The organism is Gordonia westfalica (assembly GCF_900105725.1).
GTDB classification, from domain to species: Bacteria; Actinomycetota; Actinomycetes; order Mycobacteriales; family Mycobacteriaceae; genus Gordonia; species Gordonia westfalica.
This window is the reverse complement of the sequence record NZ_FNLM01000034.1, coordinates 3,155,332-3,269,253: the sequence shown is the minus strand read 5'-3', so window position 1 is coordinate 3,269,253 and position 113,922 is coordinate 3,155,332. Positions and strand designations below refer to the sequence as shown.

The window sequence follows — 113,922 nt, the reverse complement described above, 5'->3', positions numbered from 1 at the left end:
CGCGCTCGACAACCACAAGCTCCGCGTGGTTGCGAAAGAGGCTGCGGCCGAGGGGGTCGTGTCACTCGTCCTCGCCGACCCCGACGGCGGCGACCTGCCGGAGTGGTCACCGGGTGCCCACCTCGACCTGGTACTCGGCGAGAACCTGATCCGCCAGTACTCCCTCTGTGGAGACGTGGCCGACCGAAGCCGTCTCCGGGTGGCGGTCCTCCGCGAACCGGTGAGTCGTGGTGGTTCGCGAAGTGTGCACGAGGACGTCTCGGTCGGTGACCTGGTCGCGGTCAAGGGGCCCCGGAACAACTTCCCGCTCGTCGACGCACCGTCGTATCTGTTCGTCGCCGGCGGCATCGGCATCACCCCGATGAAGCCGATGATCGCCGAGGTCGACGCGCGCGGAGCCGAGTGGATGTTGCTCTACGGCGGCCGCACGGCGTCGGGGATGGCGTTCGCCGATGCTCTGACGCAACAGTATTCGGATCGTGTGCAGGTGAGGCCGCAGGACGAGTACGGTCTGCTCGACCTTGATGCGGCACTCGATGCGCTGACGCCGGGGACCGCCGTCTACTGCTGTGGACCCGAGCCGCTCCTGGCGGCGATCGAGGAGAAGTGCAAGTCCCGCAGCGGCATCGAACTCCATCTGGAGCGGTTCGCGCCGAAGGTCATCGAATCCGAGAACGATGGTCCCGCCGAAGGATTCGACGTCGTACTCGACCGCAGCGGCAAGACCGTGACGGTCTCGGCGGACGAGACGGTTCTCGACGCGTTGCTCCGTGAGGGCGTGGAGGTCGACTTCTCCTGCCGCGAGGGCACCTGCGGCACCTGCGAACAGACGGTTCTCGACGGTGTTCCGGACCACCGGGATTCGGTGCTCGACGACGACGAGCAGGCCGCGAACGACTGCATGATGGTGTGCGTCTCGAGGAGCTGCACGCCGAGGCTCGTGCTGGATCTGTGATCCGAAGAAGCGCCTCGAAGGCCCGGTGAGACACCGTCGCCCACGCAATCACCGGTAGACGTCAACCCGACCGGCAGACTTCGATCGACGTCTGCCGGTCGAGTTGAGGTTCGGCAGTCGGATCCGGGGCTACTCAGGGAGCGGGGATACGCCCCTCCGCAGGCTCCGGGGCTACTCAGGGAGCGGGGGCGCCGGCAGGGCGTGGTCCCGGATGATGCCGTGCAGGAAGCTCCGGACCATCGCCTCGAACAGCTGCTTCTGGGTCAGTTCGTTCTTCGACAACGCTTCTGCGAGAAGCGGTTGCGAGTTGGCCGACACGTTGGGGAAGATCGCGGACCGTGGACGCGGCGGCCGCGTCGCCTCCATGAGGACCGCGCCGATGGCCAGGGTCTCCATGCCGTCCAGGATGCGGACGTGGAGGTCGACGGGCACTCCCGACTCCAGCAGGAACTTCGCGGTGTCCTCGTAGGTGGCGGTGAACAGGTCGCGGGGCAGGTGCTGAAGAAGAACCGGCGCGGCGTTGCGGTGACGGAGGATCGACTGCCGGAAGTTCAGTGCCAGGTTCACGAAGAACTCCGGCCAGTCCGGTCCCGGTTTCATCCGGGGGCGTCGGACCGCGGTACCGGCGACGTAGCGGGCCACCTCGGTGAGGATCTCGTTCTTGTCGTCGAAGTGGTGGTACAGCGACGGGGCGCGAACCCCGAGGTGCTTGGCGAGCTTGGGAAGGCTGAAGGCGTCGAGCCCTTCGGCGTCGATGATCTCGATCGATGCCGCCACCGCGGCATCGCGACTGATCAACGGCTTGGACGGCCGTGCCATTGCTCACCTCTCAGCGCGTCATGTCACGCGGCGCACCTGTCGTGCGCCCGCATCTGACCTAACCACAGTAGTTTCCGCGGGACTGATCGTCCACGCGGTTGCGGCGAATGGCGTGCAGGTCACTCCAGGCGGCGCTCGGCGTACGCCCTGAGGTTCTCCACCTGGTCGGGGTCGAGCGACGGGCGAACCCGGCTCCTCGCCTCCGTGACGTCGTCGGCGGTGACCACCGCGGCGTTGATGTCGCGTCGCATCGCCGACAGCGCGGCCTCGCGGAGGAGCGCCGAGCAGTCGGCGGCCGAGTAGCCTTCGAGGTCGGCGGCGAGTTCGTCGAGGTCGATGTCGTCGAGCGGGACGTCCCGGCCGCTGGTGCGCAGGATGTCACCGCGGGCAGCGGCATCCGGCGGCGGCACGAAGACCAGTCGTTCGAGGCGCCCGGGTCGCAGCAGGGCCGGATCGATGAGGTCGGGGCGGTTGGTGGCGCCGAGCACCACCACGTCCTGCAGCGGTTCGACGCCGTCGAGTTCGGTGAGCAGGGATGCGACCACGCGGTCGGCGACGCCGGAATCGGTGGACTGTCCGCGACGCGGCGCGAGGGCGTCGACCTCGTCGAGGAAGATCAGCGACGGCGCCGACTCCCGGGCGCGGGCGAAGAGGTCGCGGACGGCCTTCTCCGACGAACCGACCCACTTGTCCATCAGCTCAGCACCTTTGACGGTGTGCACCGACAACTGGCCGGATGCCGCGAGTGCCCGGACGACGAAGGTCTTGCCGCACCCGGGCGGGCCGAAGAGCAGCACACCGCGGGGCGGGTCGACGCCGAGCCGGGCGAAGGTGTCGGGGTGCTGCAACGGCCACAACACGGCCTCGGTCAGCGCCTGCTTGGTCTCGACCATGTCCCCGACGTCGGCGAGCGTGATCGAGCCCAGGGCGACCTCGGGTGAGTCCGATCGCGACACCGGCCGGATCACGTCGAGCGCGCCGACGAGATCCTCGGTGCGGAGTGCGGGTTCGGACTTGCCGGCGCTGGCGCGGGTCGCGGCCCGCAGCGCGGCCTCCCGGGTGAGCGCCGCGAGGTCGCCGGCGACGAAACCGGGGGTACGCGCGGCCACCGAGTCGAGGTCGAGGTCGCCTTCGGTCGGGACCGTCGACAGGATCGCCGACAACAGCCGGGCGCGGGTCGGGGAGTCGGGCAGGCCGATGATCAGTTCGCGATCGCACAGCGACGGATCGCGTAGGCGCGAGTCGAGGCGGACCGGTTCGGCGGTGGTCGCGACGAGCGCGATGCGACCGTCGGCGATGCCCGACCGCAGCTCGTCGAGGATGAGGGTGGCGACCGGCTCGGGCTCGGACGGCAACAGTGCGTCGATGTCGGTGATGAGCAGTACCCCGCCGGTCGAGCGGGCGCGGGTGACGGCGTCGGACACCGTGCGCAGGCGGGTGTTCGGTTCGGTCGCGCCGGTCGTCGGGCCGTCGACGGCGACGAGGGTGCGCTTCGCGCAGACCGATCGCACCAGCGTCGCCTTGCCGCCACCGGCGGGCCCGGTGACCAGGACACCCAGGCGGGGTGCGGCGCCCAGGGTGCGCAGCACATCCGGTTCGTCGAGCGTGATCGCCAGCCACTCGGTGAGCTTGGTGATCTGGGAGTCGACGCCGACCAGCTCGGACACCGGACGGACCGGGACGTCGGGCTCCTCGACCGGGACGCTGCCGACGGGAGCCGGGATCGTCGGCGCAGGTGCGTCGACCGGGGCGTCGGGCACGATGCCGAGCGCACCCGGGATTCGCGGTGAACCGAGACCGGCGCGGTCGCCGAGCGGGGGCACCTCGCCGGCGGTCGTCGACCACAGCACTGCGGTGTTGGTCTGCACGCTGACGGGGGAGCCCGGATCGGTACCCGTGACGGTGAGCAGCTCGGTGGTCCAGGTGATGCCGACGGACCGGGCGAGGGCGCGCGTCGCCTCGGTGGCGGCGAGTTCGGGCCCGAGGTCGCGGGGCAGCAGCGACACCGCGTCGCCGACGGAGAGCACCTTGCCGAGCAGCGCGCGCCGGAGCGTGGATTCGGTGATGGACTGGGTGGCCAGCACCGAGCCGTTGACGACGACCCGGCTCGCGCCGTGCACGACCACCGGGGCCAGCACGACCGAGGCGTTCTCCTTGACCCCGGCATTGGAGAAGAGGATCTCGTCGAGCAGGGCGATCCCGGTCGGAGCCGACGCTTCGGTCGCCGCGACCACCGCGGCGGTCACGCGGGCGCCGGTGATCGACACGGCATCCCACTCCCGCAGCGACAACGCGGTCAGCACCTCGGGATGCACCCGGATGATGCCGCGACGCGCCTCGGCGGCGGAGGTGTTGAGCCGGGCGGTCAGGGTCAGGGACACCTGGGAGCTCATCTGGTCTCGCTTTCGGTCTCGTCCGCAACCGGTTCCGGGTTCTGAACGGCGACCGGCGCACCGGTGGGCCGGTTGAGGCCCAGCCTGCGCTGCGACTTCAGGACGGGGCGTCGTCGACGGCCGCCCGGCGCGGTCTTCGACGCCTTCCGCTGCGCACGACGTTCGGCGGGCTTCTCGTCCCAGTACTCCGGCCGAGACGCGACCCACCGACGCGAACGCCACGCGAACGGGATGTGGATCGCGTATCCGGCGATGCCGATCAACATCAGCAGGTAGGGGTAGGTCAGCAGGAGCGCGGCACCGACCGCGACGAGGACGAGCAGACCGGCGACCGCGCGCGGCGGGATCGACGCGGTCTTCAGGGAGGCCGTGGGGACGCGGCTGACGGCCAGGAACGCGACCAGGACCAGCCATCCGCCCACGGCGGGCAACGATGTCCACCAGCCCTCGCCGAACTGCTGCGCCAGACCGATCGGCAGCAGTGCACAGATGGCGGCCGCGGGCGCCGGGACGCCGACGAAGAAGTCCCTCGTGTACCCGGGTGCCTCGTCGTCGTCGAGCAGGGTGTTGAACCGGGCCAGGCGCAGCACGATCGCGCAGCAATAGATCAGTGCCAGTGCCCAGCCGAGATCCTCGCCGTCGAGCAGGAAGAAGTAGACGATCATCGCCGGCACCACGCCGAAGTTGATCGCGTCGGCCAGGGAGTCGATCTCGGCGCCGATACGGCTCGTCGCGCCCATGAGTCGGGCGACCCTGCCGTCGATGCCGTCGAGGAACGCGGCGGCCACGAGGAGACCCATGGCGACGTCGATGTCGCCGGTGGTGGCCGCGCGCATCGCCGTCAGTCCCGCGCAGATCGCCAGGATCGTCAGCGACGACGGGATGATGATGCGCCCGGCCTGCGCCTGCTTGCGGAGACGCCGCCGCTCGGGCTCCTGGGGTGTCGGGGCATGAGCCTGCGCCTGGCGTCGCGCCGACCGTGCGGTGGGGTTGCGGGTCTTCGACGTCCGGGGCCGTCGGATTCCGGGGCCGCCGGTCCGATGCGCGGCGGGTCCGTCGGGGGAGTTCGCTGCTGGGGGATTCACGGGCCGGGCCGGATCAGAGATCGAGGTAGGCGAAGGGGGTCTCGCCGCCGACGGCGCGCTGGCCGACCGACACTCGAGGAGTGGTGCCCTTCGGGAAGTAGACGTCGACCCGGGAACCGAAGCGGATCAGCCCGTACGTGTCACCGAGGCGCAGCGTGTCGCCGACCTTCGGGTCGCACACGATCCGACGGGCGACGAGCCCGGCGATCTGCACGACCGCGAGGTCGGGGCCTGGTCCTCCGCCGGTCGCCGTCGTGTGGATGGTCATCGTCGTGCGCTCGTTGTCGCGGCTGGCCTCGGGTAGATCCGCGGACAGGAAAGCGCCGGGTGTGTGCGTCACCGCGGTGACCGTACCGGCGATGGGCACGCGCTGCACGTGGACGTCGAAGATCGACAGGAAGGTCGAGACGCGGGGGAGTGGATCGGTGCCCAGGCCAGACTCGGCCGGCGGGACCGCCTCGTCGACGAGCGCGATCGTGCCGTCGGCGGGTGCGACGACCACGCCCGGCTCGGTCGGCGGGATGCGGCCGGGGTGTCGGAAGAACGCGGCGCAGGCGCCGGCGGTGAGGGCCGCGGGTCGCGCGATCCAGCGGTGGCGGCGTCCGAGGAGCGCGACCGCCGCGGGGGCGGCGACGAACGGGATGCCGGCCGGGTGGATCGGTGGGATGGTCTCGCGGGCCAGGTCAAGGAAATGGGCGACACGGCCGGTGTTGCCCTGGTCGTCCGGACGCGGACGTCTGGCCACGATCTACCTCCTGTTGTGCCCGGTGCGGGCGCACTCGATGAACCTCACGCACCCACGGTGTCGGGTGCGACTGGAGTCCAGCTTAGAGCTCAGCGCAGGACGAGCACGTCGACCGGAGACCCGGCGGCCAGACCGTCGGCCTCGGTGGGCACGTCGATCAACGCATCGGCCTCGGCGAGAAAACGCAGGTGATGCGACGCGGGTGGGCCGATCGGGTCGACGACGAAGCCCGATCCGCCTTCGTCCGTCCGGAGGACTCCGCGCAGGAACTGCCTTTTGCCCTGCGGTGAGCGGATGTCGGCACCCAGACGCGCGGTCACACGAGGTCGCACGGCCGGCAACCCCATCGCGGCTCGGAGCGCGGGACGGATGAAGACCTCGAAGGACACCAGGGCGCTGACCGGGTTGCCCGGCAGTGTGATGATCGGCACGGTGGGCCCGGGTGACCCGTCGGGCTTCGCGGACGCGGTGTGATGGCCGCACCCCTGCGGCATGCCGGGTTGCATCGCGACCTTCACGAACTCGACGGAACCCGTGGCCGACAGCGACTCCTTCACGACCTCGAAGGCGCCCGCGCTGACACCGCCGGAGGTGATGATCAGGTCTGCCTCGTCGGCGACCTCGTCGAGCCGCGCGAGGAAGTCGTCGGTGTTGTCCGGCACGAAGTGCACGTGCCGTCCGCGCGCCCCGGCCTCGATGGCGGCGGCGGTGAGCATCGCCCCGTTGGATTCGTAGATCTGGCCGTGCTGCAACGGTTTTCCGGGTTCGACGAGTTCCGACCCGGTGGACAGGACCACGACGCGCAGCGGTCGGGCGACGGTGACCTCGGCGATCCCGAGCGCGGCGAGCAGCCCGACCTGCGGCGCCCCGACCACGGTGCCGGCGGACAGCGCCCGTGCTCCCTGTCCGATGTCGGAACCCGCGCGCCGGATGTGCTTTCCGGACTCGACCGGTGCCGTGAACGTGACCGTCTCGGCGGCCGCGACCGGGCCGATCACCGCGTCGGTCAGTTCCACCGGCACGACGGCGTCGGCACCGCCCGGCATCGGGGCGCCGGTCATGATCCGGTGCGCGGTGCCGGGTGTGAGGGTGAGGGCGTCGGTGCGTCCGGCCGGGATGTCCGCGGCGACGGGCAGTGTGACGGGGGAGTCGGGGCCGGCGGCCGCGAGATCCGCGGCGAGGACGGCGAATCCGTCCATCGCGGAGTTGTCGAAACCGGGCAGCGACAGCGGTGCTTCGACGTCGGTGAGCGTCGCCGTGCCCAGCGCGTCGGGGACGGGCAGCCGGACGGGGACGGGAGAGCCGAACAGGGCCGAGACGACGGCCTGATGCTCTGCGACGGTACGCATGCGCTCAGGATGCCAGGTGGGTGGGCAAGCCTCGTCGGGGTACCCGGTTCGGGGGATGCCTGCACTGCGTCGCCTGGGACCGGGGACTACATTCGTGCCCATGGCATTGGGTCTGCTTCTCGACATCGACGGGGTGATGGTCACCTCGTGGAAGGCTCTGCCCGGCGCGGTGGAGGCCGTCTCCCGCCTCGCCGACCGGGACATCCCGCGGATGTTCCTGACCAACACCACCTCGCGCTCGCGCAACGAGATCGCGGAGTTGTTGAACGACTGCGGTTTCTCCGTCGACGCCGACGAGATCCTGACGGCCGCCAAGCTCACCGCCGAGTACGTGAGTTCCACGTACCCGGGCAAGCGGGTGTGGGTTCTCAACCAGGGGCCGATCGCCGAGGACATGACCGAGGTCGAACTCACCGACGACCCGGCGGACGCCGAGGTCGTGGTGCTCGGCGGCGCCGGTTCGGTGTTCACCCACGACTCTCTGTCGAAGGTGCTCGAGATGCTGCTCGACGGCGTACCGGTCATCGCCATGCACCGCTCGATGACGTGGTCGACGGCCGATGGACTGTCCATCGACACCGGGGTGTACCTCGAGGGGCTCGAGAAGGCGTCGGGCAAGAAGATCAAGGCGATCGGCAAGCCGTCGCCGCTCGGATTCCGGGCCGCCACAGACAGGTTGGGTCTCGAACCGACTCAGGTGGTCATGGTCGGCGACGACATGCACAACGACGTCCTGGGCGCGCAGGCGTCGGCCCTCATCGGCGTGCTGGTACGTACCGGCAAGTTCCGCGAGGAGGGGCTGAATGCGCTTGCGCGTGACGAGTTCGGGCCCTACCCGGACCACGTCATCGACTCGGTCGCCGACCTCCCCGAACTGATCGACAAGATCAGCGGAACCTGACCGGGGTGACGGAGGCGATCAGACGCGGTCGAGCTGACTCTCCGCTGCGCGCTTGATCCTGCCGAGCGTCTCGGCCATGCCGAGCTTGAGTTCGACCTCGAAGGACTCGGTGCCGCCCATGAACTTGTCGACGAGGAACGACGACACCTTGGTGGTCGAGCCGTTCACCTCGCGACGCTCGGTCACGGTGACGCCCGAGCCGTTCGGTGTGATGGTGTAGCTCCAGACGGTGTGGTTCTCCGCCACGCGGAAGGCGATCTCCTGATTCGGCGTGAAGCGCACGACCTTGGAGGTGGTCGGCCACACCAGCGGGCCCCGGCGGTTGATGTTGACGGTCTTGGTCCCCAACCCGACAGAGCCGCCGCGGATGATCATCTTCTTGCACTGCGGGCTCCACTCGCCCATGCGCTTGAGATCGGAGATCACCGACCACACCTTCTCGGCGGGTGCGTCGATGTCGATGGATTCCTCGATGAGTGCTGCGGTCATGGTCGCCAACAGTATGGGCTTGTTGGCGCACCGTCAATAGGCTGTTGGCGGACCGTCAATAAGGGTCCGAGTGTCGGAAAACAGCTCAGACCAGCAGGGTCATGCCGATGACGGCGCCGATACCGACGAAGACCGCGGCGGTGATCCAGCCGGCAGGATGCTCGTCGTTCTCGAGCAGCAACGTGCCCAGCTTGCCGGGGTGAGCCAGTCGATGAGCACGAACGACCACATCATCACGGCGATCGTCAGGATCACGTAGGCGACGGTGTAGAGGAGTGCGCGCCACAGTGCGAGGAGTTCGGTGTCGATGACCGAACAGACCAGGACGATCGCCAGCCCGATGACCATCGACGTGGTGAGGATGACCGCGTTGCGGTTGTGGGCGATCCACACCAGCTGCCGCAGCCGGCCGGGGGTCACGAGGTCGAGCGCCACGAATCCGACGACGAGCAGGGCGATTCCGACGAGGCTGAACGAAGCCCCCGCGGCCAGGTTGTCACGCAGCAGTTCCATCCGAGTCCCTCTCCGTCACCGAGTCGTGCTGAGGAAACAGTATCGGTGGGTGGGGTCGGAGTGCGTCGCGCTGCCCGACGCGTGTCTGCGCAGGGCGGATCGCCCTCGCTCCCTGAGGTGCGAGCGCAGCTCACCACTCGCTCCCTGAGGTGCGAGCGCAGCTCACCACTCGCTCCCTGAGGTGCGAGCGCAGCGAGCCACGAAGGGCTGGCGACAAATCCTCACCAGGCCTTCGTGGCTCGTCGCTTGCGCTCCTCGCTCCTCAGGCAGCGATGGAAGCGCTCCTCACGCCTCAGGCAGCGATGGAAGCGCTTCTCGCTCCTCAGGCAGCGATGGAAGCGCTCCTCGCTCCTCGGGCAGCGATTGAAGTGCCTCAGGGAGCGAGGAGATGTGTCAGCCGACGCTGAGCATGTCGTAGGACGCGAGGTCCTTCGACAGCTTGGTGACGTGTGCGTCCGCGTCACCGAGGGTGTGGCTGATCGCGGTCAGCCGGCTCACGTAGTGCGCGATCGGGTATTCGGCGGTCATGCCGATACCGCCGTGCATCTGGATGGCCTCCTGGCCGATGAGGCGTGCAGAGCGAACGGTCTGCAGCTTCACCCGCGACGCGATGGCGGCGTCGGCGATGCCGTCGGCAAGTGCGGTCGTCGCGTACAGCACCAGGCTGCGCGCGAGTTCGAGCTGGACGTACATGTCCGCGGCGCGATGGGTGAGCGCCTGGAAGGTGGCCAGCGGGACACCGAACTGCTTGCGCGACTTGAGGTATTCGACGGTCAGCTCGAGGCTGCGTTCCATGGCGCCCTGCGCCTCGGCGCACAGCGCGGTCTGGATGCCGATCTCCGCGTTGGCGATGAGCTCCGACGCGTCGCCGCTGCCGAGTCGGGTGGCCTTGGCGTCGTTGAAGGTGAACTCGGCGCCGCGTCGGCGATCATGCGTGCGGTACGCCGTGCGGACGACGCCCTCGGCGTCGGCGTCGATGAGGAACAGGCCCACCTCGTCGGCGACGCGTGCCGAGACGATCAGCTTGTGTGCGCAGTCGCCGTGTCCGACAAGGGTCTTGGTGCCGTTGAGCACGCCGTCGGCGGTCGCGCTGGTCGCCACCGCGGCCACCGGCCAGCGGTCGCCGGGCTCGTTGTGTGCGAAGGCCATGAGCAGCTCACCGGAGGCGAGGCCACCGCGCAGCTCGGCGCGGGTCGCGTCGTCGGCGGCCTCGAGCAGCGAGCCGGGAACGAGAACCGAATCCAGGTAGGGCTCGGGTGCCAGGGCGCGACCGAGTTCGGTCATCACACTGGTGAACTCGACGGGTCCGGCGTCCATGCCGCCCTCGGACTCGGGGAAGGTCAGGCCCAGGATGCCGATCTCCGCGAGCGACTTCCACACCTTCTCGCTCCAGCCGAGATCGGTGTCGGTCACCTTGCGGAGGGTCTCCACGTCGTAGGTCTTGGTGAGGACCTCGCGCACGGTGTCGCGCAACATCCCCTGTTCTTCGGAAAGCTCGAAATCCATTGTTGTCCTTGGTCTGTAAGTCGAAAAGTGAGGTCAGCGGGGCCGGCGGTCAGAGACCGAGGACCGCCTTGTCGATGATCTGGCGCTGGACCTCGGAGGAGCCGCCGTAGATCGAGACCTTGCGGTAGTTGAGGTAGGTCGGAGCGGCGAGCTGGGCCCACTCGGGTGCGGTGACCTCAGCGCTTCCGTTCGCCGCGTCGACGTTGACCTCGGCGACCGGGAGCGAGTCCGGGCCGGCGATGTCGGCGATGAGCTCCATCGCGGCCTGCTGCAGCTGGCTGCCCTTGAGCTTCAGCAGCGACGACGCCGGGTTCGGCTTGCCGTCGGCCGACGACGCGGCGACACGGAGCTGGGTGATCTCCAGGGCGAGGAGCTCGTTCTCCAGTTCGGCCAGACGGGTGGCGAACAGCGGGTCGTCGAGCAGGGTGCCGTTGGCGGTCCGGGTCGACTTGGCGAGTTCCTTGGCGCGGGCCAGCTTCGACTTGGTGTAGCCGACGCGGGCAATGCCGTTGCGCTCGTTGCCGAGCAGGAACTTGGCCTGGGTCCAGCCGCTGTTCTCCTCGCCGACCATGTTCTCGACGGGCACGCGGACGTCGTTGAAGAAGACCTCGTTGACCTCGTAGCTGCCGTCGATGAGCTGGATCGGGCGCAGTTCGATGCCGGGGGTGTCCATCGGGATCAGGAACATGCTGATGCCGGCCTGCTTCTTCACATCCGGGTTGGTCCGGGCGAGCAGGAAGATCCAGTCGGCGAACTGGCCGAGCGTCGTCCAGGTCTTCTGGCCGTTGATGACGTAGTGGTCGCCGTCGAGGACCGCGCGGGTCTTGAGCGAGGCGAGGTCGGAGCCGGCCTCGGGCTCGGAGAAGCCCTGGCACCACCAGATGTCGAGGTTGGCGGTCTTGGGGAGGAATTTCTCCTTCATCTCCTGCGACCCGAACTGCGCGATGACCGGACCGATCATGCTCACGTTGAACGGCAGCGGGTCGGGGACGAACGCGAGGCTCATCTCTTCGCGGTAGATGTGGTGCTGGATCGGGGTCCAGTCCTTGCCGCCCCATTCGATCGGCCAGCTCGGGGTCAGCACACCGTGCTCGTTGAGCACGCGCGATGCGGTCACGATGTCGTCGGGGTAGCTGAGGTTGCCCTCTTCGTTCCGCTTGCGGAGGTCCTCGGGGACCTTTGCGAAGATGCCGCGCAGTTCCTCGCGGAACGCCTCTTCCTCCGGACTGAACTTCAGGTGCATGGGTTCTTCTCTACTCCTGTCGGGGGTTGCCGGGTGTTCGGCGACACCAATCGCGGACCGCCTACCTGGGAAGACCCTGGAAGACTGCCGCTGACTAAGCGCTTGCTTAGTGATATGTTGCACTATGCCGCGCCGCGAGGGCGGTGTCAATCGGCAGGTTAGGTGCCTGGTCGCCGAGTGTTTCTTGGGGGTGAACGTGGTCTCGTCAACCGAACCGACGACCCGGGTACAGCCGGTCGCGGCCCGGGAGCGGCTGCTGCTCGCCGCGGTCGAGGCGTTCGCCGCGAAGGGCTTCAACGCCACGACGACCCGCGACATCGCCAACGGGGCGCAGATGAGTTCGGCGGCGGTCTATGTGCACTTCCGGTCCAAGGAGGAGCTCCTCTTCGAGCTCTCCGATGCCGGGCATCGACGCATCATGGGCATGATCGACGAGGTCGATGATCCGTCGTCGCCGCCGGGCGAGCGGCTGGAGACCGTCATCGGCGCGTTCACCGAGCATCACGCGCGTGAGCACGTTCGCGCTCGTGTCGTGAACTACGAACTCGCGTCCCTCGCACCCGAACATCTCGAGACGGTGATGGAGCTGCGTCGGGCGATCACCCGGCGGGTGCGGGCGATCGTCGATGCGGGCATCGAGAACGGCGACTTCGACGTCACCGACTCGCAGGCGACCACCAACGCCATGCTGTCGATGGGTATCGACGTCGCGCGGTGGTATCGCGCCGAGAACTCGCTCCCGCCCGAGGCGATGGGGGAGTTCTACGCGCAGCTGGCCACCCGGATGGTCGGTTCGCGGGGCCGGGACTAGGCAGTCAGGATTCGCCGGCCGGAACCGGTTGCGGTGTTGCGATCTCGTCGACTGCGGCCGTGGTGGTTTCGGCTCTGACCGCCGCCCGTCGCATGGCGACCGCGAGTACGGCGCCGAACACGGCGACGGCGAGGACGTAGCCGACATAGCCGATGACGGTCGCGCGAAGACCGATGTGGGACACGACGACTCCCGCGATCACCGCCGGCACGCTGAACGCCAGGTAACTCGCGACGAACACCGACGAGAAGACCTGTCCGCGCTGGGCGGGTGGCGTCGCGGCGGTGATGTTGTCCATCGCGCTGAGGAAGGTCGCCGCCCATCCGGAACCGGCCACGATCGAACCGAGGATGTAGAGCGGCAGGGCCTCGGTCAGCACACCGGACAACGAGATCAGCACGCCCGCAGCGAGGGTCGGGTAGCCGAAGGCCTGCTTGACGGTCGCGGGTCGTCCCGTGATGAACAGCGACGTGATCGTCGCGCACGCGAAGAACGTGAACAGGATGAGCCCGGCCTCGCCGTGGTTGGTGACACCGAAGACCCGTGCGACGACGGATGATCCGAGCGACAGATACAGACCGCCGAGGGACCAGGTGGCGATGAGAGTGGGCACCGCGGCGAAGAACACGGGGCGGACGCCGCGCGGCACGCGGACCTGCGGGGCAAGGGTGATCGCGAGGTGGCGGCGTGAGGTGAAACCCACGCGCTCGCGGGTCTCGGGAACTGCGAGCAGCGCGGCGAGGAGAACGGCGAAGAGACCGAGGATGATCTCGTAGACCAGGATTCGGGGCGCGGGCGCGTATTCGACGAGCAGGCCCGCGACACCGACACCGGTGGCGAGCCCGAATGCCGGTGCGGCGCCGATGATCGTCGAACCGAGTCGCGCGGTGGGCTGGAGATCGACGGTGGTCGCGGTCAAGGTGCCCATCGCGGCGCCGGTGGCCAGGCCCTGCAGTGCGCGGGCGGCGAGGAGCGTACCCACGTCCTGGGCCACGACGAACAGCACCATGCTGGCGATCAGCAACACGAGCGCGACCGCGAGCACCGGGCGTCGGCCGATGTGGTCGGACAGTGACCCGACCGTCAGGAGACTCACCAGCATCGTTACCACGTAGACCGCGAAGACCAGGGTCAACGTCAGTGCCGAGAACCCCCAGAGTTCCTGGTAGATCGGGTACAGCGGCGATGGCGCGGCGGAGGCGAAGAGGACCATCACGTAGGTGGCCGCGATCAGCCAGAACGCGCGGTGGGGATGTAGCGGTGCCATGTCGTCTCCTTAACGCAAACTGAGTTGCATTAACGATGACGGTAGTCCCGGTCCGACCCCAAAAGCAATCAGTTTTGCAATAATGGCCGCATGGCTATGGGAAGCGCAACGTCGCGGACGGATTCCGCGGAGGCGGCTCCCCGCGCGAAGCGGCCCGGTGGTCGGAGCGCGCGGGTGCAGTCGGCGGTGTACGCCGCGGTCGGCCAGCTGGTGGGTGCGGGTCGGCGCGAGACGATGACGATCCCGGAGGTCGCCGACCTCGCCGGTGTGAACCCGACCAGCATCTATCGCAGGTGGGGATCGATCGACGTCCTCCTGGGCGAGGTGGCGGTGGCCGCGCTGACCCAGGGCGAGCCGCTGCCCGACACCGGGGTGCTGCGCGACGACGTCGCGGAGTGGGCACGGGTGATCGCCGCCGACATCGGCAGGCCGAAGCGTCGCGCCTACCTGCGTGCGATGGTCGCGGCACGTGACGGCGTCGTCGAGGTGTGTCCGTGCTGGGAGATCCGCCGCGAGCAGGCGGAGGAGATGATCGCGCGGGCCCGCGAGCGCGGGGAGTCGGCGCCGTCGGTACGGCAGCTCCTCGATCATGTGATCGCACCGCTGTACCACCACGCGGTGTTCGGGCTCGCCGTCGACGACGAGTATGTCGCCGAGTTGATCGACGATGTCGTCTCGATGTTCTCGCCCCGGGGACCTGCCTGAGGGGGATAGGGTCCGGGCATGAAGAAGGTTCACGCGTTCAACGACGACGCACTCGGTGACCGCGACGCCGTCGGCATCGCTGCCGCCATCGCCGCCCGGGAGATCTCGGCGGCCGAGGCGGTCGAAGCGGCCCTCGCACGCATCGACGCCGTCAATCCGCAGCTGAACGCGATCGCCTTCGACGATCGCGAACGAGCACGGAAACGCTCCGTGGACAACGACTTCCCGCTGGGATCGTTCGCCGGGGTGCCGTCGATCATCAAGAACAACACCGACTTCGCGGGTCTGCCCACCTGTCACGGTTCGGCTGCGGTGGCCCCGAACCCGGCTGCGGCGAACGAGGCGTTCACCAACCAGTTCCTGGCGACGGGGGTCAACTTCGTCGGGGCGTCGAACATGCCGGCCTTCGGGCTGACCGCGACGACCGAGTACGTCGATCGCGAGCCGACACGCAACCCGTGGGACACCGACTTCTCCGCCGGCGGCTCCTCCGGCGGGTCGGCGGCGCTCGTGGCGGCGGGCGCGCTACCGATCGCGCATGCCAACGACGGTGGCGGATCCATCCGGATCCCCGCTGCGGCATGCGGTCTGGTGGGGCTCAAGCCGACCCGCGGTCGTACCGCGCCGGCGAAGCAGACCGAGGATGCCCCGATCGACCTGGTGTGCAACGGGATCGTGAGCCGCTCGGTGCGTGACACCGCACGATTCCTCGACGACACCCAGGGGTTCCGCCCCGCGCCCGGCCTGCCGCCGGTCGGCCTCGTCGAGGGGCCCGGCGCCAAGCGTCTGCGGATCGCGCTGATCACCGAACCGATCACCGGGCAACTGCTCGACCGCGACACCCAGCGGTGTGTCACCGAGGTCGCCGAACTCGTCGAATCCCTCGGCCACCGAACGGAAATGGTGCCGCTGCCGGTCGATCGTGCGTACATCCGGCAGTTCATCGACTACTGGTCGTTGCTGGCCTTTGCTCTGGATCGAACTGGTAAGCGCCTGCACGACAAGGGTTTCGATCGAAAGAAGCTGGACTCGTTCACCCGCGGCCTGTCGCGGAACGCCCTGCGCCACTTCTACCGCATGCCGTCGTCGATCCGCGGACTCCGGCGTTCCACCGCCGCGTTCCGCTCACTCCACGACCAGTTCGACGTGATCCTGTCGCCGACACTCGCGCACCTGCCCCCGGAGATCGGATACCTCGATCCGGGCATCGATTTCGCCGAGGCGATGGATCGGCTGACCCGGTACGTCGCGTTCACGCCCGCCAACAACACGTCCGGCACACCGGCCATCAGTCTGCCGCTGGGACAGTCGAAGTCGGGGCTGCCCGTCGGCATCCAGTTTTCCGCGGATCTGGGTGACGAGCGGACGCTGCTGGAGTTGGCGTTCGAGCTCGAGGCGGCCCGGCCGTTCGCGCGGATCCAGGACGCCTGACCGAAGCCCTCCGCTGACAAACCCACCCCTTTTCGGCAAAATCACCACCTCGGAGGGTGGTGATTCTGCCGAAAAGGGGTGGGTTTGCCGAGAAGGCTAGTGCTGCACTGCCTTCTCCGCGCCGATGCCGGTGAGGGAGCGGACCTCCATCTCCGCGTTGCGTTCCGGTGTTCCGTTGTCGGACGGGCTCGTCAGGGTGCCGACGATGCCGAGGACGAAGGCCAGCGGGATGGAGACGATGCCGGGGTTGGCCAGCGGGAACCAGGCGAAGTCGGCGCCGGGGATCATCGCGGTCGACGACCCGGAGACGGCCGGCGAGAAGATGATCAGCACGATCGTGGAGATCAGGCCGCCGTACATGCTCCACAGGGCACCGCGGGTGTTGAACCGCTTCCAGTAGAGCGAGTACACGATCGTCGGCAGGTTCGCCGCCGCGGCGATGGCGAAGGCCAGTGCCACCAGGAAGGCGATGTTCTGACCGTTGGCGAGGATGCCGAGGACGATGCCGAGCACGCCGAGCACGACGACGGTGTAGCGCGAGACGCGGACCTGATCGTCCTCACTCACCTTGTTGCGCTTGATGACCGACGCATAGATGTCGTGGGCGAAGGACGCCGATGCGGTGATCGCCAGGCCGGCGACGACGGCGAGGATCGTGGCGAAGGCGACCGCCGAGATGATGCCCAGGAGCACCACGCCGCCGATCTCGAACGCCAGCAGCGGTGCCGCCGCGTTCTGTCCGCCGGCGGCGGCGAGGATCTTGTCCGGACCGACCAGAGCGGCTGCGCCGTAACCGAGAACCAAGGTGAAGAGGTAGAAGGCGCCGATGAGTGCGATCGCCCAGACCACCGACTTACGAGCCTCTTTCGCGGTCGGCACGGTGTAGAAGCGCATCAGCACGTGCGGCAGGCCCGCGGTGCCGAGGACCAGCGCGATGGCCAGCGAGAGGAAGTTGATCTTGGACTCCAGCGAACCGCCGTACTGTGCGCCGGGAGCGAGAACGTCACGGGAGGCGACCTTTTCGCTGCTCGAGCTGCTGATGGCGTCCTGCGCGGCGCCGAGGATCGACGACAGGTTCATGCCGAACTTGGCGAGCACGATGAAGGTCATGACCGCCGCGCCGCTGATGAGCAGCACCGCCTTGATGATCTGCACCCAGGTGGTGCCCTTCATGCCGCCGATGAGGACGTAGACGATCATCAGTGCGCCGACCACGGCGATCACGATCGACTGGCCCACGCGGCCCTCGATGTCGAGGAGCAGGGCCACGAGGCCGCCGGCGCCGGCCATCTGGGCCAGCAGGTAGAACAGCGAGACCGCGAGGGTCGAGATGGCGGCGGCGAGACGGACCGGTCGCTGCTTCAGGCGGAAGCTGAGAACGTCGGCCATCGTGAACTTGCCTGTGTTGCGCAGCAATTCGGCGACGAGCAGCAGGGCCACGAGCCAGGCGACGAGGAAGCCGATCGAGTACAGGAAGCCGTCGTAGCCGTAGACCGCGATGGCACCGGCGATACCGAGGAAGCTGGCCGCCGACAGGTAGTCGCCGGCGATGGCGATACCGTTCTGCGGCCCGGAGAAGCCGCGGCCGCCGGTGAAGAAGTCCGCGGCGGAGTTGTTGTTCTTGCTCGCCCGGATGACGATGTACATCGTGACCGCCACGAACGCGGCGAAGATCGCGATGTTGGCGGCCGGGCTGCCGACGGTGGCGGCGAGCGTGGTGGTGTGGACGGAGGTGTTCACAGCGACGGACCGCCTTCCATCTCGTTGCGGATGGCCTCGGCGCGCGGGTCGAGTTCGCGGTTCGCGAAGCGCACGTAGAGACCGGTGATGACGAACGTGGTCACGAACTGCAGCAGGCCGAGGATCAGGCCGAGGTTGATGTTGCCCCAGACCTGGATCGACATGAAGTCATGCGCGAACGCGCCGAGCAGCACGTAGAGCGCGTACCAGATCAGGAAGAACGCGGTCATCGGGAAGATGAACTTGCGCAGCCGCGTCTTCAGTTCCTGGAACTGCGGGCTGTTCTGCATTTCGATGAATTGCTCGCCCGTCGGCGCATGCGGTGGTGCCGCTGCTGGTTGGTCGATGTTCGACACGCTGTCCTCCAAGGTGATGGGGCCGCGGTGGCGGAACCCCACTGTGATGGCTCTTCGGGGAACAGCCTTGTTGAGGCCCAGATCACACCGCAATCAGGTGGCGTGGGTCACACGCCGAAGGTCGCCGTCTGTGCGACGGGCGGTCGATCAGATCCGACGAACGGTGAACGGTCAGGCGTCGGGCAGACGATCGACGCCCATCCCGACGCGTTCGGGAACGTGCATTCGCGCGAAGGTGCGGGCGAGGTCGCCGGGCAACCGTCGTCGGGTTGCGAGGCTGACCAGCACCATCGTGCCGAAGGCGACCGGCACGGTGACCGCGCCCGGATAGCCGACGAGGGCGGCAGGCCAGCCGCCGAGGACGTCGTCGTCGATCACGCCGGCGATGGCGAGCGACGCCGCCGAACCCGACGACACCCCGCCGACGATCAGACCGGCGATCGCGCCGGTCGCGGTGAGGCCGCGCCACCAGATCCCCAGCACGAGCAGCGGGCACAGCGTCGACGCGGCGACCGCGAACACCAGTCCGACGGTCCGGGACAGTTCCAGCGATCCCGCCGCCAGCGACAGTGCGATCGGGATGGCGCCGCCGATGACCGCGGCCATGCGGAAGTCGCGGACACGCCCGCGGAAGACGTCCGTCGCCAGGGCCCCGGCCACCGATACGAGCAGACCCGACGACGTGGCGAGGAATGCCGCGATGGCACCGGCTGCCACCAGGGCCGCGAGGATCTGACCGGCCAGGCCGCCGATGGCCGCGCTCGGAAGAAGAAGGACCGCGGCGTCGGAGGTCCCGGTGATGAGCAGTTCGGGCACGTAGAGCCGCGCGAACACGCCGAGCAGGACGGGGAACAGATAGAACAGTGACAGCAGGGCGATCGCCGCGAGCGCCGTCCGACGTGCCGATCGGCCATCGGGGTTCGTGTAGAAGCGCACCAGGACGTGCGGCAGCCCCATCACGCCGAGAAAGGTGGCCAGGATCAGTGAGAGCACCTGGAACAGCGGATGGCGACCGCCGAAGCCGCCGCCGGGCGTGACCCAGTCGGACCCGTGCACCGGGGCTCCCGCGACCACCGGCGTGGCGGCACCGGCGTCGAGGTAGATGACGGAGTCGGCGGAGATGACGTGACCGCCGGGGGCCGGGATCGGGGCGTCGACGACAGCGGCTCCGTCGAGCGTGCCGGTGACGCGCACGCCTTTGGTCTCGGCGACGGTGACCGACACGTCGGTGGTGACGTCGACGGTGGTGGCCGTCGTGACCCGCGGCGGCGCCGGTTCGCCCACGTGCGTCGGATCGTTGGCGAACACCCCGATCAGCACCAGGGCGGGAATCGCGATGGCGGTCAGCTTGAGCCAGTACTGGAATGCCTGCACGAAGGTGATCGACCGCATCCCGCCACCGACGACGTTGACGATCACGATGAGCCCGACGCCGACCGCGCCGGTCCACACCGGGGCGCCCAACAGGATGTTGAGAGTGAGTCCCGCGCCCTGGAACTGGGGGATGAGGTACAGCACGCAGACCACGACCACGACCACCATCGCGGTCTTGCGCACGGTGGCGGAGGCGAGCCGGAACTCGGCGAAGTCGGGCACGGTGTAGGCGCCGGAACGACGCAGCGGCGCCGCGACGAACAACAGGAGGCCGAGATAGCCTGCGGTGAAACCCACCGGGTACCAGAGGGCGTCGGCGCCGTACTTCGCGACGAGCCCGGCCACGCCGAGAAACGATGCCGCCGAGAGGTATTCGCCGGACACCGCGGCGGCATTCCACCGTGAGCCGACGGTGCGCGAGGCCACCAGGAAATCCGACGTGGTGCGCGAGAACCGTCCGCCCCAGGCGCCGACGGCGATCGTGGCGATCGCCGCGGCGAACAGTCCCACGGCGGTCAGTACGTCGGTCCCGGTCATGGGCCGCCCGGTTCGCCGGGGTCGTCGTCGACGAGTTTCATGAAGTCGCGCTCGGCGTTCTCGGCGAGTCTCACGAACAGGAGCCCGGTCAGGTACAGGACGGGGTAGGCGAGGAGTCCGAGGACGATCCATGTGATCCGGATACCGAAGACGGTCGTCTCGGCCACGCTCGGGAACAGCACGGCGAGCAGGGGAATGGCCACCACGACGACCAGCAGGCTCCCGCCGAGGCGCAGCGCCAGCCCGAGCTGGGCTCGCATCAGGCCGCGCACCAGCGCGTCACCGACCTCGGTCTGTTCCTGGACCTCCACCCGGGTGCGGACCATCCGCGCGCCGCGTCGTGACGCCAGGACGACCCGTTCGCGCTGCGGCGGGTTCTCAGGCATCGTCGCGGACGGCGGGGGAACGATACTGGCGCAGCGGGTCTCGGACGAGCCGGTCCTTCAGTTCACGGACCTGGCGTCGGCTGACGGGCAGTTCCACCGCTTCCGACGCCCCGTTCGCGCGGATGCTGACGACGGTCCCGCCCCCGGTGGCCCGTAGGCCGGTCACCATCGGCAAGGCCACCAGATAGGAACGGTGAACACGGGCGAATCCCTTTTCCTGCCAGCGCGACTCGAGGGTCGAGAGCGGTATCCGGACCAGGTGGGCGCCCGATTCGGCGTGCAACCGGGCATAGTCGCCGACGGCTTCGACCCACGAGATCGACTCGCGACGGACCAACGAGGTCACCCCGCTCATCTCGACCGGGATCACGTCGTCGGAGGGAGTGCGGGGATCGCCCTGCGCGGGGTAGGAGCCTTCTCGGCGGGCTTCGTGCGGGCGTCGAGGACGGCGCGGACGCGTCCGATCGCCTGGGTGAGCCGCTCCTCGCGCAGCGGTTTCAGCAGATAGTCGACGGCCCCGACCTCGAAAGCGCGGACCGCCTTGTCCTCGTGCGCGGTGACGAACACGATCGCCGGTGGTTGCGCGTACCTGGCGAGGACGCCGGCGAGCTCGAGCCCCGAGAGGCCCGGCATGTTGATGTCGAGGAAGATCGCGCCGATCCGGCCGGAGTTGAGCTCGCGCAGCGCGCCGGTCGCGTCGGTCGCCGCGTGCACCTCGGCGACGTCCTCCTGCCGGTCGAGGAGGTATCGGAGCTCGTCGAGAGCAGGGGGTTCGTCGTCGACCGCGAGCACCACCAGCCCGGACATCCATCACCTCCCGACTGACTGCGCCTGACGCGCGACGACGGACACGAGGATCGTACCGCGTGGGCCGCGTCACAGATCGGAACAGCCCGCAGCGTGTGACACCCGATTCGCGAGAATTCGGAAAAAGTCCGGTCGGCCGGGTGGGCCGCCGAGCGGTCTCGCTACCCTGTCCACGGCCATCCCGACGTCAGACGGACTCACCGAGGAAGTCGCTGCCCAGCGTCGCCTCGATGCGTTGGACGCAAGATAGGAAGAAAGTCACTGTGTTCTCCCGGTTCAAACCCAAGAACGATCTCTTCTACGGATTGTTCACGTCCTCGGCCCAGTGCCTGGCGGATGGGACCAAGACCCTCACCGGCCTGCTGGAGCCCGAACCGGACTTCGAGGGAATCGCGCGCCGGATGGTCGACCTCGAACACGACTGCGACCGCATCACGCACGAGATGTTCCGCACGGTCAACTCGAGCTTCATCACGCCGTTCGACCGATCCGACATCTACGTCCTCGGTTCGAGCCTCGACGACGTCATGGACCACATCGAGGCGGCGACCCACCTCATGGCCCTCTACGGCGTCACCGAGCTCCCGCAGCACCTGCGGGAGATGATCGAGATCCTCGACACCTCCGCGAGCGTCACCGCCGACGCGATGCCGCGACTGGCCGGGATGAAAGACCTGGAGCGGTACTGGATCGAGATCAACGCGCTCGAGAACCGGGCCGATCACACGTACCGGACGTTCCTCGCGTACCTGTTCGACGGGCACCTCGACGCGCTGACGGTGATGAAGCTCAAGGACGTCGCCGACGAACTCGAGGATGCGGCGGATTCCTTCGAGAAGGTCGCCAACATCGTCGAGACCATCGTCCTCAAGGAGTCGTGACACACCTGTGTTCGCACTTCTCGTGGTGATCGGCCTTGCCATGGCCTTCACGTTCACCAACGGTTTCCACGACTCTGCCAATGCGATCGCGACCTCGGTGTCGACCCGTGCCCTGACGCTGCGCGCGGCACTGGCGATGGCCGCCGTCGGCAATCTGATCGGCTCCTTCTTCGGTGCCAAGGTGGCCAGTACGGTCGGCTCGGGCATCATCGACCTCAAGGCGGGCCCGGACGCGCTGTTGCTCGTCGGATGTGCCCTCGTGGGAGCGATCACCTGGAACCTCATCACGTGGTGGTTCGGCCTCCCGTCGTCCTCGTCGCATGCGCTCATCGGCGGCATGGTGGGTGCGGCCCTGGTCGCCGGGGTCACCGTGCTCTGGTCCGGCGTCGTGGAGAAGATCCTGCTGCCGATGGTGCTCTCCCCGCTCGCCGGATTCCTGCTGGGCGCGGCGGCGATGCTGGCGATCATGTGGCTTTTCCGCAATGCGTCGCCGGCGATCACCGGCCGCCGGTTCCGGCATGCGCAGACGGTGTCAGCCGCCATGATGGCCTTCGGTCACGGTATGCAGGACGCCGCCAAGACGATGGGCATCGTGGTCCTCGCACTCGTCGTCGCGGGCTACCAGGACGATTATTCGATCCCGCTGTGGTGCTTCCTGCTGACGGCCGTGGTCCTGGCCATCGGCACCGCCACGGGCGGTATGCGGATCATGCGCACCCTCGGGCGCAAGATCATCGAACTGGACCCGCCGCAGGGCTTCGCCGCCGAAGCGACGGCCGCTTCGGTGCTCTACGTCGCCTCGGCCGGCCTGGGCGCACCCATCTCGACCACCCACGTGATCTCCTCGGCGATCATGGGCGTCGGATCGACCAAGCGCACGAGCGCCGTGCGGTGGGGTACCGCAGGGAACATGGCCGCCGCCTGGGTGACCACCTTCCCGGCCGCCGCTGTGTTCGCGGCCGTGACGTTCCTGGCGGCGAAGGCGGCCTTCTAGCGCTTCGCAGGCTCCGGGGTCAGGCTCGGATGCCGGCCCGGAACTTCGGCACCCGGATGCCGACCTTGGTGCCCGCGCCGACGGCCGTCTCGACCACCAGTCCGTAGTCGTTGCCGAAGGCCGCGCGGAGGCGATGGTCGACGTTGGTGAGCCCGACGTGGGCGCCCTCGCTGTGGTCGAGGGCGTCGAGCGCGCCGGTGCGCAGGAGTTCGGGGTCCATGCCGACGCCGTCGTCCTCGACCGTGATCACGCAGTCGGCCCCCTCGTCGGCCGCGGTGATCGTGATGGTGCCACCGCCCTTCGACGCCAGTCCGTGGCGGACCGCGTTCTCCACGAGCGGCTGCAGCGCCAGGAACGGTACGACGACGTTCAGGACCTCCGGCGCGACATGGAGTTTCACGTCGAGTGAGTTGCCGAACCGGGCACGTTCGAGGGTCAGGTAGCGGTCGATGTTGCGCAGTTCGTCTGCCAGGACCGTGTATTCGCCGCTCGCGCGGAACGAGTAGCGGGTGAAGTCGGCGAAGTCGAGCACGAGTTCACGGGCGCGGTCGGGGTCGGTGCGGACGAACGAGGCGATCGTGTTGAGGGCGTTGTAGATGAAATGCGGGCTGATCTGCGCGCGCAGCGCGAGCACCTCGGCCCGGTCCAGTCGGGCGCGCGAGGCGTCGAGTTCGGCCAGTTCGATCTGACTCGACACGTAACGGGCGACCTCGGCGACGGCGCCGAGCATGCCCGGACCCGGACGGCGGGTCGTGGCGACCACGAGGACACCGACATTGACGTCGCCGGCGAGGAGCGGCTGTGCGACCAGCGCCCGCACCGGTGACTCCGCCCCGCACGGATCGGACACCAGGACCCGACGCTGATCGCCCTTCGCCGACGCGGCGGCCCTGGCGGCTTCCCGCAGCATGTCGGGATCCCAGATCGCGTCGTCGTCCGGGTCGTGGGCGAGTCGGCGCGGCTCGTCGTCGAAGAGGGCGACGGCCTCGGCCGAGGTCAGCGTCCGCAGGTGCGGAAGGGCTTCCCGTGCGGACTCCTCCGACAGTCCGGTGCGCAGCGACCGCGCTGCCAGCGACGCGGTGTGCAGGGCCATGTGCACCGCACGTTCGGTGGGCGTGGTGACCTGGCGACGTGTCCGGACCAGCGTGACCAGCCCGAGGACCATGATCAGCAGCAGGATCGATCCGACGATCGCGACTTCGCTCGACATGTCGCCAACCCTAGTTGGCACGGTGAACCGCCAGGGGTGCCTCAGACGCCTTCGTCCGACACCGGCAACCGGAACGTCCTGAGCCGAGTGTCGCGAATCGTGTTGCGGTGCGCAACGTTATGCGACTTCTGTGAGGAGGGCGTTCAGTAGGTGGCCCACTCGCCCTGCGCGTAACGCAGGATCCGCGGGTCCATCAGGGTCGACGGCGGCAGGTCGAGTGGCCGGCGGTCGAGAGGGAAGACCGTCGCCGCGGTCAGCTGTTCGGCACTCAGGAAACGCAGGGCCCCGGGGGCGTTCACGGTCGGGTTGATCGGACCGCCGGTGCCGGCGAGGTGAAAACCCCAGTCGCCGAACGCCGGAACATCGACGTGGTAAGGCGTCGCGGCCAGGCCGGCCTCGCGCAGGGTCGAGGCGATGCACCAGAACGACTTCGGTGCGAAGTACGGCGAGCCCGCCTGCACCACCACGCGGCCGTCGTCGGCGAGGTGTGCGCGAACGAGCCCGTAGAACTCGGTGGAATACAGCTTGGCGGTGGCCGAGTCGTCCGGGTCCGGCATGTCGACGATGATCACGTCGAAGCGCCGGTCGGTCTGGCGTAGCCAGCTGAACGCGTCGGCGGTCACCACCTCCGCCCGCCGGTCGGTCATCGACCCCTGATTGAGCGAGGTCAGGCGAGGATCGGTCCGGGCCAGCCGGATCATCTCCGGGTCGAGTTCGACGAGGGTCACGTCCTGCGCATCGGGGTACCGCAGTACTTCGCGCAGCGCGAGGCCGTCGCCACCGCCGAGGACGAGTACCGACGAATGCGCACCCGACATCGCCGGATGGACGAGAGCCTCGTGATAGCGGTGCTCGTCGACGGAGGAGAACTGCAGGTCGCCGTTGAGGTAGAGCCGGGTGTCGGGGCCTGCGCCGGTGGACTTCTCGGTGATCACGATGTCCTGGTACGCACTGCGCGCGGCGGCCACGATCGGGTCGCGGTAGAGCGCCTGCCGTGCCGTCACCTCGAACCGGGCCGACAACAGCAGGCCGGCGACGAGCGCCGCGACCACCGCCAGCGCCCCGGCGGACAGCAGGACGAGGTGGCTGCGGCTCAACGACTTCCGGAAGATGACGAAGACCAGGAAGCAACCGGCCGCGGCATTGACGAGCCCGACGACGAGGGCCCCGCGGAGCTGACCGAACAACGGGAGCAACAGGAACGGGAAGCAGAGGCCGCCGATCAGGGCGCCGATGTAGTCGACGGCGAACATGTCCGCGACCGCGGCACCCGGCTCCTGGCGGCGGATTCGTTGCAGGAGCACCATCAGCAGCGGGATCTCCGCCCCGATGAGGACGCCGAGGACGAACGCCACCACGATGAGTGCCGGCGTGTAGAGCTCCAGGTAGGCGAAGGCGGCATAGAGCGCCATCACCGACAGGCCGCCCAGCAGTGCCAGCAACAACTCGATGACCGCGAAGGCGGTGACCGACTGGGGCTGTAGCGGTTTCGCGGCGAGCGAGCCGACGCCCATCGCGAACACCATCACCGCGAGGACGATCGATGCCTGTGTCGCGGTGTTGCCGATCAGGAAGGAACCCAGGGACACCAGCGCGAGCTCGTACACCAGACCGCAGGCGGCGCAGACGAACACCACGGCCAGCAGGGCGGACCGCGCGAATCGTGGTCGTGCGGAGAGCGGTTCGGTCGCGGTGTCGGTGAGTGTCACAGGATGTGGGTAGTCACAGGATGGAGGCGGCGATGATGATGGCCACCCCGATGTGCGCGATGGCCTGCACCCACACCGCCGGATGGCTCTCCGGCTGCACGAGGATCTCCCCGAGTCTGCCGGGGGTGAGCGCATCGATGACCAGGAAGGTCACCCCCATCACGACCAGGCCGATCGCCGAGTAGACCACCGTGTAGGTGAGTCCCTCGAGCAGGTGGCCCTCGCTGGCCACGATGGCGGCGGTCACGATGATCGCGACCGCGAAGAGGTTGGCGCCGACCAGGATTCCGGCATTGCGGTTGCGTTCGGACCAGACCTGTTGACGCAGCTTGCCCGGGGTCAGCAGATCGACGATCGCGAAGGACACGATCATCAGGATCACTCCGACGCCCGCATAGGCACCTGCGGCGTAGGCGTTCTCGGTCAGGTCAGCGAGCATGGTCGTCTCCGTGGGTTCGGGCCGTGGTTTCGGTCTGGGGGGATCGATCGCGAGAACTCTGGAGGGCAGTCATTTGCCGCCACCTCCACTGCCGCCGCCGCGGTTGCTGCTCCCGCTGCCGGAATATCCCGGCGTCGGAACCCAATAGGCGCCGACGTAGTTGTGGTACCGGTTGTAGCCCGATCGGTAATCGCGGCTCAGCATCACGCGGGTCTGGTTGGCGGCGTAGGGAAACAGAGCGACCAGATAGTCGGGGTACTGGAGGAACTGGGTGCCCGCGACATTGCCGGTTCCCGACGTCCCGGCGCGCTGGTCGGTGGGGCGCTCGGCGTCGCGGATGTCCTCGGCCACCTCGGCGGGGGTGCCCTCGGCCACGTAGGCGTCCACGTCCCCGTCGTCGAGCGTGGTGTTGCGTTCGTAGTTCTGCGAGATGTAGTCGCGGGCCGAACCGCCCAGCCCGCCGCCGCGCAGGGCCCGGGCACCGCATGCGCCGAGCAAGGCGAAGATCGTGATCACCACGATGACGCCGATGATGATGTTGCGGATCCTGTTGAGCCGGCGGCGCGGATCGGGCGCCGGCTGGTCGGGGGACGGGGGTGGGTGGGTCATGCTCGCGCGGCCCCGCGGTTGATCACGCTGGTCGTGATGACCACCTCACCGGCCTGCGGGTAGGTGTGCCAGGTGTGCCACGAGATCTCCTCCGCCGACGAGTCGGAGACGATCGCGGTCACCGCGTGGGGATCGCCCGGGAAGACGCCCATCACACTCGGATTGCCCGATGCCATCTGTTCGGTGACGCGGACCCCGAGTTGTTCGACGAGCGCGGCCAACTGGTGCTCGGTGACCTTCTCGATCCGGGAGCTGAAGACGTAACCGCTCTCCTGGAAGTTCTCGGGCAGGGCCGAGGTCACGTCGGGCAGGCACGCGACGGTCTCGCAGATGCGCCGCGCGCCGTCGTCGACGACGATCTGATGGCTTGCACCGAGCAACCGGACGGACACGGTGATGCCGTCGATCTTCCCGTCTTCCCGGGCCAGGGGTTCCTGCAGCGCGGCGTCGAGGGAGAAGCCGAGCTGGGCCGCACCGGTGTCTGCGTAGGCAACGGGCAGGCGGGCGACGGCCACGCCGGGCTGTTCTGACATGTGTCTCGCAGTCCTTCGTCGCTCAGATGTTCTGGTCGGAGGGGTTGCTGGGGAAGATCCGGTAATCGGCCCGGGTGAGGAGCTCGCCGCGCGCGCATTCCCAGCCGCTGCCGTAGTCTTCGAAGGACAACCGGTCGTCCCCTGCCTGGTAGTCGTGGTAGGCCATCCGGCCGGAGGTCGCGACCCCGGTGGTGCCCGCCGAGGTGAACCGCGCACTGCCGGCCTCCTCGGAGTGATAGCGGCGGCCCTCGACCTCGACCGTGTCGGGTCCGGGCTCGGCGACGACGCCGGACAGCTCATGCCACAGCACGACCTCGAGGTCGGGATCGTCCTCGACCGAGATCCACGCCTTGGCGCCGAGTCCCGTGTCGAGGAAGTTCTCGGTCCAGGTGTAGCCGTCCTGGGTCAGTCGCACCGTGCCGCGCACCGCGTACGTCTCCCCGCGCAGTTCGACGAGGTCGCCGGGCTTGAGCTCGCGCGGGTCGCCGTAGACCGAGTCGTCGTCGGCCGAGGAGAAGGGGTCGCCGGGCCGGTAGGTGCGGTTGCGCAGGGCGTCGGCCTCGGCTTGTCGGGCCTTGCGGTTGCCCAGGAAGTTGAAGATGACGACCACCGCGATGATCGCGAGCAGTGCCACGACGATGATCAGCAGGAACTCCACACCGCAGACCCTAGTCGACAGAGTGGCCTCCGGAGGCTACTCGTCGGCGCTGTGGATGACGTCGGTGATGCGCGGAGGCACGCCGTCAGGGCCGCCCGATGGTGCGGCTGTCCCCGCGGAACTCGGCGACCACCTCGTCGCCGACGCGCACCGTGACGTCGTAGATCCCGTTCCGGCCGAAGCGTGCGCGTTCGACCGCTGACGCAGTCAGCCGGTCGCCCTGGTGAGTGGGGCGCAGGTAGCGGATGTCGGCGCGTGCGGCGACGGCTGCGGCGTCGTGGCTGTTGCAGGCCAGCGCGAACGTGGTGTCGGCCAGGAGGAAGACGAAACCGCCGTGCGTGATGCCGTGGCCATTGACCATGCGCTCGGTGACCGTCATGGCAGCGCGCGCGAGGCCGTCGTCGAGTTCGAGCAACTCGATGCCGAGGGCGCTGGACGCGAGATCGGCATCGAACATGCTGCGGGCGATCTGGTGTCGGCGGGAATCGTCGTGCACGGCGGTCACGCGACTCACGGACCGACAGTCTCTTCGGTGTGGATGAACATCGACACCGGCTCGGTCGCGAAGTTGCGGACGTCCTTGCCCGCCGCGGCCATCTCCGGGGACGCGAGTCCTGCCCGAAGCGCGGCGTCGTCGTCGAAATACAGACTGGCGATGGCGTAGTAGGGCGGGGCGGTGCCGTCCATAGACGTCACCTTGCCCCAGGTGAACTCCCGCAGTCCCGGCACTCGACTCGCAAGCCGGATGTGTACGCGCCTGTAGTACTCGTCGAAGGCCTCGGTATCGGTGGGCTGTCCGTAACAGACGGCGACGCGCACGCTCATTGCTGTGCCTCCTTCGCGACGAGGGTCAGGACGTCGTAGGTGGCGACGACGTCGTCGTTCTGGTTGGTCACCACCGCATCCCAGCGCACCTCGCCGCAATCGGCGCTCTGGCGTGGGGTCAGCTGCTTGGCGGTGAGAGTGACGGTGAGGCTGTCGTCGGCCTTGACCGGGGTGAGGAACCGGAGAGTGTCGACGCCGAAATTGGCCAGCACAGGACCGGGGTTCGGTTCGACGAACAGGCCCGCGGCCAGCGACACCACGAGATAGCCGTGCGCGACGATGCCGCCGAACAGGGGATTCGCCGCAGCAGCCTCCGCGTCGGTGTGCGCATAGAACGTGTCGCCGGTGAACTCGGCGAAATGGTCGATGTCGGCGAGCGTCACCTGTCGTGGACCGCCGACGATGGTGTCCCCGATACGCAACTCCGCCATGTTCTTCCGGAAGGGATGAACGTCGCCGAGGTGGCGTCGCGACCCGGTGACCCAGCTGTTGCCGACCGCGGTGAGTACATCGGGTGTGCCCTGGACGGCCGTGCGCTGCATGTAATGCAGCACACCGCGGATGCCGCCGAGTTCCTCGCCGCCGCCGGCACGGCCGGGGCCGCCGTGCACCAGGACCGGCAGCGGCGACCCGTGTCCGGTCGACTCGCGGGCGTCCTCGCTGTTCAGGACCAGTACGCGCCCGTGGTACGGCGCAAGACCCAGGACGATCTCCCGGGCCACGCCGGTGTCCTTGGTGACCAGCGAGGCCACGAGGCTGCCCTGACCGCGGGCGGCCAGCGCGACGGCGTCGGCGGTGTCGGTGTAGCCGATGACGGTCGAGACCGGGCCGAACGCCTCGATGTCGTGGGGTTCGGTGGCGTCGTTGTCATTGGCGCGCAGCAGTATCGGGGACATGAAAGCGCCGGATTCGGTGCCGGTGCCCACCGCGTCGACATGTTCGGGGTCGCCGAAGACGATCTCGGCGGATTTGGTGAGGCCGCGAACGGAGGTGCGGACCTCCTCGCGCTGCTCGAGACTCGCCAGGGCGCCCATCGTGACCCCATCGGCACGGGGGTCTCCGACCACCACCTTCGCCAATCGTGCACTGGTGGCTTCGATGACGGCATCCACCCGGTCGGCCGGGACGAGGGCCCGACGGATCGCGGTACACTTCTGGCCGGCCTTCACGGTCATCTCGGTGACGAGTTGCTTGACGAACAGGTCGAACTCCGGATCATCAACGGCGACATCGGGTCCCAGGATCGATGCGTTGAGCGAGTCGGCCTCGGCGGTGAAATGGGTACCGGCGGCGACGATGCCCGGATGCGAGCGCAGCAGTGCCGCGGTCGCGGCCGAGCCGGTGAACGCCACCGAATCCTGTCCGTCGAGATGGTCGAGCAGATCGTCCGTGCTGCCGCAGATCAGCTGGATCGATCCCTCGGGCAGCAGGCAGCTCTCGATGATCCGCCGGACGACGAGCTCGGTGAGGTAGGCGGTCTGACTGGCAGGCTTGATGATCGAGGGGACACCCGCGATGAAGGCGGGTGCGAGTTTCTCCAGGAAACCCCAGACCGGGAAGTTGAAGGCATTGATCTGCACGGCCACCCCGTGCCGCGGGGTGTAGATGTGCCGGCCGAGGAAGGTGCCCTTCTTGCCGAGCTGCTCCACACCGCCGTCGAGATAGACGGTGTCGTTGGGCAATTCGCGACGAGCTTTGCTCGCGTAGCTGAGCACGGTGCCGATGCCGCCGTCGATGTCGACAGCCGAATCCCGTGTCGTCGCACCGGTGGAAGTCGAGAGTTCGTAGAACTCCTCTTTGCCCGCCATCAGTGTGAGCCCGAGCTGTTTGAGCAGCCCCGCACGCTCATGGAAGGTCAGGGCGCGCAATGCGGGCCCGCCGACCGCCCGGGCGTGGGCGACCATGCCCGCCACATCCAGACCCGATGACGAGATGCGCGCGACATCGCTGCCGTCCACCGCGCTAGTCACCACCGATCCCGCGTCGTCAGCGGTGAACCATCGTCCTTGTGCGTAGCTCTCGAGCAGTCTGGTCACATCAACTCCATCCACCGTACGTTCGGTCGGTAATTACCATCGCTGCGAGGGTTGGGAATTGTCAAGAGAGGGTGGCTGGGCGTCAGCTACGACGCAGGCCGTCGAAGGTCAGGGCGACGACGGCGTCGCCGAGCTCGGCGGCCGAGCCGCCGGTCCGGGGGCGGTACCACTCGATGAGCGAGTTCACGGTGCCGAAGAGCAGGCGCGCGACCAGTGCGGGGTCGATCTCGGGGTTGAGATCGCCTTCGTCGGCGGCCGCGGTGACGAGCTCGGAGACGAACGTGTCGAACTCGCGCCGACGGGCCATCGCGCGGCGTTCGACCGTGGAGTTGCCGCGGACCCGCAACAGCAGGGTGACGTACGGGAGCTCGGCCACCAGGATGTCGACACTGCGCCTGACCAGGTATTCCAGTCTGTCGATGTAGCGGCCCTCGGTCGCCTGCGCCTCGACGGTGACGGCGAACAGTGCGTTGAGGGCGCGGTTCAGTGCCAGCTCGAGTAGCTCTTCCTTGCCTGCCACGTGGTGGTAGATCGACGACTTGCTGATGCCGAGGCGCTCGGCGAGGGCGTCCATGCTGGTGCCGTCGTAGCCCTTGTCGTTGAACACCTTGACCGCGACTGCGAGGAGTGAGTCGAGGTCGTACCCGGGTCGGCCCGGCCGACCGGTTCTGCGGGGTGCTCGAGTGCTGGCCATGTCCAACATCTTGTCATCTCCTCCCGCATGCAATCGGTCAACCGGCAGGCGACCGGGTATTGATTACCGACCGAAAGGTTGGTTACTGTGACCCCATCGAGTGAGGAGTCCAGATGTCCGACGCGCAGACCGTCGAGGTCGAGGAGCGCGATGACCGGTTCGTCATCACGCTGAACCGGCCCGCCCGACGCAACGCCATCAACGCCGCGATGATCGCCGAACTGCACGACGCGTGCGCCCGGATCGAGCGTGATCCCAAGCCGGTCGTGCTGGTGGGTCGCGGTGACGATTTCGCCGGCGGCGCTGACATCGCCGAACTCCGCGACCGTCGCCGCGAGGACGCGCTGGCCGGTATCAACCGGTCGCTGTTCGACCGCGTCGCATCGCTGCCGCTGCCGACGGTCGCCGCGGTGAGCGGCTATGCCCTCGGCGGGGGCGCTGAGTTGTCCTATGCGTGCGACATCCGGATCGCCACCCCGACCGCGGTGTTCGGCAACCCCGAACCCGGGCTCGGCATCCTCGCCGCCGCGGGGGCGAGCTACCGATTGCCCGCGCTGGTCGGCACGTCGGTGGCCAAGCAGGTGTTGCTCGGTGGGCGCAGTCTCGACGCGGAGGCCGCTCAGCAGGCGGGCCTGGTTCTGGTGGTCGTCGACGACCACGTGTCCGCCGCGCACCGGGTCGTCGACCGGATCGTGCGGCAGTCGCCGCTGGCTCTGAGGCTGACCAAGACCATTCTGAATGCGCCGGGGGCGCATTCATGGGCCGACGACATCGCGCAGGCAGTGCTTTTCGAGACCGAGGACAAGCAGGAGCGGATGACCGCGTTCCTGGAGAGGAAACGATGACCGGAATTCCCGTACGAGTCGGGGTGGTGGGTGGCGGCCGGATGGGTGCCGGCATTGCGCAGGTGTTCGCGACGCTCGGATCGATGGTGACCATCGTCGAGACCGCCGACCGGCAGGCCGCACTCGACCGCGTCGTCACCGGACTGCGTCGTGCCGACGAGCGCGGCAAGCTCGACGGTCGAGAAGTCGACGAGGTGGCGGGCCGGGTGTCGGCGGTCGCCGCGGTTCACGATCTGGCCACCGACACCGATCTCGTGGTGGAGGCGGTGCCCGAGGTTCCGGTTCTCAAGGTCGATGTCCTGACGGCCGTGGAGGATTCGGTGGGGGCGCGCACGGTCATCGCCTCCAACACCAGTTCCATCTCCATCGCCGAACTGGGCGCCGCGCTCACCGATCCGAGGCGCTTCATCGGTATGCACTTCTTCAACCCCGTGCCGGCCTCGTCCCTGGTGGAGATCGTCCGGGCGCCGTCGACCTCGGCTTCTGTCGTGGACGTGGTCGGCGGGTGGGTGTCCATGCTCGGGAAATCCGAGGTCCTGGTGAATGATTCGCCTGGCTTTGCCACGAGTCGACTGGGGGTGTGCCTGGGGCTCGAGGCGATTCGGATGCTGGAAGACGGCGTCGCCGACGCGGAGTCGATCGACCGCGCGATGGAACTGGGATATCGACATCCGATGGGGCCGCTGCGTTCCACCGATCTCGTCGGACTCGACGTGCGTCTGGCCATCGCCGAACACCTCGAAAGCACGCTGGGCGAGCGCTTCTCGCCGCCGCAGCTGTTACGTGACAAAGTCGCTCGCGGTGACCTCGGACGCAAGTCCGGCCGCGGGTTCCACGAGTGGGAAGGCTCGATATCATGACCGTGACCATCGACATCGCGGACGGGCTGGCCATCCTCACCCTGGCCCGCGCACAGGCGCACAACGCATTGGATGCGGCGACGAAGGTCGCGTTCCTGGAAGCGGTGACCACCGCCGCTGCCGACCCGTCCGTCCGTGCGGTGCTCCTCACTGCGGAGGGTAGAAATTTCTGTGTCGGACAGGATCTCGCCGAGCACGTCACCGCACTCGAGTCCGACCCGTCCACCGCGATGAACACGGTGGCCGAGCACTACAACCCGCTCGTTCGTGCCCTGGCGGCGCTGCGGGTGCCCGTCGTGTCCGCCGTCCCCGGTGCGTGCGTGGGCGCGGGCTGGGGTCTGGTGCTGGCCACCGACATCCGGATCGCCGGTCGCAAGACCTCGTTTGCGACGGCCTTCAGCGGTATAGCCCTCGCGAGCGACTCGGGTCTCAGTTACTCCCTGGTGCAGCGTCTCGGTGCCGACCGCGCCCGTGCTCTGCTGCTTCTCGGCGAGAAGGTCGGTGCGCAGAAGGCATTGGACTGGGGTCTGGTCCACCTGGTCGTCGACGACGAGGATGTCGTCGATGTTGCTCGGGAGACCGCCCGTGCGCTGTCGGAGGGGCCGACCGCGGCCTACCGCGAGATCAAATCCCTTGTCGCCGCGTCGGCCGACGGCCTCGACGCCGCACTCGATCGCGAACTCCATGCGCAGGTCAGGCTGGGTGCCGGCGTCGACCATCGGGCCGCGGTGTCAGCGTTCCTCGCCAAGGAGAAGCCGGTCTTCGTCGGTTCCTGACGCCGGCGCGGTTGTGCTCCGGCTCACTGTCGTACATACTATTACCAACCGAACAGTCGGTTTCGAAAGTAGGGTGAATGTCCACGTCAAACGCCATAACGGCCGACGCTTCTGCTCTCGATGACGAGTTTGCCAGGACGATTGCCGACGACCTGCGGATCGAACCGCGGGACTGGATGCCCGACGGCTACCGCAAGACGCTGGTCCGCCAGATCGCCCAGCATGCGCATTCGGAGATCATCGGCATGCAGCCCGAGGGCAACTGGCTGACCCGCGCACCGTCGTTGCGGCGTAAGGCGATCCTCATGGCGAAGGTGCAGGACGAGGCCGGCCACGGCCTCTATCTGTACTCGGCTGCGGAGACGCTGGGCGTCGAGCGGGCCGAGCTCACCGAGAAGCTGATCGAGGGCAAGCAGAAGTACTCGTCGATCTTCAACTATCCGACCCTGACCTACGCCGACGTCGGCACCATCGGTTGGTTGGTCGACGGTGCCGCCATCTGCAACCAGGTCCCGTTGTGCCGCAGCTCCTTCGGTCCGTACGCGCGAGCCATGATCCGGGTGTGCAAGGAGGAGTCCTTCCACCAGCGGCAGGGCTACGAACTGCTGTCGACGATGATGCGCGGGACCGATGCGCAGCGCGCGATGGTCCAGGAGTCTGTCGATCGTTGGTGGTGGCCGGCACTGATGATGTTCGGCCCGCCCGACGACCAGTCGCCCAACACCGAGCAGTCGATGGAGTGGCGGATCAAGCGACACACGAATGACGAACTGCGCCAGCGTTTTGTCGACATGAGTGTGCCGCAGGCCAAGGCGCTCGGTGTCACCTTCCCCGACCCGGACCTCATCTGGAATCCCGACCGCGGGGCCCACGACTTCGGCGAACCGGACTGGAGCGAGTTCACCGAGGTCATCAAGGGCAACGGCGCGGCGAACGCCGAGCGCATCGCCAATCGCCGTGCCGCACACGAGAACGGCGCATGGGTGCGCGAGGCCGCCACGGCCTTCGCTGCACGCGGACAGGAGAGCACACGGTGAACGACCACACGTCAACCAGCAACACGGTGAAAGCGGACTGGCCGCTGTACGAGGTGTTCCTGCGCGGCAAGCGCGGACTGAACCACGTGCATGTCGGCTCGCTCCACGCCGCCGACGACGAGATGGCGTTGCGGCATGCGCGCGATGTCTATACCCGGCGCAATGAGGGAGTGAGCATCTGGGTGGTGGCCTCGACCGCGGTGGTCGCGTCGAGCCCGTCGGAGAAGGATCCGTTCTTCGCCCCGAGCGGCGACAAGGTCTACCGGCATCCGACGTTCTACGAGATCCCCGACAACGTCCCCCACATGTGAGGTCGCAGGACAGATGACAGATCACGACAACGCTTACGACGGTCTCGTCGACGAGGACTCGCACGGGCAGTGGGCGTTCGGCACCAGCTTCGCCGACCCGCTTGCCGGCGTCGACACCACGGTCCCCGCCGACATCGACCCGAGCGCACTCGCGGAGTACTGCCTGATGCTCGGTGACGACGCACTGATCAGCTCGCAGCGACTGGCGCAATGGGCCGCTCGCGCACCCGAACTCGAAGAAGAAGTCGCGCTGGCCAACATCGGCCTCGACCTCCTCGGCCAGGCCCGGCTGCTGCTCGCACGGGCCGCGGCCGCCGACGCCGCGGTGGTTCCGGTCATCTCCGAGACCTCGCCGGCGCCCGCCGAGGATGCGCTCGCCTTCTTCCGCGACGAAGCGGCCTTCCGCAACGTTCGCCTGGTCGAACTGGACAACGGTGACTTCGCGGTGTCGATCGTCCGGCTACTGGTGTTCACCACCTGGCGGCTGGCGATCTTCGACCGGCTGCGCACCTCTCGCGATCCGGTGCTCGCGGCCGTAGCCCAGAAGGGTGTCAAAGAGCTGACGTACCACCGCGACTACGCGGCGCGCTGGACGGTCACACTCGGGTGCGGCACCGCCGAGTCGCGGCGACGCGTCCGGGAGGCGCTCGTGCGGGTGTGGCCTTACGTCGAAGAACTGTTCCGCCCGGCCGGCGAAGAGATCGTCCTCGCCGCAGCCGGCGTGGGCGTGGACCCGCGGACCGTCCGCGACGAGTTCGACGCGGTCATCGATCAAGTCCTGCACGCCGCCGGACTCGATCGCCCCGCGGGAGGGTCCGCCGGCACCGTGGGGGGACGTGAAGGCCGGCGCGGCCTGCACACCGAGGCGATGGGCCTGCTGCTGACCGAGATGCAGAGCGTCGCCCGCGCACATCCCGAAGGTGTGTGGTGAGCATGCCCCGAACACTGAGCATGGCCGGAACACTGGGCGGGACCAGGCAACAGACCGCGCGGGAACTCGCCGCATCGGTCACCGACCCCGAGATGCCGATGCTGACTCTCGCGGACCTCGGCGTCCTGCGCGGCGTAGTGGTCGACGACGACGGTTCGGTTGTCGTGACGATCACCCCGACCTACTCGGGGTGTCCCGCGATCGCGACCATGCGCGACGACATCGAGTACACCCTTGCACAGCAGGGCTTCTCACGCGTCGTGGTGCGCACACAGTTGCAGCCGGCGTGGTCGACGGACTGGATCTCGGCGCACGGCCGGCAGAAACTCGCCGACAGCGGATACTCGGTTCCCGGCGCGGTCGCCTCGCGTCCGAGCGGACCGATCCCGCTCACCCTCACCGCACGCCCACGGACCCTGTCGTGCCCCCGATGTGGTTCCGCCGACACCCAACTCGTCTCCGAGTTCGGCGCGACCCTGTGCAAAGCGCACTACCGCTGCCGCGGTTGCCTCGAGCCCTTCGATCATGTGAAAGAGATCTGACATGACCATCACCGCCGAGGCGATCGACGCACCATCGCGTACCAGGTCGTTCCACACGCTGACCGTGGCCGACGTCGAGAAGCTCTGCGACGATGCGGTCGCCGTCCGCTTCGACGTCCCCGCCGACCTGGCCGCGGACTACGACTTCCGTCCGGGACAGTCGCTGACGTTGCGGCGTTTCATCGACGGCGTCGAGCATCGCCGTTCCTACTCGATCTGTGCGCCCGCCGGGAACTCACCGCGGGTTGGAGTCCGCGAGGTCGCTGACGGACTCTTCTCCACCTGGCTGGTGCGCGACGTGCGCCCCGGCGACCGCATCGACGTCGCGCCGCCGGCCGGGGCGTTCGTGGCCGACCCCTCGGCCGGCGGCCGGCATGTGCTCATCGCCGCGGGTTCGGGGATCACACCGATGCTGTCGATCGCCTCGTCGGTCCTGGAAAACCCGGACGCACAGGTGATCCTGCTCTACGGCAACCGGCGGTCGCGGTCGGTGATGTTCGCCGAGGAGATCGCCGACCTGAAAGACCGGTTCGGCGCACGATTCGACGTCATCCATGTGCTGTCCCGCGAACCGCGTGAGGTGGAACTGTTCAGCGGCAGGCTCGATGCGGGTCGGCTGCGAACGATCCTGGACACACTCGTCCCGACTCCCGACATCGACCACTTCTGGCTGTGCGGTCCCTACGGGATGGTGACCGACGCCCGAGAGATGCTGAGCGGCATGGATGTTGCTGGGGAGCAGGTCCACTTCGAACTGTTCTACGTCGACGATGCGCCGCCACCGCAGGAAAAGCACCGCGAGCCGGGTGTCACCGGGCCGAGCAGCGACGTCACCATCGTCCTCGACGGCCGGTCGGTCAGCGGCCGCCTGCCGCGCGACGAGTCGATCCTCGACGCGGGTGAACAGTTGCGCTCGGATCTCCCGTTCGCCTGCAAGGGCGGAGTGTGCGGCACGTGCCGGGCCAAGGTGACCGTCGGCGAGGTCGACATGCGCCGCAACTATGCTCTCGAAAACTCAGAGGTGGCAGACGGATTCGTCCTCACCTGCCAGACTTTCCCTGTCGGCAACAGCGTCACTGTCGACTTCGACGCCTGACAAGATCCTGGAGTACGACATGACCAGCACCCTTTCCCGACCCACCGCCGGCAGCCCCGAGTCGAACCTGGAGTTCGCCTCTCGTGACCAGATCGCGGCAACCCAACTTGCGCGGCTGAAGTGGTCGCTGCGGCACGCATATGACAACGTCCCGCATTACCGCGCGGCGTTCGACGCACGAGGTGTACACCCCGACGACCTTCAGGAACTGTCCGACCTGCGACTGTTCCCGTTCACCGCGAAAAACGATCTGCGGGAGAACTATCCGTTCGGCATGCTGGCGGTACCGCAGGATCAGGTATCGCGGATCCACGCGTCATCGGGTACCACCGGACGGCCGACGGTGGTCGGGTACACCGCCCGCGACCTGGACACCTGGGCAGACCTGGTGGCCCGCAGCCTGCGTGCGGGTGGTGTGCGGCCTGGTGACAAGGTGCACGTCGCCTACGGGTATGGCCTGTTCACCGGCGGTCTCGGGGCCCACTATGGAGCAGAACGTCTGGGCTGCACGGTGACCCCCATGTCGGGAGGCATGACCGAACGACAGATTCAGCTGATCGAGGACTTCCGGCCGGACGCGATCATGGTGACGCCGTCGTACATGCTGACCATCGTCGACGCGATGCTCGCGAAGGGGATCGACCCGACCACGACCTCGCTGCGCACCGGAGTGTTCGGTGCCGAGCCGTGGACCGAGCAGATGCGGCGTGAACTCGAGCAGCAGCTCGGGATGGACGCGGTCGACATCTATGGCCTCTCGGAGGTCATGGGGCCCGGGGTCGCGCAGGAATGTGTGGAAACCAAAGATGGACTGCATATCTGGGAGGATCACTTCTATCCGGAGATCATCGATCCGATGACCGGTGAGGTGCTTCCCGACGGGGAGGAGGGTGAGCTGGTGTTCACCTCGCTCACCAAGGAAGCCATGCCGATCATCCGATACCGCACGCGCGACCTGACCAGGCTGCTCCCCGGGACCGCGCGATCCATGCGCCGTATGCAGAAGGTGACCGGCCGGACCGACGACATGATCATCCTGCGCGGAGTGAATCTGTTCCCGACCCAGATAGAGGAACTCATCCTGGGCGTTCCGACGCTGGCCCCGCAGTTCCAGTGTGTGCTGGAGCGGCCCGGACGCATGGACCAGATGACGGTGAAAGTCGAGTACCGCCACGATGTCTCCGGCGATCACCGCGGAGCGGCCGCCGCCCAACTGCAGTCGTTGATCAAGGACCGGATCGGCGTCAGCGTGGCGGTGGATGTCGTCGAATCCGGTGTCCTGTTCCGTTCGACGGGCAAGGCCAAGCGACTCGTGGACAACCGGCCCAAGGCCTGACCGAATCCGACGCGAGAAGAGTCACGAACGCCCTACGGGCGTTCGTGACTCTTCTGTGCGTGCCGATGCCGCGACAGCTCCACGCAACTCGGCGATGACAGTCGACGTATCGGAGTTGCGTGTGCAGAGGGACAACGGGCATGAGGGCACGTCGTCGACCGGGACGAAGGCCACGCCGGGGTTCCGGTAGCTCTGCGCCACGAACTGGCCCGTGATGGACACTGCCTGCCCGGCTGCCACCACCTCCAGCAGTTCGTCCATCGTGCGGACCGACGGCCCGTAGCGCACCGCTGCGCCACTCGGCCGTGGATCGCAGGCCCACCAGCGGACCCATACCGGATCGGCGTCGTCGTTGGTGACGTGGATCTCGTCGTCCAGATCTGCGAGGTGGACGACTGAATGATCGGCCAGCGCATGGGTTCTCGGTAGAGCCACGACCCTCCCCTCGTGGCGGATGACATCGAGTCGCAGGCCGGTGGAATCGGCGAAGGGCGGGCGTACCAGCGCGGCGTCGACCTGACCCTCACGCACCGCCGAGGTCTGATGCGACCACGGAAGTTCGACCATCTGCACCGTTACGTCGGGTACCCGTCGCCGTAACTCGTCGAGGATCTCGTGGGTACGGATTCCCGTCGACGCCGTCATGAACCCGATTCGCAAGGTATGGGCCAATTCTCGGCGGTAGCTGTTCACGGCGGCGACCGCCCGGTCGGCCGCCGAGACCGACTCCCTGGCCTCGGCGAGGAACCGTTCGCCGGCCGGGGTCGGACGGACGGGGTGTGCGGTCCGGTCGAGCAGCTCGGCACCGAGGGACCGTTCCAGCTTGCGGATCTGCTGACTCAACGACGGCGTGCTGATGTACAGGCGCTCTGCGGCGCGCCCGAAATGCCCTTCGTCGACGACGGCGATCAGGTAGCGCACCAGGTGCAGATTGAGGGTCACAGGGACAGACTCTATCAAGCGGTTGTGACGCAGAACACAAGGCGGCAAGCCTTCCACCTGCAGTGTTAGTTAAACGGCTAACGTCGGTGTGGGTATTTGTAATGGACGCCACCTTTGATGGGCGCAATGATTGACCTCACATCGGAGGTCTGATGGCCCCCCGCTGATCGCGGGGTCGGACATTCCGGTGTCGGAGATCATTCCGGCCGCCTCGCCGCCCTCTTTCGCGGCGACATTCTCACTCCTCGTACGACGGGAAATCATGTCCAATTCCTCAGCACCCAAACGGTCGATCGTCACCGGAGCCGCATCCGGAATCGGATACGCGATCGCCGAGCGCCTCATCGCCGACGGAGGGTCGGTGGTCGCCTTCGATCTCGACTCCGGTGGTCTGGACGACGCGGCAAAACAGCTCGGTGACAACTACATTGCCCAACCGGGGAGTGTGACCGATGCGAATGACATCCAGGCGGCGGTCGCCCGGGCGGAGTCCGACCTCGGCGGCCTCGACAGTCTGTTCAACGTGGCCGGCGCGATCCGTCCTGGTCCGATCACCGACTTGGACGGGGAGACATGGGATTTCACCGTCGATATTGTGCTGCGCGGTGTGTTCCTCTGCACCAAGTACGCGGCGCAGAGCATGATCCGTGCCGGTAACGGCGGATCGATCGTCGTCGTGTCATCGGTCAATGCCCACATCCCGCTGTACGGCGGAAGTGCATATGCCGCAGGCAAGGCCGGTGCAGACATGTTCGCCAAGAACGCGGCCCTCGAACTGGGGCGCCACGGAATCCGCGTCAACTCGGTCCTACCCGGTCTCGTCGACACCCCGATGGCCGGCTTCATCCTCGAAAACGAGGGAATCATGGCCGAATTTGACGCCAACGCAGTCCTCAAGCGCCCGGCCAAGCCGTCGGAGCTCGCGGCCCCCGCGGTGTTCCTGGCTTCCGGTGACGCCAGCTACATCACCGGCTCCAGCCTCGTCGTCGACGGCGGTTACGAGATCGGTAGCTACCCAGACCTCAGCAAGTACCTGTGAAGGAGAGATCACAAACAATGAGTACAGCCCACGCTCCCGTTGCCACCCGTACGTCGTATGAGGAGGAGTTCGTCCACATGATGGACGATGTCGACGACCTCATCGACACCCTGGAGAATCCCAGGCACCGCAAGATCCTCATCAACTACCGCAGGCACGGACTGTTGGAGGTCTCCGGCCGGTACGAGGAACTGCTCGCACCCAACATGACCGTCCCGCATCCGCACTACCGGCTCTTCGAGGGTGGGCAGGGGACCATTCTCGACGGGATGGACACGGTTCGCGCCTTCTATCAGCAGCTCGCTGCGATGGACATGCTCGTGATGTGGACGGGTAAGCAGAAGATGGCCGTGCACGACTGGGGCTTCGCCGGAGAGGCCGAGTTCAGCCAGTTCGTGCCCGGTGCGTTGCTCGGCGACAACGTCTTCGATTCGATGAACAACGATCCGGGCGCGCCCTCTTCGTCACAGTACGACGCCGATTCGTTCTACCTCGTCCGCCGGACGCTCGCCTTCTTCTGGCCCTATGACGAGGACGGCAAGATGATCGGCGAGCATGTCTACGAGGACACCGAGTCCAAGGTGGTCACCAAGGTCGGCAACGACGAGGTCATCACCGGCGCACGCGCCGCCGAACTGTTGGCTCCGATCATCGACAAGTACGGCGTGCCGCAGTGAGCGATTGAAAGGTCTGATTCGCTTCGGTCGACGAGCCGCCGCGGGGAGCCATCCCGTGGCGGCTCGTCGTGCGGGGCCCGCGGACATCAGCGGTCCACGCCGCGCAGTAACCCGATCACCGGCGCGAACTGTTCGAGCATCGGTTCGAGGACCGTGAGATAGCTGATCCCGGTGGTCGCGCGGAGCTCGACGAGCTGGTCGGCGATGTCGGCGGCGGAGCCGATGAGGATCGAGGGAATGTCGAGGAACTCCTGCGGACTCATCGACAGCCCCCACTTCTCGATGTTTTCCTCGGCGACGCGCATCGGGACGTCGGTGACCACGACGATCTGCATCAGCAGGTTCCACTCGATGGTCTCGACGCGGTTCCCGGCCGCCGCTCGGGCGAACGCGACGCGTTGGGCGAAGTCCGCCGCCGAGAGCGGCTCGAGGTCGCCGTCCCGACCGGTGCGCGCCGCGGTGAACCCCACGATGTCGGCGTGCTCGGCGGCCATCCGCAGCACACGATCGCCGTTGCCGCCGAGGAGCAGCGGCACGCGCTCCTGTACCGGACGCGGGGTGTGCTCGGGGTCGGCCAGCAGTGACGTCACCCCGGCCACGGTGTCGCCCAGATGGTCGACCCGGCGGCCGGCCGACAGGAATTCGATTCCGGCCGCCTCGAACTCCTCCTTGACGTAGCCCGTGCCCAGCCCGAGCTCGACGCGACCGTCGGACAGCTGGTCGACGGTCGCCGCGTCGCGGGCGAGCAGCGCCGGGTTGGTGAACGCCGCGTTGAGGACGAACGGGCCGACGCGAAGGCGTTCGGTGACGGCAGCGGCCGTCGCGAGTGCAGGCCAGGGGCTCGGGATGCCCAGGTGATCGGGGACCAGCAGGACGTCGAAGCCGAGCTGTTCGACGTGCCGCGCGCGGTGGTGCCACGACGCGCTGGTGTCCACTGCGAGCATGTTGACCCCGAACCGGAACGCCCTGGACGCGAGAGACATGTCCTCAACGTAGCCAGGGTCGACGCGCCCGGCCGGGTGAATGCGGTGGCCTCGGGCCGGTGCAACCTTGCACTCGGCAGGGGCGAGTGCTAAAACGGACGTTGGCACTCACGAGCTGTGAGTGCCAGGTCGGGACGGTGAGATCGGTACCGAATGACACACCGGTCGTCCGTCGCGGGCACCGAGTTCCGGCCATACGAACCTAGTGTCACCCCCTTCGGAGGATCACTTACCCATGGCCAAGCAAATCGCGTTCGACGAAGAGGCCCGTCGCGGCCTCGAGCGGGGCCTCAACAGCCTCGCCGACGCCGTCAAGGTGACGTTGGGACCCAAGGGTCGCAACGTCGTTCTGGAGAAGAAGTGGGGCGCCCCCACGATCACCAACGATGGTGTTTCCATCGCCAAGGAGATCGAGCTGGAGGACCCGTACGAGAAGATCGGCGCCGAGCTGGTCAAGGAAGTCGCCAAGAAGACCGACGACGTCGCGGGCGACGGCACCACCACCGCCACCGTTCTGGCCCAGGCTCTCGTCCGTGAGGGTCTGCGCAACGTCGCTGCCGGCGCCAACCCGCTGGGTCTGAAGCGCGGCATCGAGAAGGCCGTCGAGGCCGTCACCGAGTCGCTGCTGAAGAGCGCCAAGGAGGTCGAGACCAAGGAGCAGATCGCTGCTACCGCAGGCATCTCGGCCGGCGACTCCTCGATCGGCGAGCTCATCGCCGAGGCGATGGACAAGGTCGGCAAGGAAGGCGTCATCACGGTCGAGGAGTCCAACACCTTCGGCCTGCAGCTCGAGCTCACCGAGGGCATGCGCTTCGACAAGGGCTACATCTCGGGCTACTTCGTCACCGACGCAGACCGCCAGGAAGCCGTCCTCGACGACCCGTACATCCTGCTCGTCTCGGGCAAGGTCTCGACCATCAAGGACCTGCTGCCGCTGCTGGAGAAGGTCATCCAGGCCGGTAAGCCGCTGCTGATCATCGCCGAGGACGTCGAGGGCGAAGCCCTGTCGACCCTGGTCGTGAACAAGCTCAAGGGCACCTTCAAGTCCGTCGCCGTCAAGGCTCCGGGCTTCGGTGACCGCCGCAAGGCCATGCTGGCCGACATCGCCATCCTCACCGGTGGCGAGGTCATCAGCGAAGAGGTCGGTCTGTCCCTCGAGGGCGCCGGCGTCGAGCTGCTCGGCACCGCCCGCAAGGTCGTCGTCACCAAGGACGAGACCACCATCGTCGAGGGCGCGGGCGATCCCGACGCCATCGCCGGTCGCGTGGCCCAGATCCGTGGCGAGATCGAGAACAGCGACTCCGACTACGACCGTGAGAAGCTGCAGGAGCGCCTGGCCAAGCTGGCCGGCGGTGTTGCGGTCATCAAGGCCGGCGCGGCCACCGAGGTCGAGCTCAAGGAGCGCAAGCACCGCATCGAAGATGCCGTGCGCAACGCCAAGGCTGCCGTCGAAGAGGGCATCGTCGCCGGTGGTGGCGTGGCCCTGCTGCAGTCGGAGCCGGCCATCGACGCACTCTCGCTCGAGGGTGACGAGGCCACCGGCGCCAACATCGTCCGCGTCGCTCTCTCGGCTCCGGCCAAGCAGATCGCCGTCAACGCCGGCCTCGAGCCGGGCGTCGTCGCCGACAAGGTCCTGAACTCGCCCACCGGCACCGGCCTCAACGCCGCCACCGGTGAGTACGAGGACCTGCTGGCCGCCGGCATCAACGACCCGGTGAAGGTCACCCGCTCGGCGCTGCAGAACGCAGCCTCGATCGCGGCTCTGTTCCTCACCACCGAGGCCGTCGTCGCCGACAAGCCCGAGAAGAACGCCGCACCGGCCATGCCGGGTGGCGACGAGATGGGCGGCATGGGCTTCTAGTCCACGCTCACCCGCTCTACATCTCTACGGACCGGCCCACTCCTTCACGGAGTGGGCCGGTTTCGTTCGTCCACTCCCGTGACCCGCCGGAATGGCACGCGGCGGAAGAAGGTTGAAGACGTCATGGCTTCTCCCATCACAGTCGAGATCTGGTCCGACATCGCCTGCCCCTGGTGCTTCATCGGGAAGCGGCGCTTCGAGGCGGGTCTCGCCGAGTTCGCCGGACGCGACGACGTCGAGGTGACCTATCGCAGCTACGAACTCGCACCCGACACCCCGGTCGACTTCGAGGGCTCGGAGATCGACTTCCTGGTCCGGCACAAGGGGATGCCGGCCGAGCAGGTCGAGGGAATGCTCGAACAGGTCCGTGGGATCGCCGCCGACGTCGGCCTCGACTACGACTTCGACCACCTCCAGCACACCAAGACGCTGAAGGCCCACGAGGCACTGCACTTCGCGCGAGCCCACGGCAAGCAGCTCGAGCTGGCGGAGCGGTTGTTCCGGGCGTACTTCGAACAGGGGCGGCACGTCGGCCGTACCGCCGAGATCGCGGATCTGGCAGCCGAGGTCGGTCTGGACCGCGACGCCGTGCTCGCGGCCCTCGAATCCGGCGAGCACGCCGACGCGGTGGCCGCCGACATCGACCAGGCGCGGGGCTACGGGATCAGCGGCGTCCCGTTCTTCGTCTTCAACGGCAAGTACGGGGTGTCCGGCGCCCAGTCCGCCGAGACCTTCACCCAGGTGCTGGAGAAGGTCCACGCGGACTGAACGACGTGTGGACCGCGGCACCCACTGGGTAAGTCGGGGTGATGCAGACCTTCTTGCCGTATCCGGATTTCCGGCGTTCCGCCGAGGCCCTGGACCCTGCGCGGCTCGGTAAACAACGGGTGGAGACGCTGCAGATCCTGCGCGCGCTCGAGCTGTTCGACTACGGCTGGGGCAACCACCCGGCGGTCGCCATGTGGCGGGGACACACGCCGGCGCTCGTCTCCTACGGGCTCGAGTTCGTCGACGTCTGGCGACGGGAGCGGCGTGCGGACACCACGGCCCCGATGATCGCCGAGTTCGCCCCGGAGGTGGTGGGAGTGTCCCAATCCGATCTGGCCGCCGCCGGCCTCATGCCACCGTGGCTGGGCGACGACCGGCTCCACCTCAGCCACCGTGCGGCGTTGCTGCGCAAGGACCCGGATTTCTATGTCGCGGAGTTCGGTGACGCCCCCGACGACCTTCCGTATCACTGGCCGGAACCGCCGGCCGAGGTGCCCGAGCTCGACGATCGCGGCCGCACCGTATGGGTCGTCCGAGCGTCGACGAAGGAACAGTACGACGAGTTCCGCGAACGCGGCATCGTCGGTGTCGGCACGGAGTCCGGTATCGACTCCGACGCGGCGACGGCGACGTTCGATGGGCTGCGCACTCTGCTCAAGGAGTGCAGCCCTGGGCGACGCCCGGGCAAGGACCTCCGCGTGCTCGCGTCCTTCGTCGACGACCTGGCTCCGGGTGACGAGGTGGCGGTCGTCGATCCCGACGAGCCCGAGACCCTGCAGCTCGGGGCAATCGAGGGTGACTACGAGTTCACCAGGCGCGGGAGGACACTCGCACCGCATCGGCGACGCGTGCGCTGGACCGGCGCGTTGGCGCGGTCGTCGGTGCTCCCGCCCGCCCTCCTGCAGAACCCGCGGAAGTTGTTCCCGGTCCAGGTGGAGGCCGGGCCGATCGACGACACGCCACCGGGTCGTCCGATCGGTCGAAATTCGTGATCGTCCCACGAATTCGAATCGATGAGACGTCCCCCGAAAGCGATCTCAATGTGGGCTACCGGAGTCGCAGAATGCCCGGTCACAACGATTTCTGGTCCGATGTGAACATTTGTCCTAATGATGGCTAACCGTCGATTGCCGGAATCTATTCATGGTGGCAGTGCGCCGATTGGCGTCGAGACTTCGCAGAAAATCGCTCGCTGCCGGTGACGATGGGTATGGTCGGTAAATGTATTCGGATTGATACCTGAGCGTTGGAATTCTGTTGTCCGGGCAGAAGGCCTCGCATCCGGGCGGTGGAAGGACGGCGATGTCTGTAGCAGGGGGCGGCTCTCATCGGCGCGTGGTCCAGGTGGTGGTCGCTCTTGTCGTCGTCTTTGTCTCGCTTGCGTTTCCCTCCACTTCGCTGGCGGATACCGGCGGTGAGTCGGAGCGGAAGGAGCGATTGGCGCGCGCAATGGCGGAGGGGCGAGCTCTCGACCTCACCGTGCATTCGTCGTCGATGAATCGTGATGTGCCGATCCGCGTGCTGGTCGCGGCCGATACATCGGTGCCCAGGCCCACCCTCTATCTCCTGAATGGATCCGGTGGCGGAGAGGGGGATGCGCACTGGTTTGCGCAGACCGACCTCGTCGATTTCGCGGCCGACAAGAACGTGAACATCGTGGTTCCCATGAGTGGCGGCTACAGCTATTACACGGATTGGGCGAAGGTCGATCCGGTATTGGGCCGTAACAAATGGACGACATTCCTGACCAGGGAACTTCCTCCGGTGATCGACGCGAAACTGAACGCAAACGGGGTCAACGGCATCGCCGGGATCTCCATGGCCGGGACGTCGGTGTTGGCTCTGGCGGAGACCGCGCCGGACCTGTACCGCGGGGTCGCCTCTTACAGCGGATGTGCCGAGACCAACACCGAGTTGGGCAGATTGGCCGTCGGGGCAGTGGTCGGCGGAAGCGGTGGCGACATAGCCAACATCTGGGGGCCCATCGGCGGGCCGGGCTGGCGAGCCCACGACCCGGTGGTCAACGCATACAAACTCCGCGGCAAGGCGATCTACGTCAGCAGCGGTACCGGCCTGCCCGGGCGACACGATCAGCTGTCCGATGAGGCGATCGACGGCGACGTCGTGGAGTACGCCAGGATTCTCGGTCTCGGTGGAGTCATCGAGGCCGCGACGTACTACTGCACGCTGAATCTGCAGAGCAGGCTCCAGGGGCTCCGCATCCCGGCGACGTTCGACTACGAACCCGGGACCCATTCCTGGCCGTACTGGGAGGACCAGCTCGCCAAGTCCTGGCCGATGCTCGAGCGCGCGCTGAATCGCTGACCGGCCCCGTGGCCGCCTGGACGCCCGATCGTCGAACCGATCTGCCACGATGAGTCGCGTGACTGTGACCCCCGGTGCACCGAGCCCGATCGGCAGCCTCCCGAACCTGCGTGACCTCGGCGGCTGGCGTGCCGCGGACGGACGGGTGGTGCGCTCGGGGGTGCTGTTCCGGTCGACAGATTTCTCGTCGCTCGCCGACGACGACATCGCCACACTCGAGGGGCTCGGCCTCCGCACCATGTACGACCTGCGGTCGGTGCACGAACGGGAGGCGATCCCGGACCCGCCGTTGCCCGGTGTCACCGAGATCGGCCTCGATGTCCTCGCTGACGCCCAGATGTCCATTCCGGCCAACATCGGTGCCGTACTTGCCGATCCGGCCGTCGTCGCCCAGGCCGACGAGGTCCTGTCCGGTGGCAAGGCGCGCGAGATGATCTGCGGCACCTACCGCGAGATGATCACGCTGCCCAGCGCAACGGCATCGTACTCGGAGTTCTACCGGGGACTGCACGGCGACGCGCCCGGTCCGATCCTCTTCCACTGCACGACCGGAAAAGACCGCACGGGGTGGGCGGCGGCCGCCTTCCTGACGCTCGTCGGGGTGGGCGAGGAGGACGTGTACAACGACTACCTGCTGACCAACGAGCGACTCATCCCTGCGCTGAAGCACCTCTTCGACGGTTTCGCGGCCGCGGGCGGCGACCCGGAACTCCTCGTCGGCGTCCTCGGGGTCGACGCGGGGTACCTCGACGCCGCGTTCGACGAGGTGCGGACCCGGTTCGGCGGGATCGAGGGGTACTTCAGCGAGGCCCTCGGGATCGGCACCGGCGAGCAGGACAGGATCCGCGAGCGATTCCTGGTCGAGGGCTAGCCCGAACGGGCTAGCGGAAGACGATGCAGGTGGTCGTGCCGTGCGCGACGAGCTTGCCGTCGTCGGAGTAGACCTTGCCCTCGGCGGTGGCCGTGGTGCGTCCGGCGTGGATGACGGTGCCGACGCCGGTCAACTCGCCCGCGTCGACGGCAACGGTCCGGATGTAGTTCACCTTCAGCTCGAGGGTGGTGTATCCGACGCCCGCCGGCAGCGTCGTGTGGACGGCGCATCCCATGACGGAGTCGAGCAGGGTCGCGCAGATACCGCCGTGCACGGTGCCGAGGGGGTTGGCGAAGTCGGGTTGGGGGGTGACCGCGAAGGTCACGGTGCCTTCCTCGATCTCTTTGGGCACCATGCCCAGCAGGCGGCCGATACTCGGCCGGTCGGTGCCCGCGCCGCCGGCCTGCCAGGCGCGCAGCAATTCCAGGCCCGACATCGTGGCGGGGTCGGTGGTGGGTTCGCTGGAAGTCGTCATGACTATGCATGGTTGCATAGAACCGGCGTACTATGAAGACCTGCATACCGGTGCCTGGAGAAAGGGCCTACGGGCACGCGGGCTATGTATAGTCGCATAGACCACCGGAACGAGATGAAGGAGCAGGTCATGGCGCCCCATTCCGCCGAATCCGTCATCTCCGGATCGGATGAGCGCGGTCCGCGGGAACGGATGATCGTGCATGCTGCGGATCTGATCGGTCGTGACGGCGTGGCCGCGACCTCGATCGGCGACGTGATCTCCGCCAGCTCCGCTCCCCGTGGGTCCATCTACCACCACTTTCCCGGCGGCAAGACGCAACTCATGACCGAGGCCGTCCGCTACGCAGGGGATTTCATCGCCGAGCGACTCTCGCGCCGGGCGACGCTCACCCCGGCCGAGACCGTCCGCGAGATCGGCGGCGTCTGGCGGCGGATGCTGGTCAACACCGACTATCAGTTCGGCTGCCCGGTCATCGCGGGCGGTCTGGCGCGGCGCGGGGAACCCGAGGTGGCCGACGCCGCGGCCGAGATCCTGCGACGCTGGGCCGACCTCATCACCGCGCGGCTCGTCGTCGACGGCGTGGACAGCGAACGTGCCGATTCGCTGGCCAACCTCATCGTCGCGGCGATCGAGGGGGCGGTCGCACTCTGCCAGACGCAGCGCAGCGTCGAGCCGCTGGATCGCGTCATCACCGAACTGGCCGCCATGTGTGACGCGGCGGTCTACCGGCGGTGATGCCGGCGGGCACCCGCCGATGCCCGTCGAACCCGTCGACCGGGTCATCTGAACACCGTTGGCTCGGGGCGGGCGCCGTAGTAGGTTCACGGTGGCGCCACCTCGGTGGCAGCACGCCGTGAGAACGACGCTGGGCCGAGTGCGGGAGGGTGAGACGATGACGCCGGTCTTCCGGCATGCGCTGGGCTCGGACTTCGATCGCCTCCACCCCAACGTCGCATGGCGTTACGGCATCGACTCCACCTCCGGGGTCGCGCAGATGTGCCACGGGATGTACGAGTCGGTGTACGTGTCCGCGGCGTTGCCTCCACCGGCGCTCTGGCACTACGCGAAGCGCAATGCGCTGCCGTCCAAGACCAGCCGGATGGTGCCGTTCACCCAGGCCTATTACTGCTACTCCGACGAACTGCAGCGCGAATCCCTGGCGGTCCTGCGGACCTTCCAGTACACGAACGGTCCGCGCAAGCTCAATTCACTGCTCGTCGCGGGACGCACCGGGCTCGTCGACTACTTCGGAGACGGACCCGAGTTCCTGTACCCGATCGAGCCGTCGGTGACTTCGGCGGGCGAGTTGCTGCTCGAGAGCGGGCCGATGCGCTGGCTGGGGCGCGGGCCGAAGGTGGGAATGCGTGGTCTGTTCACCGCCCAGATGAAGTACATCGAGGGCTGGGACGAGAAGCGCGAACGCTTCCGCTGCGATATGACCGTGCGCAATCCGGTCATCGGCGAGATCATGCATTTCCGTGGCTGGTTCACGGCAGTGGACCAGGCCTGCTCCCTCCGGGACATCCCCGACGAGGCGTGGCCGGTGAATCTCGTCGACCGCGAGAGCTGATCCTCGGCGCCCTGACCGGGCGACAGTTGGTCAACCGACGAGGATGGGACCTGCGAGCCTGTGGTTCGTTGTGTGGCCGTCACGGCCGGGCGGTAGGTTCACCCCCATGGCAGTCTCCGCGAACATCGAATTCCACGTCGCCGCCCCGATGTCGGTGGTGATGGAAGTGCTCATGGACATCGAGTCCCTCCCGGATTGGTCGGGCCCCCACAAGGAGGCCGAGATCATCGACGAATACGACGACGGCACACCGAAGACCGTGCGCATGGTGGTCACCGCGGCCGGTATCTCCGACGAGCAGACCTGTACCTACGAGTGGACCGACACGACCTGCGAATGGCACCTGGTCAAGTCGAACCAGCTCAGTGAACAGCACGGCAAGTACACCGTCACCGCCACCGACGCGGGCGCGAGCGTGCACTTCGACCTGGCCGTCGACCTCAAGATCAAACTCCCCGGACTGATCGTCAAGCGGGCCCAGAAGATGGCGGTCGACACCGCGCGTAAGGGGCTCACCGCCGAGGCCGAGAAGCGCGCCGCCGGCTGAGGCGTTCAGGTCGCCGCGCGGGCGCCAGTCATCCGGTCGACCATCGGCCCGACGATCCCCGGGTCGTCCGCGCAGACTACAGGTACCCTGGGATCGTCATCTGCCCAGCCGTCGCACCATGGAGGCCAAATCCTTTGAAAATCAACAAATTTGCCGTGCGGGCTCTGGTTCTCCTCGCCGGTGGCGCCGGGTGTGTCGGATTCGCCGGACTGTCCGGTGCGGGAGTCGCGTCGGCTGTTTCCTGTTCGGCGTCCAACGGGCATCAGATCGAGCGGGTGGTAGGTGCCAGCGGATGCGGCGCCAAGGCCGGCTTGGGTAGCCGCGCGACCGCCGAGGACCGCAGTGGCAACGGCACGGCCATCTCGGTGTCGGACAACGGCGGCAATGCATCGTCCTACAACCTGCAGCCGGGATCCTCGGCGCTCGCGGGTGCCAACTCGCGCGGCGTGGCGTACTCGGTGACCACCGGTCCCAAGGCGCTGTCCATCGCGCAGGCGCGGCGCGGTGGCACCACGGTGGCGGTCGGCGGCTGGGGCGGGCAGGCGTACGCCGGGCCCGACGGGGCGGCGTGCAGCGGCGGGTTCGCCGCGGCCTTCGACTCGGTCACCGGAAAGGCTTGCCTGCATTCGGGTTCCATCGATCTGCGCAACTGACCGGGTGCCTCGTCCACCGATCTGAGACGAAAACGCCCGACGCGGCGCGTCGTTCACCGGCGCGTCGGGCGTTGGTCGCCTGGTCGTCCTATCGTTGAATCGTGACCGATCTTCACGACGCAGACCCGCACATCGGCCCGGACTTCAGTGTCCTGAACGGACGGGAGGCCCTGCAGCAACTCGTCGACCTGCACGACGTCACGCAGTTCGCCGTCAACGACGACGATGACGACGATCCGGTCCTGCTGACGCTGCCCCACCGCAACGTGGTCGACACCTGGCGTCAGGACTACCCGTACTCCGAGCGCATGAGCCGGCGCGAGTACGAGGTCACCAAGCGTCGTCTGCAGATCGAGTTGCTCAAGCTCCAGAAGTGGTCCAAGCAGACCGGGCAGCGGCACCTGCTGGTCTTCGAGGGCCGCGACGCCGCCGGCAAGGGCGGCACGATCAAACGCTTCAACGAACACCTCAACCCGCGTGGCGCGCGCGTGGTCGCCCTGGAGAAGCCCAGCGAACGGGAGGCCACCGAGTGGTACTTCCAGCGCTACGTCCAGCATCTTCCGGCCGGCGGCGAGATGGTCTTCTTCGATCGCTCCTGGTACAACCGTGCCGGTGTCGAGCGGGTGATGGGTTTCTGTAGTCCGGCGCAGTACACGCAGTTCGTGTCGCAGGTTCCGGCGTTCGAGAAGATGCTCGTCGACGACGGCATCAACCTGGTGAAGTTCTGGTTCTCGGTGACCCCGCTCGAGCAGCGCACGCGGTTCGCCATCCGCCAGATCGACCCGGTGCGGCAATGGAAACTCTCACCGATGGACCTCGCGTCGCTGGACAAGTGGGATGCCTACACCGAGGCCAAGGAGGCGATGTTCGCCGCCACCGACACCGACCACGCGCCGTGGACCGTGGTGAAGTCCAACGACAAGAAGCGGGCCCGCATCAATGCGATGCGCCACGTCCTCAGCCTGTTCGAGTACGACGGCAAGAACCACGAGTTCGTCGGCCGCGCCGATCCGCTGATCGTCGGGCGGGCCGCGGACGTGGTCGGGGAGTAGGAGCCGTCAGCGCAGGAGCCCTCGCTCGGTAGCCTCGTGGGGTGCGTAGCTTTCTGAGTGCCCTGATGACGCTCGTCGCGATGGCAGCGACCGTGCTCGCGGTCCCCGCCCTCTGGCTCGACCTGCGCATCGTCGATCAGGACGGATTCGTCTCCACCGTCGCGCCGATGGCCGAGAACCAGAAGGTGAAGGACTATCTGGCGGACGAGATCGCCGCGCAGGCCACGGCCCGCACCGATCTCCCGATCGCGGGTGCGCTGGTGCGGCCCCTGGCCGCCGGGTACACCGACAGCGAACAGTTCCGCCTCGACTTCGCCGACGTCGTCGGCCAGCAGCACGCCTGGCTGTTCACCGAACCCGCACCGGGCGCCGACACGTCCGTCATGCAGCTCGACATCACCGCGATGATCAACCGCGCGCTCAACCTGACCGGCACCCCGAACGAGATCTCGGGACCGGTCGTCGTCGAATTGACCAATGGTGCATCAGGTCTCGAGGCCGGTAGATATGCCGAGGTGGGTAAGCAGATCAGCTTCCTCGCCCGGGTGGCGGCAGCGGTGGCGGTCGTGGCCGGGCTCCTCGCCCTGTTGCTGGCCCGACGGCGCGGCACCGTGTTCGCGTGGCTCGGCCTCGGCGCCGTCGCGGCCGGGGTCGCCAGCTGGGCCATCGGCCTGTTCTTCGCCGATCGCGCCAAGCAGGAGGTCGCCGGCGCGGAATCGTCGGGTCGACAGGTGGCGGAACTGATCATCGACGGCGCCTACTCCGACCTCACCCATGTCGCGCTCATCGTCGGCGGCGTGGGGGTCGCGATGTTCGTCGTCGGACTCCTGGGCCGGGTGATCTTCGCGGGTCGGCGGTGAGAGATCTCGTCCCCGACTGCCGAACCTCAACTCGACCGGTGGTTGGGTGGGCGACGGTGTCTCACCGGGCCTTCGAGGCTCGTCGCTTGCGCTCCTCGCACCTCAGGCAGCAGAGCTGGGTGCGTTGCGCTCTTTCGGGTCAGGCGGCAAGGGGGCGGCCGCGTACGACTTGACCTCGCTCCCTGAGGTGCGAGCGAAGCGAGCCACGAAGGGTCAGTGCCCCGCGAACGCCTCGGCGAGCCACCAGGACCCGCCGTCGTCGGTGATCTTGGCGTCGATGACCAGCGGACCGGACGGTTCGGAGGACCCGAGTGCGGCGACCCAGCGTCGTACCTCGTCGAGGTCGTCGAATCCGGTGACCGTCACCCCGGTGGCGCCGTGGCCGCGGGCGATCGCGGCGATGTCCACGTCCGGGAACGTCACCGTGGTCATGTCGGCGTCGCCGAAGTGGTGTACCTCGGCGCCGTAGGCGGAGTCGTTGTACACGATCACGACGAGTGGAAGTGCCAGGCGGACGGCGGTTTCCAGTTCGGCGATGGCCATCAGGAAGCCGCCGTCGCCGGTCCCGAGGACGGGGAGCCGGCCGGGTTGGGCGATCGCGGCGCCGATGGCGGTGCCCAGTCCCAGGCCGATCGACTGGAATGCCTGGGTGAAGCAGAAGCCGAATTCGTCGGGCACCGACAGATGGGTCGAGGGGTAGCCCATGAAGTTGCCCGAGTCGATCGACAGGACCCGGTCGGCGGGCAGGATCTCGTCGAGCGCAATACTCAAGGCGCGCGGGTCGATTCGGCCCCAGGAGCGTTCGGTGGTGACGGATTCGGCGGTGACCGGGACGTCCTGCCACCGGGCCGACCCGGCGATCCGCCCGGCCACCTCGGAGGTGCGGTACCCGCTGTGCGACAAAGGGTCACCGGCGAGTGCGGCGAGCACATCGTCGGCGGTGGCCGCGCAATCTCCCAGTACGCCGACGTCGACGGGACGGTGCGCCCCGATCGCCTCGACCTCGACGTCGATCTGGGCCACCACGGTCTGATCGCCGATGAGGCGGCCCTGCCGCATGGTCCACATGTTGAGCGCACAGCCCCACCCGACGATGAGGTCGGCATCGGAGATGAGCTCGGCGACCGTCGGCGACGAGAAACCACCGGAGATGCCCAGCGAGAACGGATCTCCGGCGAACAGCCCGTTGGCCACCGCCGACGTGGCGAGCAGCGCACCGCTCGCCTCGGCGAGAGCCGCGATCTGCGGACCGGCCTCGCGCCCGCCCCGGCCGGCGACGAAGACCGGTCGACGCGCCGCCCGGATTGCGGCGGTGAGGGCGTCGACCGACGCGGCGTCGGGCCGGATGCGCGGCGTCTGGACCGATACGATGACCGGTCCTGTCGCCGCTGCCGGCGCGGCGGCCACGTCGATCGCCACGTTGAGGACCACGGTTCGACGCTGCGTCACCGCGGTGCGGTAGGCGCGGGTCACGTCGGCGACCACGGTGTTCGGGCCGTAGACGCGGTCGCTCACCGCGCCCACGCTCGTCGCCAGTGCGTCCTGGTCGATGCGGAAGTTCGATTGCAGTGCGGCAGCGGGAGCGTCGGCGGTCAGCACGATCATCGGGGTACGGCTCTTGGCCGCCTCGCCGATGCCGGTGACCGCGTTCGTCAGACCACAGCCCTGGTGCACGGTCAGCAGGCCCACCCGGCCCGACATGCGTGAATAGGCGTCGGCCATGGAGGCCGCGCCGCCCTCGTGGCGCGCCGCGGTGAATCCGACCCCGCCGGCACGCAGCGCGTTGGTCATCACGAAGTTGCCGCTGCCGACGACCCCGAAGGCGTGGCCGACACCGAGATCCGCCAGAACCCGGCCGACGACGTCGGCGACCGTGGGGCCGTACGTTGTTGCTGAGCCGGTCACCGCGATCAGTTCTCGACGATCGCCAGGACCCGCGATGGGCTTCCGGTGCCACCGACGATCGGGAGCGGACTGACGACGACCACGGCGCCGGTCGCCGGCAGCAAACCGAGATTCCGCAGCGAGGTCAGGCCGTACTTGTCGTTGCCGAGGAAGTGGTAGTGGACGGGGAAGGCCGGATCGAAACCGCCGGCCAGACCGGCGTCGACGCCGACGGTCTCGACGCCGAGGCCGGAGATCTGCCGCTTGGTGGCCAGCCACTCGGCGCATTCCACCGAGACACCCGGGGTGTGCGAGCCGGTCTCGTCGGCGTTGAGGAACTCGGCTTCTGATTCGCCGCGCGACTCCCACCCGGTGCGCAGCAGGAGCCAGGCGCCGGGGAGCAGCTCGCCGTGTTCGGTCTCCCAGGCTTCGACGTCGGAGACCTCCAGGAGGTAGTCGGGATTGTCGGCGACCTGGGCGGTTAGGTCGAGGACCGCGGCCGGACCGATCAGTCGCTGCACCGGGATCTGCGAGACGTCGTCACCGTCGCGGCCGCTGATCCAGTGGATCGGTGCGTCGAGGTGGGTGCCGATGTGCTCGCCGGTGTGGATGTTGTTGTGCCGCCAGTACGGTCCGGGTTCGTTGTAGGCGCTGACCTCTTCGAGGCTGAAGTCGATCAGGCTCGCGAACTGCGCCGGCAACCGCAGTGCCGGGGTCGAACTGGACAGCGGGGTGGTCAGGTCGATCACCCGGAGGGATCCGTCGGCGAGGCCGGTGAGGAATCCGGACAGAGCGGTGGCGGTCATGGCGGGGTCCTTTCGCGCGGATGTCCGTTTTCGCGGACTGCGACGATCATGCCACTACGTGGACGGCTGATGACGCCACGACCGCCGTGCCGCTACTTGCGTGCGCCCCGCCAGTTCATGCCCCAGCCGTAGGCCTCGTCGACCTTGTCCTGGGCGCCGCGGATGTAGCGGACCTCGCGGTTGATCACCAGTTCGCCGCCGCGGTTCTCGAGCAATGCGATCGCGCAGGAGATCGCGGACTGATCGGCCTCGTCGAGTCGGACCTCGATCTCCGGTCCGCTCGCCGGGGACAGCGTGACGACGCCGTTGGCGCTCGCCCAGTTGGGGGTGCCCTCGTAGATGTAGGCGAAGATCAGGATGCGGCGGATCTGGTTGGTTGCGGAGAGATCGATATACATGTTCTCGCCGCCCTTGCCGGAGCGGTCGTCACCGTCGAGGTAGATGATCGGTTGTCCCTGGCGGGGTGCCTGGAACGAGTTGCCCAGGGCCTGGACGATGCCCTTGCTGCCGTCGGTGAACTCCCACATGCAGGCGAGGTCGAGGTCGATGCCCTTCGCCTTGCGGAACAGTCCGCCGCCCGAGGTGTTGGCAGTCCAGCTGAGGTTGACGCGCACCTGGCCGGTGGTCGCGCCCTGCTTGCTCAGCGAGATGCTCGGCGCCGACTTGGTCAGCGTGATCTTGGAGAGCGACACCGGCTGGGCCGGCGGCTGCTGACCGTAGGCGGGTGTGGGAGCGGGGGGCTGCGCAGGAGGTTGCGGCGGTTGGGCTTTCGGGCGCTTGGTGTAGTCGATCCCCATCTGGTTCCCTCATCTCGTCGTGGGCGACATCGTCGTCGGTCGCGGTGATCTGCTGCCCAGAGTAGTGGAGACCCGACGCCGTCAGCAGTCGCGTGCAGGAGCCTGGGCCCGGGCGCTCCGGCCGAATGCCGAGGCGACGACCAGCGCGCCCGCGGGAGTCCGACGGCAACTCGCGACCGCGACATGGCACGGACGTGGGATGTTCGTCGACATCGGGACCCCGCCGTCGATCTGATAGCGCATGTTGGTCACCTTGGATGCCGTCGCCCGAGGATCGGCCGGATCGCTCGGAGCGGCATCCGTACGAATGACGACCATCGCCTCGGTGACACCGTCGGGCCACTCGAACCGGATCGTGTCGCCTTCGACGCGCACCGCGGAGATCGGCGGTGGATCACTCGGTGCAGGTTCAGGTTCAGGTGCAGTTGCAGCTGCAGGTGCGGTGGGGGAGGTGGCGACGCCCGGCCGTCCGGCATCGGTGCGGGCCGGTGCCGAGTGTCGCCCGCCGACGACGGCGGTGACCTCGTAGACCGGAGGCGCGTGTTCGGCGGGGGTGCCGTCGGTTAGTTCGGTCGACGAGGTGCGTCCGAGGGTTCGCGACGAGCCGTCGGCGCCGATCCGGACGACGCGGTAGACCGCCGACGGGGTCGACGAGGGGTCCCACTGCACGGTGGTGGCACCCGCGGCGCTGAGCACGCGAGGGTTTCGTGGCGGGTCGACCGCGTAACCGGCTGCGGCAGAATTCAATTCTTCGTGATCGACGATCCGGCCTTGCATCTCCAGGAGCGGCGTGGCGTCGGCGTGGGAGGCTCTGGCGAGCTCATCGGCGGCCGCGACGATCTGACGTGCTCGTTCGAGATGGTCGGCGAGGCTCATGTTCCCGGGGACCACGAGGTCGATGTCGCGTGCTTCGCGGCCCAGCGTCTCGAAGAGGTCCAGTGCGGCGACGAATCGTTTGTCACCGGCGAGGGCCAGGGCGCGTCGATAGTCGCCGGCTGCGCGTCGGAGGACGCGATCGACCTCGTCGGCGACCGCAGCGACCTGACGTGACGCGGCGGGATCGTCGCCGGCGGCCCGTCGGGCGTCGTCGACGGCCTCCTGTGCCCGGACCGGCCGGCCGTCCCGCAACGCGGCGCGCGCCGCACGGAGATCGCTGTCCCACAGCCGCTCTCGTGTCCCGACCGGCAGCGGGTCAGGCGTGTGATGACCGCCCGAGGAGGTCGGCTGTACCGTCGCGCCGGCGTCGTCGGCGAGCCCGGCGATGACCGCGCGGGCGTCACGACGGCCGAGTCCGCGGCGTTGCGCGTCCTCGAGGAGGAAACCGTGATCGTCCGCGCCCAGTTCGTCCTCGACGAGGACCGCGGCCCGCACCCGGGGTCGGAGGTACTCGGTGACCTCCTCGATCATCGACCGCCGATACTCTTCCGCGAGTGCGGTTTCGGCGAGCAGTACCGAGTGCACATGGACCAGCAGTTCGTCGATCACCGCGCGGAACCGGCCGGCCGGCAGCTCGCGGGCGCGTTCGTTGAGCGCGGCGGCCCGGGACGTGATCAGTCCGCGGTCGGCGGTGTCGTCGGTGTCGAGGTGGAGCAGCGCGAACAGCGTCGGCGTCGGGTGGTCGTCGTGGAGACGGTCGAACTCCGCCAGCAGTTCGGCGATCTGGGAGCGCCGGCGGCTGGTCAACGACGGTACCGGTGGCGGTAGTGGCGGCGTCTCGACATCGGTGTCGTCGATGATCCGGTGGCGACGCAGACGTCTCGCGATCTCGTCGGGAGCGAGGCCGCCCATCGAACCGATGTCGTCGAGACCGGCCCGCTTGGACGCGGGGATTCCGCCGTACCGCTCATTCAAACGCGCGATCGCGTTGTCCAGCAACTCGAAACGCTCTTGGTCGCGGAGCTCTCGCCCGGTTCGCGCCGCACGCGCCTCGGCGATCCGGCCGGTCTTGTGCCGCAGCGGCGCGGAGCGTGCGTCGTGTTCGGCGACCAGCCGGGCGACCAGGATCCGGTACTTCGGGTGGTCACGATGCTTCTGCCAGAACGCCCACACCTCGTCGAGCCGCTGTGAGACGGCGTCGTCCGCGAGTCGTTCGGCCTCGTCGAGTGGTAGGTCGTACAGCTCGAAGGAGTCGGATGCATCCGGTCCGCCCCGACGCTCGACGGCGGCGAGAACGCGTTTGCGGTAGTCGTTGCCGACGAAGGGCTCCATGTGGGTCTCCCGGCCTAGTGGTCGCGTCGTCTCGTCCGGTGGACCTGATCGAGCTCGCGTTCGACCTCCGATTTCGACAGCGTGGCACCGGTCTTCGCCGACAGCTCCAAGGGGATGCCCGCCTCGACATGGAAGGCGGTCACGTGCAGCACACCGTCGAAGGCCATCTCGAAGGTGACGACCACCTCACTGCCCTCGTCGTATCCGGGCGGGATGTCGGTGATGGCGCCCTCGATGAGGACCTTGGCGTCCTCCGGCCGCGGGGATGCGGCCTGACCCTGCTGCTCGAGGACGACCAGTTCGATGCGGGCCTGGTCGCGGCGCATCGTGCCGAACGAACGGCGGACCCGGATGGGCAGGGGCTGATTGCGCTGGACCAGCCAGCTGGCCTCGAGCTCCCCGTGGTGGCCGTTGACCGCGAGGACGCCGAATCCGCGTGACACCACCGTGTCGACGGTGATCTCGAGCATCCGGCGCACGTTGCCCACCGGCAGTGCGAATGCGGCCGCCACCCGCGAACAGGACTCGTCGAGGTCGGCGGGGGAGGCGTCGACGAGCGTGCGGTCGTCGCGCAAACGTCCGCGTGTCAACAGATCTGCCCGGACGAGACGCTCGATCTCGAGCTTCTCGCCGTAGATCGCGGCTCCCCGCGCGACCGCGAGATCGGGGTCATCGAGCTCGGGGGTGATGCCCAGGGCCGCGCCGAGTTCGCGGGCCACCATCGGCATCCGCGAGGAACCGCCCACGAGCAGTACGCGGTCGACCTTCGAGACGCCACGACGCTCCGCGGCCGCCAGACAGGATCTGGTCAACTCGACGGTCCGGGCCATCAGTGGTCGTGTGAGCTCTTCGAACTCCGGACGGGTGACGGTGATGACGGACCGTGCGCCGTCGTGCGACACGATCACCGACGTCGAATCCGATTCGGTGAGATCGTGTTTCGCGCGTTCGGCGGCCAGGATGATCGACTGTGAACCGGCCGAGTCGTCCAGCGGGTCCTCGGCGTCGGGGTGTTCGGCGCAGAAGGTGCGTGACAGGTGCAGGGCCAGCCGCTCGTCCCAGTCCGCGCCGCCGAGCTGATGGTCGCCGTCGACGGCGAGCACGGTGATCCGGCGGTCCGCGAGTTCGATGACGGTCGCATCGAAGGTGCCGCCGCCGAGGTCGTAGACGAGGACGGTCTCGTCGGGAGTGCGGGTGGCGAGGGCGTCGGTGATCCGGGCGAATCCGTAGGAGAGTGCCGCGGCGATCGGTTCCGACAGCACGCCCGCCACGTCGAGACCGGCGTAGGTACCGGCCTGGATCGTGGCGCGACGCTCCTCGTCGCCGAAGTAGGCGGGCACCGTGATCACCGCCCGCTCGACCTGCTCGCCGGTGGTGAAGGCGGCGTCGGACATCAACGACTTGAGGATGAGCGCCGAGATGGCCGGTGCCGACCAGGTCTGCCCGTGGGCGACGAAGCGCCACTGGGAGTCGCCCATGCGGCGCTTCACCAGCGAGCACACGTTCTCCGGATCGAGGCGCGCCTCCCGGCGTGCGCCTTCGCCGACGACGTGGTCGGTCGCCGAGGTGAGGAGGACGGTCGACGGGGTGGTCGATGCGCCGGACAGGCCGACGATCACCTCCGGACGGCCGTCGGCGTCGATTCTCGCGATCGCCGAGTTCGTGGTCCCCAGATCCACACCGAATACCCCCACGATCGGCAAGGCTAGCAGCGGCAACGGGACCCGCGACGTCGACCGCGGTGCGCAGGTCGACGATTACGCTGTGGAAATGACGTCGGATCATGCCGCTGCACCCTCCGCCACCGCCCTCGGACAACTGCAGGAACAGCTGACCGATCTCGGCCGGGTGGTCGCGCGCCAGACCGCGACGATCGAGCGGCTCGCCGCCGCGGCCGGTACCCGGACCGCGACGAACGGGGCCGACGCCGCGCTACTGGTGGACCTGTTCGCGCTCTACACCGACGCCGCCTCGTGCGCGGCATCGGCATCGGAGGGCGACCGGGCCGCCTTCGGTCTCCTCGCCTCCGGCCTCGAGCGGATCATCACCGGTCGCGGCGGCGCGGTGGTCACACCGGCCGCCGGCGCCGACTTCGACGCCCGCACGATGGAGGCGGTGGACGTCGCGACCACGACCGACCCGACGCTGGACCGGACGGTGCTCGGGGTCGTGCGCCCAGGGCTGCTCGTCGCCGACCGCTCGGTGCGCCCGGCCGCGGTCGTCGTGTACCGGGTTGCGCCCTCCGCTTCCTGAGCCTGGATCCGTGGAGGGGTGTGGGGTGTCGGTGACATAAAAGTGCCCTCTGAGCTGGGATGATTGGTGGTGTTGAGACACAAAACATCCCAGCTCAGAAGGCACTTTCAGTGAAAGTATCACACAGCTTCTCGGCCACGTCCGCACTCTTTGACGACGACAATCTCGTGTCGCATGCCGGGCTGGTACCGGTGATGGAATTGGCGCGCTCGACCGGGGTGGCCGCGCTGCTGGCCAAACGGGTCGATCTGGGCACCACCCGGGTCGCCTCAGCCGGAGCCAACTTGGAAGCGAAACTGCTGACCGTGATCGCCGGGTTATGTTGCGGCGCGGACAGTATCGACGACCTCGGCATCGTCCGCAGCGGCGGGCACCGACGCTTGTTCGACCGCGTGTACGCCCCGGCCACGATCGGACAAACCCTGCGTGAGTTCACTCCCGGGCATGCCCGACAACTCAACGCCGTGATGACCCGCTCCCTGCCGGCGATGTGCGCCCGGGCAGGGTTGTTGCCCACTAACGGTGCCCGAGTGTTCGTCGATATCGATTCCCTGCTGCGTCCGGTCTATGGCTATCAGAAGACCGGCGCCTCCTACGGACACGCCAAGATCGCCGGACGTGAACTGCTGCGTCGGGGTCTGTCGCCGCTGATCGCCACCCTCAGCGCACCCGAGTACCCACCGGTGATCGCTAACGCCTGGCTGCGCGCCGGCCGCGCCGCCTCCGGTGCCGGGGCCGCAACGATGATCGCGCAAACCATCGCCACCGCCCGGCGTTGCGGGGCCGCCGGTGAGATCACCGTGCGCGCTGATGCGGCCTACGGATCAGCTGAGGTGATGGCTACCTGCCAACGCCTGGGAGCCACGTTCTCGCTGGTCCTACGGACCAACACCGCGATCACCCGCGCGATCTCAGCCATCGGCGAGGATGCCTGGACCCCAGTGGTCTATCCCGGGGCGGTCACCGACCCCGACACCGGCGCGTTGATCTCTGATGCCGAAATCGCCGAAACCACCTACACGGTCAGACCACTCTCGCCACACCCGATCACCGCCCGACTCATCGTGCGGCGAGTCAAAGCACACCACCCTGCCGACACCGACACCCTGATGCCGGCATGGCGGTATCACTCGTTTTTCACCAACACCACCGACGACACCATCACCGCCGACATCAATCACCGCGCCCACGCCGTCATCGAGACCGTGTTCGCCGACCTCATCGACGGACCACTGGCCCATCTACCCTCCGGCGTCTTCGGCGCCAACGCCGCCTGGCTGGCCCTGACCGCCATCAGCCACAACCTCATGCGCACCCTCGCCGCGCTCACCAGCTCGGCCAGACTGCGCGCCGCGCGCGGAGCGACACTACGACGCACCCTGGTCGCCGTACCCGCCCGACTGGCCCGACCAGCACGAACACCCATCCTGCACCTACCCCGACACTGGCCCTGGCACCACGCATTCACCACCCTGTGGACCGCGGTGAACACCCCCTGACCCCAACACCCCAACACATCCACCCACCACCAGGAACCCCAGTGAAAAAGCTGACAAAGATCAGCGAATACCCCACGCCCACAACCTGATCAACCACAGAAGCAGCCCAAACTACACCTCCCGACAACCCGTCCACGGATCCAGGCTGAGGTGCGAGCGGTAGCGGCCGCATTGCAGCGGGGGTCAGGATTCGGGAGCGAGCTTCCGCCACAGGAATTCGTAGCTGAGCGCGGTCTTGAACGCGGCCTGTTTGTTGTCCGCGGCGCCGCCGTGCCCGCCCTCGATGTTCTCGTAGTACATGACGTCGTGGCCGGTCTCCTCCAGCCGCGCAACGAGTTTGCGGGCGTGTCCGGGATGGACGCGGTCGTCGCGCGTGGAGGTCGTCACCAGGATCGGCGGGTAGGAGGCATCGGGATCGATGTTCTGGTACGGCGAGAACGGCTCCATGAACTCCCACTGCTCGGGGTCGTCGGGGTCGCCGTACTCGGCGACCCACGACGCGCCGGCGAGCAGCAGGTGGTAGCGCTTCATGTCGATCAGCGGGACCTGACATACCAACGCGCCGAACAACTCCGGGTACCGGGTGAGCATGACGCCCATGAGGAGCCCGCCGTTGGATCCGCCCTGCGCGCCCAGTTGCTCCGGAGTGGTGAGCCCGGTGTCGACGAGAGCCCGCGCCACAGCCGCGAAATCCTCGTACACCTTGTGGCGACCGGCCTTCTGGGCCTGGGTGTGCCACGACGGCCCGTACTCACCGCCACCGCGGATGTTCGCGATCACGTAGATGCCGCCTCGCTCGATCCAGCTCTTGCCGGAGAGTGACAGGTAGCTGGGGGTGAGCGAGTTCTCGAAACCGCCGTAGCCGTAGAGCAGGGTGGGGCCGGTGGTGACGTCCCGTCGGCGGACCACGAAGTAGGGGATCTGCGTCCCGTCGTCGGATGTCGCGAAATGCTGCTCGGCCGTGACCGATTCGGAGTCGAAGTAGGCCGGGCTGCGCTTGATGACCCGAGGCTTCTCGTCGTCGTCGCTGTGCAGCAGGCTCGGCGGATCGGTGAACGAGGTCGCCATCCAGAACACCTCGTCGCTCTCGTCCGGGTCGGTGTCGAGCACCGACACGGTGGCGAGATCGGGGAGGCCGGGAAAGTCGATGACCTCCCAGCTGCCCAGCTCGCGCACCTCGACCCGGGTGTGCACGTCGCGCAACGTCACGATGATGAGAAGTGAACGCGTGTAGGCATAGTCGACGAGGCTCGTGTGCGCGTCCGGGGTGAACAGCACGGTCGCCCGGCGGCCTCCGGCGCGGTAGTCGTCGTAGTCGAAAGCCAGCAGGGTGCCCGGTGCGTGGGTCGTACCGTCGACCTCCCACTCCGAGCGCGTCATCACCAGCAGCCACTTCATCCGGACACCGGCGTGGGCGTCGGTCGGAACATCGACGAGTTCCGGTTCACCGTCGCGCAGTTCGAACATCAGGGAGTTGAAGAAGTCCGTCGACCGCGACACGAAGTGCCGCTCGAATCCGGGTGTGTCGTCGTACACCGCGCTCACCGACACGTCGCTCTTCTCGCCCGCGAAGACCGTCGTGGCGGCCTCGAGCGGTGTGCTCCGCGACCAGCGCTTGACCACGCGGGGGTAGCCGGAGTCGGTCAGCGAGCCGACGCCGTCCGGCTGTTCACCGAAATCGGTTCCCACGTAGACGGTGTCGCGGTCGATCCAGCGCACACTCGACTTGTCCTCCGGCAGGTTGAATCCGTCGGTGATCCACTGTCGTGAGGGGATGTCGAACTCGCGGATCACGGTGGCGTCGGCACCGCCGCGTGACAGCGACACCAGGGCGCGCTCGTAGTCGGGACGGAGTACCGTGGCGCCCGACCAGACCCAGTTCTCGTCCTCGGCGCGGGCGAGTTCATCGACGTCGATGATGATCTCCCAGTCGGGCGCATCGGTCACGTACGACTCCAGCGTCGTACGCCGCCAGAGGCCGCGGGGATTGGCCGCGTCGCGCCAGAAGTTGTAGAGGAATTCGCCGCGGCGCCGGACGAACGGGATGCGGTCGTCGGTGTCGAGGATCGCCAGGGCCGACGCCTCCATGTCGCGGAAGCGGTCCGACGACGACAGCGTCTCGACGGTGGGCTCGTTGTGGGAGCGCACCCACGTCAGCGCCTCGTCGCCGGTGACGTCCTCGAGCCAGAGGAAGGGATCATCGGTATCGGTGCTGGTGGAGATGCTGTCGGCCTGCTCGGTCATGTCGTCCAACTTACGCGGGGCGGGGGTCGCTCATCCGATTGTGGGACGTGGCCGGGAGTACGTTCGTGCCTCATTTCGCCCGATTGGTGCCGGTGAACTGCGGAATCGAGACCTGGTGCAGGGCCTCGCGGTATCTTTTTCCAGCGAGGATGAGGAGATCCGCATGCCCACTTCCGATTCGGTCCCGGCCCGGCGCTCCGGCCCTGATTCCGCCCGCACCCCCGGGCGACGTCCTCGGCGACACGGTCCGCGTTGGGGACGTGCGTCGCTGGCAGCCTGCTCGGCGCTCTCGGTGATCGCCCTGGTCGCCGCGTGCGACAGCGGCTCCTCCGGTACGGGCGCCCCGCCGACCGAACCGTCCGGTTCGTCGGCGCTGGTGAACCCGAACGCCGTCGATGCGATGCCGCTGCCGGCGGGTGCGGTCGACAAGGCCGTGGGCGAACTCGACGGTCTCGTCGAGTCGTTGATGACGTCGACGGGTCTGCCCGGACTCGCGGTGGCGGTGGTGTCCGGCGGAGAGACCAAGTATGCGAAGGGTTTCGGGGTCAAGGACCTGACCACGGGGCAGAAGGTCGATCCCAACACCGTGTTCCAGCTCGCGTCCGTGTCGAAGTCGGTCGGGTCGACGGTGGTCGGCGCGGCGGTCACCGGCAAGACGGTTGCCTGGGACATGCCGATCGTCGACGGGTTGCCGTGGTTCGCGCTCGCCGAACCGTACGTCACCCGCACCGTGACCGTCGGCGACATGTACTCGCACCGGTCGGGGCTGCCGGATCACGCCGGCGACAAGCTCGAGGACATGGGTTACTCGCAGACCGAGATCCTCCAGCGGCTTCGGTTCATGCCGCTCGATCCCTACCGGATCAGCTACGCCTACACCAACTTCGGCGTGACCTCCGGGGCCGAGGCGGTGGCGGCCAAGGCAGGTAAGGACTGGCCGACCCTGTCGCAGGACCTGATCTACGGCCCGCTCGGCATGACCAGCACCAGTTCGCGCTACGCGGATTTCGAGAAGCGCGCCGACCGTGCCGTCGGCCACATCAAGATCGACGGCAAGTGGGCCAAGACGGACATCCCCCGCGATCCCGACGCCCAGTCGCCGGCCGGCGGGGTGAGCTCGTCGGTCAACGACATGTCCATCTGGCTGAAGATGGTTCTGGCTCAGGGCAAGCACAACGGCGCCGAGATCGTCGCCCCCGATGCCCTGCTGCCCGCGGTGTCACCGCAGATCGTGTCGAATCCGCCGGCGAATCCCGACACGCGCGCCGGGTTCTACGGCTACGGCTTCAACGTGGGCGTGACCACCGATGCCCGCACCCAGTTCAGCCATGCTGGTGCCTTCGCGTCCGGCGCCGGAACCTCGTTCTCGATCCTGCCGTCCGCGGACACGGCGATCGTGGTGCTGTCCAACGCCGCACCCATCGGCGCGGTCGACGCGCTGGCGGCGGAGTTCATGGACCTCGTGCAGTTCGGTGAGATCCGCAGCGACTGGCGCGAACTCTATGCCAAGGCGTATGCGCCCCTGAGTGTGCCGAACGGCGAACTCGTCGGGAAACAACCGCCCGCGAATCCGGCTCCGTCGCAACCGTTGCCGTCGTTCGTCGGTACGTACGCCAACGCCGTCTACGGACCGGCCGAGGTCGTTGAACGGGATGGCAAACTGTTCCTCGAGATGGGGCCCGGGGGAGTCCGCAGACACGAACTCGCACACTGGGACCGGAACACCTTCACCTTCACCTTCACCCTGCACGACGAGAACGCCGAACTCGGCACGATCTCCCAGGTGACCTTCGATGGCCCGAAGATGACGATCGAGTACTACGACGACGAGGAGAGCGACGGGGTCTTCCTGCGGAACTGAGGGGGGTTCAGCGTCCCGTCCGGCCGTCGATGTTCTCGCGGATGATGTCGAGATGGCCTGCGTGGCGGGCGGTCTCCTCGATCAGGTGGGTCAGCGCCCATCGCATGGACGGCGAGGAGCGTCGGCCGGCGGCCCTGGGCGCGGGCTCGCCGAGGTCGGCGTAGGTCCCGATGACCGCGTTCGCCTCGGCCACCGCCTGCCGGTAGCCGGCCTGGATGCCGGGTACCGTATCCGACTCCCCGCAGGTGAACGTCGACTTCCAGTCGGCGGTGTCCTCGCCGAGGAAGAAGAACCGTTCGACGAAGGTCAGGTGCCGCACCAGCCCGAGGAGGCTGGTGCCCGATGGCACGGCGGCCGCGCGCGCGTCGGCCTCGCCGACACCGTCGAGTTTCGACACCGCCGACGAGCGCAGGTAGTCGAGGAAGCCGACGAGCACTTCTTTCTCCGATCCGCCGGTCGAAGGCGGCGGTGTGTCCTTGCGGCGAGGAGCCATGGGGTCACCATAGGCAAGAGCGCGCGCAGCTGTCGCGTATCGGTGCGGTCGGCGACACGACACGCGACAGCCACCGCGGCGTCAGCTCGCCGGGCCGCTCACCGACGACGAGACCGCGAGCGGATCGGGCACCTCGCCGGTACGGATCGGGCAGCGGGTCTGCGAGTAGATCGTCGGCATGCAGAGATTGCAGTGGACGCACTTCGACGTCGTCGACGGGTCCGCGGCGATGCGCAGCGGCAGGTCCGGTTCGCGCAGGACCGCACGTCCCATCGCCATGAACTCGAAGCCCTCGGCCAACGCCATGTCCATCGACGCCCGGTCGGTGATGCCGCCGAGCAGGATCATCGGCAGGTCGACGGCCTTGCGCAGTTCCCGGGCGAGCGGGAGCAGGTAGCCGTCGTGGTACTGGTACTTCTTGAGGAAGATGGGACCGAAAGCCTTGAGCCCGTATTTCATCGGGCCCGAGAAGGCGTCGGCGAAGGCCTTGCGCGGGGCGTCACCGTGGAACAGGTACATGGGATTGAGCAGCGAGCTGCCGGCCGTCGGCTCGATGGCGTCGAGGTGTCCGTCGGACTCCAGCAGCTGCGCCACCTGACAGGCCTCGTCGATGTTGAAGCTGCCTAGCTTGGCGCGACCCTTGGCCCGTGCCGCCGGCGACCGTTCGATGTCGGGTTTGCCGACGCCGTCGTAGGTGTTGAGCTTCACCCAGATCGCGGCGGAGTTCCCGACCTCCTCGCGCACGCTCTCGACCACCTCGCGGGCCATACGGGCGCGGTTGACGAGGCTGCCGCCGTAACCGTCGCGACGATGGTTGAGCAGGGGAGACAGGAAGCTGGAGATGAGATAGTTGTGGCCGCAGTGGATCTCGAGGCCGTCGAAGCCGGAGTCGACGGCGATGCGGGCGGCCTGCCGGAACTTGACCCGCAGTTCGGCGATGTCGGAGACAGTTGCCTTGTGCGTCAACGACATCCCCATCGGGGCGGGAATCCGCCCCGGACCCCACGCCTTCTTGCGGTTGGAGACCGAGTTGGCCACCGCGCCCGCATGTCCCAGCTGCGCGGCGGCGAGTGCGCCCTCGGAGTGGATGGCGTCGGTCAGTCGGCGCAGGCCGGGCATCGCCTCGGGACGCATCCAGATCTGGTGCCGGTCGGTGCGGCCCTCCGGCGAGACGGCGCAGTAGGCGACGGTGCTCATCGCGACGCCGCCGGCGGCGACCTCACGGTGGAACTCGATCAGCTCGTCGGTGACGAGCGCGTCGGGCGTCATGCCCTCGAAGGTGGCGCACTTGATCAGCCGGTTCCGCAGGGTGAGCGGGCCGAGCTGGGCGGGGCTGAACGGTCCGGTGGTTGGGCTGTCCACGGGGGTCCTCTCAATCGGTTTCGGTGTCGGACGGGCTGGCTGTCTGCTCCCTGAGGAAGCCCGGAGCTTGCGGAGCGCTCTTCGTCTGCTCCCTGTCTCGAAGGGCAGGTGCCGACAATCCCGCGGTGACGAACTCCGCGAGGGCGGCGACGGCTTTGGCGTCGAGCGGCTCGGTGCTGCCGAAGCGCAGGAGGATCAGCTGGAAGGCGAGTGCCCAGCGTCGGCGGGCCGCGCCGGCGGGCAGTCCGGGGATGGCGTCGAGCAGGATGTCGGCGAACGGATCGAGGCCGAACCACCGGGCGGTCCAGCCGACCGTCGGGTGGTTGAGGACGAACCGTGACAGCAACCGCAGGTGCAGGTGACCGGTCGGATCGCCTTGGAGCTCGACGAACGGTGCGAGCAGTACGTCGACGATCTGGTGGACCGAATCGGTCCCGGGATCGATCGAGGCCAGTGCGTCGGCCCAGCACGGCGCCAGCCGGGATTCGAGCAGGGCGATGGTCAGATCGTCCTTGGTCCCGAAGTGGTAGTGCACCGCGGCCGGGTTGGCGTCGGCGGCGGAGCAGATCGCACGGACGGACACCTTGTCGTAGCCGTCGGCCAGGAAAAGCCGTTCGGCGACGGCGAGCAGGGCCTCGCGGGTGCCGGTCGATCCGGCCCCGGACGGCGTCGCATCGGTGGTCTGGGTCACAGTTGGATGAAATCACAGATCAAGCAGCGTTTCAATCATTGATTGAAACCGCCGCGGTGTTACCAGCGAGTAGTGGGACGGACTGCGACGGACCAGTGACGGGACGTAGGGTGGCAGGCGTGGCTGAACACTTTCAAACAGTTGTATTGGGTGCAGGTCCAGGTGGGTACGTAGCCGCGATCCGGTCGGCTCAACTGGGCATGAAAACCGCCGTCATCGAGGAGAAGTACTGGGGCGGTGTGTGTCTCAACGTCGGATGTATCCCGTCCAAGGCGTTGTTGCGTAATGCCGAGCTCGCACACATCTTCAATCACCAGGCCAAGACCTTCGGTATGAGTGGCGATGTGTCCTTCGACTTCGGCGCGGCGTTCGACCGCAGCCGCAAGGTCTCGGACGGCATCGTCAAGGGTGTCCACTTCCTGATGAAGAAGAACAAGATCACCGAGATCGACGGTTACGGCGTGTTCACCGATGCCAAGACCATCAAGGTCGGCGATCGGGAGATCACCTTCGACAACGTCATCATCGACACCGGCTCGACCGTGAAGCTCCTGCCGGGCGTCGAACTGTCGGAGAACGTGGTCACCTACGAGACCCAGATCCTCACCCGTGAGCTGCCCGAGTCCATCGTCATCGTCGGTGCGGGCGCCATCGGGATGGAGTTCGGCTACGTGCTCGCCAACTACGGCGTCGACGTCACCATCGTCGAGTTCCTCGACCGAGTCCTGCCCAACGAGGACGTCGATTCGTCGAAGGCCGTCGCCAAGGAATACAAGAAGCTCGGCGTCAAGATGCTCACCTCCACCAAGGTGCAGACGGTCACCGACAACGGCGACAGCGTCACCGTCACCTACAAGGACGCCAAGGACAACGACGGTGAGCTCACCGTCGACAAGGTCCTCATGTCCGTCGGCTTCGCCCCACGCGTCGAGGGATTCGGTCTGGAGAAGACCGGCGTCGAGCTGACCGACCGCGGTGCCATCGCGATCGACGACTACATGCGCACCAACGTCGAGGGCATCTACGCCATCGGCGACGTCACCGCCAAGCTGCAGCTCGCGCACGTCGCCGAGGCTCAGGGTGTTGTCGCAGCCGAGACCATGGCCGGTGCCGAGACGATGACTCTGGGCGACTACCGCTTCATGCCGCGTGCCACCTTCTGCCAGCCGCAGGTCGCGTCGTTCGGTCTCACCGAGGCGCAGGCCAAGGACGAGGGCTACAACGTGAAGGCCACCACGTTCCCCTTCACCGCCAATGGAAAGGCGCAGGGCCTCGGCGAGACCGCGGGCTTCGTCAAGCTGGTCACCAACGCCGACACCGACGAACTGCTCGGCGGACATCTCGTGGGCGACAATGTCTCTGAGATGCTCCCGGAGATGACGCTGGCCCACAAGTGGGATCTCACCGCCAAGGAGCTCGCCCGCAACGTGCACACCCACCCGACCATGTCGGAAGCGCTCCAAGAAACGTTCCACGGCGCGATCGGGCACATGATCAACTTGTGAGCCGCGCCTCGGGTTGGTCTGCCACGGCGCGATCGGGCACATGATCAACCTGTAGACACACCCAAAACGGCTGCGGCCGGTCCGATCCCGCGAGGATCGGACCGGCCGCAGCCGTGTGTCTGGCGCGTTTCGGCGTCTCCGCAGTGGCGGGATCAGGCCCCGCTGGTCTGGGCGTCGGCAGCCTTCGCCAGCTCCTCGAGGATCTGCAGCGACAGGAACGTCATCGGCCCGTCGTCCTCGAACTTGTCGCCGACATTGCCGGCGAGTCCGCCCTCGAGTGCCAATCGGCCGCACAGGTCGAGCTTGAGTTGCGGGGAGCCCTCGCCGAAGTCGAGATCGTCGAGGTCGACCCACACGATGTTCGGGCGGGTGGTCGATTCGTAGACGAAACGCTTGTTCGTCAGATCCGTCACCGTCTGCCAGATGGTCTGCGACGCATCCGGCTTGCCGGGGTCCGGGATGCGGAAGGGCTGCGCGGCGTTACGGATGACGCTGAACATCGCGGCGATGCCCTCGAGCTGGGTGCCGGGCTCGGCGAGTCGTTCGACGTAGTACGACGCGCGGGCGAAGCGGTCGGCGGCGAGGGTGGAACCCGGCAGCGGCTTGTCGCCGCCGAGTCCCTCGATCTCCTCGACCAGCTCGAGCTGCTTGTCGAAGGTCGGCGAATTGGTCATCACGCGGTAGGCGGGGTCGTGGTAGACCTTCGGATGACCATCGATGTACTCGATGATCGCCGAATCGCCGGTGGCGTCGTCGAGCGCGAGGTGGATGGTGGGAGGGGTGCCGCCCGTCGGATCGTCCATCTGCACCACTGCGACGTCGGTCTCCTCGATCCACGCGACCGCGTCGGCGACGGTGGCGAAATTGTCGAGGAAATACTGCAGCCAGACGGCCTGACTCAGCGCCGGTCGCGACTCGTCGTAGGTGCCATAGGTGGACTCGGCCAGCCAGAGCACATGTCCCGCCAGGCCGGCTTCGTTGAGCCCGTCGACCGAGATGATGTCGAAGGCGGCGGCGATCACGCTGCCGTACTTCGACGTCCAGGTCAGTTCACCCTTGACGCCGTCGTCGCGCTTCACGCCGCGCGGTTGCTTCCACAGGTTGGTCATCAGATCCTTGTGGAAGTCCATGTTCCGGCCGACCAACACCGAACCGTTGGCGTCGGGCCACATCACTCGTGTGCACATGCGTTGTCACTGCCTAACTCCTAGAGGGGGTTTCGGTCTCCGGGAGACGGAGTCCTCAGTGACCGAGCCTACTCATGCGTTGTTCGAATGCTCTGCCGCACAGAGAAGTTGGCGCATACTCGACTCGGTCCGTCAGGTGCGGAGCCCCCGTCCCTGCCGTAGGACATGATCTGCAGACGACGCGATAGGCAATTTCGTGACATTTCCAGCTCCTGTGACGACAAATTTGAGCAGGTGTGATCGGCGCCGATGCCGGGGACGGACGACCACGACACGTCGATACGGGACATATATGTGGATGACGTGGGATTACGCCGAGATTTCGGCGTCGGCACATCCGATTCGCCCGATGCGGGTGGTGCGGGGTGAACTGCTGCGGGATCGAACAGCGAATGCCGGGAAAGATCGAATACACGGTATAACCAAGGGTTATGACGACAACCATTCTTCACAATGCTCGCCTGATCGACGGGACCGGTGCTGACGCGATCGCTGACGCGGTTGTCGTGATCGACGACGGCAAGATCACCTACGCCGGAGCGGCCGCTGGTGCCCCGCAGATCGACGAGTCGGTGAAGCCGGTGAAGGTGGACGTCGGGGCAACACCGTCACCCCCGGATTCTTCGACTGCCACGTGCACCTCTCGCTGCCGGGCACCAAGGGCTCGCCGATCTCGGCGGCGATGGTTCCGCCGTCGTACCGCTACTTCGAACTCATCGACCGCCTGAAGACCACCGTCGGCGCCGGTGTCACCACCGTGCGCGACCTCATGGGCATCGACGTCGGGGTCCGCGACGCGGTCGCCCACGGCCTGGTGGCCGGTCCGCGCCTCCTGGTGGCCGACAAGATGTTCAGCCAGACCGGTGGTCACGCCGACTTCCACATCCCGTCCGGCCTGGACGGCACCGGCCTCGTCGGCGGCCTGCTCGTCGACTCCGTCGACGAGGCGCGCAAGGAGGTCCGCCAGCTGCTGCGTAACGGCGTCGACGTCGTCAAGGTCGCGTCCAGCGGTGGCGTCACCTCGCCGAGCGACGACCCGGATTGGCTCGGTGCCCGCACCGAGATCGTCGCCGCACTGGTCGAGGAGGCCCACAACTACGGCGGCCGCAAGGTCGCCGCGCACGCGATCGGTCTTCTCGGCATCCAGGCCGCCGTCCAGGGTGGTGCGCACAGCATCGAGCACGGTTATGCACTCACCGACGAATTGCGCGCCGAGATGGTGGAGCGCGGCCAGTACCTGGTTCCGACTCTCATCGAGACCCTGAAGCCCGACACGGCGACCCCTCAGGCGGTCGCCAAGAGCACCAAGTGGCACGCCCTGGCACACGAGTCCATCGCGGCGTCCATCGAGGCCGGGATCAAGGTGGCCGTCGGCACCGACGCCGGTCTGGTCCCCGACCACGGTGCCACCCTCGGTGAGCTCGGCTGCCTGGTGAAGTTCGGTGGCATGACCCCGATGCAGGCCATCGTGGCCGGCACCAAGACCTCCGCCGAGCTGTGCGACATGGCCGACAAGCTGGGCACCCTGGAGGCGGGCAAGCTCGCCGACGTCGTCGTCGTCAAGGGCGATCCGCTCACCGACATCGACTCGCTGGCCGACCACGACAACATCCTCTTGGTCCTCAAGGAGGGCAAGACCGCCTCCAACCGCGGCGGATACGCACTCTGAACCGCATGGTCTGACGTATCGACAAGAGCCGGTGACCTCTTCGGTCACCGGCTCTTGTCGTATCCGATACGTACTCGCACCCCTTTGTTCGCCGACGATTCGTTGAATAGCAGAAGAATTCGCGCAACCTTTTCTCGACATTCTCCGGAATTCGACGAGAAACGGGCGTGGCGGAGGCGGACTACGCTCGGAACGGTGAGTGCCGCCGAACGTGTCCGCGAATGGGACCTGCCGTGGCCCCTCGATATCCGGGGCACGGTGGGGCACCTGCGACGCGGTGCCGGCGACCCCACGTTCGTATACGGCAACGACGGTTCGATCTGGCGTGCCGTCCAGACCCCCGACGGACCCGGCACCGTGACGCTGCGCATCGCCGGCTCCCGGGTGCTCGGACGTGCGTGGGGGCCGGGCGCCGACTGGCTGCTCGACCAGTTGCCGGACTTCCTCGGTGCCGCCGACGACCCCGAGGCCATGACCGTGCGCGACGACGTCGTCGCCGGCCTCGTCCGCCGGTCGGTGGGCCTGCGGATCGGCCGCACCGACCGGGTATGGGAGGCGCTCGTCCCGGCGATCCTCGAACAGAAGGTCGTCGGGGCCGAAGCATTCCGGGCCTGGCGGTATCTGGTGAGGCGCTTCGGCGAGCCGGCGCCCGGTCCGGTGCCCGACACGATGCGGGTACCACCGCCGCGTGGCGCGTGGGCCGACATCCCGTCCTGGGAGTGGCACCGCAGCGGCATCGAACCGGTCCGTATGCGCACGATCCGCGGCGCGACCGTGATGGACGTCGAACGCCATCACGACCGCCTGCGTCTGCTACGCGGTGTGGGGCGGTGGACCGAAGCGGAGACGCGTGCGCGCGCGGTCGGCGACACCGACGCCGTGTCGGTCGGCGACTATCACATCCCGACGCTGGTGGGGATGACCCTCATCGGTGAACCGGTCGACGACGCGGGCATGCTCGAACTACTGGAACCCTATGCCGGACAACGGCGTCGGATCATCAGGATGGTCGAGCTGCACGGCGTCCGGCGAGAGCGGCGCGGACCGCGGATGACGGTGCGCGACTACCGGTCCTTCTGACCCGGAGCGTCAGCGCGACGCATCCGAGGAGGAACAGGACCAGCGCGACCACCCCGCAGTACACCAGCCCGCCGGTGCGACCCCACGGCGGCATGAACGCGAGTTCCTGGCCGGTGCCGTAGGTTCCGTTCAGGAACGGCATGTAGCTCTGCAGGGTGTAGCCCTCGGGTACCAGGCTGATCGCGTTCTCGATCACGTACGCCCAGCCCAGCAGTGCGACAACGGTTCCCGCCGGGTGGCCGACGATCGCCGCGAGTCCGATGCCGATCCCGACGGCGCACACCGCGAACACCGGCACCGAGACCAGGAAGCGGACGCCCTCGGCGGAGCCGATGTCGACGCCGCTGTAGACCTTCGGGAAGAACGTGGGCAGGATCGCCATCACCAGCGCGACCAGTGCGGCGCTGCACAACGCGGCGCCGGTGCCGTAGGCGATCCACCGGGACACCAGGCCGGTCCACCGTCGCGGGTACAGGTGGCGGGCGATCTCTCCGAGTGCCCCGCGCTCTGCGGTTGCCTGCGCGTAGGCGGCGACCACCGCCCAGATCATCACGGTGAAGGTGATGACCCAGTACACCGAGTTGGTCGTGGTGACCGAGGTGACCTGGATACTCCCCGAGATCGAGGCGAATCGTTCGGCGACGGTGGCGACACCCAGGGTGATCACGAGGGGCAGCAGGACCGCGCCCGGGATCAGCCCGTACAGCAGGATGCTGCGCGCGCCCCCGACCCGGGTGAGTTCGGCACGCGTGCCGCGGCGGATCTGGCCCGCCACGGCCGCGAGTGTGGTGGTCATACGGTGACTCCTGCGGTGGGCTTCTCGGCCACGGTGGCGAGGTATGCCTCCTCGAGATCGGTGTGCCCGCCGATGAATTCGGTCAGCGGCGCATCTGCCGCGACGTGGCCGGAATCCAGCACGACGACGCGGTCGGCGGTGCGAGCCACTTCGTCGAGGTGGTGGGAGGCGATGAGCAGACGGCGACCCTCGTCGGCGAGATCTCGCAGAAGCCCTCGCAGCCAACGGATGCCGTCGATGTCGAGGCCGTTCACCGGTTCGTCGAGGATGAGGGTCCGCGCATCACCCAGGAGTGCGGCGGCGATCCCGAGTCGCTGACGCATGCCCAGGGAGTAGTCGACGACGCGGCGCCCGGCCACGTCGGTGAGTCCGACGAGGTCGAGGACCTCGGCGACCCGCCCGGTCGGGATCCCGCCGGCCCGCGCGAGCCAGGTCAGATGACGGCGGGCGGTGTGTCCGGGATGCGCCCCGTCCATACCCAGGTGCATACCGATCACCGTCGACGGTGCGTCGAGATCGGTGAACCGCTTGCCGTCGATGAGGATTCGTCCGGACGATGCCGGAATGACGCCGCAGATCGTCCGCAGCAGCGTCGTCTTCCCGGTGCCGTTGCGGCCGAGGAGGTAGACGAGCTCGCCGTCGTCGACCCGGGTGGTCACCCCGTCGAGAACGGCCTGCCCGCCCACACGGACGGACAGGCCGTTGATGTCGAGCACGTCGACTAGCTGTTGCAGTAGACGTTCAGGCCGACGGTCTTGACGCCTTGGCACAGGGAATTGGCCGAGAGCTTCCAGTTGCCGTCGAGCTTCTTGAACTCGATGGTCATGCGGATCGTGGGACGGCCGGCCGAACCGCTGTTGAGCGTGGCCGTGACGCTGTTGCCCTTCTGCACCAGCGGGCCGGTCACCTCGTTCCAGCCGCGCGGCGCGCGGAAGATGCCCAGCGAGTACACCGTCTTCGGCACGACCACCGCGTTCATGCCGCCCTCGACGTTGGCGGCCTTGGCCTGATCCGACGCCGGGGTCTCCACCAGGAACTCGACGATGTCGTTGAGATCGGCGAGCGTGGGACGGTCGGTGGTGACCTTGAAGTTCGGCGGGAAGGTCTTGGCGGCCGAGGCACCGCCGGTGGCCGCAACGAGCCCGACGACGGCCACGAAAGCCGCGAGCAACGTGATGGTCATCCTGCGGACGAGATGCATGACTTGGGTCCCTCCTGTTTCGGCGATGGTCGTTCGCCAACGCCTTTGGAGAAACTTAATCCTCGAAATTAGTTAAGGCAAGCCTCACCTGAATGGAATTTCGGCCAGGGGCCCGGCTCCGCGCCGGAGCGGGGCGAGACGCAGGACGATCTCGCAGTCCCCGCCGGACGGATCCGGGGAGACCGAGACGGCGTACTGCGAGCTGAGTGCGGGGGAGCCGGCGGCGAGAGCCTGTTCGATGACGCCACGTGCGACGCCGCGGGCCACCTCTGGGTGGGTGCGGGCGATGTCCTGCAACGGGCAGGAGCAGAGCCGCACCTCATGAGAACCGAAGGCGCTCACGATATTCGACACCTGAAAACCCAGTTTGCCGAGGATCTCGGAGGCCACGGTGACGGGGTCGGGCAGATCGGCCGCGATGACCGGAGACGAATGTTGTTCGGCCCACAGGCGACCGGCCTCGGCGCCGGCACGCTCGCGCGCCGCCCGAGTGCTGCCCAGCTGGCCGAGTAGATGGCCGAGGAGGGCGCCGGTGGGGGCCTGGTGGACGAGTTGATAGCCCACGCTGGGGCGTCCCACGCCGAGCGTCGGAACGGTCGTGGTCTCGACCCGGCCCTCGTCGACGAGTTTGGCGAGGTGGAATCGGGCCGTCGTCACATGCAGGTCGAGGCGCGTCGAGATCTCCCCGGCAACCATCGGCTCGTCCGATTCGGCCAGCAGGGCGATGATCTTCTCGCGCTGCTTGGTTGCCATAGGTGCCCCTCTCGATCTCGACGCGCCCCCAGGCCTGCTTCAGTTCCCGGAGGAGTTGCCCCCGGTGGGATTCTCCAACACCACCAGTGTGACCACCGCGTCGGTCCGCGCTTCGAGCGCATGCGGGATGTTGGCGTTCACGTGGATCGCGACCCCGGTCTCGAGGCGGGTGGTGGTGTCACCGACGGTGAAGTCGATCTCGCCGGTCTGGCCGATGACCAGGATCGGACGGCCCGCGCAATGGTCGGGCATGGTCTGGCCGGACAGGAACGACAGCCGGACGACGTTGCCGCCGTCGTTGCGCGAGAGCACCGAGATGTCCGGACGATCGCCGGCCTTGCCGGTGTTCTCGGTGAGGCCGGTGATCATGGTCGTGTCGCTCACTTCGCGGTCTCCGGCTTGGTCGCGATGACCTCGATGGCGGCCAGGTGCGACTTGTACTCGGTGAACGTCGAGCGCATCGCGAGGACGCGCTTGCGGGCGTCGCCGTCACGGATCACGTTGCCCACGAACTTCAGCGCGCGGCCGAGGCCCTCGTCGGCGATCACGCGACGCGGTTCGAGCAGCGCCATCTTGGCGAACTTGACCGTGGTGACCTCGAAACCGGCGTCGGTGAGGAGCTTTCGCCATTCGGCCTCGGTCAGCGGACGGGCGTTGACCTTGATCGACCGCGCCAGCGACTTGCGGATCTCGGTCTTCTCGTCGTCGGGAAGGGTGTCGGGGTTGATCGCGAGTTCGTGGATCGCGTACCGGCCGCCGGGACGCAGCACACGGAAGGCCTCCTCGACGATCTTGGCCTTGTTGCGGTCGGACTGCATCGTGAGCATGGCCTCGCCGACGGCGACGTCGGTGCTCGCGTCGTCGAGCCCGGTGGCCGAGGCGTCTCCCGGGACGACACGTCCGCGATCGCCGATGACGTCCTTGGTGAGGACGACGGCGTCGGGATCGTCGTCGACGCCGACATAGCTGCGCGGCGAGCGCTCGAGAATCGCGGTGGCGGTCTTGCCGAGTCCCGGAGCGATCTCGAGGACGTCGGCGCCGCTGATCGCGGCGTCGTCGAGCAGGCTCTCGGTGAGCTCTCGTCCGCCCGGACGCAGGACTCGCTTGCCGAGTCGCGCGAGGAGCCAGTGCCCCGGCATGTCCTCGGTCTTGCGCTGGCCGAACGGCAGCTGATCCCCGGACGTAGTTTCGTTAGTCATACCTAACCTCCCTATTTCGAGGAGAACCATACTGCAAATGTCAAGCAGGCATGACCGGCGCCGGCTTCACGCCGAGGACGTACTGCCCCTGGCCGGTGATCGTCTGCTCGACGTCGACCACCCCGGCGGCGCGCAGGCGCTCGACGATGGTGTCCTCGTCGAAGATGCGGAAGCCGCTCAGGCCGACGATCCGCTGCACTCCGGGCAGGGATGTGAGGTCGGTCGCCACCGAGGTGAAGACGACGATCTCGCCGCCCGGGCGGGTCACCCGCACCAGCTCGTCGACGACGGGTAGTGGATCGGGGATGAGATAGAGGGCGGCCAGGCAGGTGACGACGTCGAAGGTGTTGTCGCCGAACGGGATCGCGTGGGCGTCGGCGCGGAGGAACGCGGCGCGGTCGACAGCGTTGGTGCGGGCGGCCCGGGCGAGCATGGGTGGGGAGAAGTCGATCCCGATGCAGCGGCCGTCGCCGGTCAGGCCGTCGGCGATGCGACGCGTGTAGTTGCCCGGGCCGCAGGCCACGTCGAGGATGAGTCGGTCACCGGGGCGGGACAGATACGCGCGGAGCGCGCGGTCGTAGTCCTCGGTGGCCCGCCCGCCGAGACTGAACAGCCGAGTGAACGTCGGCCGCCAGAGATGCTCGTATATCTCGGCGAAGGCGGCGTTGCGCATCAGGCGCTGGCTGATCGACTCCATCGCTCACCCGTCGGTCACGTATGGCGATCGCGCTGGATGCGGAGTGTGTGGATCGTGGTGGCCAGGCTGTCGTACTGTCCGACGAGCAGGGTGAACTCGATCAGTTTGCGAGCGTCGAGGTGCCGCGACAGTGCGGCCCAGGCGATGTCGGAGACGTCCTTGTCGGCGACCAGCTCGTCGACCGCGCGCAGGATGGCCCGCTCGCGGTCACCCCACCCGGCGTCGGGGCCGGAGAGGATGCGCTCGAACTCGGCGTCGCCGATGCCGGCCCGACGGCCCAGCCGACGGTGATGGTCGAGTTCGTAATCGCAGCCGCGCAGGTGCGCGACGCGGATGATGATCATCTCGGAATCCTTGCGCGGCAACGTCCCGAACGGCATCAACCGGCCGCTGAAATGCAGCCAGCCGCGGAACAGTCCCTTCGTCCGGCCGAGTGTGGAGAAGATGTGCGCGTCGTCGACTCCGATGACGCGTGCGGCCCCGCGCGCGAAGACGAAATTGAAGGGTCCGAGTTCTCGGAGACCACCCGGTGTGACTCGCGGTGCGCTCATGGGGCCACGGTAGACTACGCCCACTATGACGAACAGCACACGGACGTTCACAAGTGTCGAAGAACTGATGGCCGCGATCGGGGAAGACCTCGGGTCGGGCGAGTGGCTGGAGATCACCCAGGAGCGGATCGACGCTTTCGCCGACGCCACCGGCGACCATCAGTGGATTCACACCGATCCGGAGCGTGCGAAGTCGGGTCCGTTCGGCACCACCATCGCGCACGGATACCTCACGGTCTCGCTGCTGCCGATGCTCGCCGGCCAGATCTTCTCGATCGAGGGTCCCAAGCTCGTCCTCAACTACGGCATGAACAAGCTGCGCTTCCCGAACCCGGTCAAGGTCGGCGCGCGCATCCGGTCCAACGCGGTGATCACCTCGATCGAGGAGACCCCGAAGGGCGTGAACATGGTCGTGACCAACACGGTCGAGATCGAGGGCGAGGCCAAGCCCGCCTGCGTCGCCGAGAACCTGCGCGTCCTCGTCTACTGAGTGTGGCGATCCGCGGCGCCCGGCCTCATCCCGCCGGGCGCCGCGGACACTCGTTGACCGCCGGCTGTCCGGCGAGTCGTCTGTTGAGCCACTCGAGCGCCACCGGGAAACCCAGGATCGCGCCGGTGACGTGCTCACCGAAGATCTCCCGGTAGGCGGCGACGGCCCCGTACCCGCACTGCCGGCGGAAGAGCGCACGGGCGCCCGCCGCGGGTATCCACCATTCGTGGGTGCCGTGATAGATCAGCAAGGGCACCACCGACTTACGGTCCGCCATCGCGGTGAGCCGGTAGATCCGCTCGGCCACGGGTGAATGGAACGGATCCGGGTCGTTCGACAGCAGCTGCATCGGCATGAACGTCCCGCCGCCCAGCGCTTCGGGGATGACACACACGTTCTTCAGGGGTGAGGTGGCCAGCCACCGTGCGGGCCGGTTGGCCATCGCGAGGATCTCGGTGCGTTCACGTGCGATGCCGAAGGTTGCGGCGTGGAACAGGCCGGTCGCCAGGTTCGCGTTCATGCTGCCGACCAGCATGCGGAAGTCCGCGGGCACCCCACCGAGTGCGGCGCCGACGATCCGGTCGGCCAGTTCGGGTGCATACTCGCCGACCAGCTTCGACGCCCCGTGCGTCGCGATCGCCCCGCCGGAGTAGCCGGTCATCGCGATCCTGCTGTGCCGCAATACGTCCGGGCGAACTGCCAGGCCGGCGCGGATCGCGTCGAGCACGACATGCCCGGCCACGACTGGTTCGGCGTAGGCCATCCGTGGACCCTGGTGGTCGGGGATGAGGACCGCGTGACCGTCGTTCAACGCGAGCTGGGTGGTCGGCGGGATCAGGTCGGTGATGTTCGTCGCGATCGAGAAGCCATGTGCGAGCGTGTATCCCGGAGTGCAGGCGGCGCCGAGCGAGTCGATGGGCAGGTTGTTGACCAGCAGGGGTCGGGGTCCGCGGGCGGCGCGGGCCGGGATCAGCAGGGTCGCGGTGCCGAAGATCGGGGCGCCGACCGCGTCGGTCGTGGCGAACTTGATCAGGGTGGCCGATCGGAGCGGGACGGTGACCACCGGAGCGGCGGTCGCGGTGACGTCGCGAACCGCGAGCACCTGCCCCGGCGTCAGCGTCGAAAGGTCTGCCGGCCAACGATCGAACAGCGGGTCGCCGGTGGGTGACGGCAACAGTGCCTCCCGCAATTCCAGTGTGCGCTGGTCGAATCCGGATGCGCGTGCGCGCGGCGGGATCTCGCCCAGGCGGGGGATCGGGGGAGGTGGCACGGCCGAGTCCACGGCGTCGACCACCGGGGGCGGGAGGGGCATCATGTTCGGCGGCTCGCCGGATGCGATCCCCGGAGTCGCCGCGCACAGCGCAGCCACGACCGCCGCGGCGATGCTCACGATCAGCGTGCGACGGCCGGCCCGGTGTCCTCGACACTGCGCGCTCGTCGCCATCGGGTGCCTCCGCGGTTCGCGAGTGCATCGTCGCCTCGCTGCGGTCGACACTAGGTCAAGCGACCAGGTGTAGACGCCCGGCACCCCGATGGACATTGCTTCGATATCCAACCGTGATCGCGTCGGTGGTGGGCAGTGACGCAATCGACGTGGAACCCGAATGTGCCCTGCCGATCTCCGCGCGGGCGTTTAGCATGACGGAGTTCGGATGAGGATGAGCGAGTTGGGCTGACCATCGGGGGTGAGCTGACCCGGGGATCGCTGGCGTGACAGGAGAGTTGGCGATGCGCTCGAAGTGCAGGTGGCGATCACGGACGCTGATGCGTGCGGCGGTGTCGGTCGGTGTCGCCACGGTCACGCTGGTCGGGGGACCGGGAACGGGCGCGGTCGCCCACGCCGAGCCCCCGAATCTGACCGCCATACCCTCGGATGTCCCGGGCGAGATCGACGCGGTGATACCGCCGCCCCCGATCAAGAAGCTCAACCGTATCCCGCAGAGGTCGAAGATCGAGGGCGGTTCCGAGGAGCTGCAGGAACTGCGTGAGGCGGTCATGCCGTCGCCGGTGGGTGATCGCTTCTTCGATCACTGGCCCGCCGACCTCGCCGCACTCGAGCCCGGGGACCTGATCGCGACACGGAACGTGACGCAGGTGGCCGGCTTCCTCGTCACCGTGCCGCTGCGTTCGGCTCGGCAGATCAAGTTCCGCACCACCGACGCGACCGGCGGACCGCTCTTCGGCACGGCAACGCTCTTCGTCCCCGAGAAGGCGTGGAAGGGCCCGGGGCCGCGGCCGATCGTCGTCAACAACACGCCCATCGTCGCGCTGGGAACCACCTGTACACCGGGTTACACGTTCTCCCACGGGTACAACAAGGACACCAACAACACCGACCTGTTCCCGCCCCTGACCCAGCTGGCGCTCGATCGGGGTTATGCGGTGATCGTGCCCGACCACACGGGCGCCCGGATGGCCTATGCCGAGCCGTATGTCGGCGCGCACGTCGTCCTCGATGCCGTCCGTGCCGCGGCGAAACTCGATCCGACCGAGTTCGGTCGTGGTCCGATCGTCATGCACGGGTACTCCGGTGGTGCGATCGCCACCAACGGGGCTGCGAAACTCGCCTCCACATACGCCCCCGATCAGGCCGGACGCTTCGTCGGCGCGGCGATCGGTGGTGTCCCGGCCGACTACCGGGTGCTGGCGGGGGCGATGAACGCCAACCTGGCGTCCGGGGTCTTCCACTCCGCGATGCTGGGTGTGGGGCGGGAACGTCCGGAGACCCTGGCGATGGCCAACAATCCCGCACGATGGCTCGCGACGTCCGGGCTGCGCGACCTCTGCACAGGTGAGATGGGCATCCTCGGGCTCTCCCATATGCCGACCCAGCTGCTCTCGCTCGACCCCGACCCGTTCCACTCGCCGGTCGCCGACCACATCTTCGACGTCACCTCGATGTCCGGATACAAGGCGTCGATGCCGCTGTTCATCTACAACGGGACCTACGAATGGTGGATCCCGGCGGCGCAGGCGCGTGCCCTGTACGCCGAACAGTGTGAGCTCGGTGCGACCGCGATCTACCGCGAGTACCCCATCGAGCACCTCACGGCGGTGTTCACCGCGTTCCCCGACGTCGCGACCTGGCTCGACCGCCGGCTGCGGGGAATCCCCGCAGTGAACGAGTGTCCCTCCGCCGGTTGAGTAGGCGAGGAGCTTGCGACGAGCCGTATCGAAACCAGCTCGTCCCGCATCCGGAAATCGCTCGTTCTCAACGACTCTCGGTGATCGCCATGTACGGCGACACCGTCGAGGAGTGTTCGTTGACGCGGAGTGTGGCACCCAGCGCGGGGAACGCCCGCTGCGCGCACTGGGTTCGTTCGCAGACGCGGCAGCCCGCACCGATCGGGGTCACGTGCGCCTGCGGCCCGATCTCGAGGCCGTCGGAGTAGATCACCCGGCCGGCATGGCGGAGTTCGCATCCCATGCCGATGGCGAAGGTCTTACCGGGTTGTCCGTACCGTGCGGCCCGGCGCTCGACGGTGCGCGCCACCCAGAAGTAGTTGCGGCCGTCGGGCATCTCGGCGATCTGGGTGAGGATCTTGCCCGGCGAGGCGAATGTCTCGTAGACATTCCACAGCGGACAGGTACCGCCGCTGGAGGAGAAGTGGAATCCGGTGGCGGACTGTCTTTTCGACATGTTTCCCGCGCGGTCGACGCGGACGAACGACCACGGGATGCCGCGGAGGTTGGGGCGTTGCAGCGTCGAGAGCCGGTGGCAGATCGTCTCGTAGGACACCGCGTAGAACGCCGACAGGCGTTCGATGTCGTAGCGGAAGTCTTCTGCCGCACCGTGGAACTGGCTGTAGGGGAGTACGACGGCGGCGGCGAAGTAGTTCGCCAGGCCGAGCAGGGCCAGCGACCGGGCGTCCTCGCTGGTGAAGTTGCCCTGATCGACGAGTTCGTCGAGGAGATCGTGGTATTCGAGGTAGCAGAGCTCGCTGGCGAGCTTGAAGGTCCGCTGACCGGCGGAGAGCGCGGCGGAGAACTCGAGTCGCCGCTCTTCGGAGTTCAGACGATGCAGGGTGTAGTCACCGAGGTCGACGCGGCGCACGATGCTGATCCCGTGGACGTTCTCGATGCGGTTCATGATCTCGCGCCGGATGTCCGCGGAGTGCATGCGCATCCGGTTCGTCATCTCCTCGGCGGCGATGTCGAGCTCGTGGATGTAGTTGCGGCGCTGGTAGAAGTAGTCGCGAACCTCTTCGTGCGGGGCGCTGATCGTGCCGCGCATGCTGCGGTCGCCGCGTTCGTCGGTGGCCGCCGCGAGCTGGTCGGTCGCGATCCGGTAGCGCCGGTGCAGATTGACCATCGCCTGCGCGATCTCCGGATGCGCGGCGACCATCGTGCTGATCTGCTGGGCGTCGTGCGCGCCCGGCGCGGCCTCGATGTCGTCGTCGAGCAGCACCTCGCGCAGTTCGGCGACCAGTCGGAGGTCGTCCTGGGAGTCGAAGAACCCGGCGTCGACACCGAACGCCTCGGTGATCTTGCGCAGCACTGAGGTCGTCAGCGGGCGGGCGTCGTGCTCGATCTGATTGAGATACGACGCCGAGATCGACAGCGTCTGCGCGAGGGCCACCTGCGACAGTCCGCGCTCGGACCGCAGCTGTCGCAGCCGTGATCCGACGTAGGTCCTGTTCACTCGCCACCTCCAGAACAGGTGATGCCAGGTCGATGATCCCCTTCAGGGTACGGTGACCGCGTGCGCTCTCCCCACGGCCGGCTCCGCATCCCGATGCGGGTGACGGTCACGGCGTTCGCGCTGGTGACCGGGATGATCGCGGCCGCCGGTTGTTCGACCGGGCCGGCCGAGGCGCCGGCCCCTCGCACGCCCGCGGACCTGTTGCTCCCGGCGTCCGACCTGCCCCCGGGTTTCACCGCCGAATCGCTGTCCGTCGGTGACCTCGTCGCCGGGAACCGGGCGGGCATCGATGCCGCGCGTACCACGCGGGTGACACCCGAGTACTGCGCTCCGACGGCCGATGCGGCGCTGAACGGGGAGTTGACCGCGGACAACTCGGCGATCCTCGCCGCGCGAGGCGGCACCGGGGTGCTCGTCGAACTCCTCACCAGGGCGCAGCGCGACATCGACGCGGACCGGCTCGCCACCACCGGTCGCTGCGCGCGCACGACCACCGAGATCACCGCCGGCAATCTCGCGGGCAGTCGCGTCGTCACCGAATACACCGAGATCCGGCCACCTGAGGTCGACGGCGGACTGGGTACCGGCGAGCAGATGCTGCTGACGCGGTCCGAGGTCACCACGACGCTGCCCGACGGCGGTGTTCGACGCCAGACCGGCTTCGCCGGGTACGCCGCCCTGGACCGCCCGGCGTCGGGGCCGGTGACCGTCCAGCTGACGGTGTCGGGTGCCGCGACACCGGCCACGGATCCGCCCACCGAACCGACCGAACCGGTCGACTCCGCAGCCTTCGCGGAGCTGTTCGGCGAGGCGGTCGGCCGTGTCACCGCCCCCTGATCGAGGCCCTCGGAAGGCCGGCCGGGCCGTCTGTGCGGTGTGAATGTCGTCACTATGCGCCCGGTCATCGCCAGATGAAGGTCCCTCGACGGCTCGCATTCAGGCCGGGGAGCGTGCTGTACTGCTGAGTAGGAAATCCCAGTACGCGCGTACTTTTTACGACGAACCGCGGTGGTCTTCACACGCCAAGATTTGCAAACTTTGCAGAGCGTCGTCAAAAAATAACCCGGATTTGCACTCGTCGAGGGTTGGACCTGCGCGTTTGTCCTATGGCACCCTTGCTTCAGGCACCACAGACGGAAGCCCAAGAGTTCGCAAAGTCCAGCCGACACCGCTGCCGGACGCGCGAGTAGAAAGCTCTCGGGGTTCACGACGGATGTCAGTCAGCACTCCAGGCCTCGGCGGCGCGCCGGGCCGGTCGCCCCGATCCGACCCGGTCGGGACGAGCAGGACAACGAAAGCGAAGTAGCCAATGAGCAACGTCGGAAAGCCCCGCACCGCCGCGGAAATCCAGCAGGACTGGGACACCAACCCCCGCTGGAAGGGCATCAAGCGCGACTACACCGCCGAGCAGGTCGCTCAGCTCCAGGGTTCGGTCGTCGAGGAGCACACCCTCGCCCGCCGTGGCTCCGAGATCCTGTGGGACGGCGTGACCAAGGGTGACGGCAGCTACATCAACGCTCTGGGCGCCCTCACCGGCAACCAGGCCGTGCAGCAGGTCCGCGCCGGCCTGAAGGCCGTGTACCTGTCGGGTTGGCAGGTCGCCGGTGACGCCAACCTCTCCGGCCACACCTACCCCGACCAGTCGCTCTACCCGGCGAACTCGGTTCCGAACGTCGTTCGTCGCATCAACAACGCGCTGCTCCGCGCCGACGAGATCGCCCGCGTCGAGGGTGACGACTCGGTCGACAACTGGGTTGTCCCGATCGTCGCCGACGGTGAGGCCGGCTTCGGTGGCGCTCTGAACGTCTACGAGCTGCAGAAGGCCATGATCGCCGCGGGTGCCGCCGGTACCCACTGGGAGGATCAGCTCGCCTCGGAGAAGAAGTGCGGCCACCTCGGTGGCAAGGTGCTCATCCCGACCCAGCAGCACATCCGCACCCTGAACTCGGCTCGCCTCGCTGCCGACGTCGCCGGTGTCCCGACCGTCGTCATCGCTCGTACCGATGCCGAGGCCGCGACCCTGATCACCTCGGACGTCGACGACCGCGACAAGCAGTTCGTCACCGGTGAGCGCACCGCTGAGGGCTACTACCACGTGAAGAACGGCATCGAGCCGTGCATCGAGCGTGCGAAGTCCTACGCTCCCTACGCCGACATGATCTGGATGGAGACCGGTACCCCCGATCTCGAGCTGGCTCGCAAGTTCGCCGAGGCCGTCAAGGCCGAGTACCCCGACCAGCTGCTGTCCTACAACTGCAGCCCGTCGTTCAACTGGAGCAAGCACCTCGACGACAGCACCATCGCCAAGTTCCAGAACGAGCTGGGCGCCATGGGCTTCACCTTCCAGTTCATCACGCTGGCCGGCTTCCACTCGCTCAACTACGGCATGTTCGACCTTGCCTACGGTTACGCCCGCGAGCAGATGACCGCCTTCGTCGACCTGCAGAACCGCGAGTTCAAGGCAGCCGACGAGCGTGGCTTCACCGCCGTCAAGCACCAGCGTGAGGTCGGCGCCGGCTACTTCGACAGCATCGCCACCACCGTCGACCCGAACACCTCGACCGCAGCTCTCAAGGGCTCGACCGAAGAGGGCCAGTTCCACTAGGAGCCAGTCCGCCACTCCGAGATCTCGGCGAACGAGTCAGGCGGTCCGCGGCTTTCGCTGCGGGCCGCCTGCTGGCGTATCCAGGGCTTGGTTCGTACCCCGGGAGTTACCCATGTTCTTACGAGATCAGTTGTCACATCGGCGTTTCCCGAAGGGTCTGACATGACAAGCCAGAAGATCTGCCGAGTCGGCGTCGTCGGGGCCGGGCAGATGGGTGCCGGCATCGCCGAGGTGTGTGCCCGGGCCCAGGCGGATGTCATCGTCTACGAATCGACTCGCGACCTCGTCGCGGCGGGACGCGCCCGAATCCTGAGTTCGCTCGATCGGGGAGTGTCGAGCGGCAAACTGACCGAACGCGAACGAGAGCAGGCGGCGGACCGGCTCCGGTTCACCTCAGATCTGGGGGACCTCACCGATCGGCAGCTCGTCTGTGAGGCCGTCGTCGAGGACGAGGCCGTCAAGACCGCGATCTTCACCGAACTCGACAAGGTCGTCGTCGATCCCGACGCGGTATTGGCGTCGAACACCTCCTCCATCGCGATCATGAAGCTGGCCGCAGCAACTCGGAATCCCGGCCGCGTGATCGGTCTCCACTTCTTCAACCCCGTACCCGTCCTCCCTCTGGTCGAGCTCGTCACCACTCTGATGACCGCTCCCGAGGTGACCGCGCGGGCGGAATCATTTGCCCACGACGTCCTCGGCAAGCAGGTGATCCGTTCCGCCGACCGGTCCGGCTTCGTCGTCAACGCCCTTCTCGTTCCGTATCTGCTCTCCGCGATCCGCATGGTGGAGAGCGGCTTCTCGACGGTCGAGGACATCGACAAGGCGATGGTGCTCGGCTGCGCCCATCCCATGGGGCCGCTGAAGCTCGCCGACCTGGTGGGGCTCGACACGGTCAAGGCGATCGCGGACAAGATGTACGAGGAGTTCGGGGAACCCCTCTACTCGCCGCCGCAGCTGCTGCTGAGCATGGTCGAGGCCGGACGTGTGGGCAAGAAGGTCGGCCACGGTTTCTACGACTACGATCGGCTTCTCGTCGGCAAGAAGTGACGTGGGCCACTAGTGTTAGCAGAATGCTTGCATTTGCTAGCACGGCGTGGATACTGGAATTCGGAAACACCAATACCGATGGCGCCGCGGTTCCCTAATCTCGCGCGGTGACGAGCCGGAAGACATGGCGGCTTGCGACACCGACCATCACGTCGAACCGACGACAACCCGACATGCGACCGGCAATGATGCCGAGATCAGCGAGACCGCATGTGCTGCAGCGCGATTGGTGACCGACAGAAGGAGTCCCTCGTGACCACCACCCGTAACTACGCCCCCCTCTACGCCGCAGTCGGCGCCGGCGACTATGCCTTCACGCAGGTCACCGACAAGATCACCGAGCTGCGGGAGCGCACCGAGGCTGCTGCCGAGACCGCCCAGTCGCGTCTCGAGGCTCGCTACAGCGAGACCAAGGCCCTGATCACCGATCTGCCCGAGACGGCTCAGTCCCGCTTCGACGAGGCCAAGACCCGTATCGGGTCGCTGCAGGAGGAAGTGCCTGCCGAGATCGAGGAGATCCGCGGCAAGCTGACCACCGAGGAGCTCAAGAAGCTCGCCGACCCGTACGTCGAGAAGGCGACCGAGTTCTACAACTCGCTGGCCGAGCGCGGCGAGGCGACCCTCGAGCGCCTGCGCACCAAGCCGGTCGTGCAGGAGAACCTGACTCGCGTCGAGAAGGTCTACAACGACGCGGTCGACCTCACCGAAGACGCACTCGGCGTCGTGTCCTCGCAGACCCGCCTCGTGGGTGAGCGTGCCGCCAAGCTCGCCGGCCGCGTGAGCGACGAGGTCGAGGACGTCGCCGTCGCCATCGAATCGGTCGGCAGTGACATCAAGGAGCAGGCCGACGACGCGGCCAAGGAAATCGACGGCGCCGCAGGCACTGTCGAGGCCAAGACCCGCACCGCCAAGGCATCGCCGGCCAAGAAGGTCGCCGAGGCCAAGGAGGAGTCGGTGCCTCCGGTCAAGAAGGCCCCGGCCAAGAAGGCTCCCGCCAAGAAGGCTCCGGCCAAGAAGGCGACCACCAAGTAAGCTGTCGCGCAAGTCGATCCGACGCCCCCGCCGATCCGGTGGGGGCGTCGTCGTTTTTGCGCGGGAGGGTTTGTTTCCCGCGGGCCGGCTTCCCTCCCGCGGGTGCCGGCCAATAAGCGCGAGGGAATCAGCCCCGCGACAGGAAGACGGTCACGCGGGAATGGGATTGGGTGACAGCAGATTCAGATGCTCAAGCCAAGGTCGCAACAGGCCCACGACGGCGCCCTTCTCCAGATCCGTCCACGTCCATCGGACGACGATGGCACCGAGAGCGCGCAGATCATCCTCACGACGCTTCTCCCGCATCACGCTGTCTTCGATGGTGGTCCCCGGTTCGCGTAGGCGCCCGTATTTGACCATCCCGTCGAACTCTCCGATGAGCTGCTCGTCCCAGTCGAAGTCGGAATCGTAGGTGCCGCGGCGTCCGCGGAACTCGTGCTGGAGTCGCGGTATCGGAAGACCCGCTTCGATCATCTGTGCGCGACTCCACGATTCGGCCACGGTCTCGGATAGGGGATCGGCGAGCTTCAATGCCCGCCGCGCAACGCGCACGCCGCGGCGTCGACGATCCGCCAGGATCTGTGCGAGCCTCTCCGGGCTTGCGCCGGTCCGCAGCGCCTGGTCGAATGCGGCCAACGCCTGGGCGAAGGTACCGCACGTCGCGACGTCGACCGCGGTGCGTTCGAGGGTCGTCACCAGAATGCCGTCCACCTCGACTATTTCGTCGTCACCGAATGGCGCTGCGTGGACGTGGCGGTGCCCCTGGATGAATCCTCCCGACTTCTTCCCGTTCGCGACGTGCACGGACTCGATGTCCGGTTTCAGGAGCGGGAGGCCGTGGACGGCGGCAGCCGACGCATGACTCAGGGGCATCGCCTGCGCCTCGGCGTCGCCGACGGTCGCCACCGCGATCGCTTTGAGCCGGTGTAACCGTTGTGCGCCCTCATGTCCGACGAATTGTGTCGATGCCGGTACGAACACGCCCGGGACGAGACGTAGGAGATCGCGGCGGCGGACGGCGGCCGCGAGCTCGTTGTCGGAGATCGCGGCGTCGAGCGCGGCGGCTCTTCTGAGGAGGCCGTACTGATCGAGTGGAAAGGCCATCACCCTACTTTGACGCGTTGGAACGCGGTTCGGCTCCCGCCGATTTCATCGCCTTCCCGCGTGAGTCTTTCCGTCCCGCGGGAGGCCTTCCCTCCCGCTTATCGGCTAGCGCCCGCAGGAGGGAATTCATCAGGCGGGAAGGAAGCTGTCACGCGGGAGCGGCGGGGGAGCGGATCGTCAGGACCGCGAGGGCGTCGTCGCCGGAGCGGTAGGTGTGGGGGACGTCGGATATCCACTCGAGCGTCTCGCCGGGGCCGGCGGACCGTTCCTCGCCGGTGCGGCCGGCGACGAGGTGTCCGCTGACGACGAGGATGTGCTCGACGACGCCGGGCCCGTGGGCGGGCGACTCGCGGACCCCGCCGGGAGTGAAGTGAAGCCAGAACACCTCGGTGGTGCTGCCGTCGGGATGATGCTCGACGTGGAGCAGTCGCGCGGCGAGGTGGGGGCTGGTGCCCTCCGTGCCGGTGTCCTCGCCGAGTAGTGCGGTGAGTGGCACCCCGAGCGGTCCGGCCACCGCGTAGAGGGTGTCGAGTGTCGGATTGCGTTGTCCGGCTTCCAGTTCGGACAGCGATCCCTTGCCGATCCTGGCCTCGCGGGCGAGGGCGGACAAGCTCATTCCTCGTTGGTCCCGCAACCGCGTGATCCGAGCGCCGACCGCGCGCCGGCGCTCGTCGCCTGCCGTCATCCAGCCAACCTCACGTCCCTCGGGAATGTTCTGTTTACGGAACGATACCGCTATGCTCGCCTCATGACCAGTACCGCGCCGTCGACTCGCACCGAGCCGATCATCGCGGGTGTCGTGACGTCGCTGGTCGGGTTCACCTCGTCGTTCGTCGTCGTGGTGACCGGCCTGCGCGCCGTTGGTGCCACACCGGTGCAGGCGGCGTCGGGTCTGCTGGTGCTGACCGTGACATACGCGCTCGGGACGATCCTGCTGTCCTGGCGGACCCGTCGTCCGGTCACGCTGGCGTGGTCGACGCCGGGCGCGGCGCTGCTCGCGTCGATGGCCGGCTCCTACGAGGGCAGCTGGTCGTCGGCGGTGGGTGCCTTCCTGATCGTCGGCTTGCTGGTACTGGCAACGGGTCTCGTGCCTGCGCTCGGCGACCTGATCGGGCGCATCCCGACGCCCATCGCGCAGGCGATGCTGGCCGGCGTGCTGCTCACCCTGTGCCTTGCACCGATGAAATCGCTTGGGGATCAACCCTGGTCGACGATCCCGATCCTCGTGGTGTGGCTCCTCGCGATGCGATGGCTGACGCGGTGGGCGCTCCCGCTGGCGCTCGTCGCGGCCTTGGTCGTGATCGGCGTGAACCTCGCAGTCGACGGTTACGACGGATGGGCAGGCGAGACGTGGTGGCCGCAGTTGGTCTGGACCGCGCCGACATTCGACGTCGCTGCCGTCGTCGGCATCGCGATCCCGCTCTACATAGTCACGATGGCCTCGCAGAACGTGCCGGGCGTCGCGGTCCTCAAGTCCTTCGGTTACGAAACACCCTGGCGTCCGGCGATGTTCGTGACCGGTGCCGGAACAGTGATCGGAGCGCCTTTCGGCGGACACGCGATCAACCTGGCCGCACTGTCGGCCGCCCTCGCCGCCGGGCCAGAAGCCGGCGCTGATCGTTCGAGGCGATGGATCGCCGGCGTCGCCACCGGTTCGACGAGCCTGGTGCTCGCGGTGCTCTCCGGCGCGCTCGTCGCCATCACCGCGATCTCGCCGGCGGGACTACTGGAAGCCGTTGCCGGACTGGCGCTTCTCGCGACGTTCGTGGCGTCCCTCATGGGTGCGTTCGAGCAGATCGAGTTCCGGATACCTGCTGCGCTCACGTTCGTCACCGCAGCGGCCGGAGTCACCTTCGCCGGGATCGGTGGAGCTTTCTGGGCGCTCGTCGTGGGGCTGGTGTCCTGGGGAGTGTTGCGGCGGGGTGGTTTCGACACGGCTCGTCGCTAGCGTTCCTCGCCCATCAATGATCGGCTGTGGTGCGGTTGCCGGGTCGTTTCGACGCGGTTGCTCGCTGCGCTCGCTACCGGCTCAACGAGCGGGGGCGGCGTGGTGTCGGTTCAGTGGGGCGGTTCCGGGTCGTTTCGACGCGGTTGCTCGCTGCGCTCGCTACCGGCTCAACGAGCGGGGGGCGACGTGGTGTCGGTTCAGCGAGCGGGGTCGTGCTCAGTCCGACTCGGCGAGCCGCTTCTTCTCGAGCTCGACGTCGAAATCGGCTTTCGGCCAGTCGAGGTCGAGTCCGGCGAGCGCGGTGGTGAGCAACTCGCAGACGGCGAGTCGGGCAAACCATTTGCGGTTCGCCGGGATCACGAACCAGGGTGCCGAGTCCTTGTCGGTGAGGTCGAAGATGTCCTGGTAGGCCTCGAGGTAGGCGTCCCAGTGGGCGCGCTCGTCGATATCGCCCGGGTTGTACTTCCAGTACTTGTCCGGACGGTCGAGGCGTTCGGCGAGGCGGTTCCTCTGCTCGTCCTTCGACACCACCAGGCAGCACTTGATGATCGTGGTGCCGTTGGCGATCAGTTCGGACTCGAACTGGTTGATGAGGTCGTACCGCTTCTCCCACTCCGACTTCGGGACGAGGTTGTGCACCCGCACGGGCAGTACGTCCTCGTAGTGCGACCGGTCGAAGATGCCGATCCGGCCAGCGGGCGGCAGTGCCTTGTTGATGCGCCACAGGAAATCGTGCTGCAACTCTTCCGGCGTGGGTTTACCGAAACCCTTGATGGACAGACCCTGCGGGTCGAGCAGACCGCCGACATGTCGAACGATCCCGCCCTTGCCCGCGGTGTCCATGCCCTGCAGGACCAGCAGGACCGAGCGGTGATCACCGGCACGGCCGTTGGCGTACAACAGTTCCTGCAAGGCGGCCAGGTCCTGCCCACGGGTGGCGAGGAGCGCGGTGCCGGACTCCTTGTCGCCGTCGAATCCCGGCGTCGACTCGGGGTCGAAGGAGGCAATCGGGCCGACGGCTCCTGCGCGCAGGGCCTCGGCGGCGGGATGCAGCCAGCCGCTGCTCATGAAATGTCCTCTCGGGCTCGATCTCCGGTGTCCGGCTCGGTGGCGGGTGGGAACAGCGGACCTCCGCCGAACGGGCCGCGATGCGAATCGGGCGGCGTCCCATCGTTGTTCACGATGCCGTAGCGGCCGCCGAGTTCGGCGGTGACGAGCGTGTGGCCGTTGTGCGCGGCGAGATCGGGGTCCTGGGCCAGACGGGAGATGACCCGCCCCACGAACTCCGGGTCCTCCGCGCGCTGCAGCGAGAACCCGGCGAACTCGTCGATGCCGAGCGACAGCAGCAACTCGGTGCGGATCAGGCCGAGCCACAACGAGATCGCGGTGACCCCCGTGCCCTTCAGCTCGACCGCCATGTCGGCGGCCATCTTGTCCAGCGCGGTCTTGCTCATCCCGTAGAGCACCGAATGAAGGTGGCCGCGGGAACCGAAGGACGAGATGTTCGTGATCAGACCCTGTCCGGCCTCCGTCATCAGGCGCGCCGCATGCACCGACGACACGTAGTGGGCGCGCAGACCCACGCCGATCAGGGTGTCCCAGTCATCGACCGGACGCTTCCAGAACGGGTCCGAGAATCCGCCGAATCCCTTCGGCGCGGCCCACGCGTTGTTGACGAGGAGGTCGAGTTGTCCGCTGGTGGAAGCGATTCGGTCGAAGACCTCGGCGACCGCGGCGTCGTCGGTGTGATCGCAGGGCAGGGCGATGGCGCCGTCGGGGCCGGTGCCGTGACGGGAGGTGACGTAGGTGGTCCAGCCGTCGTCGACGAGTGCGCGGGCGATGCCGTGCCCGACACCCCGGCTACCGCCGGTCACCAGTGCGACTCGGCTCATGACCCGCCCGCCGCGTCGGACGGTGTCTCCCGCGCGGGTTCTGTCAGTGGCGGGGGAGCGGCGAGAAAGGCCTCGCGCGACCCGTCGACGGAGGCGACGCCCACGACCGCGCTCCACACCATCATCGTCAGATAGTCGACGACCTGATCGGCGTCGAGCGTACGGCTGGTCATCCACCAGTCGACGACGTGCTGGATGCCGCCGACGAGGGCGTGCGACCACAGCTCGGCGCCGGTGGTGTCGGCGCCCCGCTCGGTCATGCGCATCACGATGCTGCTCATGACCAGTTGCGCGACCAGGCGGACCGAATCGGCGGGGGCCGGCGACGACGTCGGCGAACTGGCCAGCGCGAAGCGGTACAGGTTGGGTTCGTCGTCGACCGCGTGGACGTAGACGCCGATGATCGTGTGGGTGAGGGTGTACTCGTCGACGTCGTCGGAGATCGCCTCCGTCAGTCGCGGCCAGATCGTGTTCTCGAAGAAGCGCACGGTGGTCGCGACGCCCAGGTCGCTCTTGTCGGTGAAATACCGGTAGAGGACGGTCTTGGACACCCCGATGTGAGCGGCGATCTCGTCCATTCCGACGTCGGCGCCGAGTTCGCGGACCGCGGCGATGACGCCGTCGGTCAGCTCGGTTCGGCGGGCGAGCTTGTGCTTCTCCCAGCGCTGCTTGCGGCCGTCGGGCTTGGCGCCGGTCTCGGTGACGGTGGTCAGCACCTGTTCGAGGCCGCGCGTCACGTTGGCCGCAGCCGCCATCGCCGCACGCGCGGCAGCTGCGGGATTGGGGCGGTTGGCCATCACGTCGTCAGCGTAGTCGGTTGATGGGTGACACTGGTGCCATGGCATCGACAGTCATCGAAGGAGCCGCCGGGCAGCCCGAGGGGACGCCCAAGGCGCCGTCCGCCCCCGGATTCGGCGGGGACGGCGCCGGAGACGCCGGGCGGCGGCGGGATCTCCGCAAGATGAAGGCGGTCGCGACGGGCTTCCTGGTCTTCGCGGCCGTCGTCTATCTCTTCACGCGCTACCTCGAGCACCGGGACGGGGCCGACGTCGCCGCGTGGGTCGGCTACGTGCAGGCCGCGTCCGAGGCCGGCATGGTGGGTGCGCTGGCGGATTGGTTCGCGGTGACGGCCCTCTTCCGCCATCCGCTCGGCATCCCGATTCCGCACACCGCGCTGATCCGCAAGAAGAAGGACGACATCGGCGACCAGCTCGGCGGCTTCATCGAAGAGAACTTCATGACGCCCGAGGTCGTGGTCTACCGGGCCGAGCAGATAGATCTGCCGCGCCGGTTGTCGACCTGGGTCGCCGATCCGCGGAATGCCCCGCGGATCTCCGGTGAGGCGGCGCGCGCCATCCAACTGGCTTCGGAGATGCTGCGCGACGAGGACGTCGAGCAGCTCATCCAGGCGGCGCTGAAGTGGGTGGCCGAACCGCAGTGGGCGCCTCCGACCGGCCGCATCCTGGAACAGCTCATCGCCGAGGACCGCCTCGAGCCGGTCTTCCAGATGCTCTGCGACCGCGCGCACGAGTGGGCGATCGGCAGTCAGGACCTCATCGACCGCGTGGTCGACCGCGACGGCCCGCAATGGACGCCGAAGTTCGTCAACACGCTCGTCGGCGACAAGATCCACCGGGAGCTCGTCGAGTTCACCTACAAGGTGCGCTCCGACCCCGACCACGAATTGCGTCGGGCCATGCACGAGTTCGTGGAGAAGTTCGCCGACGACCTGCAGACCGATCCCGAGATGATCGCCAAGTTCGAGGCCATCAAGATCGAACTGATCGGGCGCGACGAGGTCACCGGCGCCGCGTCGACTGCGTGGAAGACCGGCAAGGCCGTCATCGAGCAGATGCTCGACGACCCGAACAGCACGCTGCGCAACACCTTGTCGGACTCGATCATCCAGCTGGCCACCAGGATTCGTGACGATCGTCCGCTGCAGGAGAAGATGAACGGCTGGGTCGCGCGGGTCGCGCATCACATCGCCGCGAACTATTCGCAGGAGATCATCTCCGTCATCACCGAGACGGTGCGCGGCTGGGACGCCGACGACACGAGTCGCAAGATCGAACTCCAGGTGGGTCGCGACCTGCAGTTCATCCGGATCAACGGCACCGTGGTGGGTGCACTCGCCGGCCTGGTCATCCACACGACGTCGGTGCTGATCTTCCACTGAGCCGAACCCGGGTGCTCCGTCCGCGATCCGGTGTCCGTATTAGCTGTGTGCTTGCACGTGCTAGCACCGACGCAGATACTGGGGAAACGATGATCCACCCTTGGAACGGAGCGTGATGAAGCGCGAGAAGGACGAGGCTTCCGTCGACGCCGTCGTGGACGGCGAGGCCGAGTCCGGCGATCGACCGACCGAAGACGGCGACCACACGACGGCCATGGCGGTCGAGGCCGTGGAGGCGGTCGCGACGGCCGCCCAGGACGCGGTGGCCAACGCGGCGCAGGACATCGGCGCCTTCATCCGGTCCCAAAGGGTCGCGGCCAAGGTCTCGCTGCGGCAACTCGCCGAACGCGCCGGGGTCAGCAATCCGTACCTCAGCCAGATCGAGCGAGGACTCCGGAAACCGTCCGCGGACGTCCTCGCCCAGATCGCCAAGGGCCTCCGGGTGTCCGCGGAAGTGTTGTACGTGCGCGCGGGAATTCTCGAAGAACGCCCCGCGAGCCCTGTCCGTGATGCTCTGATCGCAGATGACTCGATCAACGAGCGTCAGAAACAGATGTTGCTGGAGATCTACGAATCCTTCCGGAAAGAGAATGCGATCTCCTCGACGGAGCATGAGTAGCCACCGGCTGCTGATGAGCCCAGAAACCTGGCCGAGTCCTGAAAACTGAGTTCCGAGAAAACTGAGGCAGGAGAAGCTGAATGAGTGAGAATCCGTTGACGACAGCCGTGGGACAGGTGGCGGCATTGCTGGCCGAGGTTCGTGAGCGTGGGGAGGCGGCGACCGAACAGGCCCAGTCGAAGCTTGCTGAGACTGTCGGTTCTACTCAGTCGAAGCTTGCTGAGACTGTCGGTTCTACTCAGTCGAAGCTTGCTGAGACTGTCGGTTCTACTCAGTCGAAGCTTGCTGAGACGGTCGAATCCACCCAGTCGAAGCTCGCGGGTTCCCGGGATGATGCGCAGGCGAGGATCGACGAGGCGCTCGCGACCGCGTTGGCGCTCTTCGAGGAGGCGAAGTCGAAGCTGTCGACTCTTCCGGTCGAATTGCCTTCGGAGATCGAGGAACTGCGGGCCCGGTTCTCGCCGGAGGAGTTGCGGAAGGTCGCCGAGGCGTACCTCGCCGTCGCGGCCGGTCTTCTCACGTCGCTGTCGGAGCGTCGCGACGAGGCCGTCGAGAAGCTGAAGGCGCAGCCGGTGGTCGAGGAGAATCTGCCGAAGCTGGAGAAGGTCTACAGCGACGCGGTCGGTCTCACGGAGGAGGCGCTGGGGACGATCTCCGAGCAGACGCGCGCCGCCGGTGAACGGGCTCTCCGTCTGGCCGGGTTGGCCGACGGCGGCGGCCCTGACGGGACGAGCCGCGACGGCAGCGCCGACGCGCCGCTGCGCGCAGTTTCGCTGACCGAGGCCCCGGCCAAGAAGGCTCCGGCGAAGAAGGCTCCGGCGAAGAAGGTCGCTGCCACCAAGGCCCCGGCCAAGAAAACAGTCGCCAAGAAAGCGCCGGCCAAGAAAGCTCCGGCGAAGAAGGCCGCTGCCACCAAGTCCCCGGCGAGGAAGGCTCCCGCCAAGAAGGCTGCTGCGGTGAAGGACGCCGCCGCGGCGAAGAAGACGCCGGCACGAAAGGCGGCGAAGAAGACGACCCCCGCCAAGACCGCGGCGACCAAGACGACCGCCGCGAAGAAGACGACTGCGGCGAAGAAAACCACCCCGGCGAAAACGGCGACTGCAGCAAAAAAGGCGACTGCGGCCAAGAAGGCGCCCGCGAAGAAAGCACCTGCCAAGAAGTAGGCTGCTGCGGCAATCGGGACGCACGGGACTAGAGTGTTCGACGTGGACTTCTTCGGCGTATTGGCCTATGGCCAGAGTCTGATCATGTTGGCCCTGACCGTGGCCGCGGGAATCGCGGCCGTCGTCGCGCTGATTCACGCGGCCATCCAGCGGCCCGACGCATTCCCGGCGGTCGACCGGCAGAGCAAGGTGATCTGGGTGTCGATCCTGGCCGGCGCGTCGCTGTTCATCTGGTTCTTCGGGGCGGTGAGCTTCCTGGGCATCATCGGTGTGGTCGCGATGCTCGTGTACCTGGTCGACGTGCGTAAGCGCGTGGACGACATCCAGGGCAAGTCCTGGTTCAGCAAAAGGGCCTGATGCATCGTGGCGGAATATCGGATCAATGAGCTCGCCGAGGCGTCGGGGGTCAGCGTTCGCAACATTCGGGTCTATCAGGACCGCGGACTGCTTCCGCCGCCCACCATTCGCGGCCGGGCGGGATGGTATTCCGATCAGCACCTGGTCCGCCTGAACCTCATCTCCCGCATGCTCGAACGCGGGTACACCTTCGCGACGATCAGTGAGCTGCTGCACGCCGCCCACCACGGCATGCGCGTCGAGCAGATCCTGCGGGGATCTCCGAAGGGCGGCAGGTTCCGCAACTTCAAACGCGCGGCGACGATCACCATCAACGAGCTGAAGAAGACCCTCAACGCCTCTGATCGGTCCATCGCGCTCAGCCAGAAACTCGGCCTGCTGGCCAAGGACGGCGCGCACTACGCCATCCAGAATCCCGAGCTGCTCGAGGGTGCGGAGATCCTGGTCAAGAGCGGTGTCGATCTGGAGTTCCTGCTCGACCGGTGGGTTCGTGTCCAGGGGGACCTCGAGGACGTCGCCGCGAGCTTCGTCTCGATCATCACCGACACCTACTTCGACGAGAACCTCCCCAACCTCGGTGAGCAGGGCGTCAGCAACATGGCCGACCTCATCCAGGCGGTCCGGCCGATGGCACACGAGATCGTCGAGACGACGTTCCGCAAGGCGCTCGACGAACAGATCTCCCGGGCCATCGGGGAGGCGGCGACCTACTTCGACGCCGCCACCACCGGGGACGACGAACCGGACACCACGGCGCCGGATTCGACCGGTGACCAGTCAGGTCCCGGCTATGAGACAACGGATATTGGTACATTGAATACCGAGACGGGGCGCTGAACGCGGCGTCCCCGCCCGGGGTCTCCATCGCGGACGGCCCCGTCGAGGTTGAGGAGTGCCGGTGGACACGAAGTCGTTGACGAGCGTCGGTGGGATCGCGACCGCGATCGGTGCAGGTGCGGTGGGAGTCGGTGTCGGCACCGTCCTCGCCGGAATCGCGCGTGACGCGCTCCGTGCCGAAAGGGCGGTCGACGACGGTCCGGACGACCTCCTCACCGCGCCCGACTCCAAGCCCCGGCGCCTGCCGGCCCGCAGTTCCGACGGCACCCTCCTCAACGTGGAGATCTACGGCTCCGCCGACGCGGCGGACGACGACGGCGACGTCATCGTGATGGTCCACGGATGGACCTGCAACACCGCGTACTGGTATCCGCAGATCAACCATCTCGCCTCGTCGGAGGGTGGCAGTCGACGCGTCGTCACCTACGACCAGCGCGGCCACGGACTCAGCGAACGTGGTCGTCGGCGTCCGACGATCGCAATGCTCGGCCAGGACCTCGACGCCGTGCTCGAAGCGGCGGTCCCGGCCGGTCGTCGCGCAATCCTGGTGGGGCACAGCATGGGTGGGATGACCATCATGTCCTGGGCGGAACAGTTCCCGGAGAAGGTCGGCACCCTGGTCTCCGGCGCGGTGCTCGTCTCGACCGCCGCCAAGGCCGTCATGGAGAACCACGCGCTCGTCCCGGTCGATCTGCCGGCGTATGCGCGCCCCTTCGCGCCCGTCGTGGCCAAGGCGATCACGTCTGTGCCCGTGCCGATCCCCAAAACCCCTATCGGAGTGCGGTTCTCGCACTACATCGCTCTGGGTCCCCATGCGCGCAAGGCGCATGTCGACTTCGTCGACGAGATGATCGGTGCCTGCCCGCCGCGCGCACGAGCCGGCTGGGGATCGGCGATGGGCAGACTCGACGTGACGGCCGGGCTGGCCGCGTTGTCGGTGCCCACCACCGTCGTCGTCGGCACCGAGGATCGGCTGACCCCGCGCAAGCACGCCGAGCAGATCGCAGAGGTGTTGCAGCGCAACGGCTCCCTGCGGGATCTCGTCGTGTGGGAAGGTGTCGGCCACATGTCGAGCATCGAGGCCGCGGAACGATTCAACGAGGTGCTCGACGAGCTGGTCGCCGAGGTCTCGCGAGTCGGGCAGCGGGTCAGCTGACCCCCTGCACCCGACCCGGCGTCACAGGGAACAGTTGACGAAGACCGGCTCGGGACGCAGGGTCACGCCGAAGGCGTCGAGAACGCCGTCGCGGACCTCACGCGCCAGGGTCAGCAGCTGTTCGGTGGTGGCCGATCCGCGATTGGTCAGTGCCAGAGTGTGTTTCGTCGACAGGCGGACCGGGGCATCGGCTGCGGGGTAGCCGCGGACGAAGCCGGCGCGCTCGATGAGCCAACCCGCCGACAGCTTGATCGCGGTGGGGGAGTCGGCGGCCGGATAGGACGGGATCGCGACGTCGTCGCCGACGCGTGCCGCGATGCGTTCGAGGACGGCGGGGGCATCGTCGCCGGCGACGATCGGGTTGGTGAAGAACGATCCGGCGCTCCATGTGTCGAAGTCGGCGGGGTCGAGGACCATGCCCTTGCCGCGACGCAGCCCGATCACCGCTTCGCGGGCGGTGCCGGCGTCGACGCGATCGCCGGGATCGACGCCCACCGTCGTCGCCAGCTCGCGATACCGGATCGGCTGGCTCGCGCGGTCGGCGTTGAGCCAGAACGACACCGCGACCACGACGAAGTCGTTGCGGTGTTTGAGGTTACTGGTGCGGTAGCCCAGTCCGAGTTCCGTCGGCGAGACCCACCGCAGGTTGCCGGAACGGCGGTCGAGGACCTGGACCGACCGCAGGATGTCGGCGACCTCGACGCCGTAGGCCCCGACGTTCTGCACCGGCGTCGCACCCGCTGCGCCTGGAATCCCCGACAGGCACTCCAGCCCGCCGAACCCCGCCTCGACGGTGGCGGCGACCAGGTCGTCCCAATTCACACCGGCATCCGCGACCACGTGCGCGCGGCCCGACTCGCGGCCCGATCCGAACTCGATCCGGCTGCTCGCCAGCACCACGGCGGTGCCGTCGAAGCCGGCGTCGCCGATCACCAGGTTGGAGCCGCCGCCGATGACGAGCGCCGGTTCGGACCGCTCGTCGAGCTCCAGGATGGTCTCGACGATGCTGCGCGTGTCGGGGCAACGCACGATCTCGCGGGCGGGTCCGCCAAGACGCAGGGTGGTCAGCTCGGCGAGGGGTGCGCTCAGCGGCGTCTGCGTGTCGGTCACGCGTTAAACGTTAACCGGCGAACGGTAGCGTTCTCTCCATGGCGAGCAAGCTGCAGCACCTGGACTCCTACCCGTTCTCCACCGAACGGCTCTGGGCGATCTTCACCACAGAGCAGTACTGGCACGATCTGGTGGAGCGGATGAACGCCGGTCACGGCCACGTGGAGAAGGTGACCATCGCGGGTGACACCGTGACGGTCGAGATGAACCAGGGCATTCCCGCGGAGAAGCTCCCGTCGGCGGTCACCAAGATCATGCCCGGCGACCTCCGGATTCCGCGGAAGAACACATATCGGCTGGTCGGAGACCGGATCGTGGCCGAGATGCACGCAACGGTCGAGGGCGCGCCGGTGCCGGTGAACGTGTACGGGACCATCACCACGTCGGGCGATCCGGCGACCAGCGACTGCGAGGCCGAGGTGTCGGTGAACCTGCCGATGTTCGGCGGGAAGATCGAGAAGGCCGTGGTCAGCGAGCTGGTCGGCCTGCTGGAGCACGAGCGTGGCCACACCGTCGATTGGGATTCTGAAAATCGGCTGACGTAGCCTGGTCGTCATGGCACGACGGCTCAGCTACTCCGCTCGCTACACGCATCCCGCGGAGAAGCTCTACCAAGCGCAGAGCATCAAGCAGTACTGGGACGACATGATGGCGGGATTCCAGATGATCTCGCCGCACTGCGAGGTCGCTTCCTTCACCTCCGACGAGACCGGGATCAAGGTCGTCCTCAAGCAGACCATCGGTCGCGACCAGCTGCCTCCGCTCGCGCAGACCGTGATGATGAAAGACATGGTCATCACGCGTGAGGAGACCCTCGGTCCGTTCGATGCGGACAACACCAAGGGCACCTACAACGCGTCGATCCCCGCAGGTCCGGGCAGCCTCAACGGCTGGCAGGAGCTGTTCCCGACCGACGGCGGCTGCACGATCCGCCGGACCAGCGAGGCGAAGGTCTTCGTCCCGTTCGTGAACGGCAAGCTCGAGCAGATGATCCTCATCAACCTGGTCGATCTGTTCCGTGCCGAGGCCGAGTACGCCAAGGACTGGATCGACAAGAACTTGTGAGTCGTCCGGCCGCTCCGATCGGCCGGGTGACGCGCGGGACCACCAACATCAACCGGCTGCGCCGGGTGGATCGGTGGATGGCGCATGAACCGGCCGTGGTCGCGGCGCTCGACGTCGCGCACCCGCTGGTCGTCGACCTCGGTTACGGCGCGCGCCCCGACACCACCGTCGAGATGGCCGGCCGGCTCCGACGCGTCGCCCCGGCCCTGGAGATGGTGGGACTCGAGATCGACCCGGCCCGGGTCGTCGAACCGCGCGACGGGGTCCGGTTCGCGGTCGGTGGTTTCGAGATGGCGGGCCTGTGTCCCCGCGTGGTGCGCGCCTTCAACGTCCTGCGGCAGTACGACGAGGCCGAGGTCGAGGCCGCATGGTCGAGGCTGCGTGCGGCGCTGTCGCCGGGCGGGGTGATCGTCGAGGGCACCTGTGACGAGATCGGCCGGCGGTGCACGTGGGTCCTGCTCGACGACGCGGGCCCGGTGAGTCTGACGCTCTGCTGGGCGCCCGAACACTCCGAACGTCCGTCCGACCTCGCCGAACGACTGCCCAAGGCGCTCATCCACCGCAACGTGCCGGGCGAGAAGATCCACGATCTGCTGACGCTCGCGGACCAGTGCTGGGACATCGCCGCCCCGCTGGCCCCGTACGGACCGCGGGTGCGCTGGCGTCACGCGCAAGACCTGCTGCGTGAGCGTGGCGTCGACTGTGTCGTCACGCGCCGGCGGATGTCGGACAACGTGCTGACCGTCCCGTGGGATGTGGTCGCGCCCTGGTGACTTCTCGGCGCGGCAGGTGACGGGCACTACTGTGGCGGCTATGCGTGTGGCAATGGCTCAGATCAGCTCGACCGACGATCCGAGTGAGAATCTGGCGACCCTACGTGCGGCGACGCAGGACGCGGCATCGCGCGGGGCGCGGTTGGTGGTGTTCCCCGAGGCGACGATGTGCCGGTTCGGTGTGCCGCTGAAGCCGGTGGCGGAGGATCTCGACGGACCGTGGGCCCGTGGGGTGTCGGAGGTCGCGGCGTCGGCCGGGGTGACGGTGGTGGCCGGGATGTTCACCCCGTCGAATGACGGTCGCGTGTTCAACACGGTCCTCGTCGCGCATCCGGACGGAGCGCGCCAGGCGTACGACAAACTGCATCTCTACGACGCCTTCGGGTTCCGCGAGTCCAAGACCGTCGCCGCCGGCGAGGAGCCGCTGACCTTCGACGTCGACGGGGTCACCGTGGGAGTCGCGACCTGCTACGACATCAGGTTCCCCGCCCTGTTCACGAACCTCGCACGACGCGGCGCACAGGTCATCGTGGTGCCCACGTCCTGGGGTGCGGGCCCGGGCAAGATCCATCAGTGGGAGGTGCTCGCCACGGCTCGTGCGCTGGATTCCACGACGTTCGTCGTCGCGGTCGGCCAGGCGCTTCCACCGGACGAGGCGGTCGCCGAATCCGGGGCTCCGACCGGGATCGGACACAGCCAAATCACAGACCCCTTCGGTACGGTGGTCGCCGCATACCCCGAGACGGTCCAGGTTGATGTTCATGACCTCGACCTGGAACGGGTCGAGAAGGCTCGTACACAACTGGCGGTCCTCGCCAACGAGCGAACGCTGCCGGTCGGCGGTGCGGTGCACAGCCAGGTGGCACCCGCCGGCGAGCGGCTCCGAGAGTCCGACGACCGAGGACGGAACCCATGAGCGACAACAAGACTCCCGGTGACGACCCCCGAGCCCAGGGCGAGTCGCACGATTCCTCTGCGTCTTCCGGTGACGAGTGGCGGCCGGTGCCCGGCAGCGATTCGGCACCAGCGGACCCGGCCCCACCGATCCTGCCGCCGACCCCGCCGGGGTGAACGCCGGCACGGGCGCCACCGACACCGGCGAGACCGAACAGTTCGCGACGACTCCGATCGCCCCCGGGACACAGGCGTATTCGAACGTGCCGGGTACCGCTCAGTTCCCGCCGGGCGAGACACCCTACGGCGACGACTCGAGTGCACCGCTCGAGGCTCAGGGGAGCGGTCCGGTGCTCACGTCGCCGCGCAAGAATCGCAGCACCAAGAAGATCGTGGCCCTCAGCGCGGTCGCCGTGCTGCTCCTCGTGGTCATCGGCGCGGTCGGCAGCGAACTCTATCTGCGCAACAAGGTGACGGGCTGCCTCGAGGATTCGTTCAGCGGCCTCACGGGCGTGCCCACCTCGGTGTCGCTGAGCCGCAAGCCGATCATCCTGCAGGGCACCGGAGACATCCCGTACGTGCAGGTCGACACGAAGGACAGTTCGGGCGCGGACGGAGTGCGTCTGCACATGCGGGCCGACGGCATCTCCGGCGACAGCAGCAGCACCGACATCCGCACCCTCAACGGTGACGGCTTCATCCCGTACGAGCGGATCGTCGAACTCAGCAAGGAGAGCGCGCCGGGTGCCGACGGTCAGAGCACCGGCAACGGTGCGGGCCCGGCCGGTGCGGTCGAGTCGATCACCGGCAACGCCGCCGACGGCACCTTCGAGGTGCAGGCCGGCTTCCCGGTGATGTTCTTCTCGGTCCCGGTGTCGGCGACGATCAAGCCCGTCCTGAAGGACGGCCGGGTCGAGTTCGAGGTCGTCAAGGCCAGCGCACTGGTCTTCGGCATCCCGCCGGACTTCGCGCAGCAGATCGTCGACCAGATCACGACGTCGGCGCTAGGGCCGTTCTTCGACGAGGTCCAGGTCGATCAGCTGAAGGTCACCGACACCGGACTCGAGTTCGCGATCAGCGGCTCGGATGTCCAGCTGACCAACGAGATGACCGGCAACCAGGAATCGGGCTGCTCGGTCTGATCGGCGGGCGGTTCGCCTCTCATCGTTCTCCCGGCGGGGCGACGCGGTGGATCCACACCGTGGGCCCGTCGGTGAGCGTGAATTCGCCGCGGACGAGCGCATCCCACTTGCGGACGTAGAACTCCGACATCGTGGCGTCGGCGGTGCCGGCGACCACGGGAAGATCCTCCCGACGACCCCGGTCCACGACCTCGTCGACCAGGGCGGTCAGTGTGCCGCCGCGTCGATGATCCGGATGCACGAGGGCGAAGAGGATCTCGATCGCGCGGTCGTCGACCGCGGCGTCCTTCTGTGTGCGGCGCAGTTCGGTGAACCGGTCGGTGAATCCGTCGAGCGCACGGACGTATTGGCGGATGCGGGCCTTCAGATCGTCGTCGACGTTACCGGCCGGACGTTCCGGATCGGATGTCGCGATGAGCGCGATGAGGGTGTCCGCATCGTCGAAAACACCCCGAATCCCATGGCGATGTTCGGCGAAGAGAACTTCGCCGTACCACCGATAGGCCTGCGCCGATGCGTCGTCCCCGAGTAGCCAGCTGTACATCGGAGTCTCGCGCAGACCGTTCTCGAGCAGGTCGAGTGCGCTTTCCCGATCGGATTCCGTCAGGGGGCGTGATCCGTTCTTCGATGCCTGAATGCCGTGCGTCACCGCTACATATCAGCACACCGCGAAACCGGGGAGGCGTCCTTCCGCCGCGTTCGGGCAGTGCGGGAGAAGACGATCTGTAGACTTCACAACCGCCTGGCGACCATTTTCCGGTGTGTGAGGCGGCAATGTGTCGACGCCGATATTCGACGCCGATTTCTCCCTGTTTCCGTTTCCAGTTCGGAGTGATCTCGCCCGATGCCCCTTGCCCCGTCGTTGAACGCCCCGTCGTTGAACAAGGATGAGGTGCGAGCGCTTTTCCGGCTCGTCGGCTCCGCACTCCGGGCGTCACCGTGGGTGGTCGCGGGATTCGTGGCCTGCCAACTCGCGAGCGTGTTCACCTCGCTGGCCCAACCGGCCCTCAACGCCGCGATCATCGACGACGGAATTCTCCGCGGCGATGTGGACACCATCGAATTCGTGGGACTCATGATGGTCGTGGTGGCCGTGGCCAATCTCGTGTTCGCCATCGGAGCCACCTATCTCGCCTCACATCTGTCGGCGAAAGCCGCACGGGATCTGCGGAGCGGGGTCAACGACCGGATCGGCACGTTCACCGATCAGCAGGTCGCGCGGCTGGGGTTGTCCAGTCTGCTGACCAGGTCCACCGGCGATGTCGGACAGATCCAGGGTTTCCTGTTCATCGCCCTCACGGTTGTCGTGACCGCTCCGCTGATGCTGTTCGGTGCGCTGGTGCTCTCCGTCTCGCAGGCATGGCAGATGGCCCCGGTGATCCTCGTCGCCGGGCTGCTCCTGGTCGTGCTGGTCGGTCTGCTCGTACGCCGCCTCGTACCGTGGGCCGGTCGCCTCCAGCGCCGGCTCGACGTCATCAATCGGGTGTTGCGCGAACAGCTGCGCGGGATCGCGGTGATCAGGACGTTTCGGCGCGAGGACCGCGAGCGGGCCCGGTTCGCCGTGGAGAACGACGAACTCACCGACGTGGCGCTGCGGCTCGGCCGGACCCAGGTGTTGCTGCTCCCGACCGTGACCGTGGTGTCCAATCTCGCCGGGGTGGCGGTGGCCGCCCTGGGCGCGATCTTCGTGGACCGGGGTCAGATGCAGGTCGGCCAGATCGCGGCCGCTGTCGGATACCTCGGCCAGATCCTGCTCGCCGTGTCGTTGCTGACCGTGGTCGCCGGTGTCATCCCGCGTGCGGTCACCAGCGCGGGCCGCATCGTCGAGGTACTCGACACCGAGGTGCTCGAACCCGGTGACGCCGGTGACGATGCGACATCGCCCGCACCCGCCGTGGTCTTCGACTCCGTGACCGTCGGGTTTCCCGGCGCCGACGCCCCGGCGGTCGACGCGGTCTCGCTGACGTGCGCCGCCGGTACCGTCACCGGTCTGCTGGGCGGGACGGGCAGTGGGAAGTCGACGCTGCTCTCGTTGCCGTTGCGGTTCGCCGACCCCGACGACGGCGCGGTGCGGTGGGACGGCGCGGACGTGACCGGCCTGGCACCGGCCTGGGTGCGGGCGCGGACGGCGTTCGTCGGGCAGGGCGCCTCGCTGGTGACCGGTACCGTCGCCGACAACCTGCGGATCGGACGGCCCGGCGCCACCGACGCCGAGCTGTGGAAGGCCCTCGAGGTGGCCGCGGCCCACGACTTCGTCGCCGCGCGCCCCGGCGGACTGTCCGCCACGGTCTCCCAGGAGGGACGCAACTTCTCCGGAGGTCAGCGTCAGCGTCTGGCCCTGGCCCGCGCGATTCTCCGCCGGCCCGCGCTGTATGTGCTCGACGACCCGTTCAGTGCGCTCGACGTCGACACCGAGCAGCAGGTCATCGACAACATGCGGCGCGCGCACCCGGAGGCAACGGTTCTGATCGCGGCGCAGCGGGTCTCGTCGGTGCGGCACGCCGATGTCATCGGTGTGCTGGAGGACGGCCGTCTCGTGGCCGTCGGCACCGATGACACCCTGCGTGCCGACAGCGAGATCTACCGCGAGATCGCCCACGCGCAGGCGGTGACCAATGCCTGACACGGCCCGGCGGGACGGCTCGCTGAAATGGTTGATGCGGCAATTGCATCTGAGTCGTGGACGCGCGGTCGCGATCTCGCTGTTCGCGGTCACGGCATCGTTGGGTGCGGTCGTCGGACCGATCCTGTTCGGCGCGATCACCAACGTGATCGTCGACGGGACGACCGGCGCCGACGGCATGGACTGGGACCTCCTCTGGACGCTCCTCGGCGTGCAGACCGTGATCTATCTGGTTGTCGCCTGCCTCACGTTCGCACAGGGACAGATGCTGACCATCGCGGTGCAGCGATCCGTGGCCGGGCTTCGCACGCGAATCGAGGACAAGGTCCACCGGCTGCCGCTGCGCTACTTCGAGTCGAACAACCGCGGCGTGCTCGTCAGCAAGCTCACCGCGCACACCGACAATGCCGCCACCGTGATCGCTCCCGTGCTGGTCACCGTCCCGACCAACGTGCTGACGCTTCTCGTGGTGACGGTCGTGCTGTTCGTCGTCTCGCCGCTACTGGCGGTCGTCGCGCTCGTCGCCGCACCGGTGTCCGCGGCGGTATCGGTGGTCATCGCGCGTAAAGCCCGACCGTTCCTGGAGACCCGGTGGACCACCACGGCCGCACTCACCGGGCACATCGAGGAGGAGCTGAGCGCGCGGCGCATGCTGCAGGCGTACAACGCCGAACCCCTCGCCCGACGCCGTTTCGATGCGCTCAACGGGAAGCTGTTCGGTTCGACGCGTTCCGCACAGTGGGCCGCCGGCACCCTCGCACCCGTGCTCGGCGCGATCAACGCCGTCGTGTTCCTGATCCTCGCGGTTCTCGGCGGCATCATGGTCGTCGACGGGGCCCTGAGCCTCGGCGCCGCGCAGGTGGCGGTGATCTTCTCGCAGCAGCTGTCGTCCGCGGTGCGTGAACTGGCCGGATTCGTCACCAAGGTGCAGTCGGGAACGGTCTCGGCGAACAAGGTGCGCGAGGTGCTCGACGAGCCGGAGGACGTCGGGCCGGGTGGTGGCGAGGCGGACAGTGACGAGCCGGGGAGCGACGGGCCGGGCGATGCCGGGCGTCATCGTCGCCCACCGGAGATCGTCTTCGACGAGGTCGCCTTCGCCTACGACGAGAGCACCCCGGTGCTCGGCTCCGTGAGCTTCCGGATGGCGCCGGGCACGACCACGGCGATCGTCGGTTCGACCGGGGCGGGCAAGACGACCATCACCAACCTGCTGCAGGCCTTCTACCGCCCGACCGCCGGGTCGATCACCATCGACGGGGACGACACCGCGGACCTCGGTCCGTTGCGGGTTCGCGACGGGATGGCGGTGGTGACCCAGGAGCCGTGGCTGTTCACCGGAACCGTCCGCGAGAACATCGCCTACGGGATGTCCGACGACGGCGCCGTCGACAGGGCGGTCCACGACGGTCACCTGGATCAGATCGTGGCGACGCTGCCGCAGGGCATCGACACCGTCATCGGCCAGGAGTCGGAGAATCTCAGCGCCGGGGAGAAGCAGCTCGTCACCGTGGCCCGTGCGATCGCGGCGTCGCCCCGCATCCTCATCCTCGACGAGGCGACGAGCGCGGCCGATCCCCGCACCGAACTGCTCGTGCAACGGGCGCTGCAACGTCTGCGCGCCGGCACGACGACCCTGCTGATCACCCACCGGATGGCCACGGCCGCGCTCGCGGATCAGATCGTGGTTCTCGAAGACGGGGCGATAGTGGAGGCCGGCTCCCACGACGAGCTGATCAGCGCCGGCGGCATCTATGCACGCCGCTGCGGTGTCGACCTGGCTTCCCGATCGAAGTGAATCGACAGAGGTCAGCGACTTTTCGCGCGCGTGATGATCTGCCCTGTGGAACGAATTGATGAATTCGTCCCATTTTGGATGAAACACACGACCAGCGTGTGAAAGACCACGTAGATGAAAACTTACCGAACCGAAAGTTACGGTTCGGAAGGTTGCGGTGCTCGGTGTTCGGATTTCGGCAACCGGTGGTTTGGGCGCCCGTGGCACGCTATTGCCGATACTCCACGGAAACGTTGCAGCGACGTTGCTAATGGCCGTTCTGTTGCGAGGTTTAATGGACGATCGTCCCACTGGATTCCATTGTTCGTATTAGTCGACCACTTTGACCTGCGATTTTCTGGAATTGGGGCGAAGTTCAACGAACATTCGTGACAGGTACCGCGAAATAATCGAGACATAGTCGAGACGGATATGTAATCTCTGTCTCGAGCCGTCGCACAGGTGGGAGCAGGCGGTCGAATCGAAACTTCTCACCACGGACGAAGGAGTTCTCATGAGCACAGGAATTGGCGATTCCATCGAAGATGCCGTCACCGACGCGATCACCGAGGCGATCCTCGGTGTGTTCACCGGTTCGCTCGAGAGCGGTTCTGACGAGCCGGCCTAGATCGACCGCACTTTTCGAATCGCCTCACCGCTTCGGCTGTGAGGCGATTCGCGTTGGTGGCCAAGCGAGGGTGGGGTCGAGAGCGTCGGGGCAGTCGAAAGCGTCCGGGCGGTTGAATGATCAGCGGTGCGTGTCCGCCGGACGGCCCGACGCGATACGGTCCATCAGACACGAATCCAACGCCCGCCCCGGGGTCAATCGGGACTCGACGAGGAGGAATGCATGAACCAGCGTCTGCGCAGGTGCGGCGCCGCGATCGCGGTCGCGCTGGGCATCGGGCTCACGATGTCGGCCACCGGAGTGGCGGGCGTGGCCGGGGCGGCACCGAATCTCGTGGTCCCGGGTTCGCCCACCGAGCGGGTCACGAACATCGTCGTGCACTCCGACGCGATGAACAAAGACATCCCGCTGACGGTCATCAAACCTGCCGATGAGTCCAAGCCGCGTGGTGTCCTCTACCTGCTGAACGGTGCGGGCGGCGGCGAGGACGGCGCCAACTGGCTGGCGAAGACCGACATCGTCGAGTTCACCAAGAACAAGAACCTCTACGTCGTCATCCCCAACCAGGGTCAGTTCAGCTACTACACCGACTGGGAGAAGGCCGATCCCGAGCTCGGCGTCCACAAGTGGTCGACGTTCCTGGGCAAGGAACTGCCGCCCGTGTTCGACGCGAACTTCAACACCTCCGGGCGCAACGCGATCGGCGGTATCTCCTCGTCGGGCACGTCGGTGCTGAACCTCGCGATCGAGCATCCGGGTCTGTACGAGGCCGTCGGCTCCTACAGCGGATGCCCGACCACCGCCGACCCGTTCGGGCAGAACAGCATCCGTCTCGTGGTCGAGGCGCGCGGAGGCGGCGACGCCAGAAACATGTGGGGTCCGTACAACGGAGCCGGCTGGCGCAAGCACGATCCGGTCATCAACGCCCACAAACTGCGTGGCACCAAGCTGTACATCTCCAACGCGACCGGGCTGCCCGGGCCGTACGACAGCCCGGAGTACGTCAAGAAGACGGACACCCTGGCCGACCAGATCCTGGTCGGTGGCGTGATCGAGGGCAGCACCATGGCCTGCACCCTGCAGCTGGTGAACCGCCTGCAGCAGTTGAACATCCCCGCGACCGTCGACCTCCCGACGGTCGGCACCCACTCGTGGGGGTACTGGCAGGACCAGCTGCACCGCTCGTGGTCGTTCTACGAGCGGGCGCTTCGCTGACCCGCACCTCAGCGGGGAGGAGTTCGCTCACTCCTGGTGGGAACGGGGTCAGTTGAAGATCACGGTCTTCCGGCCGTGAACGAGGACGCGGTCCTCGAGGTGCCAGCGCAGTCCGCGGGACAGGACGAGCGTCTCGATGTCCCGTCCCTGACGCACCATGTCGCTCACCGAGTCGCTGTGATCGACCCGGATCACGTCCTGTTCGATGATCGGCCCGGCGTCGAGGTCGGCGGTTACGTAATGGCACGTCGCGCCGATCAGTTTGACGCCTCGGGCGAACGCCTGGTGGTACGGGCGGGCACCGATGAAGCTCGGCAGGAAGCTGTGATGGATGTTGATCGCGCGGCCGGCCCAGGCGTCGCACAGCTTCGGCGGCAGGATCTGCATGAACCGGGCGAGGACCACCGCGTCGGGCTGATAGCCGTCGACGATCCGGGCGAGTTCGGCGAAGGCCTCCGCCTTGCGCTCGCCGCCGAACGGCACATGATGGAACGGGATCTCGAAACGGGTTGCCAGCTCTTCGAGTTG

At 67.5% G+C, this 113,922-nt stretch carries 108 protein-coding genes and 4 pseudogenes (2 of these 112 cut by a window edge); 56 read left to right on the top strand and 56 right to left on the bottom strand.

Annotation, left to right across the window (positions count from 1 at the left end; translation table 11 throughout):
* Positions 1-955, top strand: partial view of a PDR/VanB family oxidoreductase gene (locus BLU62_RS20460; protein ID WP_074851825.1) — the 3' portion only. 26 nt of this gene lie to the left of the window's left edge; 955 of the gene's 981 nt are visible here — the last part of the coding sequence; the start codon falls outside the window, past its left edge; the stop codon is at positions 953-955.
* Positions 956-1,126: 171 nt separating this feature from the next.
* Here BLU62_RS20460 and BLU62_RS20455 read toward each other — a convergent pair whose 3' ends face one another.
* The 5 genes from BLU62_RS20455 to moeA all read right to left on the bottom strand — a co-directional run bounded on the left by BLU62_RS20455 (position 1,127) and on the right by moeA (position 7,346).
* Positions 1,127-1,774 carry a TetR family transcriptional regulator gene (locus BLU62_RS20455; protein WP_074851824.1) on the bottom strand — a complete coding sequence of 216 codons (648 nt, stop codon included), beginning with the start codon at positions 1,772-1,774 and terminating at the stop codon, positions 1,127-1,129.
* 119 nt (positions 1,775-1,893) lie between these two features.
* Complete coding sequence (locus BLU62_RS20450; protein ID WP_074851823.1) at positions 1,894-4,167, bottom strand: AAA family ATPase; 2,274 nt, start codon at positions 4,165-4,167, stop codon at positions 1,894-1,896.
* Positions 4,164-5,252 (bottom strand): CDP-alcohol phosphatidyltransferase family protein, encoded by a 1,089-nt coding sequence (locus BLU62_RS20445; protein ID WP_074851822.1) that lies wholly within the window; start codon positions 5,250-5,252, stop codon positions 4,164-4,166. The genes BLU62_RS20450 and BLU62_RS20445 overlap by 4 nt, the downstream gene beginning before the upstream one ends.
* Positions 5,253-5,265: 13 nt before the next feature.
* On the bottom strand, positions 5,266-5,997 hold the full coding sequence (locus tag BLU62_RS20440) for a phosphatidylserine decarboxylase (protein ID WP_074851821.1): 732 nt from the start codon (positions 5,995-5,997) through the stop codon (positions 5,266-5,268).
* An 89-nt stretch (positions 5,998-6,086) separates the two neighbouring features.
* Positions 6,087-7,346 (bottom strand): molybdopterin molybdotransferase MoeA, encoded by a 1,260-nt coding sequence (gene moeA / locus BLU62_RS20435; protein ID WP_074851820.1) that lies wholly within the window; start codon positions 7,344-7,346, stop codon positions 6,087-6,089.
* 100 nt (positions 7,347-7,446) lie between these two features.
* Between moeA and BLU62_RS20430 the strand changes: the two genes are divergently transcribed.
* Positions 7,447-8,247 (top strand): HAD-IIA family hydrolase, encoded by an 801-nt coding sequence (locus BLU62_RS20430; protein ID WP_074851819.1) that lies wholly within the window; start codon positions 7,447-7,449, stop codon positions 8,245-8,247.
* 18 nt (positions 8,248-8,265) lie between these two features.
* On the opposite strand, the gene BLU62_RS20425 is transcribed toward BLU62_RS20430, so the two are convergent.
* The 4 genes and pseudogenes from BLU62_RS20425 to BLU62_RS20410 form a co-directional block, all read right to left on the bottom strand.
* Positions 8,266-8,736 (bottom strand): SRPBCC family protein, encoded by a 471-nt coding sequence (locus BLU62_RS20425; RefSeq protein ID WP_074851818.1) that lies wholly within the window; start codon positions 8,734-8,736, stop codon positions 8,266-8,268.
* Between the two features lie 85 nt (positions 8,737-8,821).
* Positions 8,822-9,249: pseudogene (locus BLU62_RS20420) on the bottom strand (DUF350 domain-containing protein).
* Positions 9,250-9,642: 393 nt separating this feature from the next.
* Positions 9,643-10,755 carry an acyl-CoA dehydrogenase family protein gene (locus tag BLU62_RS20415; RefSeq protein WP_074851816.1) on the bottom strand — a complete coding sequence of 371 codons (1,113 nt, stop codon included), beginning with the start codon at positions 10,753-10,755 and terminating at the stop codon, positions 9,643-9,645.
* 49 nt (positions 10,756-10,804) lie between these two features.
* Positions 10,805-11,998: an acyl-CoA dehydrogenase family protein gene (locus tag BLU62_RS20410; protein WP_074851814.1), complete on the bottom strand. Its 1,194-nt coding sequence runs from the start codon at positions 11,996-11,998 to the stop codon at positions 10,805-10,807.
* A 124-nt stretch (positions 11,999-12,122) separates the two neighbouring features.
* Here BLU62_RS20410 and BLU62_RS20405 point away from each other — a divergent pair, with 124 nt between their 5' ends.
* Positions 12,123-12,809 (top strand): TetR/AcrR family transcriptional regulator, encoded by a 687-nt coding sequence (locus BLU62_RS20405; protein ID WP_244278273.1) that lies wholly within the window; start codon positions 12,123-12,125, stop codon positions 12,807-12,809.
* 4 nt (positions 12,810-12,813) lie between these two features.
* Here BLU62_RS20405 and BLU62_RS20400 read toward each other — a convergent pair whose 3' ends face one another.
* On the bottom strand, positions 12,814-14,076 hold the full coding sequence (locus BLU62_RS20400; RefSeq protein ID WP_074851810.1) for an MFS transporter: 1,263 nt from the start codon (positions 14,074-14,076) through the stop codon (positions 12,814-12,816).
* Positions 14,077-14,166: 90 nt separating this feature from the next.
* Here BLU62_RS20400 and BLU62_RS20395 point away from each other — a divergent pair, with 90 nt between their 5' ends.
* Together BLU62_RS20395 and BLU62_RS20390 are read left to right on the top strand one after the other, a co-directional pair.
* Positions 14,167-14,781, top strand: coding sequence for a TetR/AcrR family transcriptional regulator (locus tag BLU62_RS20395; protein ID WP_074851808.1), 615 nt, complete (start codon positions 14,167-14,169; stop codon positions 14,779-14,781).
* A gap of 18 nt (positions 14,782-14,799) precedes the next feature.
* Positions 14,800-16,212, top strand: a complete 1,413-nt coding sequence (locus tag BLU62_RS20390; protein WP_074851806.1) for an amidase — start codon at positions 14,800-14,802, stop codon at positions 16,210-16,212.
* A 96-nt stretch (positions 16,213-16,308) separates the two neighbouring features.
* Here the strand turns inward: BLU62_RS20390 and BLU62_RS20385 are convergent, their stop codons facing one another.
* From BLU62_RS20385 to BLU62_RS20365, 5 genes and pseudogenes are all read right to left on the bottom strand, one after another.
* Positions 16,309-17,952 (bottom strand): solute symporter family protein, encoded by a 1,644-nt coding sequence (locus BLU62_RS20385; protein ID WP_074851802.1) that lies wholly within the window; start codon positions 17,950-17,952, stop codon positions 16,309-16,311.
* Positions 17,949-18,308: a DUF485 domain-containing protein gene (locus BLU62_RS20380; protein ID WP_074853047.1), complete on the bottom strand. Its 360-nt coding sequence runs from the start codon at positions 18,306-18,308 to the stop codon at positions 17,949-17,951. Before BLU62_RS20380 ends, BLU62_RS20385 begins: the two co-directional genes overlap by 4 nt.
* 171 nt (positions 18,309-18,479) lie before the next feature.
* Complete coding sequence (locus tag BLU62_RS20375; protein ID WP_074851800.1) at positions 18,480-20,219, bottom strand: sodium/solute symporter; 1,740 nt, start codon at positions 20,217-20,219, stop codon at positions 18,480-18,482.
* Positions 20,216-20,605: a DUF485 domain-containing protein gene (locus BLU62_RS20370; protein ID WP_074851798.1), complete on the bottom strand. Its 390-nt coding sequence runs from the start codon at positions 20,603-20,605 to the stop codon at positions 20,216-20,218. The genes BLU62_RS20375 and BLU62_RS20370 overlap by 4 nt, the downstream gene beginning before the upstream one ends.
* Positions 20,598-21,412: pseudogene (locus tag BLU62_RS20365) on the bottom strand (LytR/AlgR family response regulator transcription factor). Before BLU62_RS20365 ends, BLU62_RS20370 begins: the two are co-directional and overlap by 8 nt.
* Positions 21,413-21,675: 263 nt before the next feature.
* Here BLU62_RS20365 and BLU62_RS20360 point away from each other — a divergent pair.
* Positions 21,676-22,293, top strand: a complete 618-nt coding sequence (locus BLU62_RS20360) for a DUF47 domain-containing protein (protein WP_006358077.1) — start codon at positions 21,676-21,678, stop codon at positions 22,291-22,293.
* Positions 22,294-22,300: 7 nt separating this feature from the next.
* Positions 22,301-23,287: an inorganic phosphate transporter gene (locus tag BLU62_RS20355; protein WP_084811840.1), complete on the top strand. Its 987-nt coding sequence runs from the start codon at positions 22,301-22,303 to the stop codon at positions 23,285-23,287.
* A gap of 19 nt (positions 23,288-23,306) precedes the next feature.
* Here BLU62_RS20355 and BLU62_RS20350 read toward each other — a convergent pair whose 3' ends face one another.
* From BLU62_RS20350 to BLU62_RS20305, 10 genes are all read right to left on the bottom strand, one after another.
* Positions 23,307-24,497, bottom strand: a complete 1,191-nt coding sequence (locus tag BLU62_RS20350; RefSeq protein ID WP_074851796.1) for a sensor histidine kinase — start codon at positions 24,495-24,497, stop codon at positions 23,307-23,309.
* Between the two features lie 143 nt (positions 24,498-24,640).
* Complete coding sequence (locus tag BLU62_RS20345; RefSeq protein WP_074851795.1) at positions 24,641-26,206, bottom strand: polyamine aminopropyltransferase; 1,566 nt, start codon at positions 26,204-26,206, stop codon at positions 24,641-24,643.
* Positions 26,207-26,219: 13 nt separating this feature from the next.
* Positions 26,220-26,645, bottom strand: coding sequence for a DUF350 domain-containing protein (locus tag BLU62_RS20340; RefSeq protein WP_074851794.1), 426 nt, complete (start codon positions 26,643-26,645; stop codon positions 26,220-26,222).
* Between the two features lie 69 nt (positions 26,646-26,714).
* Positions 26,715-27,254, bottom strand: a complete 540-nt coding sequence (locus tag BLU62_RS20335; RefSeq protein WP_074851793.1) for a DUF4247 domain-containing protein — start codon at positions 27,252-27,254, stop codon at positions 26,715-26,717.
* Entirely contained in the window at positions 27,251-27,787 is a 537-nt protein-coding gene (locus BLU62_RS20330; RefSeq protein WP_074851791.1) for a DUF2617 family protein, read from the bottom strand. Before BLU62_RS20330 ends, BLU62_RS20335 begins: the two co-directional genes overlap by 4 nt.
* Before the next feature lie 22 nt (positions 27,788-27,809).
* Complete coding sequence (locus tag BLU62_RS20325) at positions 27,810-28,445, bottom strand: DUF4178 domain-containing protein (protein WP_074851789.1); 636 nt, start codon at positions 28,443-28,445, stop codon at positions 27,810-27,812.
* A gap of 85 nt (positions 28,446-28,530) precedes the next feature.
* Positions 28,531-28,902, bottom strand: a complete 372-nt coding sequence (gene paaI, locus BLU62_RS20320; protein ID WP_074853043.1) for a hydroxyphenylacetyl-CoA thioesterase PaaI — start codon at positions 28,900-28,902, stop codon at positions 28,531-28,533.
* A gap of 53 nt (positions 28,903-28,955) precedes the next feature.
* On the bottom strand, positions 28,956-29,270 hold the full coding sequence (locus tag BLU62_RS20315; protein ID WP_074851787.1) for an EthD family reductase: 315 nt from the start codon (positions 29,268-29,270) through the stop codon (positions 28,956-28,958).
* Entirely contained in the window at positions 29,267-31,306 is a 2,040-nt protein-coding gene (gene paaZ, locus BLU62_RS20310; protein WP_074851785.1) for a phenylacetic acid degradation bifunctional protein PaaZ, read from the bottom strand. The genes BLU62_RS20315 and paaZ overlap by 4 nt, the downstream gene beginning before the upstream one ends.
* Before the next feature lie 82 nt (positions 31,307-31,388).
* Positions 31,389-32,000, bottom strand: a complete 612-nt coding sequence (locus tag BLU62_RS20305) for a TetR/AcrR family transcriptional regulator (RefSeq protein WP_074851783.1) — start codon at positions 31,998-32,000, stop codon at positions 31,389-31,391.
* Between the two features lie 113 nt (positions 32,001-32,113).
* On the opposite strand from BLU62_RS20305, the gene BLU62_RS20300 reads away from it, so the two are divergent.
* From BLU62_RS20300 to paaK, 9 genes are all read left to right on the top strand, one after another.
* Positions 32,114-32,845, top strand: a complete 732-nt coding sequence (locus tag BLU62_RS20300; protein WP_074851781.1) for an enoyl-CoA hydratase/isomerase family protein — start codon at positions 32,114-32,116, stop codon at positions 32,843-32,845.
* Positions 32,842-33,705: a 3-hydroxyacyl-CoA dehydrogenase family protein gene (locus BLU62_RS20295; protein WP_074851779.1), complete on the top strand. Its 864-nt coding sequence runs from the start codon at positions 32,842-32,844 to the stop codon at positions 33,703-33,705. Before BLU62_RS20300 ends, BLU62_RS20295 begins: the two co-directional genes overlap by 4 nt.
* A complete protein-coding gene (locus BLU62_RS20290; protein ID WP_074851777.1) occupies positions 33,702-34,481 on the top strand; it encodes an enoyl-CoA hydratase/isomerase family protein in 780 nt (259 codons plus the stop codon). The genes BLU62_RS20295 and BLU62_RS20290 overlap by 4 nt, the downstream gene beginning before the upstream one ends.
* Positions 34,482-34,558: 77 nt before the next feature.
* Positions 34,559-35,518 (top strand): 1,2-phenylacetyl-CoA epoxidase subunit PaaA, encoded by a 960-nt coding sequence (paaA, locus tag BLU62_RS20285; protein WP_074851775.1) that lies wholly within the window; start codon positions 34,559-34,561, stop codon positions 35,516-35,518.
* Positions 35,515-35,829, top strand: coding sequence for a 1,2-phenylacetyl-CoA epoxidase subunit PaaB (gene paaB, locus BLU62_RS20280; RefSeq protein ID WP_074851773.1), 315 nt, complete (start codon positions 35,515-35,517; stop codon positions 35,827-35,829). The genes paaA and paaB overlap by 4 nt, the downstream gene beginning before the upstream one ends.
* A gap of 13 nt (positions 35,830-35,842) precedes the next feature.
* Positions 35,843-36,760: a 1,2-phenylacetyl-CoA epoxidase subunit PaaC gene (paaC, locus tag BLU62_RS20275; RefSeq protein ID WP_074851771.1), complete on the top strand. Its 918-nt coding sequence runs from the start codon at positions 35,843-35,845 to the stop codon at positions 36,758-36,760.
* 2 nt (positions 36,761-36,762) lie between these two features.
* Positions 36,763-37,302 carry a 1,2-phenylacetyl-CoA epoxidase subunit PaaD gene (gene paaD / locus BLU62_RS20270; RefSeq protein WP_244278271.1) on the top strand — a complete coding sequence of 180 codons (540 nt, stop codon included), beginning with the start codon at positions 36,763-36,765 and terminating at the stop codon, positions 37,300-37,302.
* A 1-nt stretch (position 37,303) separates the two neighbouring features.
* Entirely contained in the window at positions 37,304-38,398 is a 1,095-nt protein-coding gene (paaE, locus tag BLU62_RS20265; RefSeq protein WP_074851769.1) for a 1,2-phenylacetyl-CoA epoxidase subunit PaaE, read from the top strand.
* A 19-nt stretch (positions 38,399-38,417) separates the two neighbouring features.
* Complete coding sequence (gene paaK, locus BLU62_RS20260; RefSeq protein ID WP_074851766.1) at positions 38,418-39,734, top strand: phenylacetate--CoA ligase PaaK; 1,317 nt, start codon at positions 38,418-38,420, stop codon at positions 39,732-39,734.
* A gap of 21 nt (positions 39,735-39,755) precedes the next feature.
* Here paaK and BLU62_RS20255 read toward each other — a convergent pair whose 3' ends face one another.
* On the bottom strand, positions 39,756-40,676 hold the full coding sequence (locus tag BLU62_RS20255) for a LysR family transcriptional regulator (RefSeq protein ID WP_074851764.1): 921 nt from the start codon (positions 40,674-40,676) through the stop codon (positions 39,756-39,758).
* Between the two features lie 262 nt (positions 40,677-40,938).
* Between BLU62_RS20255 and BLU62_RS20250 the strand changes: the two genes are divergently transcribed.
* A complete protein-coding gene (locus tag BLU62_RS20250; RefSeq protein ID WP_074851762.1) occupies positions 40,939-41,715 on the top strand; it encodes an SDR family NAD(P)-dependent oxidoreductase in 777 nt (258 codons plus the stop codon).
* 17 nt (positions 41,716-41,732) lie between these two features.
* Positions 41,733-42,392 (top strand): hypothetical protein, encoded by a 660-nt coding sequence (locus BLU62_RS20245; protein ID WP_074851760.1) that lies wholly within the window; start codon positions 41,733-41,735, stop codon positions 42,390-42,392.
* An 86-nt stretch (positions 42,393-42,478) separates the two neighbouring features.
* Here the strand turns inward: BLU62_RS20245 and BLU62_RS20240 are convergent, their stop codons facing one another.
* Positions 42,479-43,375, bottom strand: coding sequence for a TIGR03621 family F420-dependent LLM class oxidoreductase (locus tag BLU62_RS20240; RefSeq protein ID WP_074851758.1), 897 nt, complete (start codon positions 43,373-43,375; stop codon positions 42,479-42,481).
* A 235-nt stretch (positions 43,376-43,610) separates the two neighbouring features.
* Between BLU62_RS20240 and groL the strand changes: the two genes are divergently transcribed.
* The 5 genes from groL (at position 43,611) to BLU62_RS20215 (ending at position 49,200) form a co-directional block, all read left to right on the top strand.
* Positions 43,611-45,236 (top strand): chaperonin GroEL, encoded by a 1,626-nt coding sequence (gene groL / locus BLU62_RS20235; protein ID WP_074851757.1) that lies wholly within the window; start codon positions 43,611-43,613, stop codon positions 45,234-45,236.
* Positions 45,237-45,359: 123 nt separating this feature from the next.
* Positions 45,360-46,004 (top strand): DsbA family oxidoreductase, encoded by a 645-nt coding sequence (locus BLU62_RS20230; RefSeq protein ID WP_074851755.1) that lies wholly within the window; start codon positions 45,360-45,362, stop codon positions 46,002-46,004.
* A gap of 41 nt (positions 46,005-46,045) precedes the next feature.
* Positions 46,046-46,996: an MSMEG_6728 family protein gene (locus BLU62_RS20225; RefSeq protein WP_074853040.1), complete on the top strand. Its 951-nt coding sequence runs from the start codon at positions 46,046-46,048 to the stop codon at positions 46,994-46,996.
* A gap of 310 nt (positions 46,997-47,306) precedes the next feature.
* Positions 47,307-48,329: an alpha/beta hydrolase gene (locus BLU62_RS20220; protein WP_074851753.1), complete on the top strand. Its 1,023-nt coding sequence runs from the start codon at positions 47,307-47,309 to the stop codon at positions 48,327-48,329.
* Between the two features lie 58 nt (positions 48,330-48,387).
* Positions 48,388-49,200 carry a tyrosine-protein phosphatase gene (locus BLU62_RS20215; protein ID WP_074853039.1) on the top strand — a complete coding sequence of 271 codons (813 nt, stop codon included), beginning with the start codon at positions 48,388-48,390 and terminating at the stop codon, positions 49,198-49,200.
* A gap of 10 nt (positions 49,201-49,210) precedes the next feature.
* Here BLU62_RS20215 and BLU62_RS20210 read toward each other — a convergent pair whose 3' ends face one another.
* Positions 49,211-49,693, bottom strand: a complete 483-nt coding sequence (locus BLU62_RS20210) for a PaaI family thioesterase (protein WP_208863653.1) — start codon at positions 49,691-49,693, stop codon at positions 49,211-49,213.
* A gap of 111 nt (positions 49,694-49,804) precedes the next feature.
* Between BLU62_RS20210 and BLU62_RS20205 the strand changes: the two genes are divergently transcribed.
* The 6 genes from BLU62_RS20205 (at position 49,805) to BLU62_RS20180 (ending at position 54,360) form a co-directional block, all read left to right on the top strand.
* Positions 49,805-50,413, top strand: coding sequence for a TetR/AcrR family transcriptional regulator (locus tag BLU62_RS20205; protein WP_074853038.1), 609 nt, complete (start codon positions 49,805-49,807; stop codon positions 50,411-50,413).
* Between the two features lie 157 nt (positions 50,414-50,570).
* Positions 50,571-51,248 (top strand): DUF4166 domain-containing protein, encoded by a 678-nt coding sequence (locus BLU62_RS20200; RefSeq protein WP_074851749.1) that lies wholly within the window; start codon positions 50,571-50,573, stop codon positions 51,246-51,248.
* A 106-nt stretch (positions 51,249-51,354) separates the two neighbouring features.
* Positions 51,355-51,795, top strand: coding sequence for an SRPBCC family protein (locus BLU62_RS20195; RefSeq protein ID WP_074851747.1), 441 nt, complete (start codon positions 51,355-51,357; stop codon positions 51,793-51,795).
* 134 nt (positions 51,796-51,929) lie between these two features.
* Positions 51,930-52,448, top strand: coding sequence for a DUF6764 family protein (locus BLU62_RS20190; protein ID WP_074851745.1), 519 nt, complete (start codon positions 51,930-51,932; stop codon positions 52,446-52,448).
* Positions 52,449-52,549: 101 nt separating this feature from the next.
* A complete protein-coding gene (gene ppk2 / locus BLU62_RS20185; RefSeq protein ID WP_074851743.1) occupies positions 52,550-53,500 on the top strand; it encodes a polyphosphate kinase 2 in 951 nt (316 codons plus the stop codon).
* A gap of 65 nt (positions 53,501-53,565) precedes the next feature.
* Positions 53,566-54,360, top strand: coding sequence for a hypothetical protein (locus tag BLU62_RS20180; RefSeq protein ID WP_084811839.1), 795 nt, complete (start codon positions 53,566-53,568; stop codon positions 54,358-54,360).
* 213 nt (positions 54,361-54,573) lie between these two features.
* On the opposite strand, the gene BLU62_RS20175 is transcribed toward BLU62_RS20180, so the two are convergent.
* The 5 genes from BLU62_RS20175 to BLU62_RS20155 form a co-directional block, all read right to left on the bottom strand.
* Positions 54,574-56,265, bottom strand: coding sequence for a thiamine pyrophosphate-binding protein (locus BLU62_RS20175; protein ID WP_074851739.1), 1,692 nt, complete (start codon positions 56,263-56,265; stop codon positions 54,574-54,576).
* Between the two features lie 5 nt (positions 56,266-56,270).
* The gene (locus tag BLU62_RS20170; RefSeq protein ID WP_074851737.1) at positions 56,271-57,050 is read right to left on the bottom strand and encodes a cyclase family protein; all 780 of its coding nucleotides are present in this window, start codon (positions 57,048-57,050) and stop codon (positions 56,271-56,273) included.
* Between the two features lie 92 nt (positions 57,051-57,142).
* Positions 57,143-57,847 carry a TerD family protein gene (locus BLU62_RS20165; RefSeq protein WP_074851735.1) on the bottom strand — a complete coding sequence of 235 codons (705 nt, stop codon included), beginning with the start codon at positions 57,845-57,847 and terminating at the stop codon, positions 57,143-57,145.
* A gap of 81 nt (positions 57,848-57,928) precedes the next feature.
* On the bottom strand, positions 57,929-60,055 hold the full coding sequence (locus tag BLU62_RS20160) for a SaeA-related protein (protein ID WP_074851733.1): 2,127 nt from the start codon (positions 60,053-60,055) through the stop codon (positions 57,929-57,931).
* Positions 60,056-60,069: 14 nt separating this feature from the next.
* The gene (locus tag BLU62_RS20155) at positions 60,070-61,749 is read right to left on the bottom strand and encodes an Hsp70 family protein (RefSeq protein ID WP_074853037.1); all 1,680 of its coding nucleotides are present in this window, start codon (positions 61,747-61,749) and stop codon (positions 60,070-60,072) included.
* Positions 61,750-61,825: 76 nt separating this feature from the next.
* Here BLU62_RS20155 and grpE point away from each other — a divergent pair, with 76 nt between their 5' ends.
* A complete protein-coding gene (grpE, locus tag BLU62_RS20150) occupies positions 61,826-62,308 on the top strand; it encodes a nucleotide exchange factor GrpE (protein WP_074851731.1) in 483 nt (160 codons plus the stop codon).
* 110 nt (positions 62,309-62,418) lie between these two features.
* Positions 62,419-63,807 carry an IS1380 family transposase gene (locus BLU62_RS20145; RefSeq protein ID WP_084811776.1) on the top strand — a complete coding sequence of 463 codons (1,389 nt, stop codon included), beginning with the start codon at positions 62,419-62,421 and terminating at the stop codon, positions 63,805-63,807.
* 183 nt (positions 63,808-63,990) lie between these two features.
* Here the strand turns inward: BLU62_RS20145 and BLU62_RS20140 are convergent, their stop codons facing one another.
* On the bottom strand, positions 63,991-66,051 hold the full coding sequence (locus tag BLU62_RS20140; RefSeq protein WP_074851729.1) for a prolyl oligopeptidase family serine peptidase: 2,061 nt from the start codon (positions 66,049-66,051) through the stop codon (positions 63,991-63,993).
* Positions 66,052-66,214: 163 nt separating this feature from the next.
* On the opposite strand from BLU62_RS20140, the gene BLU62_RS20135 reads away from it, so the two are divergent.
* The gene (locus BLU62_RS20135; RefSeq protein ID WP_244278269.1) at positions 66,215-67,912 is read left to right on the top strand and encodes a serine hydrolase; all 1,698 of its coding nucleotides are present in this window, start codon (positions 66,215-66,217) and stop codon (positions 67,910-67,912) included.
* Positions 67,913-67,919: 7 nt separating this feature from the next.
* On the opposite strand, the gene BLU62_RS20130 is transcribed toward BLU62_RS20135, so the two are convergent.
* From BLU62_RS20130 to BLU62_RS20120, 3 genes are all read right to left on the bottom strand, one after another.
* Positions 67,920-68,405, bottom strand: coding sequence for a DinB family protein (locus BLU62_RS20130; RefSeq protein WP_074851727.1), 486 nt, complete (start codon positions 68,403-68,405; stop codon positions 67,920-67,922).
* An 81-nt stretch (positions 68,406-68,486) separates the two neighbouring features.
* Entirely contained in the window at positions 68,487-69,767 is a 1,281-nt protein-coding gene (locus BLU62_RS20125) for an NADH:flavin oxidoreductase (protein ID WP_074851725.1), read from the bottom strand.
* A gap of 10 nt (positions 69,768-69,777) precedes the next feature.
* Positions 69,778-70,458 carry a TetR/AcrR family transcriptional regulator gene (locus BLU62_RS20120; protein WP_244278268.1) on the bottom strand — a complete coding sequence of 227 codons (681 nt, stop codon included), beginning with the start codon at positions 70,456-70,458 and terminating at the stop codon, positions 69,778-69,780.
* Positions 70,459-70,577: 119 nt separating this feature from the next.
* On the opposite strand from BLU62_RS20120, the gene lpdA reads away from it, so the two are divergent.
* The gene (gene lpdA, locus BLU62_RS20115; protein WP_074851723.1) at positions 70,578-71,963 is read left to right on the top strand and encodes a dihydrolipoyl dehydrogenase; all 1,386 of its coding nucleotides are present in this window, start codon (positions 70,578-70,580) and stop codon (positions 71,961-71,963) included.
* A 152-nt stretch (positions 71,964-72,115) separates the two neighbouring features.
* On the opposite strand, the gene BLU62_RS20110 is transcribed toward lpdA, so the two are convergent.
* Entirely contained in the window at positions 72,116-73,150 is a 1,035-nt protein-coding gene (locus BLU62_RS20110; protein ID WP_074851721.1) for a linear amide C-N hydrolase, read from the bottom strand.
* Positions 73,151-73,581: 431 nt separating this feature from the next.
* Here BLU62_RS20110 and BLU62_RS20105 point away from each other — a divergent pair.
* Positions 73,582-74,819: pseudogene (locus BLU62_RS20105) on the top strand (metal-dependent hydrolase family protein).
* A 195-nt stretch (positions 74,820-75,014) separates the two neighbouring features.
* Entirely contained in the window at positions 75,015-75,899 is an 885-nt protein-coding gene (locus BLU62_RS20100; protein WP_074851718.1) for a DNA-3-methyladenine glycosylase family protein, read from the top strand.
* Here the strand turns inward: BLU62_RS20100 and BLU62_RS20095 are convergent.
* From BLU62_RS20095 to BLU62_RS20060, 8 genes are all read right to left on the bottom strand, one after another.
* Complete coding sequence (locus BLU62_RS20095) at positions 75,820-76,695, bottom strand: ABC transporter permease (protein ID WP_074851716.1); 876 nt, start codon at positions 76,693-76,695, stop codon at positions 75,820-75,822. The two genes, BLU62_RS20100 and BLU62_RS20095, sit on opposite strands and share 80 nt — an antisense overlap.
* Positions 76,692-77,411 (bottom strand): ABC transporter ATP-binding protein, encoded by a 720-nt coding sequence (locus tag BLU62_RS20090; RefSeq protein WP_074851715.1) that lies wholly within the window; start codon positions 77,409-77,411, stop codon positions 76,692-76,694. Before BLU62_RS20090 ends, BLU62_RS20095 begins: the two co-directional genes overlap by 4 nt.
* A 5-nt stretch (positions 77,412-77,416) precedes the next feature.
* On the bottom strand, positions 77,417-77,896 hold the full coding sequence (locus BLU62_RS20085) for an MTB12 C-terminal domain-containing protein (RefSeq protein WP_074851713.1): 480 nt from the start codon (positions 77,894-77,896) through the stop codon (positions 77,417-77,419).
* 84 nt (positions 77,897-77,980) lie between these two features.
* Positions 77,981-78,649, bottom strand: a complete 669-nt coding sequence (locus BLU62_RS20080; RefSeq protein WP_074851712.1) for a helix-turn-helix domain-containing protein — start codon at positions 78,647-78,649, stop codon at positions 77,981-77,983.
* 39 nt (positions 78,650-78,688) lie between these two features.
* The gene (locus BLU62_RS20075) at positions 78,689-79,033 is read right to left on the bottom strand and encodes a cupin domain-containing protein (RefSeq protein ID WP_074851710.1); all 345 of its coding nucleotides are present in this window, start codon (positions 79,031-79,033) and stop codon (positions 78,689-78,691) included.
* Complete coding sequence (locus BLU62_RS20070; protein WP_074851708.1) at positions 79,030-79,848, bottom strand: class I SAM-dependent methyltransferase; 819 nt, start codon at positions 79,846-79,848, stop codon at positions 79,030-79,032. Before BLU62_RS20070 ends, BLU62_RS20075 begins: the two co-directional genes overlap by 4 nt.
* A gap of 40 nt (positions 79,849-79,888) precedes the next feature.
* On the bottom strand, positions 79,889-80,545 hold the full coding sequence (locus tag BLU62_RS20065; RefSeq protein WP_074851706.1) for a class I SAM-dependent methyltransferase: 657 nt from the start codon (positions 80,543-80,545) through the stop codon (positions 79,889-79,891).
* Between the two features lie 14 nt (positions 80,546-80,559).
* On the bottom strand, positions 80,560-81,096 hold the full coding sequence (locus BLU62_RS20060; protein ID WP_074851704.1) for a carboxymuconolactone decarboxylase family protein: 537 nt from the start codon (positions 81,094-81,096) through the stop codon (positions 80,560-80,562).
* Positions 81,097-81,121: 25 nt separating this feature from the next.
* On the opposite strand from BLU62_RS20060, the gene BLU62_RS20055 reads away from it, so the two are divergent.
* On the top strand, positions 81,122-81,586 hold the full coding sequence (locus BLU62_RS20055) for a MaoC family dehydratase (protein WP_074851702.1): 465 nt from the start codon (positions 81,122-81,124) through the stop codon (positions 81,584-81,586).
* Positions 81,587-81,611: 25 nt separating this feature from the next.
* Here BLU62_RS20055 and BLU62_RS20050 read toward each other — a convergent pair whose 3' ends face one another.
* Positions 81,612-82,901, bottom strand: a complete 1,290-nt coding sequence (locus BLU62_RS20050) for a lipase family protein (protein ID WP_074853035.1) — start codon at positions 82,899-82,901, stop codon at positions 81,612-81,614.
* 413 nt (positions 82,902-83,314) lie between these two features.
* On the opposite strand from BLU62_RS20050, the gene BLU62_RS20045 reads away from it, so the two are divergent.
* On the top strand, positions 83,315-84,730 hold the full coding sequence (locus tag BLU62_RS20045) for a lipase family protein (RefSeq protein ID WP_074851699.1): 1,416 nt from the start codon (positions 83,315-83,317) through the stop codon (positions 84,728-84,730).
* A 67-nt stretch (positions 84,731-84,797) separates the two neighbouring features.
* On the opposite strand, the gene ramB is transcribed toward BLU62_RS20045, so the two are convergent.
* Positions 84,798-86,228 (bottom strand): acetate metabolism transcriptional regulator RamB, encoded by a 1,431-nt coding sequence (gene ramB, locus BLU62_RS20040; protein WP_074851697.1) that lies wholly within the window; start codon positions 86,226-86,228, stop codon positions 84,798-84,800.
* 93 nt (positions 86,229-86,321) lie between these two features.
* Between ramB and BLU62_RS20035 the strand changes: the two genes are divergently transcribed.
* The 4 genes from BLU62_RS20035 to BLU62_RS20020 all read left to right on the top strand — a co-directional run bounded on the left by BLU62_RS20035 (position 86,322) and on the right by BLU62_RS20020 (position 90,915).
* Positions 86,322-87,065, top strand: a complete 744-nt coding sequence (locus BLU62_RS20035) for a hypothetical protein (protein WP_099047910.1) — start codon at positions 86,322-86,324, stop codon at positions 87,063-87,065.
* A 472-nt stretch (positions 87,066-87,537) separates the two neighbouring features.
* On the top strand, positions 87,538-88,833 hold the full coding sequence (aceA, locus tag BLU62_RS20030) for an isocitrate lyase (RefSeq protein WP_074851694.1): 1,296 nt from the start codon (positions 87,538-87,540) through the stop codon (positions 88,831-88,833).
* Positions 88,834-88,995: 162 nt separating this feature from the next.
* Complete coding sequence (locus tag BLU62_RS20025) at positions 88,996-89,883, top strand: 3-hydroxybutyryl-CoA dehydrogenase (RefSeq protein ID WP_074851693.1); 888 nt, start codon at positions 88,996-88,998, stop codon at positions 89,881-89,883.
* Positions 89,884-90,135: 252 nt separating this feature from the next.
* Positions 90,136-90,915, top strand: a complete 780-nt coding sequence (locus BLU62_RS20020; protein ID WP_074853034.1) for a heparin-binding hemagglutinin — start codon at positions 90,136-90,138, stop codon at positions 90,913-90,915.
* A 150-nt stretch (positions 90,916-91,065) separates the two neighbouring features.
* Here the strand turns inward: BLU62_RS20020 and BLU62_RS20015 are convergent, their stop codons facing one another.
* Complete coding sequence (locus BLU62_RS20015) at positions 91,066-92,019, bottom strand: hypothetical protein (protein WP_074851691.1); 954 nt, start codon at positions 92,017-92,019, stop codon at positions 91,066-91,068.
* 148 nt (positions 92,020-92,167) lie between these two features.
* A complete protein-coding gene (locus tag BLU62_RS20010; protein ID WP_074851689.1) occupies positions 92,168-92,704 on the bottom strand; it encodes a helix-turn-helix domain-containing protein in 537 nt (178 codons plus the stop codon).
* A gap of 63 nt (positions 92,705-92,767) precedes the next feature.
* On the opposite strand from BLU62_RS20010, the gene BLU62_RS20005 reads away from it, so the two are divergent.
* Positions 92,768-93,967 (top strand): benzoate/H(+) symporter BenE family transporter, encoded by a 1,200-nt coding sequence (locus BLU62_RS20005; protein WP_074851687.1) that lies wholly within the window; start codon positions 92,768-92,770, stop codon positions 93,965-93,967.
* Between the two features lie 216 nt (positions 93,968-94,183).
* Here BLU62_RS20005 and BLU62_RS20000 read toward each other — a convergent pair whose 3' ends face one another.
* The 3 genes from BLU62_RS20000 to BLU62_RS19990 are packed head-to-tail and all read right to left on the bottom strand — an operon-like array spanning position 94,184 to position 96,656.
* Positions 94,184-95,035: a polyphosphate kinase 2 family protein gene (locus BLU62_RS20000; RefSeq protein ID WP_074851685.1), complete on the bottom strand. Its 852-nt coding sequence runs from the start codon at positions 95,033-95,035 to the stop codon at positions 94,184-94,186.
* Positions 95,032-95,859, bottom strand: coding sequence for an SDR family NAD(P)-dependent oxidoreductase (locus BLU62_RS19995; protein ID WP_074851684.1), 828 nt, complete (start codon positions 95,857-95,859; stop codon positions 95,032-95,034). The genes BLU62_RS20000 and BLU62_RS19995 overlap by 4 nt, the downstream gene beginning before the upstream one ends.
* Positions 95,856-96,656 carry a TetR/AcrR family transcriptional regulator gene (locus BLU62_RS19990; RefSeq protein WP_208863698.1) on the bottom strand — a complete coding sequence of 267 codons (801 nt, stop codon included), beginning with the start codon at positions 96,654-96,656 and terminating at the stop codon, positions 95,856-95,858. Before BLU62_RS19990 ends, BLU62_RS19995 begins: the two co-directional genes overlap by 4 nt.
* A gap of 41 nt (positions 96,657-96,697) precedes the next feature.
* Between BLU62_RS19990 and BLU62_RS19985 the strand changes: the two genes are divergently transcribed.
* The 6 genes from BLU62_RS19985 to BLU62_RS19960 all read left to right on the top strand — a co-directional run bounded on the left by BLU62_RS19985 (position 96,698) and on the right by BLU62_RS19960 (position 102,170).
* Positions 96,698-98,038 (top strand): DUF445 domain-containing protein, encoded by a 1,341-nt coding sequence (locus BLU62_RS19985; RefSeq protein WP_074851680.1) that lies wholly within the window; start codon positions 96,698-96,700, stop codon positions 98,036-98,038.
* A gap of 115 nt (positions 98,039-98,153) precedes the next feature.
* A complete protein-coding gene (locus BLU62_RS19980; RefSeq protein WP_074851678.1) occupies positions 98,154-98,657 on the top strand; it encodes a helix-turn-helix domain-containing protein in 504 nt (167 codons plus the stop codon).
* Between the two features lie 80 nt (positions 98,658-98,737).
* Positions 98,738-99,820, top strand: coding sequence for a heparin-binding hemagglutinin (locus tag BLU62_RS33240; protein ID WP_074851676.1), 1,083 nt, complete (start codon positions 98,738-98,740; stop codon positions 99,818-99,820).
* A 33-nt stretch (positions 99,821-99,853) separates the two neighbouring features.
* Positions 99,854-100,177 carry a DUF2516 family protein gene (locus tag BLU62_RS19970; protein ID WP_074851674.1) on the top strand — a complete coding sequence of 108 codons (324 nt, stop codon included), beginning with the start codon at positions 99,854-99,856 and terminating at the stop codon, positions 100,175-100,177.
* A gap of 6 nt (positions 100,178-100,183) precedes the next feature.
* Positions 100,184-101,014 carry a MerR family transcriptional regulator gene (locus BLU62_RS19965; RefSeq protein ID WP_074851672.1) on the top strand — a complete coding sequence of 277 codons (831 nt, stop codon included), beginning with the start codon at positions 100,184-100,186 and terminating at the stop codon, positions 101,012-101,014.
* A gap of 61 nt (positions 101,015-101,075) precedes the next feature.
* On the top strand, positions 101,076-102,170 hold the full coding sequence (locus BLU62_RS19960; RefSeq protein ID WP_074851670.1) for an alpha/beta fold hydrolase: 1,095 nt from the start codon (positions 101,076-101,078) through the stop codon (positions 102,168-102,170).
* Between the two features lie 21 nt (positions 102,171-102,191).
* Here the strand turns inward: BLU62_RS19960 and BLU62_RS19955 are convergent, their stop codons facing one another.
* On the bottom strand, positions 102,192-103,280 hold the full coding sequence (locus BLU62_RS19955; RefSeq protein WP_074851668.1) for a UDP-N-acetylmuramate dehydrogenase: 1,089 nt from the start codon (positions 103,278-103,280) through the stop codon (positions 102,192-102,194).
* Positions 103,281-103,318: 38 nt separating this feature from the next.
* Between BLU62_RS19955 and BLU62_RS19950 the strand changes: the two genes are divergently transcribed.
* The 5 genes and pseudogenes from BLU62_RS19950 to BLU62_RS19930 all read left to right on the top strand — a co-directional run bounded on the left by BLU62_RS19950 (position 103,319) and on the right by BLU62_RS19930 (position 107,154).
* The gene (locus BLU62_RS19950; RefSeq protein WP_074851666.1) at positions 103,319-103,825 is read left to right on the top strand and encodes a DUF2505 domain-containing protein; all 507 of its coding nucleotides are present in this window, start codon (positions 103,319-103,321) and stop codon (positions 103,823-103,825) included.
* 10 nt (positions 103,826-103,835) lie between these two features.
* Entirely contained in the window at positions 103,836-104,345 is a 510-nt protein-coding gene (locus tag BLU62_RS19945) for a DUF2505 domain-containing protein (protein ID WP_074851664.1), read from the top strand.
* 26 nt (positions 104,346-104,371) lie between these two features.
* Positions 104,372-105,118 (top strand): SAM-dependent methyltransferase, encoded by a 747-nt coding sequence (locus BLU62_RS19940; protein ID WP_074853033.1) that lies wholly within the window; start codon positions 104,372-104,374, stop codon positions 105,116-105,118.
* Between the two features lie 40 nt (positions 105,119-105,158).
* A complete protein-coding gene (locus BLU62_RS19935; RefSeq protein ID WP_074851662.1) occupies positions 105,159-106,034 on the top strand; it encodes a carbon-nitrogen hydrolase family protein in 876 nt (291 codons plus the stop codon).
* Positions 106,031-107,154 (top strand): annotated as a pseudogene (locus BLU62_RS19930) (hypothetical protein). The gene BLU62_RS19935 and the pseudogene BLU62_RS19930 overlap by 4 nt, the downstream one beginning before the upstream one ends.
* A 19-nt stretch (positions 107,155-107,173) precedes the next feature.
* On the opposite strand, the gene BLU62_RS19925 reads toward BLU62_RS19930, so the two are convergent.
* Entirely contained in the window at positions 107,174-107,803 is a 630-nt protein-coding gene (locus BLU62_RS19925) for a hypothetical protein (protein WP_074851660.1), read from the bottom strand.
* Positions 107,804-107,998: 195 nt separating this feature from the next.
* Here BLU62_RS19925 and BLU62_RS19920 point away from each other — a divergent pair, with 195 nt between their 5' ends.
* The 3 genes from BLU62_RS19920 to BLU62_RS19910 all read left to right on the top strand — a co-directional run bounded on the left by BLU62_RS19920 (position 107,999) and on the right by BLU62_RS19910 (position 113,394).
* A complete protein-coding gene (locus BLU62_RS19920; protein ID WP_074851659.1) occupies positions 107,999-109,777 on the top strand; it encodes an ABC transporter ATP-binding protein in 1,779 nt (592 codons plus the stop codon).
* A complete protein-coding gene (locus BLU62_RS19915) occupies positions 109,770-111,572 on the top strand; it encodes an ABC transporter ATP-binding protein (protein WP_074851657.1) in 1,803 nt (600 codons plus the stop codon). Before BLU62_RS19920 ends, BLU62_RS19915 begins: the two co-directional genes overlap by 8 nt.
* A gap of 829 nt (positions 111,573-112,401) precedes the next feature.
* Positions 112,402-113,394 carry an alpha/beta hydrolase gene (locus tag BLU62_RS19910; protein WP_074851655.1) on the top strand — a complete coding sequence of 331 codons (993 nt, stop codon included), beginning with the start codon at positions 112,402-112,404 and terminating at the stop codon, positions 113,392-113,394.
* A gap of 48 nt (positions 113,395-113,442) precedes the next feature.
* Here the strand turns inward: BLU62_RS19910 and purU are convergent, their stop codons facing one another.
* A protein-coding gene (gene purU, locus BLU62_RS19905) for a formyltetrahydrofolate deformylase (RefSeq protein WP_074851654.1) crosses the window boundary here: on the bottom strand, positions 113,443-113,922 show its 3' portion. The gene runs 417 nt beyond the window's last position; the window shows 480 of its 897 coding nt (coding positions 418-897); its start codon lies off the right edge, out of view; it ends in the stop codon at positions 113,443-113,445.

What these genes read in the sequence shown, in the direction of transcription:
- BLU62_RS20035 (WP_099047910.1), top strand. Translation starts at nt 86,322, where the DNA reads ATGCGGGTGACGGTCACGGCGTTCGCGCTGGTGACCGGGATGATCGCG.
- BLU62_RS20250 (WP_074851762.1), top strand. Translation starts at nt 40,939, where the DNA reads ATGTCCAATTCCTCAGCACCCAAACGGTCGATCGTCACCGGAGCCGCA.
- paaC (WP_074851771.1), top strand. Translation starts at nt 35,843, where the DNA reads ATGACAGATCACGACAACGCTTACGACGGTCTCGTCGACGAGGACTCG.
- BLU62_RS20395 (WP_074851808.1), top strand. Translation starts at nt 14,167, where the DNA reads ATGGCTATGGGAAGCGCAACGTCGCGGACGGATTCCGCGGAGGCGGCT.
- BLU62_RS20400 (WP_074851810.1), bottom strand. Translation starts at nt 14,076, where the DNA reads ATGGCACCGCTACATCCCCACCGCGCGTTCTGGCTGATCGCGGCCACC.
- BLU62_RS19910 (WP_074851655.1), top strand. Translation starts at nt 112,402, where the DNA reads ATGAACCAGCGTCTGCGCAGGTGCGGCGCCGCGATCGCGGTCGCGCTG.
- BLU62_RS20295 (WP_074851779.1), top strand. Translation starts at nt 32,842, where the DNA reads ATGACCGGAATTCCCGTACGAGTCGGGGTGGTGGGTGGCGGCCGGATG.
- BLU62_RS20200 (WP_074851749.1), top strand. Translation starts at nt 50,571, where the DNA reads ATGACGCCGGTCTTCCGGCATGCGCTGGGCTCGGACTTCGATCGCCTC.
- BLU62_RS20450 (WP_074851823.1), bottom strand. Translation starts at nt 4,167, where the DNA reads ATGAGCTCCCAGGTGTCCCTGACCCTGACCGCCCGGCTCAACACCTCC.
- BLU62_RS20225 (WP_074853040.1), top strand. Translation starts at nt 46,046, where the DNA reads ATGCAGACCTTCTTGCCGTATCCGGATTTCCGGCGTTCCGCCGAGGCC.
- BLU62_RS20095 (WP_074851716.1), bottom strand. Translation starts at nt 76,695, where the DNA reads ATGACCACCACACTCGCGGCCGTGGCGGGCCAGATCCGCCGCGGCACG.
- BLU62_RS20405 (WP_244278273.1), top strand. Translation starts at nt 12,123, where the DNA reads ATGCCGCGCCGCGAGGGCGGTGTCAATCGGCAGGTTAGGTGCCTGGTC.
- BLU62_RS20050 (WP_074853035.1), bottom strand. Translation starts at nt 82,901, where the DNA reads ATGATGCCCCTCCCGCCCCCGGTGGTCGACGCCGTGGACTCGGCCGTG.
- BLU62_RS19950 (WP_074851666.1), top strand. Translation starts at nt 103,319, where the DNA reads ATGGCGAGCAAGCTGCAGCACCTGGACTCCTACCCGTTCTCCACCGAA.
- BLU62_RS19915 (WP_074851657.1), top strand. Translation starts at nt 109,770, where the DNA reads ATGCCTGACACGGCCCGGCGGGACGGCTCGCTGAAATGGTTGATGCGG.
- BLU62_RS20245 (WP_074851760.1), top strand. Translation starts at nt 41,733, where the DNA reads ATGAGTACAGCCCACGCTCCCGTTGCCACCCGTACGTCGTATGAGGAG.
- BLU62_RS20370 (WP_074851798.1), bottom strand. Translation starts at nt 20,605, where the DNA reads ATGCCTGAGAACCCGCCGCAGCGCGAACGGGTCGTCCTGGCGTCACGA.
- paaE (WP_074851769.1), top strand. Translation starts at nt 37,304, where the DNA reads ATGACCATCACCGCCGAGGCGATCGACGCACCATCGCGTACCAGGTCG.
- BLU62_RS19990 (WP_208863698.1), bottom strand. Translation starts at nt 96,656, where the DNA reads ATGGCCAACCGCCCCAATCCCGCAGCTGCCGCGCGTGCGGCGATGGCG.
- BLU62_RS20415 (WP_074851816.1), bottom strand. Translation starts at nt 10,755, where the DNA reads ATGGATTTCGAGCTTTCCGAAGAACAGGGGATGTTGCGCGACACCGTG.
- paaD (WP_244278271.1), top strand. Translation starts at nt 36,763, where the DNA reads ATGCCCCGAACACTGAGCATGGCCGGAACACTGGGCGGGACCAGGCAA.
- BLU62_RS19945 (WP_074851664.1), top strand. Translation starts at nt 103,836, where the DNA reads ATGGCACGACGGCTCAGCTACTCCGCTCGCTACACGCATCCCGCGGAG.
- BLU62_RS20210 (WP_208863653.1), bottom strand. Translation starts at nt 49,693, where the DNA reads ATGCAACCATGCATAGTCATGACGACTTCCAGCGAACCCACCACCGAC.
- BLU62_RS20390 (WP_074851806.1), top strand. Translation starts at nt 14,800, where the DNA reads ATGAAGAAGGTTCACGCGTTCAACGACGACGCACTCGGTGACCGCGAC.
- BLU62_RS20455 (WP_074851824.1), bottom strand. Translation starts at nt 1,774, where the DNA reads ATGGCACGGCCGTCCAAGCCGTTGATCAGTCGCGATGCCGCGGTGGCG.
- BLU62_RS20230 (WP_074851755.1), top strand. Translation starts at nt 45,360, where the DNA reads ATGGCTTCTCCCATCACAGTCGAGATCTGGTCCGACATCGCCTGCCCC.
- BLU62_RS19935 (WP_074851662.1), top strand. Translation starts at nt 105,159, where the DNA reads ATGCGTGTGGCAATGGCTCAGATCAGCTCGACCGACGATCCGAGTGAG.
- BLU62_RS20140 (WP_074851729.1), bottom strand. Translation starts at nt 66,051, where the DNA reads ATGACCGAGCAGGCCGACAGCATCTCCACCAGCACCGATACCGATGAT.
- BLU62_RS20305 (WP_074851783.1), bottom strand. Translation starts at nt 32,000, where the DNA reads ATGGCCAGCACTCGAGCACCCCGCAGAACCGGTCGGCCGGGCCGACCC.
- BLU62_RS20065 (WP_074851706.1), bottom strand. Translation starts at nt 80,545, where the DNA reads ATGGAGTCGATCAGCCAGCGCCTGATGCGCAACGCCGCCTTCGCCGAG.
- BLU62_RS20010 (WP_074851689.1), bottom strand. Translation starts at nt 92,704, where the DNA reads ATGACGGCAGGCGACGAGCGCCGGCGCGCGGTCGGCGCTCGGATCACG.
- BLU62_RS20240 (WP_074851758.1), bottom strand. Translation starts at nt 43,375, where the DNA reads ATGTCTCTCGCGTCCAGGGCGTTCCGGTTCGGGGTCAACATGCTCGCA.
- BLU62_RS20110 (WP_074851721.1), bottom strand. Translation starts at nt 73,150, where the DNA reads ATGTGCACACGAGTGATGTGGCCCGACGCCAACGGTTCGGTGTTGGTC.
- BLU62_RS20165 (WP_074851735.1), bottom strand. Translation starts at nt 57,847, where the DNA reads ATGGGGATCGACTACACCAAGCGCCCGAAAGCCCAACCGCCGCAACCT.
- BLU62_RS20335 (WP_074851793.1), bottom strand. Translation starts at nt 27,254, where the DNA reads ATGACCCACCCACCCCCGTCCCCCGACCAGCCGGCGCCCGATCCGCGC.
- BLU62_RS19920 (WP_074851659.1), top strand. Translation starts at nt 107,999, where the DNA reads ATGCCCCTTGCCCCGTCGTTGAACGCCCCGTCGTTGAACAAGGATGAG.
- BLU62_RS20375 (WP_074851800.1), bottom strand. Translation starts at nt 20,219, where the DNA reads ATGACCGGGACCGACGTACTGACCGCCGTGGGACTGTTCGCCGCGGCG.
- BLU62_RS20060 (WP_074851704.1), bottom strand. Translation starts at nt 81,096, where the DNA reads ATGAGCGCACCGCGAGTCACACCGGGTGGTCTCCGAGAACTCGGACCC.
- BLU62_RS20055 (WP_074851702.1), top strand. Translation starts at nt 81,122, where the DNA reads ATGACGAACAGCACACGGACGTTCACAAGTGTCGAAGAACTGATGGCC.
- BLU62_RS20290 (WP_074851777.1), top strand. Translation starts at nt 33,702, where the DNA reads ATGACCGTGACCATCGACATCGCGGACGGGCTGGCCATCCTCACCCTG.
- BLU62_RS20340 (WP_074851794.1), bottom strand. Translation starts at nt 26,645, where the DNA reads ATGCTCGCTGACCTGACCGAGAACGCCTACGCCGCAGGTGCCTATGCG.
- BLU62_RS20000 (WP_074851685.1), bottom strand. Translation starts at nt 95,035, where the DNA reads ATGAGCAGCGGCTGGCTGCATCCCGCCGCCGAGGCCCTGCGCGCAGGA.
- moeA (WP_074851820.1), bottom strand. Translation starts at nt 7,346, where the DNA reads ATGCGTACCGTCGCAGAGCATCAGGCCGTCGTCTCGGCCCTGTTCGGC.
- paaA (WP_074851775.1), top strand. Translation starts at nt 34,559, where the DNA reads ATGTCCACGTCAAACGCCATAACGGCCGACGCTTCTGCTCTCGATGAC.
- paaI (WP_074853043.1), bottom strand. Translation starts at nt 28,902, where the DNA reads ATGTTCGATGCCGATCTCGCGTCCAGCGCCCTCGGCATCGAGTTGCTC.
- BLU62_RS20205 (WP_074853038.1), top strand. Translation starts at nt 49,805, where the DNA reads ATGGCGCCCCATTCCGCCGAATCCGTCATCTCCGGATCGGATGAGCGC.
- BLU62_RS20085 (WP_074851713.1), bottom strand. Translation starts at nt 77,896, where the DNA reads ATGCATCTCGTCCGCAGGATGACCATCACGTTGCTCGCGGCTTTCGTG.
- BLU62_RS20045 (WP_074851699.1), top strand. Translation starts at nt 83,315, where the DNA reads ATGCGCTCGAAGTGCAGGTGGCGATCACGGACGCTGATGCGTGCGGCG.
- BLU62_RS20170 (WP_074851737.1), bottom strand. Translation starts at nt 57,050, where the DNA reads ATGACCGCCACCGCTCTGTCCGGATTCCTCACCGGCCTCGCCGACGGA.
- BLU62_RS33240 (WP_074851676.1), top strand. Translation starts at nt 98,738, where the DNA reads ATGAGTGAGAATCCGTTGACGACAGCCGTGGGACAGGTGGCGGCATTG.
- BLU62_RS20135 (WP_244278269.1), top strand. Translation starts at nt 66,215, where the DNA reads ATGCCCACTTCCGATTCGGTCCCGGCCCGGCGCTCCGGCCCTGATTCC.
- BLU62_RS20430 (WP_074851819.1), top strand. Translation starts at nt 7,447, where the DNA reads ATGGCATTGGGTCTGCTTCTCGACATCGACGGGGTGATGGTCACCTCG.
- BLU62_RS20005 (WP_074851687.1), top strand. Translation starts at nt 92,768, where the DNA reads ATGACCAGTACCGCGCCGTCGACTCGCACCGAGCCGATCATCGCGGGT.
- BLU62_RS20220 (WP_074851753.1), top strand. Translation starts at nt 47,307, where the DNA reads ATGTCTGTAGCAGGGGGCGGCTCTCATCGGCGCGTGGTCCAGGTGGTG.
- BLU62_RS20350 (WP_074851796.1), bottom strand. Translation starts at nt 24,497, where the DNA reads ATGTCGAGCGAAGTCGCGATCGTCGGATCGATCCTGCTGCTGATCATG.
- BLU62_RS19995 (WP_074851684.1), bottom strand. Translation starts at nt 95,859, where the DNA reads ATGAGCCGAGTCGCACTGGTGACCGGCGGTAGCCGGGGTGTCGGGCAC.
- BLU62_RS19980 (WP_074851678.1), top strand. Translation starts at nt 98,154, where the DNA reads ATGAAGCGCGAGAAGGACGAGGCTTCCGTCGACGCCGTCGTGGACGGC.
- BLU62_RS20410 (WP_074851814.1), bottom strand. Translation starts at nt 11,998, where the DNA reads ATGCACCTGAAGTTCAGTCCGGAGGAAGAGGCGTTCCGCGAGGAACTG.
- BLU62_RS20015 (WP_074851691.1), bottom strand. Translation starts at nt 92,019, where the DNA reads ATGGCCTTTCCACTCGATCAGTACGGCCTCCTCAGAAGAGCCGCCGCG.
- aceA (WP_074851694.1), top strand. Translation starts at nt 87,538, where the DNA reads ATGAGCAACGTCGGAAAGCCCCGCACCGCCGCGGAAATCCAGCAGGAC.
- groL (WP_074851757.1), top strand. Translation starts at nt 43,611, where the DNA reads ATGGCCAAGCAAATCGCGTTCGACGAAGAGGCCCGTCGCGGCCTCGAG.
- grpE (WP_074851731.1), top strand. Translation starts at nt 61,826, where the DNA reads ATGACGTCGGATCATGCCGCTGCACCCTCCGCCACCGCCCTCGGACAA.
- BLU62_RS20070 (WP_074851708.1), bottom strand. Translation starts at nt 79,848, where the DNA reads ATGACTAACGAAACTACGTCCGGGGATCAGCTGCCGTTCGGCCAGCGC.
- BLU62_RS20300 (WP_074851781.1), top strand. Translation starts at nt 32,114, where the DNA reads ATGTCCGACGCGCAGACCGTCGAGGTCGAGGAGCGCGATGACCGGTTC.
- BLU62_RS20160 (WP_074851733.1), bottom strand. Translation starts at nt 60,055, where the DNA reads ATGGAGCCCTTCGTCGGCAACGACTACCGCAAACGCGTTCTCGCCGCC.
- BLU62_RS20195 (WP_074851747.1), top strand. Translation starts at nt 51,355, where the DNA reads ATGGCAGTCTCCGCGAACATCGAATTCCACGTCGCCGCCCCGATGTCG.
- BLU62_RS19985 (WP_074851680.1), top strand. Translation starts at nt 96,698, where the DNA reads ATGGCATCGACAGTCATCGAAGGAGCCGCCGGGCAGCCCGAGGGGACG.
- BLU62_RS20330 (WP_074851791.1), bottom strand. Translation starts at nt 27,787, where the DNA reads ATGTCAGAACAGCCCGGCGTGGCCGTCGCCCGCCTGCCCGTTGCCTAC.
- BLU62_RS20080 (WP_074851712.1), bottom strand. Translation starts at nt 78,649, where the DNA reads ATGGCAACCAAGCAGCGCGAGAAGATCATCGCCCTGCTGGCCGAATCG.
- BLU62_RS20130 (WP_074851727.1), bottom strand. Translation starts at nt 68,405, where the DNA reads ATGGCTCCTCGCCGCAAGGACACACCGCCGCCTTCGACCGGCGGATCG.
- BLU62_RS20180 (WP_084811839.1), top strand. Translation starts at nt 53,566, where the DNA reads ATGACGCTCGTCGCGATGGCAGCGACCGTGCTCGCGGTCCCCGCCCTC.
- BLU62_RS20425 (WP_074851818.1), bottom strand. Translation starts at nt 8,736, where the DNA reads ATGACCGCAGCACTCATCGAGGAATCCATCGACATCGACGCACCCGCC.
- BLU62_RS20025 (WP_074851693.1), top strand. Translation starts at nt 88,996, where the DNA reads ATGACAAGCCAGAAGATCTGCCGAGTCGGCGTCGTCGGGGCCGGGCAG.
- BLU62_RS20315 (WP_074851787.1), bottom strand. Translation starts at nt 29,270, where the DNA reads ATGAGCGTGCGCGTCGCCGTCTGTTACGGACAGCCCACCGATACCGAG.
- paaK (WP_074851766.1), top strand. Translation starts at nt 38,418, where the DNA reads ATGACCAGCACCCTTTCCCGACCCACCGCCGGCAGCCCCGAGTCGAAC.